The following is a 114,560-nucleotide window of genomic DNA, read 5'->3' on the forward strand; positions in this document are numbered from 1 at the left end:
CGGAGCGGTGCTGCTGGTGTGGGCGGACGTCCTGTCCCGGCTGCTGCTGGCGCCCGCCGAACTGCCGGTCGGCGTGATCACCGCGGTCGTGGGAGTGCCCGCGTTCCTGCTGCTGATGCGGCGCGGCGGCTACGCGTTCGGGGGGCGTTGATGAGGCTCGACATCGAGGGGCTCTCGGTCGACGCGGGTGCGGTGCGGCTGGTGCACGACATCCGGCTCGCCGCGGGCAGCGGGGCCTTCGTCGGGCTCGTCGGCCCCAATGGCAGTGGAAAATCGACCCTGTTGCGGTGCGTGTACCGGGCGCTGCGACCGGCCGACGGCGTGATCCGGCTCGACGGCGACGACGTGCACGCCATGGAACCGCGCGCCGCCGCACGGAAGTTGGCCGCGCTGCCGCAGGAGTCGTCCGCCGAGTTCGACTTCACCGTCGCCGAAGTGGTCGCCATGGGACGGCTGCCGCACCGGGACCGGACCGCCACCTCCGACCGGGAGATCTGTGCCGGAGCCATGGCACGCACCCGCGTCACCCACCTCGCCGGCCGTGGGTTCCTCGCCCTGTCCGGCGGCGAGAGGCAACGCGTCCTGATCGCCCGCGCACTCGCCCAGCGCCCCCGTGTCCTGGTCCTCGACGAACCCACCAACCACCTCGACATCGCCCATCAGTTGGACGTGCTGTCCGTGGTCCGCGGCAGCGGTCTGACCGTCCTGGCGGCCCTGCACGACCTCAATCTCGCCGCCGCCCACTGCGACCTGCTGTACGTGATCGCGAACGGCCGGATCGTCGCCTCCGGCCCGCCGCACGACGTTCTCCAACCCGCCCTGCTCGCCGAGGTGTTCGGGGTCCGCGCGCATCCGGTACGGCATCCGGAGACCGGCGCCGTCCAGCTCCTGTTCGACCTGCTCCCGCCCACCACGCCCATCGTCTGAAGGACAACGCCCCGCATGCGCAAGCTGTTTGCCGCCGCGCTCTGCCTCGCCGCGACCGCTACCGCCGGTTGCGGCGCCACGGTCGAGCCCTCGCCGCAGAACGCCGTATCCTCCGCCGTCACCCTCACCAACTGCGGTCAGAAGGTGACGTACAAGACGGTCCCCAAGCGGGTCGTCACCAACGACGTCGGCATCACGGAGCTGATGTTCGCCCTCGGCCTGGAGAACCGCATGGCCGGATTCGCGATGCCCGACGACAAGGGCGACCTCACCGACGTCCCCTGGAAGGACGGCTACAAGAAGGTGAAGTGGCTGTCCAAGGACCAACTCACCAAGGAGAACGTCCTCGACGCCCGCGCCGACCTCGTCTTCGCCGGCTGGAACTACGGCTTCCGCGACGACAGCGGCTTCACCCCCGACGCCCTGAAGAAGCTCGGCATCCCTTCGTACATCCTCACGGAGTCCTGCCGCAACGGCCGCACGGACACCTCGCGCGGCATCATGCCGCCCCTGGACGCCCTCTACGCCGACCTCACCAACCTCGGAAGACTCTTCGGCGTCGAGAAGCGCGCGGCCACCCTGATCACCGACTTCAAGAAGCAGATCGCGGCCGTACACAGCAAGGCCCCGGCGAAGAGCCCCAAGGTCTTCCTCTACGACAGCGGCCAGGACTCGCCGTTCACCTCCGGCCGTTACGCCGCCCCCGACCAGATCATCAGCGAGGCAGGCGGCGCCAACGTCATGCACGACGTCGACGACTCCTGGACCACGGTCGGCTGGGAGACCGTCGTGCAGCGAGACCCGGACGTCATCGTCATCTGCGACTACGGCGACGTGAGCGCCGAACAGAAGAAGAAGTTCCTCCTCTCCTACGCCCCCCTGCGCAACGTCTCCGCCGTCAAGCACCGCCGGATCTTCGTCCTCGACTACGTCGACCTCGTCGAGAGCCCCCGCAACCCGTCGGCGATCGCCCGCCTCGGCGCGTATCTGCGGACGGTGGCCGCGGCGAAGGACACCAACTAGGTGGAGTGGAGGGGCTCTTGCGGGTCACGGCGTCTGGCGCAGGGCGGCGGCCATCCACCCCCGGGAAGCCCCCTCGCGCCCTACGGCTGAACCGCGCGCACTTGGTCGTAGCGGCCCAGGAAACGGAACGCGCCGTCCCTGACCTGGTACAGGAAGCCGGTGCTCTCCGGGTCCAGCGCGTGTGTTGTGCCCTGGACGAAGCGGATCGGCTTGGCCACCCCGTCGTACGCGGTGTGGAAGAGGCGTTCGGCGACCTGCGCGGGCTCGATCGTGGTGGTGGTCCCGAGCGCGTCCAGGGCTCGGGCGATCAGACCGACGGCGTCGTACGCCTCGGCGGACCACCGGCCGGGCGGCCCGCCGTAGCGCGCCCGGTAGGCCGCGGTGAACGCCTTCGCGGCCGGGGTGGTCGCCGACTGCGCCTCCGTGTACGGCGCTTCGAAGACCCACCCCTCGGCCGCCCGCCCCGCCGCGGTGAGGAAGTCGGCGCGCATGACGGGCTCGAAGCCGGTCACCGTCCCCGTGAACCGTGCCGTGACCAGGGCCCGGGCACAGGCCGCCGCCCGGCGCGGTGACGTGCCGCCGTAGACGATCGCCTGCGGATGCGTGGCCAGTGCCCGGGAGACGACGGGGCCGAAGTCGCTTGTGGTGGCGGCCACTTGGTGGACGGTGACGGTGCCGCCGCCGGGCGGTGTCTCGACCAGGTTCCGGCTGACGTCGACGGCCGGCTCGCCCGCCGCGCCGTCCTGGATGACCGCCGTGCGCCGGCTGGGGCGGGTCCTGGTCAGGTAGAAGAGGATCGGCAGGGTCCGTGAGCTGTCGGACGCCCTCGTCACGCACAGGGTGCGCAGGGTCGTGGCGGACAGTCCGGCGGCGTCGTCGGCGGCCGACACCAGGACCACCGGCATGGACGCGGCCGAGTAGAGCGGGACGGTGGCGCGGGCACCCGCTGTCGTGCTGGGCCCGATGACCGCGATGATCGACCGTTGGGCGAGTACGCGATGAGCCGCGTCCCGCGCTCGGGTCGCGTCGCCTCCGTCGTCGTAGGAGGAGAGCGCGAGGCGGTAGTCGACGTTCTTGCGGGCGTTGTGGGCGGCGACCGCGAGGAGCGCTCCCTGCATCTGTGCCTTGCTCAGGGCCCTCTGAGTGCCCGTCAGGTCGGCGTGGAGGGCGAGGGTGTGCGTGGGTACGACGTCGTGCGAACCGCTCGCCGCCGGGTGCCCCCGGGTGAGCAGGACGGCCGCACCGGTGCCGGACGCGGCGAGTACTGCGGCCGCCGAGCCGCCGATGGTCAGGATGCGGCGGCGTGAAATGCCATGTGACGTAGGCGTGTTGAACGGTTCGGGCGTGGCTGGTCCTGCCGTGCGAGGCGGCGGGTCGAGGGCGCGGGCCGAGCGCTCGGCGATCAGCCGCAGGACGTCGGGCGGCAGCCATTCGGGCGCCGTGGACGGGGGGTCGTCCGGGTGCTTCTCGTCCGTCAGGGCGGAGTGGACCGCCGCGGCAGTCGGCCGGAGCGCGGGGTCCTTGGCGAGGCAGGTGTCGATCACCGTGCGCAGGGCCGGCGGGAGTTGGGCCAGGCCGGTGGGGTCGTGAGGTTCGTGGACGGTGCGGTACAGGACCGCGGGCGCCTCGCCGGTACCGAACGGGCGTCGGCCCGTCGCCGCGTACGCCAGCACGCAGCCGAGGGAGAACAGGTCGCCGGCCGGGCCGACCTCGCCGCCGCGGGTCCGGGTCTGCTCGGGGGAGAGGTAGCCGGGGGTCCCGATGACCACGTCGGGGGCGGTGAGCGCGGTCGTTCCGGCGCCCTTGGCGATGCCGAAGTCGATGAGCCGGGGACCGTCGGGGACCAGGAGGATGTTGCCCGGTTTGACGTCCCGGTGCACCAGGCCCACCGCGTGCAACTCGCCCAGCGCCTGCGCCAGTTGCGCCCCGAGCGTGACGACCGTGTCCGCGGGAAGCGGTCCGAGGCCGTCCACCGCCTCGGCCAGCGACGGGCCGGGGACGAACGCGGTGGCCAGCCACGGCTCACGCGCCTCCGTGTCCGCGGCCGTCACCGCGACCACCCGGCGGCCGGTGAGCCCGGTGGCCAGCCGCACCTCGCGCCGGAAGCGGGCGCGGAAGGCGGGATCGGCCGCGTACTCGGCACGGATCACCTTCAGGGCGACCGGTGTTCCGTCGGCGGTACGGGCCAGGTAGACCACGCCCATGCCGCCCATGCCAAGCCGGGCGAGCAGTCGGTGCCCGCCCAGGATCTCCGGGTCCTCGGCCCGCAATGCCTGCATCCTGCGGCTCCCGTTGCTGCTCGGGGGCGGACCCCTCGTCGGTCCCGTGGACACTCTCGTCGTCGGGCGGGACGCTTCCGTACGCACCGCCCGACCGCCCGCCCGTCAGGAAGCGGACACTCCCACCGGGCCGTCGTAGACGAAGCGCCCGCCCTTTACCTGATAGTGCTGCACCTGCTGGGTGACGAGCTGGTGGTCGGCGTCGAACGCGTACGTGGTGACCAGCCCCTTGAAGCGGGCCTTGGCCAGCGCGTCGGCGACCTGCGTGCGGCTGGGGCGCTTCTTGGCGCGCCCGGCGAGCGCGGTGAGCCGGTCGGCCAGCAGGCGTGTCACGTCGTACGCCTCGGCGGCCCAGTCGCCCGGCGCGCTGCCGTACCGCTTGCGGTAGGCGGTGGCGAACGGTCGTACGGCCGCGGCGCCCGGGTCGATGTACGGAGCCAGGACCTGCCAGCCCTCGCTCGCCGGGCCCGCCGCCGAGACGAACGCGGGCGTGGCCGACGGAATGTCCAGGAAACGTGGACCCGTGAACTTCCGTGCGGCCAGCGCGCGGGCGAGCGGCGCGGCTCGCTCGGCGGTGCCGGTGTAGTAGAAGCTGTCGACGCCGTGCGCGAGCATGTCGGCGACGACGGTCGACACGTCGGGCGCGAGCGCGGGGACGACCCGGGCGTACAGGGCCACACCACCCGCTCCGGTCGCGCTGTGGACGACGTTGACGGACTCCATGCCGGTGATCCCGCCCGCGCGGTCGACCAGCAGCCCCGGACGGCGGGAGCCCCGCGCGGCGAGCGCGGTGACGGTGGCGAACGCGGAGTACGCGGCCAGCGGAGCGGCCCGGAAATATCTTCGCGGCTTGGCCAGGAGCGCCGACTGCACGGCGGAGACCGAGAGTTCGGACACGGTCACCAACGGCAGCCCGGCGCTCTCGTACACCTCCACGGCACTCTGCGCCGAGGCATAGCCGGTGGGGCCGAGCACGGCGAACACATCGCGGTCGCCGGTCAGTTGGCGGGCCACGGCCTGGGCCCGGGCCGGCTCTCCACGGTCGTCCAGCACCCGCAGGGTGAGCGGGAACGGCTTGTCCTCGCGCGCGTTGATCTGCTCCACGGCCAGCCGCGCGGCTCGCTCCTGTGCCGTCCCCGCGGCCTTCATCGGGCCGCTCAGATCGGCCTGGACACCGATGACCCAGTCGCGACGGGCGGCCGAACTCGCCGGTGTCTTCTCGTCGTTGTCCCGCAGCACCGCCCACAGCGCCGCGCCGCCACCGGCCGCGAGCAGCGCCGTACCGCCCGCCGCGAGGGCCAACACCCGGCGGCGGCCCGGCCGTTGGGATTCGGACTCGCCGGAGACCTCGGTCGGCTCGACACCGGGCAGCGCCAGCATCTCCGCCGACCGGTCGGCGACCATCCGGACCACCGGGTCCGGCAGCCAGCCGATCGAGCCGGCCGGGGCATCCTCCACCAACTCCGTGTCGATCTCGGAGACTTGGGGTCGGTCCGCAGGCTCCTTCGCGAGGCAGCGCTCCAACAGGTCCCGCAGTTCGACGTCCTCGACCCCGTCCAGATCCGGCGTGTCGTGCACGGTCCGGTACAACAGCGCGTCCGCCGGGCCCGTACCGAACGGCAGCCGCCCGGTCGCCGTGTACGCCAGCACACAGCCCAGCGAGAACACATCGCTCGCCGGTCCCACCGGCAACGCCCGCGCCTGCTCCGGGGAGAGGAACCCGGGCGTGCCCACGACCATGTTGTCCGAGGTCAGCTCCGTCTCCTCGGCCGCCGTGGGCCGGGCGATACCGAAGTCGATCAGCCGGGGCCCGTCCAGCGCGAGGAGTACGTTGCCCGGCTTCACGTCCCGGTGCACAAGTCCCGCCTGATGTACGGCGTCCAGCGCCCGCGCCAGCACCTTGCCCAGCACCCGCACCACCCGCGCCGGCAACGGCCCGCACTCCGCCACCGCCTCGGCCAGCGACGGCCCCGGCACGAACGCGGTCGCCAGCCACGGCGCCGGACCCTCCGTGTCCGCACCCAGCACCGGCACCACCCACGGGCTGTCCACCCCATGGGCGGACTGCGCCTCACGCCTGAACCGGGCCCGGAACTCCGTCTGTTGGGCGAACTCCGGCTGGATCACCTTCACCGCGGCGAGATCACCGGCCACGCCGCGCGCCAGGTAGACCACACCCATGCCGCCCGCACCCAGACGCCCCAACAGCCGGTATCCGCCGAGCCGCGACGGATCGTAGGGAAGCAGCCGCTCCATCACGACCCGCCCTTCGTGCCCGACGCGGAAGCGCTCGGCCCGCTGGAATCCGACCCGGCGGTGCCCCCGATCTCCTGCTGCACCCGGAGCAACATCCTCGGAAGCACCTCCGCCACAAGGGAGTTGAGCTCCTCCTGGCTCCGGCCGCGCCCGCCGCACACGGACGTACCGCTCACCACCGAGCCCAGCACAGCCTGTTGCCACCAGTACGGGTACGGGCCGCCGCGCGTGTCACTGACGCACTGTCCCGTCTCCAGCAGCAGATCGTCGCCGCTGGTGTTGCCGCCCTCGCCGCGCGCGAACGACAACGACTGGAGCCCCGTGAGGCGTTCACCCGGCCGCTGGACCTGCTCCGTGCAGTCCAGGTCCTCCTCCAGCATCCTGGCCTGTTCCCAGGACGCGTCCAACGCCGTGCGATGCACGGTGACCGTGGCCGACAGCCGCACGGCCCCCTTCGCGCCGGCCGCGGGCACCTCGAAGTGCCGGGTCAGCGAGGCCAACGCGTCCTCGGGCAATGGGCGCAACCGCCACAGACAGTCGTCACCCAGTACCGCCCACCGCGCCGGGTCGCTCTCGTACGGTGTCGCCGGGACCACCCCGGTACCGAACAACTCCGGCCCCGAGATGACCCGTTCGATCAGACCCTGCGCCTGCGCCGCCGTTCTCGGCTCCTTGCCCGGATCCGTCCCGGGGGCCGCCGACGCCGACGGCTGCGCGTCGGCCGTAGCGCTCCGAGCCGTCCCGGAGGATGTCGTCGGCGGCGACGCGGAACCGCCACCACCCCCGGTGCACCCCAGCGCCATGGCCCCGCAGGTCACCATCACCCCGCTGACACGCAGTGCTCTCGCATACGCCACGACGTCGCCCCCTCTACGGCCTGCCGTGCGGCCACCCCATGCCCATAGCGATGCGCCCGGACACGGGACGGTTCCCCGGCTTCCGCTTCGATCTCCGGCGCCGCACAGGATGCGCACAGCCGAGACGATCGTAGAGCTGATCCCTTCAACTACCCCTGCACATAAGGAAGTTACAAGAACCAGGACGGCGACGGACTCACCTGGACAGCTCCGCGGGCTCGTCCAGCTGCGTCAACTTCCGTGGATTGCGCACCACATAGATGCGGGTGACCCGGCCGCCCTCCACCACGAGGCTCACCGTGGACGGTTCGCCGTCGATCTCGAGCCGGCCCGCCGGCTCGCCGTTGAGCCACACGGGCGTGGTGTCGAACGCGGCCACCAACCGGTGTGCGCGGGCGAGGATCGGCGCCACCGACTCGGCGCCGTGAATCGGGGTGAGCGCGGCGGCGACCACCCCGCCGCCGTCGGTCACCAGCACCACTTCCGGGGCCATCACCTCCATCAGCTCCTGCAACTGCCCGGTCCGCAGGGCGCGCAGGAACCGTTCCACCACGGCCTGTTGCTCCGACCGGCTCACCCGCACCCGCGGCCGCCGGGCCGCCACATGCTCCCGGGCCCGCCGCGCGACCTGCCGCACCGCGGCCGCGGACTTCCCGACGACCTCGGCGATCTCGCCGTACGGCATCTCGAAGACCTCGCGCAGCACGAACACCGCCCGCTCGGTGGGCCCGAGCGTCTCCAGCACCGTCAGCATCGCCATCGAGACGCTCTCCGCGAGCTCGACGTCCTCGGCCACATCAGGACTGGTCAGCAAGGGTTCCGGCAGCCACTCGCCCACGTACTCCTCACGGCGGCGCGACACCGTGCGCAGCCGGTTGAGCGCCTGCCGGGTGACGACCCGGATGAGGTACGACCGCGGGTCCCGGATCTGTGCCCGGTCGACGTCGGCCCACCGCAGCCACGACTCCTGCAACACGTCCTCCGCGTCGGCCGCCGACCCGAGCATCTCGTAGGCGACCGTGAACAGGAGGCTGCGGTGGGCGACGAAGGGGTCTTCGGTCATGCCGTCGACGCTACGTCGGCGCCGGTGTGCTCCGCCCGGAGGGCCAGTGGAATCTCGCACGAGTCCGAGTAGCCCTGCGAGGTGATCCCGTGCGCGGTGTTGCACCTGGCCGCCATGTTGGCGAACCCGATGAACACGGTGAGTTCGACGAGCGCCGCCGGACCGAGCCGCTCCAGCAGGCTCTCCGACAGCTCGTCGGTGACGGTCGGCGGTGTGTTCGTCATGGCCTCCGCGTACGCGAGCACGTCACGCTCCAGCGGTGTGAACACCTCCGACTGCCGCCAGCGCGGTACCTGGCTCGCCTTGGCCAGGTCGAGGTTCTGGTTCAGCGCGTGGAAGTAGTTGACGTCGAGGCACCAGCTACAGCCGACCTGTGCCGCGACAGCCATGTGCGCGAACGTCTTGAGCCCCGCGTCGGCGGCGTCCCACGTGCCCACCTTTGCTGAGAACTCCTGGTTGGCCTGGGCGAGTTGAGGCTGGTTCCACAGCACTTCGACGGGCTCGGGCACGGCCCCGAGCTGCTTGATCATGTTCTCGCGGAGCTCGTAGGGAAGCTCGGCCTTCGGAACGCGGATCGTCACGGTGTCCTCCTTGTATGTGTGCCTGGTCGGTGGTTCGACATGAAGACACCGGCCGGCCCCCGGATGTGACACCGGGGCCGGCCACTCCGGTCGGCTGCCACGCTTGGCCACTTCGCGCGGGGGTACTCGGCCGTCATGATGATCACCGAGAACGAACACGTGGACCTCGCCGCATCCGGCGCCGCCATGGGCCTGGTGGTGGCCTTCGCCGGCGGTCTCGTCATCGTCGCGTTGCTGGTGTGGTCCGTCCGGTTGGGCATCAAGGTGCGCCAGCGGGAACCGGCGCCGCCGCGACCGGACGAGCAGCCCCGGCTGCCGGAATCCGGTGCCGTCCGGGAGGTCCGGGAACAGCGGGAGCCGGACGAGGTACCGCGCACCCCCGACGGCGAGCGGCTCCTCCCGCACAACCTCCGCCACTCCGGAAGCAGGCGCAGTGAGAACCAGGAGCGTCCGCGCTGGGACGAGAGGTCCGGCGACTCCTGATGGCAGGCACCCGGACCACAGCCGGCCAGCAGACCTCGGCAGGCGTCCGGACCGTGCGGGCGGGCCGCCGTAGCCTCGTCGTCCACCGGCCCGACAAGGTGCTGTTCCCCGCCGACGGGAACGGCAAGGGGTACACGAAGGGCGACCTCGTCGCGTACTACCGGTCCGTCGCCCCGTTCATGCTGTCGCACCTGCGCGGACGCCCGTTGATGCTGGAGCGGCACCCGGACGGGATCGACGGCCCCCGGTTCATGCAGAAGAACGTCCCGGCGCACTACCCGGACTGGATCAAACGCGTCGAGGTGTCCAAGGAGGGCGGCACGGTCACGCACCTCGTCTGCGACGACACCGCCACTCTCGTGTACCTCGCCGACCAGGCCTGCCTCACCCCGCACCGCTGGCTGTCCCGGGCGAGCGGGCTCCACCGGCCCGACCGCCTGGTCTTCGACCTCGACCCGTCGGACGGAGGAAATGAAGACAACGGAGGCAACGGAGATGACGGGGACGACTTCGCCGTCGTACGCCAAGCAGCCCTGCTCCTGCGGGAGTTGCTCGACGAACTACGGCTGCCGTCCGCGCCGATGACCACCGGCTCGCGCGGTCTGCACCTGGTCGTGCCCCTCGACGGGCGGCAGGACTTCGACGCGGTACGCGCCTTCGCCAAGGACGTCGCCGACCACCTCGTCGGGGCACACCCCGACCGCCTCACCACGGCCGCACGCAAGAAGGACCGCGGGAATCGCCTTTACCTCGACATACAGCGCAACGGCTACGCGCAGACCGCCGTCGCCCCCTACGCCGTTCGCGCGAAGCCCGGAGCCCCGGTCGCGGTCCCCATCAGCTGGGACCAACTCGACGATCCGGACCTCGACGCCCGTCGCTGGACCATCACCGACGCCGTGGACCAGGCCCGCACCAACCCCTGGGCGGGGCTGCCGAGTCGGGGACGTTCCCTCACCCCGGCCGGGCGGCGACTTGACGAACTGCGCGGGTGAATCACCTGTTCGTCGAACTGAAGATCGATCAGGACGACTGACGGCTCCGGCATTGGGTACGCACCGGTTCATGCGGATGAGTGTGGTGGACGTGGGTTCGAACACGGTTCGGCTCGTGGTGGCGGACGTGGAGGACGGCGTACCCCTGCCCGTACACACGGCCAAGTGGAAACTACGGCTCTCCGAGCGCGTCGGGCAGCCGTACGGGGAGATCCCCGAGGACTCCGTACGCCACCTCGTGAAGTCGGTGTCGGCCGCCGCGGAGACCGCCCGCCTCTGGGGTGCGGCAGGCCCACTCGCCTTTGCCACGGCGGTGGTTCGCGGCGCGCCGAACCGGCGCGACGTGCTCCGCGCGGTGCGCACCGAGACCGGCGTACGGCTGTGCACGCTGCCGGGAGAGGTGGAGGGCGAGCTGACGTTCCTCGGCGCCCGGCGGTGGATGGGCTGGCGCGCCGGGCCGCTGGCGCTCTTCGACATCGGCGGCGGATCCTTCGAAGTCGCCTTCGGGCGCGGCCGGTTGCCCGACTTCGTGGCCTCCCTGCCGCTCGGCGCGGGCCGGCTGACCCGGGACTTCCTCTCCGGCCAGGACCCGCCGCCCGAGCATGCGGTCAAGGCGCTGCGTCGCGAGGTACGGCACCAACTGCGGGACGTGGCCGCACGGATCCGCTGGGAAGGGCCCCGGACCACCGTCGTGACGTCCCGTACCTTTCAGCAGCTCGCCCGGCTCTGCGGCGCCGCTCCCGGACGCCAAGGTCCCTTCGTGGAACGGCGGTTGGCGCGGTCGGAACTGCGCGTGGGCCTCGACCGGCTGGCGGCCCTCGCCGCCTCCGACCGGGCCCTGCTCCCCGGTGTCTCGGCACCGCGGGCCGCGCAGAGCCTGGCCGGAGCCGTGGTCGGGCACACGGTCATGAAGCTCACCGGCATCAAGACCGTCACCGTCTGCCCCTGGGGCATCCGTGAAGGAGTGCTGCTGCGGTACATCGAGGACGGCGGATCGTGGTGGACGGAGATGGCGCGGCGCAGCGACGACGCCGAACCCGCGGGGACGGTCGCCCTGCGCATCGCGCCGGTGCCGGAGCGGGCACCCGTCGGCAGGTAGCGAACGTCAGCCGGCACGCGCCGGCAGGTGGCGAGCGTCCGCGCCGCGCCCCCCTAGGCCGGGCGTGAGAGCTCGGCGACCGCCGTCGAGATCCGCTGCCGCAGCTGCTCGGGCAGCGGTGCTCCGTTGACCGAGTCGACGAGTTCTTCGGCCAGTTGATGGAGCTTGGTGTTCGTGCGCTGGGAGACGTCGACCAGGACGCTCCAGGCGTCCTCGCGGCTGAGACCGAAGGAGGCCATCAGGACTCCGCGGGCCAGGTCGATGACCGGCCGGGTCAGCATCGCGCGCTTGAGCTGCCCGACTTCGACGCGCAGCTCCTCGGCCTCGTCGGACACGCCGTTCTCCTCCATCGGGTCGTGCGTCGTGGGGGAATGGTGATGCCGGGCGTCGACCACCGCGTCGGCGGGCGCGGGCCCTGGCGCGTGGACGAACAGCGACGACGTGTCGGTGAGTGCGAACAGCCTCGCGACCCCGGCGCTGACGGCGCGGACGGCGAGTGTCTTGCCGTCCGACAGGGCGATCCGGCGGAGGGACAGCAGCACGTTGAGCCCGGCACAGTCGCAGAAACCGACTCCGGCCAGGTCGAGGTCCAGCCCGCCGGGCGACCGGGTGAGCGCCAGCCGCAGGGCGCGCCGCACCGCCTGTTCCGTGTCGATGTCGATCTCCCCGGAGACCACGACGACCGTCCGGGTCCCGGCCGGCCGCGTCGCGATCTTCAGAGACGCCGAAGCCGACGGGGGATCCACCGCGGAAACGGGGGACACCGCACAGATCGTCCGGACCCCGCTCCTGGGAGGAGCGCTACGTTCGTGTTCTCGCATGGCAGCCGCTCCCGAGGCATCCGCCCTGTTTTCTGCCCGGTCAAGTCTTGCCCGCCGCATTTAGCGCGTCAAGATATACACGAAATCTGTTTCGTGTCTCGGGATACGTGAAAGGTGGGCCCTATGCTGGGGGCATGGACGGAGTATCCGAGACGCACACAGGATGGACGTTCCTCACCAGCCATGCCCGAGTGCTGGCCGCGATCGCCGAGGACCACCGCACCCGAATCCGTGACATCGCCGTGCGATGCAGGCTCACCGAAAGAGCTGTCCAGAAGATCATTTCCGATCTGGAGCAGGACGGCTATCTCACCCACACACGGGAGGGGCGGACCAACGCCTACCGGATCCAGCCGGGAACCATCCTCCGGCATCCGGCCGAGGCCGGGATGACCGTCGAGGCGCTGCTCTCGACCCTCGCCCAGCATGACGATCGGCGCGAGCACTCGGCCACGGCTCCGGCCGGCGAGCGGGACTCCGAACTCGCGGAGTGACGCGGCGAGTTGCGGCGAGTTATGGCGTGGGGCCGATCGCCGGTGGTCGGCGAACCGACGACGGTACGCCAATCACCGTGGACCACGAGGGCGTTGGATCGCGGGCGTTGAGGGGCTGGAGGCGGTCGGGCCGCGCCCGATTCCCGCCCTTGCCCGATCGGTCACCTCAACTGCCGTGAGGCGACAGGGGTGGCGGCCCGCCGGACCGTACGCCGCCCAGGTCGCGGGTTCCGCGAGGGGCGACGTGCGGCCCAGGATCTTCGCCAGTTCCAATGATTGATCACCTTTCGTCACGTTATGGCGGCTGGGAGTCATCGCCTTCGTACATGTGTTTCAGGGTGCTGCGCGGGGGCAGGCGCAGGGTGAGTGCTTCGGACAGGAGGCACGTCCGTGGGAGCCGGTGTATGCCGGATCGCGGGTGTGTTCCGCCTGCTCAGTGCGTGCCCGCTCCCATGGGGACCGTCCTTCGACAACCCCTTGAGGGAGTTGTGAGCACCGCCATGGACACAGTCACCGTCACCCGGAAGCGTCATCCGCACGACGACGCCCCCCGCACCGCCGCCGCTTTCGCCCGCCTCTCGCACCTGCCCGCCGGACCCGAACGGGTCGCCCTGCGCGACGAACTCGTCCGGGTCTGGCTCCCCATGTCCGAACGCATCGCGGGCCGCTATCGGGGAAAGGGCGAGCCCTACGAGGATCTGCGCCAGGTCGCGGCACTCGGCCTCGTCAAGGCCGTCGACGGCTACGACCCCGACCGAGGCCACGCCTTCGAGAGCTACGCCGTCCCGACCGTCACCGGCGAGATCAAACGCCACTTCCGTGACCACATGTGGGCCCTGCACGTGCCCCGGCGCGTCCAGGAACTCCGCAACAGGGTGCGCGTCGCCCTGCGGGACCTGTCCGCGACGGGTTCGGACCGGCGCCCGAGCGTCGCCGAGATCGCCCAGCACGCGCAGCTGAGCGAGGAGGACGTCCAGGCCGGTCTGGAGGCGCTCGACAGCTTCTCCGCGCTCTCGCTGGACGCCGAGACGCCCGGGGAGGACTCCGGGATGACGCTCGTCGGCCTGCTGGGGGAGTGGGACGCCGGATTCGACCTGGTCGTCGACCGTGAGGCGGTCAAGCCCGCCCTGCGGACACTTCCCGAACGCGAGCGCGTCATCCTCTACCTCCGTTTCTTCCGCGGCATGACCCAGAGCCGCATCGCGGAGCAACTCGGCGTCTCCCAGATGCACGTCTCCCGACTGATCACCAACTCCTGTGCCACGGTGCGCGAACGCGTACTGGCCGACGCCGCCTGACCGCGCCGGGAAGGGGAGGCCGGCCGCCCTGCGGGAGTGATCCCGGGGCGGCCGGTGGCGGGCTCACTGCCGAACCCTCCCGGGAGCGGTTGGGCAGCCTGCCGCCCTCTTCGGACTACCGGGCTGAGGCTGGTTCAAACAACAACCGGCCCATTGGACGGACGCGGCGCACGCAACGGCGGCCGGCCGGCCCGTCGCCGCGCGCCCGCTGTGTCCGCGTGGTCACAGGCCGGTGGGGGAGGGGGTTCCTCGCCGACTTCCAGGTGGCCGTCGTACCCTCAACAACGCGGAACGCAGGGCCTGTTGAGCCATTCCGCTTGCGGTCGGGGCGAGTGCGTACGGGACGTCCCGGCGTACCGGTATGCTCTCGACTGTTGTCTGACGGCAACTATGGTCGCGCGAGACGGTCAGGTGGGGAGGGCAGGGCCATGGTGGTGCCACAGCCGCGGGCCGACGACCTGCTGTCGGTGGGTGGCGAAGGGGTCGGCCCGGAGACCTGGGTGGCCTGGCAGCCCGCCGTCCTGCTGGTCGAGGACGACGCCGGTGACGCGCTGCTGGTGGAGGAACTGGTCGCCGACAGCGCGCTGAAGATACGTCTGCAGTGGGTGCGGTCGATGGCCGAGGCCGCCGAAGTTCTCGCGGTCGACGTGCCGGACTGCGTCCTGCTCGACCTGCACCTGCCGGACGCCCAGGGCCTTGAGGCACTCTCCCGGGTCCGGGCGAGCGCCGAGCGGGCCGCTGTCGTGGTCCTCACCGGCCTCGCCGAGGAGGAGACCGGACTGGCCGCCGTCGCCGCCGGCGCGCAGGACTACCTGGTCAAGGGCCGGGTCGAACCGGGCCTTTTCGGCCGGGCCGTGCGCTACGCGATCCAGCGCAAGCAGGCCGAGCGCGCGGCCGTAGCGCTGCAGGCCAGCCGCATGCAGGCCCAGGAGAACGCCCGCCTGGAACGGGGACTGCTGCCCAGGCCCCTGCTGCGCGGCGAGGGCGTCGAAGCGGTGGCCCGCTACCGTCCCGGGCGCGCACAGGCCCTGCTCGGCGGCGACTTCTACGACATCGTGCAGAGCGTCGACGGCACCGTCCACGCGGTGGTCGGTGACGTGTCCGGGCACGGGCCCGACGAGGCCGCCCTGGGTGTGGCCCTGCGCATCGCCTGGCGCACGCTGGTGCTCAGCGGTGTCACGGGCTCCGAACAGGTGGCCCGGCTGGAGGAACTCCTGGTCGCCGAGCGCGCCCGGAGCGAGGTCTTCGCCACCCTCGTCAGCCTCGCCGCCGCACCCGGCGAACGTACGGCCCGTGTGGTGCGGGCCGGGCACCACGGGCTGCTGATGCGGGACGGCGGCCGGGTGGAGTGGGTGGAGGTGCCCGGTGGTCCGGCGCTGGGCGTGGTCCCCGGCCTCGCGGACTGGCCGGTCGAGGAACTGGCCGTACCGACGGACGCCGCCGTGGTCCTGTTCACCGACGGCCTCTTCGAGGGGCATGTCGGACGCGGCTCGGAGCGCCTCGGGGAGGACGGACTGCTACGGCTCGCACGGGAACGGGCCGCACTGGCACCGGAGCGGTTCGTCGACGAACTCATCGCCCGCGCCGAGGGCCTGGCCGAGGCGCAGGGCGGCCTGGCGGACGACGTCGCCGTGCTGCACCTGCACTGGACATGAAGCGGCAGCTGCCCCGGACATGATTCACCGCGCCGGAAACGAGCAGGTGGGACGAGAGGGTGTCGAAACGAGACGAACGGTGAGGGACATGGCGGGCGGAACAGGGATCGGGCGCCGGTTGACGGTGCAGGGATGGTTCTTCCTGGCGCTGTCTCTCATGGTGCTGCTGGTGGTGGTCGGCACCGCGATCGGCGCCAGCCTGCTGAGCCAGACGGCCCGGGTCACCGACGATCTGCTGCTGCGCGTCCAGCCCTCCCAGACCGAGGCGTACCGGCTGCAGGCCGCCCTGGTCAATCAGGAGACCGGCATCCGCGGCTACGCGATCGCCGCAGACAAGCAGTTCCTCGCCCCCTACTCCAGCGGCCAGCAGGACGAGGCACGCGCGGCCGCGAGACTGCGCGTACTGCTTCGAGACCGTCCCGAACTCCTCGCCGATCTGCGGGCGGTGGAGCAGGGTGCGGCCGCCTGGCGGCGGGACTACGGCGCGCCCCTCGCCGCCGCCGTCACCCCCGGCCGGCCGCACGCCGTCGACCAGGCCACCGTGGACAGCGGCAAGCACGAGTTCGACCACCTGCGCACCCTCTGGGCCAAACAGAACGCCGACCTCGCGAAAGCCGTGAAGGAGGGCCGCGCCCACCTCGCCCACCAGCGGACGGTACGCGACACCGTCCTCAGCGGCATGATCGCCGCCTTCCTGCTGACCGGCGTAGCCCTCGCCGTACTCGTACGACTGCTGGTGACCCGGCCCCTGGAGGCGCTGAGCAAGGCGTCGGAAAAGGTCGCGGCGGGCGACTTCGCGCACCGCATCACCGGCGACGGCCCGGCCGACCTCACCGCGGTCGCCGGAGCCGTCGAGGGCATGCGCAGACGGATCGTGGCCGAACTCGACGCCTCCCGCGGCCAGGAGGAGGTGCTCAGCCGCCAAGCCGTGGAACTGGACGAGCAGGCCGTCGAACTGCGCCGGTCCAACGCCGAGTTGGAGCAGTTCGCGTACGTCGCCTCGCACGATCTGCAGGAGCCGCTGCGCAAGGTCGCCTCGTTCTGTCAGCTGCTGGAGAAACGGTACGGGGACAAGCTCGACGACCGCGGCCTGCAGTACATCGACTTCGCCGTCGACGGTGCCAAACGCATGCAGGTCCTCATCAACGACCTGCTCACCTTCTCCCGCGTCGGGCGCCTCGACGACACCCGGGAGCGGCTCGGCCTCGACCCGGCGCTCGACAAGGCGCTGCGGAACCTCGCGGCGGCCGTCGAGGAGTCGGAGGCGCGGATCGACCGGCCCGAGTCCCTCCCCGAGATCGTCGGCGACCCGACGCTGCTGACGATGCTCTGGCAGAACCTCGTGGGCAACGCCCTGAAGTTCCGCCACCCGGACCGCGCCCCGCACGTGACCGTCACCTGCGACCCCGACCCGGAGAGCCCCGGCATGTGGCGGGTGTGCGTCGCCGACAACGGCATCGGCATCCCCGAGGAGTTCACCGACAAGGTCTTCGTCATCTTCCAGCGGCTGCACAGCCGCGACGCCTACGGCGGCACCGGCATCGGACTCGCCCTGTGCAAGAAGATCGTCGAACACCACGGCGGCCGGATCTGGATCGAATCCCGGGTCGGCGAGGGCACCCGCTTCTGCTTCACGCTCCCGTACGCCGAGGAAACCGCCGAAACCACCGAAACCCCTGAAGCAACCGACGACGAGAAGGCCCTCACATGACCCTCCCCGACGCGACCCCGATCGACGTCCTCCTGGTGGAGGACGATCCGGGCGACGAACTGATGACCCGGGAAGCCTTCGAGGACAACAAGATCGGCAACACCCTGCACGTCGTCCGGGACGGCGAGGAGGCCCTCGACTTCCTCTACAAGCGCGGCGAGCACACCGACGCCCCGCGGCCCGACCTGATCCTCCTCGACCTCAACCTGCCGAAGTACGACGGCCGCCAGGTCCTGGAGAAGATCAAGTCCGACCCCGAGCTGGCGCACATCCCCGTCGTCGTCCTGACCACCTCGTCGGCCGAGGAGGACATCCTGCGCAGCTACAAACTGCACGCCAACGCCTATGTCACCAAGCCGGTCGACCTCGACCAGTTCATCGCCGCGGTCCGGCAGATCGACGACTTCTTCGTGCAGGTCGTCCGGTTGCCCCACCGTTTCGGCTGAGGGGCTAGGGTCTCTGGTACGAGGTGATGAAACGGGCGTCGAGTTGGTGAGGGCCATGGTGTCGGAGGACGACCGTGCCGACGAGATCACCGGGGTGTTCCTGCACAGGCTGCCGGAGGACACCTGGTGGTGGTCGGACGAGATGTTCCGGCTGCTCGGCTACGACCCCGACGCCGTCACGCCCACCGCCAAGCTGCTGCGCGGCCACGTCCACAGCGACGACCAGGCCGGGCTCGACAGCGCCCTGGAACACGGCAGGACCACCGGCCTCCCCTTCAGCTGCTACATCCGCGTGGTCGGCACGCCGGACGAGGAACGCAGCCTCGTCCTCGTCGGCGACGGCCGCACCGGAGACGACGGCGACGTGGTGGTGCTGCGCGGGTTCGCCGTCGACGTGACGAAGTCGGTACGGCAGGAGGCACGGCGAACCGCCGACTCCGACATCGAGCGGGCCCGCGTCTCGCAGGAGGACATCGACCTCGCGCGCGGTGTGCTCATGGGCCTCTACGGCATCGACGCCGACGTCGCGATGCGCGTCCTGCGCCGGCACTCCCAGTACGCCAACGTCAAACTCCGCACGCTGGCCCAGTCCGTGCGCGAGGCCGCGCCCACCGCACCCGGCCGACCGCAGCACGACCTGCACCAGCGGATCTCGGCGGTGCTCTACCCCGACCGCGACTGAGCGGGCGTCCAAGCTCCCGGAGACGGGGCCGCTTGGGGGTGGCAATCTCGGGTAGGCCAACCCCATGAGCGGCGAATCACCACACTGCCGACTTCTCTGAGGTGTCGAACGCGTGGCACCGCACGGGGAGGCGGACCGGAAACCGGCGCAAGCGGACGGCACGGACGCCGTCGCGGGCCGGATCGCCGATGCCGTGGACGGCCTGGCCGAACTGTGGACCACGGCGGCGACCGAGGCGTCCGTACGACTCTCCCCCCATCAACTGCGTGCCCTGCACGCCCTGGAGGACACACCGGGCGCGAACCTGACCATGCTGGCGGACCGGCTCGAGGCCGGGCTGCCCACGGTGAGCAGACTGTGCGACCGGCTGGAGGCGGCCGGGCTGCTGCTCAGGGAGGCCGCGCCGCACAACCGCAGGGAAATACAACTGCGCCTCACCACGCACGGCCGCGACGTGCTCGCCGAGGTGGCCGAACTCAGGTCTCGGGCGCTGACGGAGGTCGTACGCGGCATGGAACCGGACGACCGCGCGGCCCTGGAACAAGGCCTGCGGGCGTTCGTCGCGACGCTGCGGGATCCGCCGGCCGGTGAGGACGGGTGAAGCCGCGCCGCCTCACGGTGTGTCGGTGTCGCGTCCGTTCCAGTCCAGGCAGACCACGGCGGCATCCGCGGTCAGGTCCGTGCTGCCGAAGTGCTCGACCAGGCTCGCCACCACCGAGCGCGCGACCTCCTGCGGAGCCTGCGTCGGCGCCGCGTCGAGAGCCCGGCGCAGGGCTTCCTCGCCGAACGGGGCGCCCTCCGGGGAACGGGCCCCGTGGACGCCGGTGCTCACCGCCACCAGCCGGTCCCCGGGCCGTACGGTGAAGATCTGCTCCTCGTAGGCCGTCTCCTCGAACATGCCGAGGGGGAGCTGGGCCTCCAGTTCGATCTGCCGCACCGTGTCGCCGCGGCGGCGGTAGAGCCGGGGCGAGCCCGCGTCGACGGCGTGGACCGTGCCGGTCGCGAGGTCGAAGCGGAGCAGCAGGGTCGAGGCGTACACCTTGCCGCCGAACTGGGCGTAGACGGCCTGGTCGGCCAGGCGGGCCTGGTCGGAGAGGCTCACGCCGGCCCGGCGGGCGTTGCGCAGGGCGCCCACCGTGACGCTGGTCAGCAGGGAGGCGTCGATGCCGCGGCCCATGCCGTCGGTGACCGTCACGGTCAGCCGGCTGCCGTCGGTGCTCCAGTCGAAGTTGTCGCCGCCCACGGTGTAAGCGGGCTCCAGATGGGCGCCGATCACGAACTCCGGGCGACCGCAGCCGCGCCCCGGAAGCAGCTGCCACTGCATCTCGGCGGCGAGCGTGAGCCGTCGCGTACGGCGGGCCAGGAGGTACAGGTCGGTGTCGCGCTCCGCCGTGGCGATCTCGTGGCCCAGCGCGGTGGCGAACTCGGCGAGCCGGTCCACCCCGGCCTCGTCCGCGCCGGCGGCGGGCAGGCGGGCGGAGAGGATGCCGAGCCGGTCGCCGCGCACCGTGACGGGCACGTGCACGGTGACCGTGCCGTCCTCCGGCGGTTCGACGACGGGCGTCTGCACGGTGAACGTCCGTCCCGCCGGACCGTCGTAGGCGGACAGCGGTTCGCCGGTGCCCGGCAGCGGGGCGACCGGACGCAGCACGCGCAGACCGTAGTCGGCGAGGAGGAGGGTGACGTCCCGGGCTCCGGCCCGGTCACCGAGAATGCGGCGGGCCGTCTCCACCAGAGCGTTGGGCGGGGCCGACCGCAACTCGCTCTCCACAGAGGGGAGCGACTCAGAGGTGCTCACGGTGTTCACCCTTCCGGCTCAGTGTCTTCACACTAGCGTCACGCCGGTGGGTGCGGGGTACGCCGGGCCGCACCTCACCGACCCCGCCAGTCCAGGCACACCACCAAGGCGTCGTCGTCCGGGGTCGGCGTGCCGCGATGGCCGGTCAGCTCGCGCAGAACGGCCCGCGGCACCTCGGCGGCGGGCAGCAGCCTCGTGTGCTGGATCGCCCGCGCCAGCGCCGCGTCCCCGTACGCCTCACCCTTGGGCGAGGCGACGGCGTACACCCCGTCACTGACGAAGAGGAGCCGGTCCCCGGGCTCGATCCGGAAGTCCTGCTCGACGTAGTCGGTCTCCTCGAACATGCCCAGCGGCAACTGCGCGTCGAACGCGATCCGCTCCACCACGCCGTCACGCAGCCGCAGCGTCTGCGGCGATCCGGCGTCCACCACCCGGGCCCGCCCGGTGGTGAGGTCGAAGTCGAACATCAACACGGACATGTGGCTACGGCCCTGATAGTGGGCGTACACGGCCTGGTCCGCGAGGGCCGCCTGGTCGGCGAGGGGGATGCCCGCCCGGCGCGCGTTGCGCAGGGCGTTGACCGCCAGGTTCGTCAGAAGGGATGCCTCTATGCCCTCGCCCATGCCGTTCGAGACGTAGAGGGTGAGGTGGTCGGCCGTCGCGGACCAGTCGAAGTTGTCCCCGTGGATCGCGTACGCGGGCTCCAGCTGCGCGCCCAGGTCGAACTCGGAGCGGGAGCACGAGCGGCCGGGCAGCAGCTGCCACTGCATCTCCGCCGCCAGCGTGAGCCGGTCCTTGCGCCTGGCCCGCAGATACAGGTCCGTGTCGCGCTCGGCGACCAGCACCTCGTGCCCCAACACCTCGGCCAGCTCGGTCAGTTCGGGCAGGCACTCGCGCGCGTGGTCGCCGCCCGGCAGCGTCACCGAGAGCACGCCGAGCCGGTCCCCGCGCACACTGATCGGCAGGTGCACGCGCACACTGCCGTCGCCGAAGTTGCCCTCCACGAACGGCTCCTGGGCACCGAAGGCGCGGCCCGCCGGGGTGTTGTGCACGGAGACCGGCGGCAGGGTGTGCGGCAGCTCGGTCACGGGTTGCAGGACGGTCAGGCCGTAGTCGGCCATCAGCAGGTCCACGGAGTCCGCCGCGTAGTGCCGACCCAGCAACTGCCCGATGACGTCGGGCAGTTCGTGGGGAGCCGCCGTGCGCAGCGCCCGCTCGACAGCCAAGAATCTGTTCACGATCGTAGGTATGCCAATCTCTCACCCGAGGCACGCGCCGCCCGCCCTGCGGTGGGCCGTACGGCCCCGGCGCCGCGTGTCGTCTCGTCCATCCGTGTCCGTTGCGCGTGCCTAGTAGGCTGGGGCCCGTCCCTGTGCCTGCGAGAGTGTGACCGTGACGTCCTTCCACCCCCGCCCCGAACCCGACGAGGTCGCGCGTGTCACCTCTACGGCCGCGGAACTGCTGGAGGTCCTGTGGGGGCGAGCCTCGACGGCGCCCGCGTCCGCCTCACAGCTGCGGGTCCTGTTCATCCTGGAACACCACGAGGGCATCAACCTGCGCACCCTCGCCGACCACCTCGCCTCGACACCCCCGTCGACGAGCCGGCTGTGCGACCGTCTGCAGGCCGCCGGCTTCGTCGACCGCGAGGTGAGTCCCACGGACCGGCGCGAGGTGCGCCTGTACCTCAGCAGTCTGGGGCGGTCCTTCCTGTCGGACCTGCGGACCCGGCGCGAGGAGGCGCTCGGCGCGGTGCTGGAACAGATGCCGGCCGCCGGGCGCAGCGCGCTCCTCACCGGTCTCGAGGCGTTCTGCGCGGTGGCGGCGGCGCAGATACACGACCACGACGACTCCTCCGGCAGCCGCACCGCCTGACCCGGCCGCCCGGTGCACGGAGTGGCCTCCGCCGACCGGGACATCCCAGATCCTTCCCCCTGCTGCGACGACACCCGCTACTTTCTTGCCTCATGGCCATAGTTGTCAAACGGCAAGTGTCTGGGGTGTCCTCGTCCTCAGCCGAGTTCGGCGCCCTTGGCCGCCGCCTCTTCCTCGGAGCGCGCGTCACCGGTGGCGAGCGTGCCGCCCGCGCTCTCCAGGTGCGCCCGCACGAACCACTGGAACTGCTCCAGGTCGCGCAGCTGCCCGATCAGCAGGTCCTCGGTGGCGGGGTCGATGTCGCCCGCCTCCTTGATCCCGGCGCGGAGGTCCTCGATCAACCCGGTGTAGACGAGGTCGAGCGCGCCCAGGTGGGCGATGGCGTCGGCCCGGCCGATGGAGTAGTCGTCCCAGGTGCGCTCGGCGACCAGTGCGCCCGGAGTGCCCGGCGAGACCCCACCGAGTGCGGCGATGCGCTCGGCCACGTCGTCGGCCATCTCGCGCACCCGGTCGACCTGCGGGTCGATCATCTCGTGCACGGCGATGAAGTGCGGCCCGACGACGTTCCAGTGCACGTGCTTCAACGTCAGGTGGAGATCGTTCAGCGAGTGGAGCCGCAGCCGCAGCACACCGATCAGCCGGCCCGCGGCCTCGCGCTGGATACCGGGAACGGTGTACTTCGGGGTCAGGTCCTTGATCTCGCTGGTCATGGTTCACCTCAGGTCATTCGGTAGGGTGTGCGGTTCCTTACCTGGTCACGGGTGCCCCTGTCCGGCGCGGTCAGACATCCCGTCCCTGAGTGATACGTCACGAATGGGCCGAGTGTCCTCCGCCGGGCAGCAGATCCTGGATCTTCGCCTTGAACCCCTGCCTGAGCATGGCCGCGCGATCACTGTCGCCCTTGAGGACGGAGGACGCGGCGGCCTCGATCTGCTCCAGCGTGGAGTGCGGCGGGATCGGCGGTACGGCGGGGTCGGTCACGAAGTCCAGCACGCACGGCCGGTCGGCGGAGAGGGCGCTCTCCCAGGCGCCGGTCACCTCGTCCGGCTTCTCCACCCGGATACCGGTCAGCCCCAGGGACCGGGCGAAGTCGGCGTAGGCGACATCGGGGATCGACTGCGAGGGCAGGAACTGCGGGGCGCCTTCCATGCCCCGCATCTCCCACGTCACCTGATTCAGATCCCGGTTGTTGAGCACGGCGACGACGAGCCGCGGATCCGCCCATTCCTGCCAGTACTTGGCGACGGTGATCAGCTCGGCCATGCCGTTCATCTGCATCGCCCCGTCCCCGACCAGCGCGATGGCCGGCCGGTCACCGTGCGCGAACTTCGCACCGATGGCATACGGCACACCCGCACCCATCGTGGCGAGCGTCCCCGACAGCGAGCCGCGCATCGCACCGCTCAACTTCAGGTGCCGGGCATACCAGTTGGCGGCCGAGCCGGAGTCGGCGGACACGATCACGTCGTCAGGGAGCAGACCGCTGAGCGCGTGCACGACGTACTCAGGGTTGACCGGATCGGCCTCGACGGCGGCCCGCCGCTCCATGACCTCCCACCAACGGGCCACATTGGCCTCGATCTTGACCCGCCACGCCGGATCCTCCAGCTGCTCCAACAAGGGCAGCAGCCGGCGCAGCGTCGCGGCGGCGTCACCGACGAGGTTCACCTCGAAGGGATAGCGCATCCCCACCATGTGCGGATCGATGTCGATCTGCACGCCCCGCGCCTTGCCGAACTTCGGCAGGAACTGCGAGTAGGGGAACGACGACCCGATCACCAGCAGCGAGTCGCACTCGCGCATCATCTCGTACGACGGCTGGGTGCCCAACAGCCCGATGGCGCCGGTGACATAGGGCAGGCCGTCGTCCAACGCGTCCTTGCCGAGCAGGGCCTTGGCGACCCCGGCACCGAGCCGGTCGGCGACCTCCATCACCTCCGCACGGGCACCCCGCGCGCCCTGCCCGATCAAGATGGCCGTCTTTCCACCGGAGTTGAGCACATCGGCGGCCCGCCGCAGATCGTCGTCGTCCGGCACCGCCGTGTAGTGCGGCATACCCGGACTGGACGGCACCATCTTGAAGGCGTGCTCGGGCGGGGTGTAGGGAAGGTCCTGGACGTCGGCCGGGATGATCACGGCGGTCACCGTGCGGCGTGCGACGGCGGTGCGCATCGCCCGGTCGAGGACGTTCGGCAACTGCTCCGGGACGGTGACCATCTCGCAGTAGTCGGAGGCCACGTCCTTGTAGAGGCTCAGCAGATCGACCTCCTGCTGGTAACTGCCGCCCATGGCACTGCGGTTGGTCTGCCCGACGATCGCGACGACGGGGACGTGGTCGAGCTTCGCGTCGTAGAGCCCGTTGAGGAGATGGATGGCGCCGGGCCCGGAGGTGGCGACGCAGACACCGACCCGGCCGGAGAACTTGGCGTACCCGACGGCCTCGAACGCGGCCATCTCCTCGTGCCGGGCCTGGACGAAACGGGGGTTGTCGTCCGCGCGGCCCCAGGCGGCGAGCAGGCCGTTGATGCCGTCGCCCGGGTAGGCGAAGACATGGGCGACGTCCCACTCCCGCAATCGCTGGAGGAGGTGGTCGGAGACCTTGGTGGACATGGGCGGGGTCCTTCCGGTGGGAGTGTCCGTCCGGTACGGGCCTACGGGTACCCCGGAAGTCGACCTCCCTCGCTTCCGTCACCGGGCCATGACATGCCGAGGGCCGGAAGCCTTCGGCCTCCGGCCCGTCTTCCGGCCACTGTTCCGTTCCTTTTCCTCCGGCTCGTCAGTCGTCCCCTCTGACGATGTTGCCCTCGGTGAGTGTCTGCGGAGGCGGCGTCACGCTGTTGTCGTCGACGGGCGGGATGCAGGTGCGTACGGCCTTCCCGCCGCGGCGACGGGCCTTCGCCCAACCGGTCTCGGGCGGCAGCCGCAGGTCTTCCTTCTTGACGGTGCGCGCGGTCACAGCGCTTCAACTTCTCTCTCTGTGGAATGTGCGGTGTGGAATGTGCGGTGTGGAATGTGCGGTCCCTTGAGCCAACCGTTCGGGTCCCCGCCGGGCGCGAACTCAAACGCCGACGGGTGGACTCGGCTCCGGGGCCGTGGCGATCAGCTCCGGGCGAATTCGAGAAGATCGGCATTGAACCGCTCGGCGAACTTGGGCACCATCGCCAGGCCGTGCGGAGCGCCCGGGTAGACCTTGTAGATCGCGTCCTTGACGAGTTTCGACGATTTGTCGCCGGAGGCCACGATGGGAACGATCTGGTCGTCGTCGCCGTGCACGATCAATGTGGGAACGTCGATCTTCTTGAGGTCCTCGGTGAGGTCGGTCTCGGAGAATGCCTTGACGCAGTCGTAAGCGCCCTTGATTCCCACCGTCATGCTCCAGAGCCAGAACTCGTCACGGGTTCCCTGGGTGACGGTCGAGTCGTCGCGGTTGGCGCCGTAGAACGGGGCACTGAGATCTTTGTAGAACTGCGAACGGTCCGCCTCCACGCCGTTGCGGATCTCGTCGAAGACCTCGATCGGCAGCCCTTCCGGGTTGGCGTCCGTCTTTAGCATGAGCGGCGGGATCGCGCCGACCAGGACGGCCTTGGCGACCCGGTCGGAGCCGTGCCGGCCGATGTAGCGGGTGACCTCACCGCCGCCGGTCGAGTGCCCGACCAGGATCACGTCTCGGAGATCCAGGGCCTCGATGACCGACGCGAGATCGTCGGCGTACGTGTCGAGGTTGTTGCCGTCCCAGGGCTGACCGGAACGCCCGCCACCGCGCCGGTCGTGCGCTACGGCCCGGAAGCCGTTGTCGGCCATCAGCTTCAGCTGGGGATCCCACGCGTCGGAGGTCAGCGGCCAGCCGTGGGAGAAGACGACGGGCTGCCCCGATCCCCAGTCCTTGTAGAAGATCTGTGTGCCGTCCGTGCTGGTGGCGAAGGGCATGGTGTGTTCCTCTCGAAATGATCGAAATTCTTGATCGAACTTCTTGAGTACGTCACACGGAGAATCGACGGCAAGGGTCAGCGGCGAGAGGCGACCGGAATGAGCACGTCGTCCACAACACTCTAGGCGAGGCGAGGCAGTTCCGCGTGTCGAGGGAATTCCCGGCCGCTTCCACCGTAACCCGGGGGTGGCGCGAAAAACGTCAGACCGTGGTTCGATCTCTCACGCCCGCGCGATGGCTACCGTTTCGGCCATGCCGGAACTGACAGCACGGAACGTCGGCCCGTCCGGAATCGACATCGCCTACGAACGCTTCGGTGACCCGGAGGCACCGCCGGTCCTCCTGATCATGGGAGCGGGCGCCCAGATGATCAACTGGCCGGAGGGATTCTGCCAGGCACTGGTCGACCGGGGTCTGCACGTGATCCGGTTCGACACCCGCGACGCCGGCCGCTCGACCCACTTCCGCGACGCACCCGTGCCGGACTTCCCGGCGGCCCTGGCCGGCGACCTCTCCACGGCGTCCTACACACTCTCCGACCTGGCAGCCGACACCGTGGGCCTGCTCGACGCGCTCGGCGTCACCGGCGCCCACCTCGTCGGCTCCTCGATGGGCGGGATGATCGCCCAGATGATCGCGATCGAGTACCCGGAGCGGGCCCGCTCGCTCACCTCGATGATGTCCACGACCGGCGAACCCGGCGTCGGGGAGGCCGACTTCTCCGTGTTCGCCGAACTGGGAGCACCACCCCAGGACCGGGAGGCCTTCGTCGAATGGCAGGTACGCGCCCTGCGGCTCGCCGCGTCACCGGGCTTCGCGTTCGACGCGACCTCTGCGGCCGAGCGGGCGGGACGCGTCTTCGACCGGGGCTACGACGTCCTCGGCATCCAGCGCCAGGGCCTCGCGGTGGTGGCCACGGGCGACCGCACCGAACGGCTGCGGTCACTGCGCGTGCCCACCCTGGTGGTGCACGGCGCCGCCGACATCGTCTGCGACGTCAGCGGCGGTCGCGCCACGGCAGCCACCGTACCGGGCGCCGACCTGCTGATCCTGGAGGGAATGGGCCACAGCCTTCCGCAGGAACTCTGGCCCGAACTCGCCGACCGGATCGGCGAGTTCGTCCACCACGCCGAGACGGTGACCGCCTGACCGCCAACCCCGGCCCGGGCGCCATCCCTTCCCCGCGCTTCACATAGCCGGACGCCCGGCGCGACTTTCGTGCTGCGGCTGCCTCAGGACTCGCACGATGGGGGATCCCGTGCGGTCGTCAAGCAGCACGACCCGGTCTCCCGGGAAGAGTCCCTCGCCCTTCCGGACAGGGACGAGACCCACTCCGAGTTCGACGGCCGCGGCACCGCCGAGGGGAATCCCCGGGAAATTCGTTGGACAACTCATCGGCCGGGAACCAGCGTTGACCCAATGCGACAGGAGAAGCTCTGGGACGCCGACGCTGCTCAGCGGTACGACACGCCCGGCACCGGTATGTTCGCGCCCGATACTCTCGGGCCGGCCGTGGACCGCCTCGCTCATCTCGCGGGGGACGGGGCGGCGTTGGAGTTCGCCATCGGGACCGGGCGGGTCGCCGTTCCGCTCGCCGAGCGCGGAGTCCCGGTCACCGGGATCGAGTTGTCGGTGCCGATGGTGGAGCGGCTGCGGACCAAGGCCGACGAAGCGGCGATCCCCGTGATCATCGGGGACATGGCGACCACCGTCGCGCCCGGGACGTACAGCCTCGTCTATCTCGTCTACAACACGATCTCGAACCTGCTCACCCAGGCCGGGCAGGTCGAGTGTTTCCGGAACGCCGCCCGCCATCTCACGCCTGGCGGACGGTTCGTGGTCGAACTGTGGGTGCCCGAGTTGCGCAGACTACCGCCGGGGCAGGCGGCGACCGTGTGGCAGACCGACGCCGACTACATCGCCCTGGACACCTACGACATCCTGCGCCAGCACGTCGTGTCGCACCACTTCCGGTTCGACGAGACCGAGCAGGCGCGGCTGTACCGCAGCCCTCACCGGTACATCTGGCCGGCCGAACTCGATCTCATGGCCCAGTTGGCCGGGTTCGAGTTGGAGAGCAGGCATGAGGACTGGGCCGGCGCCGAGTTCACCGGCGAGTCGCGTTCGCACGTCTCCGTCTACCGAGTTCCGTCGGCGCCGTAGTCGCAACAACTCGGCCGTGCCACACGGTACTTGTGTCCCACCCGCCGGCGATCCGGAGCACTCACGCCTACCCCGCGCCATCCGGAGCGTCCGTCAAAGGGATGCGGGCGGTGATGCGTTTGCCGACGGGTTCGCGCTGTGCCTCGAAGCCGCGCGCCACGGCCCGTACGATCTCCAGGCCGTGCTGCCCCACCCGTTGGGCGTCGGCGGCACGGGCGACCGGCAGCACCGGGTCGGAGTCCCACACCTCCACCTCGACCAGGGCGTCGACGATCCGCAGATCCATCAGCACCGGGCCGGGCGCGTACTTCCGGGCGTTGGTGACCAACTCGCTGACGACCAGCTGCGTGAGATCCATGGCACGGGCCGACACCGGCAGTCCATATTCGGCCTGGGCCCGGGCGAGGAACATCGCGGCCAGCCGGCGGGCCTCGGCGATGCACGAACCGTCCCCGTCCAACGCCACGGTGGACCGCAGGGCCCGGGCCTGCGGCGCTGTGTCGTCGTCCTCCGATGAATCTGGTTCCATCCGGATCGTCTCACCGCCTTCCGCGTGCCCGGCGCATACCCCGTGAAGCAACGCGCACTCCGCCAATCTCTGCCGGCTCCATCGGACAGCTCCACCGGACACAAGCATCAACCGTACGATGCGGGGCAGCACTCCGGATGAAAATCCTGATCCGTAGCGCTCACCGACTTGTGTATGAGGACAGATGGTGGACACCGAACACGCGGGGCAGCCGGGGCGGTTGTCGGTCAGGACCGACGTCGTCGACGGCACCTTGGTCGTGGCTGTTGCCGGAGAGATCGACCAGGAGACGGGCGGCTCACTGAGGAAGGCGCTGGAGCTGCCGGAGGGCGCCGCACCGCGCGTCGTCATCGACCTGCACCACGTCACCTTCATGGACTCCAGCGGCATCAACATTCTCATCGCCGTGCAGACGGCTCTCGCGGAGGCAGGCGGTTGGCTGCGACTGGCCGGGGCCACCCCGCCCGTGCTGCGCATCATCCAACTCGTCGGTATCGACGGATTCATCGGCTGCCACCCGACACTCCAACAGGCCCTGGAAAACTGACCGTTGGGGGGAACCGACCGCCGGAGCGGCCGGGAATCCGTTGGCGGGTTGCCGAAGCACGGTGGTAGACACTCCGCGTGACACAGATCCTGGAGTTCCCCGTCCTGCTGCGGCTGATCGACGAACGGTCGGTCGCGTTCCGGGCCGCGGTCGCCTCCGCGCCGAGCCTCGACGTACAGGTGCCGACCTGCCCGGAGTGGACGCTGCGGGATCTGGTGCAGCACCTGGGCGGGGTGCACCGCAGCTGGGCCGCCATCGTCGCCGCGGGGCCTGCCGACGCCCGCCCCGACGTGTCCGTCCCGGAAGCGCCTCGGGAGCGTACGGCCCTGCTGGCCTGGTCGGCCGAGTCCACGGACCAACTGCTGCGCGCACTGCGCGAGTTCGGCCCGGAGCGCGGCTGCTGGACATGGTGGGGCGGGTCGCGGTCGCCGCAGACCTCCGGTGCCGTGGCCCGGCACCAGGTCCAGGAGGCGATGGTGCACACCTACGACGCGCAGCTCACCCTGGGTGCCCCGCAGTCGCTGCCGGACGAGGCGGCGCTCGACGGTGTCGACGAGTTCCTGTCCACCTGCTGCGCCGGGACGGACCCCTGGCCGCACGAGCCCGCTGCCGTCGAATACCACGCCACCGAGGGCCGTTCCTGGCGCCTCTCACTCTCCGCCGACGGCGCCCGGGTCACCGAACTCCCCGCGCCCGCCGCTGATTCCGGCGAGGCCCCGGACCCGGTCGGCGCCACCCTCCGGGGCACGGCCGGGGAGCTGGTCCTGGCCCTGTACGCCCGCATCCCGGTGAACTCCCTGAAGGTGGACGGCGACCCACGTCTCTTCGACCTGCTCCTGGCCTGGGACCCGAGCGCTTAGGACGCCACGAGGAGGGCTGAGGCCCAGCGCGAGCAGTTCCCAGGCGAAGGTCCAGGTGACCTCGATCCTCGACACGCTGACCGACGGCCTGCGCGGGCATGTCGACCGGTGACGTGGGTGCGGGGCTTGTTCACCGATCGTAAGGATCGGTGAACAAGCCCCGCACTATTGCTGGTTGCTAGCTGCGACGGCCCGCCGGACCGTGGCTGACCGAGTCCTGATCTCCTGCGCCGGAGGCCGGTCCGGAGGTGTCGGAACCGATGCCCGCCAGCTCCGGGGTGCGGTCGGCGTGGCCCGGCCACCAGGCGGCGTGGCCGATCAGGGCGGTGAGGCTCGGCGTGAAGAACATCGCCATCACGAAGGCGGCCACGGCGATGCCGAAGGAGACGGCGAAACCCATCTCCGTGAGCAGCGCGTTGCCGGCCAGCATCATCGTGGCGAAGGTCGCCGCGAGGATGAAACCGGCCGCGGCCACGGTCGGTCCCGCGTGCCGTAGCGCCATGCTCGCCGCCTCGCGCGGATCGCGGCCCTCGCGGGCCTCCTCGCGGAGCCGGGCGATCATGAGGATGTTGTAGTCCGTGCCGATGGCGACCACGAAGAGATACATGATCACCGGGAGCATGAACATCAGCCCCGGGTGTCCCTGCGCGTCCTGGAAGATCCAGACGGTCGCGCCGAGGGTGGCGCCGAAGCCGAGACCCACCGAGGCGATGAGGTACCACGGTGCGACCACACTGCGCAGGAGCAGTCCCAGGATCAGCATGATCAGCAGGGCGGCGACGGGGAACACGGTGCGGTAGTCGTGGTTGACCGCGCTGTTGATGTCCTTGTAGATCGAGGACATGCCGCCGACCAGCGCCTCGGTGTCGTCGGGCGCGGAGGAGTGCGCGACCTCCCGCACCCGGCCCACGGCGTCGATCGCCTTCTCCGTGGACGCCTCATACTTCAGTGTGACGGTGAAGTCCGCCGTCGTACCGGCCTGGTTGACCTGGCTCATACGGGCGCTCGCGACCCCGTCGACGGCCCCGAGCTTCTCCGCGTAGGCGGCGAAGCCGGTCTTGTCGAGCGGCCGGCCGTCGGTGCTGGAGAGGTAGACGTCGGTCGGTGCGGCGGCGCCCGCCGAGTACGCCTTCTGCATCTCGTCCTGGCCGACCATCGACTCCTTGGTCTTGGGCATGGAACCCGAGGCCAGGTCGAAGGTCGCCTTGTAGCCGAGCGTGCCCAGCGACAGGGCGACGAGGACGAGACCGGAGAGCGCGGCGGTCAGCGCGGGCCGGCGCTGCACACCGCGTCCGAGAGCCGCGAACCGGGCGTTCTGCGGCTCCTGTTGCCAGGACTTGGACGGCCAGAAGACCTTCGGCCCGATCAGCGACACCACGGCCGGGATCAGCGTCAGGCCCGCGATCAGGGTGACGGTGACCGAGATGGCCAGCGCCGGGCCCATCTGCTTGAGGAAGCCCAGCGTGGACAGCACCAGCGCGAGGAACGCGATGATGACCGCGCCGGCGGCCGAGGCGATGGCCTCACCGACCCGGGCGACCGCGTTGACCATGGCCTGCTTCGGCTCGTCACCCGCCCGCAGACGTTCCCGGTAACGGAACATCAGGAACAGGAAGTAGTCCGTGCCCACGCCGAACAGCACGACGATCAGGATCGACGAGACGGAACTGTTGGCCTGCAGGCCGAACAGCTTGGTGGCGTACGCGATCAGCCCGTTGGCGATGGACGCCACCACTCCGATCAGGACCAGGGGGAGGAAGGCGAGGATCGGCGCGCGGAAGATGATCAGCAGGGTCACCAGGATGATGAGGAAGGTCCCGATGCCGATCAGCGCCTCGCCGCGCTTCGAGGAGTCCTGCTGGTCGAGGGCCTGGGCGGCGGAACCGCCGAGCTTGACGTCGAGGTCCGTGCCCTTGGCGAGCTGCTTGACGTCGTCGCGCAACACCTTCGCGGCATCCGCCTGAACCGGCTGACCGGCGTTCTTGCTGTCCATCTGGACCAGGGTCATGGTGTACCTGCCGTCCTTGGACGGCTGGCCGGGGACCACCTTCTGCACCTGGTCGATGTGCTTCTCGCCCAGTTCGGTCGTGATGCGGGCGACATCCTGTTTGTCGGCGGCGGTGAGCTTGCCGCCGTCGGTGCGCTGGTACAGCGCGATCGCGGACGGGGTGAAGGCGCTGGGGAACGCCTTCACCTGGAGATCCGCCGCTTTGATGGACTCGTAGCTCTTGGGCAGGAAACTGCTCTCGTCACTGTTGGAGGGCAGGCCGGGCGCGGTGGCGACGATCGCCACCGCCGCGATCAGCCAGGCCACTATCGTCCAGACGGGGTGTCTGACGACTCCAGTGCCAATACGTCGAAACATGCGGGAGGTCCTCCTGGGAAGGAAGATCACCGCAGCCCGGGGAGCGGACCCCGGCATGGGCGACCCCGACCGGTCCTCACCCGTGGGGCCGGTCGAACGGTTGTCTGTCTTCTTGTCCTATCGGTGACGCGTGAAGATTCATAACACACGCATCGCTGCGGCACAGGTCCGCACGAACGGGTGGTTGTCTGTGACCCGTCCTTCTCCACCACGTTGTGCCGCGGGGCGGCACGCTCGCCGCTTCCGGAGACCGCCGGTCCGGCGGGTGCGAGGAGAGGAAATCATGGGAGCAACGAAGTGGTCCACGGCTTTTGGAGCCGCGGGGCTGGTCCTCGTGGCCGTCACGACGTCCGCCGGGACGCCGGCGGCCGCGCAGAGCCAGGCACCGCACGCACACCTGGTCGCGCGCGTCGTCCTCACGAACGCGGACAACGGCCGCACGGTGCCCGCGAGTTCCGGTGGCGATGTCGAGATCCGGCTCACCCACTCCCGCGAGCGCGGATTCACCTACACCTGGACCGCTCCGGAGTCCGGCAACTCGGCGGTGCTCGGGCATGCTTCCGACGCCACGTACCCGTCCGGTGACGCCACGGCCGTCTTCCACGCGGCGGCCGCCGGCGCCGCCACCGTCACCGCGCAACGCCGTTGCGTCCCCGACCCCGGCAGCCTCTGCCCCCTTCTCGTCGAGACCTGGAAGGTGACGATCGAGGTGAAGTGACCGGCTGCCGGTCGCTCGGGCCCCCGGCGTCGGTAGGGTGCTTCCGGAGGTGGTCAAGTGGCTGACGCCGCACGGGAGTTGAGTGAGTCGCCGGAATCCACGACCGTGGTGGTGATCGGCGCCGGCCCGGCCGGGCTGACCGTCGCGAACCTGTTGCGGCGCAACGGGATCGACTGTGTCGTCCTGGAACGGCAGACCCGCGAGTATGTGGCACAGCGCCAGCGGGCCGGCATCGTCGAGACCCGCGCCGTCCGGATGTTCGACTCCTGGGGGCTGGCCGACCGCGTCCTGGGCGGCATCCCGCACGACGGCATCCTGGAGCTCCGGGTCGACGGCGAAACCCATCTGGTGAACGACTACGACGGCTCCGAGGGCCCCACGGCCCGCCTCTGCCCCCAGCAGATGCTGGTCCAGAAGCTCACCGCCGCGTACCTGGAGGACGGCGGCGACCTGCGCTTCGAGGCCGCCGACGTCTCCCCGCACGACCTGACCGGCGATCGTCCCACCGTCCGCTACCGCACCGCGGACGGGAGCCTCCGTACGATCACCTGCTCCTTCGTCGCGGGCTGCGACGGCGACCACGGCATCAGCCGCAGCGCCGTCCCCGACGGGGTCCTCACGCCATACGCCTTCGATCACGGGATCGGCTGGCTGACGGTCCTGGCCGACGCGCCGCCGCCGGCCCACCCGCTCCTGGCCGTCAGCCCGCAGGGCTTCGCCGCCCACTTCCCGCGCGGCCCGTACACCAGCCGCTACTACCTCCAGTGCCCGCCCGACGACCACCCCGACGCCTGGTCCGACGCCCGCGTCTGGGACGCGCTGCGCACCCGGCTCGGCGACCCGGACCTCGTCTCCGGCCCGATCACCGACCGCGAGATCTTCCGGCTCCGCAGCCTGGTCCACGACCCGATGCAGTACGGCCGTCTCTTCCTCGTCGGCGACGCCGCGCACATCGTCTCGCCGATGGGCGGCAAGGGGATGAACCTCGCTCTCTACGACGCCGATCTCTTCGCCCGAGCCGTACGGGACGCCGTCCACGACCACGACGACACCGCCCTGCGCACCTACTCGGAGCGGTGCCTGCGCCGCGTCTGGAGCGACCAGGAGTTCTCGCACTGGATGACCCGCATGCTCCACGACGCGGGTGACGCCACCAACTCCGGTCCCTTTCACCGGAGTCTGGCCCGCGCACGGCTCGACCGGCTCTTCACATCACCCGGCGCGGCCGGCGCCTTCTCCGAACTCATGACGGGGATGGACTTCGGAGAGGACGCCGGGCCGCAACCGCGTTGACATGTCAGGCCGTTGAGCCGCCCACGGTCAGGTGCCGGGCGAAGAAGCGGACCGCGCTGTCCGCCTCGAACCTGGGCAGCTCCTTGTGTGAGCCCGAGTTGACGTGCAGCGACTTCTCCTTCGAGGCGAAGGCGTCGAACAGCGCGAGACCGGACGGGCGGGGGATGTGCTCGTCGTCCCACTGGAGCGCGAACTCGATCGGGACGGTGATGCGCCGCGCCGTCTCGGCGAGGGTCTCGTCGTACCAGAAGAGGCCCAACACCGCGGCGGCGATGCGGGGTTCGGCGGCCGTCAGCGGTACCCCGATCGCGGTGCCCATGTTGAGGCCGTAGTAGCCGACGGGTCCTTCGGTGCCGATCTCCGGGAGTTCCTGGAGGGCGTCCAGGGTCGCCAGCCACTCCGGTACGGCGCGTTCGGCGAGGTGCGCGTTGTAGCGGACGACGATCTCGCCGACCGGTTCGCCCGCCGCCATCTTCCGTTGCATCAAGGCGATTTCGCGCTCGTCGTGCGGTGTGCGCGGTCGGTCGCCGTGGCCGGGTGCGTCGATGGTGGCGACGTGGAAGCCGGCGCCGTTCACGAGGCGCTCCGCACGGCCCGCCATGGCCGGTGCCTTGCAGTGGTTGCCGCCGCCGTGGCCCATCAGGACCAGGGGAGCGCGTTCGGAGGCGGAGGCAGCGGGGGACCAGAGCGCGCCGGTGACTTCGCCGACGGTGAAGTCCCGGACGAGGACACCGTTCGACGATGTCTCAGCGGTGAAGTGCACTGAATATTGGGAGAGTTCCATGGTGTTGCCTTTCGGGATCGCCTTGGTGTGAGGCGCTCCCGGCGACACCTATGCCGCTGGCCCAACCGTGGAAAAGAGGGGGAGCACCCACCTGGATACTGCGTTCATGGGTCTCACCTCCTCATGCGGTGTCACGGCCAACGGCAAGTTAGCAGCCCGGTCGTCGTCGCGGCCAACGCTTTTCCGTCTCGACACCGCTGCATGCGCGTACATCTAATGTTCTTGACATCTTCCAGGGCCGACGACCAAGGTTGAGGCGATCGTTCCCGGACGGGTGGAGGCCCTGATGCGCGTACGCGACGCCGCACCCCGCGGTGCCGTCCCGGGCGCTCGGCTGATCATCCGGCGGCATGTCGACTACTGCCGTACCGCCTCCGCCGTCTGTCCTTCCGCACGGCCCTGACCCATGTCGGCCCTCGGGCCGGCTGTCTCGACGTGTTCTCGGAAGGAACCCCCATGTCCGGCCCCGCTCTGCGGCTCGCCCTCGAAATCGACGGCGACGGCGCCCATCCCGCGGCCTGGCGCCGCGCCGCCCACTCGCCCGACCACCTGCTGAGCCCGCGCCGGGTGGCCCGCGTCGCCGCCGCCGCGGAGAACGCCGGGTTCACCCTGCTCACCCTGGACGACGGCGCACTCCCGCCCGGCGCCGGCCCCGACCCGGTCGGCCGGATCGGCGCGGTGGAGCGGGCCGCGTTCATCGCCGCGTCGACGAGCGTCGTCGGCGTCGCGCCGGCCGTGCCGCTCACGTACGCCGAACCCTTCCATGTCTCAAGCCAGTTGGCGTCCCTGGACCACATCTCGGTCGGGCGCGCCGGGTGGGTGGTGAGCGAGGAGGTGCGGCCCGAGGCGGCCGCCGTCTGGGGGCGCCCGCTCGTCGACGGGGCCGAGGCCCGCGCCCGTGAGTCCCGTGACGGCGTCGAGGTCGTCCGCGCCCTGTGGGACTCCTGGGAGGACGACGCCGTCATCCGCTCCGTCGCCACCAGCCGCTATCTCGACCGCGACCGCCTGCACTACGTGGACTTCACCGGCGACACCTACACCGTGAAGGGCCCGGCGATCGTGCCGCGTCCACCGCAGGGGCAACTCGTCGTGCTCGGCCACCCCGACCGCGTGCCCGGCGACCGACTCGACGTCGCCCTCATCGACGGCCGCGACCTCGCCGCCGTCAGCGCCAGCGCGTCCGCCGCCGGAACACCGCGCACCTTCGCCGAGGTCGAGGTCGCCCTCGACACCGCCGACGCCACGGCCGAGGAACGCGTCGCCGACCTTGAGCGGCATGGACCCTGGAGCGACCGAGGACGGCTGCGCCACATCGGCTCCGCCGCCGGACTCGCCGCGCTGCTGGGGGAGTTGAGGGGGGTGGTGGACGGAGTGCGCCTGCACCCGCTGGTGTTGGACGAGGACCTCCCGGAACTGTCCCGGCTGGTCCTGCCCCATCTCTTCGAACGACGTGACGCCGTACGCCCATTGCCCGGCGCTTCGCTGCGCAGCCACCTGGGCCTCGACCGGCCCGCCAACCGCAACGCCGCCGCGGCCGCCCAGGAGGATGTCCGATGACCCGCACCGACCCCCTCGACGTCCCCCGCCCGGACGCCCAACTCCACCTCGGCGTCTTCTTCCAGGGCGTCAACCACTGGACCGTGTGGTCGGACCCGGCCAGCGGTTCGCAGATCGACCCCGCCAACTTCCGGCACGTCGCCCAGACCGCCGAACGGGGCCTGTTCGACGCGTTCTTCCTGGGGGAGGGGCTGCGGCTGCGCGAGGTCGACGGTCAGATCCACGACCTCGACGTCGCCGGACGGCCGGACGCCATCACCCAACTCGCCGCGCTGGCCGCCGTGACGGACCGCATCGGTCTGGTCAGCACGTCCAACACCACCTTCAACGAACCCTCCGACCTCGCCCGCCGCCTGTCCGGCCTCGACCTGCTCTCCGAGGGCCGCGCCGGCTGGAACGTGGTGACCACCGACAACGCCTGGACCGGCGCCAACTTCCGCCGCGGCGGCTACCTCGACCACGCCGACCGCTACCGGCGCGCCGAGGAGTTCCTCACCGTCGCCCGCGCGATCTGGGACAGCTGGGAGGACGCGGCCGTGTCCGGCGCGGCCGGCGCCCCGCACTGGGCGGCACCCGGCGCCGTACGCCAAGTCCGCCACCAGGGAGCGCAGTTCGACGTCGACCTCGCGCCCACCCTGCCGCGCAGCGGCCAAGGACACCCGGTGATCTTCCAGGCCGGGGACTCCGGCGAGGGGCGGGACTTCGCGGCCCGCAACGCCGACGTCATCTTCTCCGCGCACGGCAACGACTTCGACGACGCGCTCGCCTTCGCCGACGACCTGCGGCGCCGGCTGCGGGCCGTCGGCCGCCCCGAGGACGACCTGCGCATCCTCCCGGGCACCGAGATCATCATCGGCACCACGGAGGCGGAGGCACTGGAGAAGAAGCGCTGGATCCGCCTCCAACAGGTCACCCCGGCAACCGCGTTGGGCATCGCCGGACTCCTGTGGGGCCTCGACCTCGCCGGCCGCGACGCCGACGGGCCGCTGCCCAAGGAGGACCCGGTCGTCGCCGAGAACGACGGTTCCTTCGGCGCGCGGCGGATCGCCGATCCCCGTCAAGTGGTCGCCGAATGGCGGGAGAAGGCCGACGCCAACCGGTGGTCGCTGCGCGAGACCGTCATCGCACTCGGCCCCCAGCGCGGCCACGTCGGCACCCCGGCGGGACTGGCCGACAAGTTCGCCCACTTCGTCCGGCACGGCGCCGTCGACGGCTTCAACGTCACCCCGTACCTGATCCCCGACGGCCTCGACGACATCGTCGACCTGCTCGTCCCCGCACTGCAGGAACGCGGCGTCTACCGCACCGGCTACACCGGTACGACCCTCCGCGAACACCTCGCCCTGCGCGAACCCCTCACCCACCGCACCACGAAGGACCGACACCGGGCGGGCTGACCCGCCGACACCGCGGACGCGGTGCCCACCGTCCCCCTGTGCACGGTGGCCACCGCGCGGCCGGACCGCGCTGACATGGCCGCATCCGGCATGTTCGTGTGCGGTCGGCACAAACGATGGTGTGAGGGGCACATGGAGGCAATCAATTCGAAGCCGGTCCAACTGGTGCCGGCCGAGGTGTGCGCGGTCACCGCGCGTCAAGCAGGCGCAGGCCCAGGGGAGTTGCCGAGTGCCGTACGAACTGGCCGTCCCGGTGACTGACGATCAGACCTCCGTCGCGCAGCACGCCGAGCTGGTAACTGGCGCTGGGCAGCGCGATGTTGGCCGCCGTGGCCACCTCGGACGTCGTACGCGCTCCATGACCGGCGAGATCCGCCAGGACGACCGTCCTGGTCCGGCCCAGCAGCCGCTCCAGCCCGTCCTTGCTCGCCCGCACGATCTCCAGGGGCTGCTTGGCGACCGGATAGACGAGCACCGGCCCCAGCGTGGGATCCGCGAGCGCGGTGGGCCTGCGCCAGCAGAAGTACGACGGGACGAGCAGCAGACCGCGCCCCTCCAGGTGGAGTTCGCGGTCGACGGGATATTCCACATCGAGGACGGGAGCGTGCCAACGGGCGTGCGGGCGCAGCGTGTTGAGCAGAGCGGAGGTGCCGCCGTCCAGGAGCGCGCGGGAACGCAGCTCGACATCGTCGCCGACCGCTGTCTGGATGCGCGGCCAGTACGGTTCGAGCAGTGTCCTGCACGACAGTTCCAGGGCTCGCGTCAACGTCCCCAGGGCTTTGGCGCCCGGTCTGTCGAGGGTGGACACCCAGGACGGCAGCGGACGTGACTCGGCGAGCCGGCCCAGCTCACGGCTCAGCCGGGTGCGGGAGGTGGACCGCACCTCGTCGAGGGCGACGGCCAGACCGCCGCCCGTGACCGACGGCGTGAGGAAGTCGGGGATGTAGCCCACGGGCGGAATCAGCGTCTGCAAGGGCAACAGGGCCCGCCGGGCCCGCGGATCCTTCGCCAGCCCCTCGCGCACCGACCGGCGCCAGTGCCCGAACTCGAGCGCCCCCTGCCGCGCGTCCAACCGGCAGACACCACACACGAGTTCCCAGAGAGCGTGGGGCTGGCGGGCCACCCGGATGTTCTGCAGGTCCTGCGAGGTGAAGTGGATACGGAGCATGCGGCCTCTTTCCTGCGCGTCGTCCGTGCGCGGTGTCGGTGGTGGGGGCACGGCCGCGCGAAGACCGGCGCGCCATTAAGGGGGACGACTGAGGGGTGCGCATGGTTGTCGATGGGGGAGACGGATGGCCGTACCGCGTCCCGGCGAGCCAACGGGTTCGACGAGCCCGGCTGCGGCCCGGAGGTGTCCTGGGCGCAGCCGGGGCGACGATCAGACCGCTCCTCCCCGCTCACGGGGTGTCTTCTGCCCGGCCTCGACGGACACCGGCAGCCGGTTCTCCGCCGGCGGCAGCGGGCAGGTGGCGAGGTCGGTGTAGGCGCACGGCAGGTTCGTCGCACGGTTGAAGTCCAGGACGACCGTGCCGTCGGCGGTCGGCGGGGCGAGCGCGAGGGCCCGGTTCGCGGCGTACGTGGTCACCCCGGAGGTGGCGTCGGTGAAGAGCAGCAGCAGCGCGCCCGGCCCGCGTCCGGGGAACGCGGTCAGGGCCAACGACTGCCCGTCCAGCTCGAACTCGACCCGGCCCGGCGCGTCGTAGACATGCTCCAGCCCCTCGACCGCCGCGCCCACGGTCGTCGGACGCGGCGTCTCGAAGGCCGTGTAACGCCCCCGGACCACCCAGCGGGGATCCGGCGCGTAGGCAGGCGTACCGGCGAAGGCGGTGCGCAGCGGCGCGTCCGGGTGCCGGGGCCGCACGATGTCGTTCCCGCCACGCCTGGCCACCTCGATCACGGCATCGCCCCAGACCGCGTCGACCCCGCCCCGCTCGGGCAGCACACCGAAGCGGTGCTCACCGCGCACCGGCGTGCCGTCCACGACGAGTTCGTCGCCGTCGTCGAGGGCTACGGCGACCCCGGCGTCGTCGGTCCACCAGGCGCCCGGCGCGTCCGGGAACCGCTGCGGCCGCTCGTCGAGCCAGTGCAGCCCGGTGATCGCCAGGAACCCGTGCGGAGCGGCGAGCCGTTCCTCCTGCCCGCGATACCACTCCAGCCAGTCCTGGGTGAAGGCCTGGAGATCCGTCGTCGTTAGGTCAACGGTCATGGTCGTCGCTCCTTCGTCACGCGAGGCCCGGCCTCGAAGCGGGCTGCTACCAGTGCCAACCCCGGCCGCCCGGCGGGGGATTCCGGTCCGCGTGTGACAGCTTCTTGTCAGGACTGTGCAGGCCTTCCCCGGCCGGGACCCTGACCAGGGCCGTGGCCGGGTATGTCGGTCGCCTCGTCTACGCGGCCTGGTCCGGTCCGTGCAGCAGAGCCGATCCCAGGGGCGTGATGGTGTGGACGACCTTGGGTCCGCGGCGGTGACTGATGATCAGGCCCGCGTTCCGAAGTGCCGCGGTGTGCTGGCTCGCCGCGGGGGCGGAGACACCGGCGGCGCGGGCCAGTTCGCCGGTCGTGGCCCCGCCGGCGGTGACCCGCAGGATCAGGGCCCGGGTGCGGCCCAACAGGGCGGTGAGCGGTGCGGTCGAGGAGAACAGGCCGGGGGAGTCCAGGGTTTCCCGGTGCGGGGAGTAGACCAGCACCTGAGGCAGGGTCGGGTCGCCCTGGGCGACGGGCGCGCCCCAGCAGAAGTAGGACGGCACCAGCAGCAGTCCCCGCCCGCCCAGCCACAGGTCGCGGTCCTCGACCGGATACGTCACGTACAGGACGGGCGGAATCCATCGCATGTGCGGCCCGAGGTTGGCCAGCAGGCCGTCGGGGCCGCCGTGCAGCATGGTCTGGCCCAGGGTCGCGCGCTCCGCGTCCAGGCAGGTGCGGGAGTAGTCGTGATAGGGCGCGATGGCGGTGTAGTAGTACTGGCGCAGGCCTTCCGCCACGACCTCGCGCATCCCGCGTTCGGCGAGGCGCGGTGCCCACGCCGGGGCGGCCGCCTGCGCGGCGAAGCGTCGGACCTCTTCCTGTATTCGCGCGGGTGATGTTTCGACGATTGCTTCAATTCCCGCGGACAGTCCGACTTGTGCTTCGGAGGGATTCAAGAAGTCGGGGTAGTAGGTGCTCGGGAAAAGGGGCAGCAGAAGTTCTGTGACCACTCGGTCGAGGTTTTTGTCGATCAGTCGCCTGTGCGCGTCGCGGAACCAACTGGCGTACGCCCAGCGCCCTTCCGGCGCCTGGAGACGGTGCAGGCTGAGTGCGATGTCCCACAGTGGATCGGGCACAGTGGCCATCCTGGTGCGGACTAGATCGGCATCCGTGAAATGAATGCGGAGCGCGGTATTCACCCCCCTGGTGCTTAGTGACACTTCACCGAGTCACTGTTAAGGCACCGCTTAAAAGTGTAGCCCGGCGTGTGTGCCGCTGACAGCTTTGTCTCAGCCGTATTAAACGGAATGTTGAACAGGGGGAAGAAGGATGTCTTTCAGGACGCAAGTGGCGGCAAGCGTCACGGCCGCGTTCATCGTCGCGGGACTCCACGTCAACGGCACCGGGCCGGACGCGACCGGCTGGGCCTCCACCACGGTGCCCACCGCACCGAACGCCGCGGTGTCGTGCGGGCGTTACAGCGGTGAGGCGCTCACCCGCAGGGGAGACACGGGGGCCCGGGTGCGCGAGGTGCAGTGTCTTCTGGCGCTGCGGGGCTGGGTCGGGGCGGGCACGGACGCCCGCTACGGGGACCAGGTCTACCTGGGCGTACGCGCGTTCCAGTCCTGGGACGACCTCCGGGGCTGCGCCGCCCCCCTCACCCCTGACGGAATCGTCGGCCCACGTACCTGGGGCGCGCTGCGTTCCGCCGACGGGTGCCCGACTCCCTGACGTACGGCAGCCGGAGGGTGCGGGGCCGGGCACGGTCGCGGTCAGCCGACTTCGGCGAGCTTCCCGGTGGCGACGTCGAAGACGAAACCCCTGATGCTGTCCTTGTGCACGACGAAGGGGTCGGCCTTGATGCGGGCGATCGACTGCCGTACGTCGGTGTCCAGATCGCCGAAGGCCTCCGCGGCCCAGGGCGGGCGGATGCCGGTGTCCTCCTCGACCGCGGCCTTGAAACCGTCGTCCGTGAAGGTCAGCATCCCGCAGTCCGTGTGGTGGATGAGGATGATCTCCTCGGTCCCCAGGAGCCGTTGGCTGATGGCGAGCGAGCGGATCTCGTCCTGGGTGATGACACCGCCCGCGTTGCGGATGACGTGTGCCTCGCCCTCGTTCAGGCCGAGGATCGCGTACACGTTGAGCCGCGCGTCCATGCAGGCGACGACGGCGAGGTGCTTGGCGGGCGGAAGGGGGAGCGGGCCGTCGAAGGTCTCGGCGTAACGGGCGTTGTTGGCCAGCAGTTCATCGGTCACGGACATGGTGGACCTCGGTTCTCGAGTGTTCTGCTCTCAGGAGTGCGGTGCGCGGGTCGGGGACGGCGCACGGCAACAGAACACGTCGAAGACGTGGACACGACGCGAGGGCCAGAAGCCTGTCAGCGTGGTGGCGAAGGTCTGCACCCCACCAGTGAACCCTCCACCACCGGAAACTGGCAAGCAACGGTCAGCCGCATCGGCCTCCCGATCCGCCCCATCCCCTACGGAACACGGAGCAAGGGTCATGAGCACCTTCCCCACCGCACGCGACGTCAGGACCACCCCCGAAGGCCTCCTGTGGGAGCCGAGCCGACGCTGGGTACGCGGCCGCAAGGGCGACACCACCGTCGTGGACAGCAGGCACCCCGTCCTCGTATGGGAGCCCGCCGTACCGGTACCGACGTACGCCTTCCCGGACGACGAGGTCCGCGAGGACCTCCTCCGCCCGGCGAAGAACCCGCCGAACGGCACGCACACCGGATCACGGATCTTCTACGACCTTGAGATCGGCGCCGAGTTGGTGGAGAACGCGGCCTGGACCTACCCGGCCGACGACCTGGCCGGGTACATCGCCTTCGAGTGGTTCCGGCGGGTCGGACGGGGTCTGGACCACTGGTACGAGGAGGAGGAAGAGATCTTCATCCACCCCCGTGACCCGCACAAACGAGTGGACGCCATCCCCAGCAGCCGCCATGTCACGGTCGAGATCGACGGCACGGTCGTCGCCGACACCCACCGCCCGGTCCTGCTGTTCGAGACCGGCCTGCCGACCCGGTACTACGTCCCGCGCGAAGACGTCCGCCTGGACCTGTTCGAGCCCACCGACCACAGCACCGGATGCCCCTACAAGGGCACCGCCACCTACTGGTCGTGGCAGGGCGAGGCCGGCGCTCCCGGTGTCCCGCCGAACATCGTCTGGAGCTATCCGGAACCCCTGCCGGCCGTCGGCGCCGTCAAGGACCTCCTCGCCTTCTACAACGAGGCGGTCGACATCCGCGTGGACGGCGAGGCCCAGGAGCGCCCCGTCACACCGTTCACCGAGACGCTCGCGGAGCAGCCGCCGGCGTGACGGTACCGGTGAAGTCCAGCCCTGTTGGTTCGAGTTGAGGTGAAACACCGCCAACAGGGCAGTCGACACCTTGCACATGCCTCGTCGACGGCTGTCGTGCTCCGGAACTGTCAAAGGATGTTGAAGGTCATTGATGGAGAGTCACAAAAAGGAAGAGAAGAAGCAGGCGCCGAAGCGCAAGGTGCTCGATCTGACCGCTGTGCAGGTGGTGGCGAGTGCGCTTGCCACCGTGGTGGGCGCGGTGCTCGCGTCCCTGCTGGGAGTCACCGGGACGATCATCGGCGCCGCCGTGGTCAGTACCAGCGCCACCACCGGCGCGGCGGTCTTCCAGCATGCCTTCCGACGGACGGGAGAAGGGATCCGCAGAAGGGTGCCGTCGGTGGCGATGGCGCTGACGCCGAGTGAGGAGCGGGCCATGCAACGCGCGGACGCCCGCGCGGCGTTCGCGTTACCGCACGACACCTCGGCCGGTGCCGCGACACCGTCCGACGCCGTCTCCGGGGCCCCCTCCGACGACGAGTCGGTGACCACCTATCGCACGGGCCGCACCGGATCCTTCTGGAAGTCCATCGGCTGGAAGAAGTTCGCCCTGGCGACAGGCCTGGTCTTCGCCCTGGCGATGGTCACGGTGACCGTGGGCGAACTCATCATGGGCAAGCCGATAGCGGCCGCGGTCAGGAACGAGTCCGGCAACGGAACGTCGCTGGGCGGCGGTTCGGCCGGAAAGAACGCTCCCGCACACAGCCCGACACCCACGCCGCTCACCTCCAGCAGCGCGGGGTCGTACTCGGGCGGCACCGCCTCGCCGTCCACGAGCACGAAGCCGGAGACCAGCCCCAGCTCCGGTGCCAAGCCGAGCCACAGTGCCGCCTCCAGCCCCGCGGCCTCGGCGTCGAGCGTGCCGTCCGCGAGCGGCGACGCCGTGAACAGCTCCGGCGCCACCGCTCGTTGAGCGGGTCGGACGCCTACTGAGGCGTCTGGTTCGCGTCGGCCAGCGCCCGGTGATCGGGACGGCCGGGAAGGTCCAGCTGGCGGCCGAACCTCCGCGAGGCGAGCAGCGCGAGCAGCGCCGTGAGAGCAGTCAGTGCGGCGAGTACGGCCATCAGCCCCGCGAGCCAGGGCGGTGCGGCAGTGATCCGCAACGCCTGGGAGAGACGCGAGGAGTGGAACCGCCCGTCGAACAACTGGAGGGCGGCCAGCGCGGCCGGCACCACCATGGACACGGCGAGCACGAAGAGGCCGCCGTGGAGGACCAGCGCCGGTGCCAGCAGGACGCACAGGATCGAGACACCGAGCGCGAACCCGAAGGCGGTGCCGGAGGCTCCGTCACGGTGCGGCGGGAAGTACGCCAGCCCGCACAGCACGAGCGCCGCTGCCGCGATCAGCCTCGGCCAGAGCAGGGGAGTGGTGCGGTGCGTCGCCGTACGCGGACGCCGTGGACGGCGCTGACGAGCGGCCGGACGCTCGCCCGTACCTTCCGGATCGTGGGTGTCCGCCGGGTCCGGTCCGGGCGCCTCGTACAGCGGAGCCGTAGACCTCCCCGCCACCGGTGACGAGACCTGGGCGGACGCGTCCTGTTCCTCGGCCAAGCGGCCGATCAACTGGACGAGTTCCTCGACGGGTCTGCCGGCGGCGGCCCGTACCGCCTCCTCGCCGCAGTGCGGCTCCAGCGGAGCCTGCTGCAGCAGGGCCATCAGCCGGGTGACCTCCTCCACCGGCCGGCGTTCGGCGGCCGCGCGGATCGCCTCGTCGGCGCAGTCGGGGTTGCGCGGCGGCTTCGTCAGCAGCGTCACCAGGCGCGTGACGTCCTCCACGGACCGGTCCACACCGACCGCCCGCAGGGCGTCGACGGTGGCCTGCGCGTACTTGGGTGACTGTTCCAGCAAGGTGATGAGCTGGAGGACCTCGTCGAGGGGCCGGTCGGCGACGGCGGCATGCACCAGGCGGTGCATCGGATCGGCGTTCTCGCCCTCGGGGCCGGTCTGGGCGGGGCTCTCTTGCGACGGACGTGACGTCGGCGGCGATCCGTCGCCCGGTCCTCCGTCGGAGGGTGCGAGCGGGTGGGCCGCGATGCCGTGAGGTATCTCGGGTTGGTCCGGGCTGGGCGAGAAAGAGCGGGTGGTCATGCTCGGCTCCATGAAGAGGTGATGCTGCTATCGCCCCCCGAAGCGCGATGAACAAGCTGATCCCGTCCATTACTAGGCGTCCGCCCGCCACCACGCCACGCGAGTACGCCACCCGTGTGACCCCGGCCCGCCGCCCGTGCCGTCGGGGCGGCCCGCACGCTCATCCGTTCGGTGGCTGCCTGCTCGCACCGCGCGCGAGCCGTGCGTCAGATGGAATCAACGCGTTCCGGGGGGCCACGTGAGAAGCGGCGGACGCCGGGTACCTGGGAAATCGTCGGAAAACGGGTCGGCTACGGCCGAGCCGGACCGCACCCGCGTGGAAGGAAGGTGATCGTTCCCACAGCGGGGCGCGGGGACCGACGAAGGACCAACTGCTCAACGAACCCAAGGAGAGTGACCCCGATGGCCACCGTGTCCCTCACCGGAGCGTCCAAGGAGGACGCCGCCACCGTCTTCGGCGTCCTGCGGACGGCGTTCCCCACCGACCGGCCCTCCGACGACGTGCCCCAGGAACAGCCGGGCGACCGAACCGCCGTATGGACCGCGGAGTTCGAGCCGACACAGGAATGGATCCCGACCGACCCCATCCCCCTGGGGGGCTCGGTCTCCGCCACGCTCCAGGGCGGCTACGTCGCCGTGGACCAGCTTCGTGAGGCGCTGGGCGTCACGTTCGCCGTGGACGAGCGCGGCACGGCGTCGGGAGACCAGGAACAGGAGGTCGACCTGAGGCTCACGACGAAGCGGTGACGGGAGGGGCACCGGCACCCAACTCCCCGCACGCACACGGCTCTGTCAGGAGCCGTACGGGGAACGGGCCTGATTGACGGCCCGGAGAGACGCGCCGTACTCTCCCCCTGTAGTGATGGCATAAGGAAGCTGGTGGAATTCCAGCACGGTCGCGCCACTGTGAGCCCGCCGCCGATAGGTGGAGGGCGAGTCAGACACTGATCCTTCACTCGCCCGTACACGCAAGGGACGCACGATCCCGAAGGAGGGCTCACCTTGAGCAGCGTTTCCACATCCCGTCCGGTGTCCACGCCGGTTGTCCTGCCGGTCTCGAAGTCGATCGTCTGGCTGGTCGGCACCACGCTGATCGCCCTGGCCATCTACTACTTCATCGGTGTCGACCAGGGCGCCGTTTCGGTGTTCGGCAACGACATGCACGTCCACGAGTTCGTCCACGACGCGCGCCACTTCCTCGGTTTCCCCTGCCACTGACCCTCCGCCGGCACCTGGAAGTACGGACAACTCGACATGGAAAAGAAGCTCATACTGCGCGGCATACTCGCCGGCGCAGTCGCGGGCCTGCTCGCCTTCGTGTTCGCGCGCATCTTCGCCGAGCCACAGATCGCCAAGGCCATCGACTACGAGAGCGGCCGTGACGCCGCCCAGAACGCCCTGGACAAGGCGGCCGGCCTGCCCGTCGAGGGCCACGAACATGAACTGTTCAGCCGCACCATCCAGGCCAACGTCGGCATCGGCGCCGGCATGATCCTCTTCGGCGTGGCGATGGGCGCCCTGTTCGCCGTCGCCTACGCCGTCTGCCTGGGCCGCACCGGCGGACTGCGGGCACGCAACCTGGCGCTTCTCGTCGCCGGCGGCGGGTTCCTCGGCATGTACCTGGTGCCGTTCCTGAAGTACCCGGCCAACCCGCCCGCGATCGGCCACGAAGAGACCATCCAGCAGCGCAGCGCCCTGTACCTGATCATGATCGTGTGCTCCGTCGCCTTCCTCGCCGGTGCCGTCTACCTCGGCAAGCACCTCCAGGCACGCTTCGGCAACTGGAACGCGACCCTCCTCGCCGGCGCCGCGTTCGTCGTCGCGATCGGGATCGTCATGCTGCTCCTGCCGCAGCTCGGCCATCTCTCGTACAACAAGGCCAACTTCGGCAACCAGGCCACCGAGACACCGCTGCCGCTGAAGGACTCCAAGGGCACCATCGTCTACCCGGGCTTCCCCGCCGACGTGCTGTTCAACTTCCGCTTCTACTCGGTCGCCGCGCAGCTCATCCTCTGGACGGCCCTCGGCCTGATCTTCGCCCCCCTCGCCGAACGTCTCCTCAACCCGGCGCGCCCGGACGCCAGTACGCCGTCGCAGGAGCCGGACCCCGTCCCGGCGTAACGAACTCTTCCACCTCTTCTACGGCGAGCGCGGTGATCGATGCGATCACCGCGCTCGGTGCGTATCTCACGGTTTGCGGGCGACTCCGACGTACAGCGGGATCGGGTCGGAGTCGCCGGGCTGCTCTCCGGGCTCGGGGTGCCAGCGCGCGGCGAGTTCTATGCCGGGGGCGACAAGCTCAAGTCCCTCGAAGAAGCTGGTGAATTCGGCGCGTGACCGTACCTGGGCGGGTGTGCCGCCCTTGCGGTAGACCTCGACGACGCGCTCCCAAGTCTCCGGATCGAAGTCTCCCGTCGCGTGGGAGAGCGCCATGTAGCTCCCTGACGTCAGGGAGTCGAGGAGTTCACCCACGATGCGACGGGGATCGTCCTCGTCCGCCACCAGGTGCAGGAGGGCCATCAGGGACAGAGCGATCGGTTGCTCGAAGTCCAGCTGCTCCTTCGCCGCCGCGAGGATCTTCGCCGGCTCCCTCACGTCGGCCTGGATGTACGTGGTGCTGCCCTCTGGCGTGCTGTGCAGCAGCGCTTCGGCGTGCCTGAGGACTATCGGGTCGTTGTCCGCGTAGACCACGCGCGCACCGGGGTTGATCGCCTGGACCACCTGATGGAGGTTCGGCCGGGTGGGTATCCCGGTGCCGATGTCCAGGAACTGGCGGATGCCCCGCTCCGCCAGCAACCGCGAGGCCCGGTGCATGGAATCGCGGTTCACCCGCGCCATCTGCCTGACGGCGGGGAACAGGGAGACGACCTTCTCGGCGGCTTCCCAGTCGACGGGGTAGTTGTCCTTGCCGCCGAGGAAGTAGTCGTACATGCGGGCCGACTGGGGTCTGCTGGTGTCCACGTCGTCCGCACCGAAACCTGTGTCCGTCACTACGGTTCTCCTGTTGCCCAACGGCCTTTGTCGCGAGGTGAGTTCGGGCCCGCGAGTGTAACGGGCAGAGCTGTTCTCATGCGTGGTGCGGGACTACGGCCACCGGGCACGCGGTGTGTTCCAGTACGGCGTGCAGGGTGGGGCCGAGCGTCCGGCCCGCGCGGCCGATCACCAACAGCTCCGCCGGGGCCGACGCCTGGACCAGGGCCGCCGCCGGGCTCCGGAGGCGGACATCCTCGTAGACACGCACCTGTGGATACTTCTCCCGCCATGGCCGCAGCGCGTCCGAGAAGCGTTGCGTCTCCTGGTCCTCCCAGCGCCCTCGGTCCTCCTCCGGCAGCGCGTACGGCATGCAGTGTTCGGCGGGGGAGGGCAGTCGCCAGGCGTGTACGACGTGCAGGCCGGTGTCGCGTCGGCGGGCGGCGTCGAAGGCGAAGTCGACGACAGGGCCGGGCGGTTCGCCGCCGTCGACGCCGAGCGTCACGCCGTACGGTGATCGCCCGTGGTAGCTGCGGACCGACCCGCTCGGCACCAGGACCACCGGCCCCTCGGAGCGCTCGGCGACCCCGTGTGCCACGGAACCGAGGGCCAGGCCCGCGAAACCGCCCGTACCGCGCAGCCCGAGGACCGTGCAGTCGGCCTGGGAGGTGAGGGGGAGCAGCGTCGGCACGATCGCTCCGGTGAGATCGAGCCCCTCGGCCCGGAGTCCGGGGTGGTCCTCCGCGAGTGATGTGACAAGGGCGTCGGGAGAGGGTTCGCGCAAGTAGGGCCATGTGGTGAGGAGTTGCTCGTCGGGGAGTGTCGAGACGTGTACGACCCGCAGGGGGAGTCCGCGCAACTCCGCTTCCTTTGCCGCCCAGTCGGCCGCGACGCGACTGTCCGCGGATCCGTCGACACCGACAACGATCAGTTGGGACATGGCCGTTGGACCTCCGTGCGGGCGAGTCGGGGCGTCCCACGATCCGCCGCGCCGGGCGTGCCGCACAGAGGTTGGACGGAACCGGAGGAAAGTCCGTGTTGCAGGCGCTCCGTGGTGAGGCTGTCGGGCTTCGTGCGGCGCGGCTCGACACCGCACCGGATCGGCTCGTACAGCGGCATCAGTACAGGCCAGCACCAGCCCAGCCGTACCTTCGTCCCGCACCCCGCGGCGGTAGCCGGCGGTCGATCTTGATAGGTTGTGCGGGCCAGTCGTGCCACAACCGAGGCCAGGGAATCCGGTGGAAATCCGGAACTGACGCGCAGCGGTGAGGGGGACGGGCGGGGCACTACACGCCACTGGGGCGACGCGGGCCGGCCGAAGGAGCCGGTGTGTGACGCGCCGGGAAGGCGCCCCGTCCGGACGAACCCGAGTCCGAAGACCTGCTGGCGCCTTCTCGCCCTCGGCGAGGGGGAGTTCGTAGGCCAGGCTCCGCGTTCGAGCCCCGACAGGCAAGGCATGCCCGTGATCCGTACCGCCCCCGTCCCGCTGCGCCGCCGTACCGCGGCCCTCCTCATAGCGCCCGCCCTGCTGCTCACCGCGTGCGGTGGATCCGACGGCGACAGCGCCGACGGCGAGACGGAGAAGTCCGCCGCGGGCTTCCCCCTCACGCTGACGAACTGCGGGAACAAGGTCACGTTGAAGTCGGCCCCGAAGCGGGTCGTCTCCCTCAACCAGGGGACCACCGAGATCCTGCTCTCCCTCGGCCTCGCCGACCGCATCGCGGGCACCGCCACCTGGACCGACCCGGTGCTCAAGGGCCTGGAGAAGGCGAACGCGACCGTGCCGCGCCTCGCCGACAACGCCCCCTCCTTCGAGAAGGTCCTGGACGCCGAACCCGACTTCGTCACCGCCTCCTTCGTCTCGACGCTCGGCAAGGGCGGTGTCGCCACCCGCGAACAGTTCGAGAGGCTGGGCGTGCCGACGTACGTCTCGCCGTCCGACTGCGCGGGCAAGGACAACGACAGTGGCGGCGACGGTTCGCGCAGCACACCGCTCACGCTCGACAGCGTCTACGGCGAGATACGCGACCTGTCCCGGGCGATGGGCGTGAAGGATCGCGGCGACAAGCTCGTGGCCCGGTTGAAGGCGCGGGTGACCAAGGCCACCACCGGGCTCGACGCCTCCGGCACCTCCCTCATGTACTGGTTCGCCAACTCCCAGTCGCCCTACCTGGCCGGGTGCTGCGGCGCCCCCGGCGCCATCACCCGCACCGTCGGCGCCGAGAACGCCTTCTCCGACACCCACGACGAGTGGCCCCAGATCAACTGGGAGACCGTCGCCGACCGCGACCCCGACGTCATCGTCCTCGGCGATCTGACCCGCAAGTCACAGACCGCCGAGACCGCCAAGGCGAAGATCCACTTCCTGGAGACCAACGCCGCCACCCGCAACCTCACCGCCGTCAAGAAGAAGCGGTACATCCTGCTCAGCGGCCAGGCGATGAACCCCTCCATCCGCACCGTCGAAGGGATCGAGCAGGTCGCCGCCGGCCTGCGCGACTTCGGACTCGCCAAGTGACCCTCCGCACCCTGCTGTTGACGGGTGGCGGGCTCGCGGCGCTGGTGGTCTCCGTGGCCTTCGCCGTGACCATCGGACCCGCCGACATCTCCACGGCCGACGTGTGGGCGTCGGTCGCGTCCCACCTCGGCGGCGGCGAGAGCACGCTCGCCCCGCTCCGGGACGGCATCGTCTGGGACCTGCGCATGCCCCGCACCCTGCTCGCCGCCGTCTGCGGCGCCGGGCTCGCGCTGTGCGGTGCGGTCATGCAGTCACTGTTGCGCAATCCGCTGGCGGATCCGTTCGTGCTCGGCGTCTCCTCCGGGGCCTCCACGGGAGCGGTGGCGGTCGTGGTGCTCGGCGTGGGCGGCGGTGCCGTGTCGCTGTCGGCGGGCGCCTTCGTCGGTGCGCTGCTCTCCTTCGGGCTGGTGATGCTGCTCAGCCACAGCCTCGGCGCGAGCATGGACCGGGTCGTGCTGTCCGGCGTGGCGGCCATGCAACTCTTCTCCGCGCTGACCTCGTTCACCGTGCTGACCTCGGCGGACGCCGAGACCACCAAGGGCGTGCTGTTCTGGCTGCTCGGCTCGCTCTCCGGCGCGGACTGGGGTCAAGTCCTGCTGTGCGCCGGCGCGTTGGCCGCCGTCCTGGTCGTCTGCCTCGGCCACGCCACGACCCTGGACGCGTTCGCCTTCGGCGAGGAGGCGGCGGCCGGCCTCGGCGTGAACGTCGCCCGCGCCCGGCTGATCCTGCTGTGCGCCACGGCACTGCTCACCGCCGTCCTGGTCAGCTGCGCGGGAGCGATCGGCTTCGTCGGCCTGGTCCTGCCGCACGTCACCCGCGCGCTGACCGGTTCCGGGCATGTACGACTGCTGCCGGTCACCGCGCTGACCGGCGCCGTCTTCCTGGTGTGGGTGGACACCCTCGCCCGTACCGTCGTCGATCCCCAGGAGGTGCCGGTGGGCGTGGTGACGTCGCTGATCGGCGTACCCGCGTTCGTGATCGTGCTGCACCGGGGCCGGAGGAAGACATGAGCACCCAAGCCCACGAAGACATGAGGACCCTCGCACCGGACACCGGCCTGCACGCGGACCGGGTCGCCCGCCGTACCGACGGCCGACTGATCGTCGACGGCGTCACCCTCGTCCTGCGACCCGGCGAGACCGTCGGCCTCCTCGGCCCCAACGGGTCCGGAAAATCAACCCTGTTGCGCCTGCTCGCCGGCGTCCTCCCCGCCTCCGCCGGAGTCGTCACGCTGGACGGCCGCCCGTTGCCGGAGGTCGGGCGCCGCGCAACCGCCCGCCGTATCGCCACCGTCGAGCAACACACCCACACCCAGACCGAGTTGACCGTCCGCGAGGTCGTCGCCCTCGGCCGCATCCCGCACCGCCGCGCCTGGTCACCGGCGTCGGCCGCCGACGCCCGCGCCGTCACCGAGGCACTGGAACGCGCCGGACTCGCCGACCGCGCCGCCCAGTCCTGGCACACCCTCTCCGGCGGCGAACGCCAACGCGCCCAGATCGCCCGGGCGTTGGCCCAGGAACCCCGCGAACTCCTCCTCGACGAGCCGACCAACCACCTCGACATCCAGCACCAGTTGGACCTGCTCGACCTGATCGCCGACCTGCCGGTCACCACCGTCATCGCCCTGCACGACCTCAACCTCGCCGCGATGTACTGCGACCGTCTCCTCGTCCTGAACGCCGGCCGCACGATCGCCGAGGGCACCCCGACCGACGTCCTCACACCGACCCTCATCAAGGACGTCTACGGGGTCGACGCGGAGATCGGCCATGACCCCGGGCATCCTGTGATCCGTTTCCTGCGGCGGGGGAGCGGGGCGCCGTAGAGATGGGCGGCTCCCCAATCGAACTGACCGAGGCGCAGCCGGTGTTGGGCTAGTGCACGGAGAACCCGCCGTCCACGAACACCGACTGCCCGGTGACATAGGCGGAGGCGCGGCTCGCCAGGAACACCGTCGCGCCCGCGAAGTCCTCGGGGAGGCCGTTGCGGCCGACCAGTGTGCGTGTGGCGAGTGCCGCGACCTTCTCCGGGTCGGACGACAGTCGTTCGTTGAGCGGTGTCATCACGAAGCCCGGGACCAGGGTGTTGCAGGTGACGCCGTGCGGCGACCAGGCCTCGGCCTGCGAGCGGGCCAGTGACTCCAACGCTCCCTTGGACACGCCGTAGGCACCGCTCTGTACGAACGCCCGGTGTGCCTGCTGGGAGGTGATGTGGATGATCCGGCCGAAGCCCCGGTCGGCCATGCCGGGACCGAAGCGCTGGCCCAAGAGGTAGGGGGCCTCCAGGTTCAGGGCCATCGTGGTGTCCCAGACGTCCTCGCTCAACTCGCTCATCGGCGGGCGCAGGTTGATCCCGGCGCTGTTCACGAGGATGTCCGGCTCCCCGAAGACCTCGGCTGCCGCTTCCGCCGCCGCTCGGACGCCGTCCCGGGTGCCCAGATCGCCGCTCACCCACGCCGCCCGGCAGCCCTCCGCCACCAACTCGTCGACCGTGGCGGTCAGTTCCTGTTCCTTGCGCGCCACTACGACCACCTCGGCCCCCGCCCGCGCGAGCGCCCCGGCAGCGGCCCGGCCGATGCCGGAGCTGCCGCCTGTCACGACGGCGACGCGGCCGTCGAGCGAGAAGAGTTCGGTGAGGTAGTCGCCAGAGATCATTCCGGCAGCTTAGGAGGTGGATCCTCGATGGGCGAACCCGTTGTTCCGGCCTTGGTCAGGGTTCGATGACGAGGCGCTCGACGAGGCCGTCGCGGAGGGTGAACCCGTAGTGGAGGTCGACCGTGCCGCCGGGGAAGTCGCCTTCGAGGTGGTGCGTGGCGACGTAGTGGGTCGCGTCGGCCTGCTGGGCGCCCGTGAGGCGGATGGTGTAGGTGAATTCGGAAGCGGCTCGCCCCAGCCACCGCTCGATCGCCGTGATGCCCTCGTAGGTGTTTCCGTCGTCGATCACCACGGCGTCATGGGTGAACGCGGTGACGGCGGAGGCGGTGTCGTGGGCCCGGTGTGCGTTCAGGTAGCGGGTGATCGCCGGGGGCAGGGTGGTCGGGGCGATGTCCTGGAGCTGATTGTCGCGCATGACGGTCCTTACGGTGGTGGCGAGTTCAGGTGGTTGAGGTGTGACTGCTAAAGTAGAAGCTAGTGACTTCGACTTTAGCAGTAACTGAGGGGATGGTCGCCGTGGCGAGCCGGATCAGGCTGGAGGACCGGGAGTGCCCGCTGTCCACGACGGTGCAGCACGTCGGCGAGTGGTGGACGCTGCTGATCCTCCACGACGCCTTCGACGGCTACGGCCGCTTCGACCAGTTCCAGGAGAACCTGGGCATCTCCTCCAGCATGCTCACCACCCGTCTGAAGACCCTCGTCGAGGACGGACTGCTGGAGCGCAGGCCCTATCAGACCAACCCCGTCCGCCACGAGTACGTACTCACCGACCTCGGGCACTCCCTCCGGCCGGTGATCGTCGCACTGGCCGCGTGGGGCAACTCCCGCCTCGCACCGGAGGAGCGCAGCATGATCCTCGTCGACGCGCAGAGCGGCCAGGAGGTCGAGCCCGTCGTCGTCGACGCCAGGACCGGCCGCCGGCTCGACGACAGCGGGACGTACGTCTTCACGGCCGGGCCCGCGGCCGGCGACGCCATGCGTGACCGCTATGCGGTGCGAGGCCCTCGCACCGGCGGCACCAACTAGGTACCATCGCAGCATGCCATCGCTGAATGTGTCCTTCACCGAAGAGGAACTCGAAGGAGTGCGCGCGGCCGCCGCGGCCGAGGGAAAGAGCCTCAAGCAGTATCTGCACGACCTCGGCGTGCGCGAGATGCAGCGCGGTCGGTTCGTCGCCGGCGCGTCCGTGTGGGCCGAGCGGCTGCGCGGCGAGTTCGACGACGCCTTCCCCGACGAGGTGCCGCCTTCCGAGCGCGACGGGGCCGCGGCCGCCTGATGTACCTGTACATCGACGTCTCCTGGCTGCTCGACGTCCAGGAGGCCGCCCTCGGCCGCGAGGACATGTCGGTCTCCGACTACTCCGCGCTCGTGGCCGCCGTATCCCGTCACAAGACCAAGCTGCCGACGCTCGCCGCGGCCGACCCGGACGCCGCCTGGCGGGCGGCCGCGCTCATGCACACCATCGTGCGCCTGGAACCGCTGCCGCACCGCAACAGCCTCTACGCCGCGTTCGTCGCCGCCCAGTACATGGGCCAGTCCGGCGAAGGCATCGACCCGCCCTACGGCGCCCTCTCCGACCTCGTCCGCAAGATCCGGGACACGCGGGTCGGGGTCCTCGCCGTCGCCGACCAGCTGAGGTCCTGGAAGGTCTGACCTGCGGCGACCTGGTACGGCTCCGTGAACGTGGGGCCGTAGCCCTGCGTAGGCTGTCTCCGTGTCCTCCGCCCGTCTGCGCCGCGTCGCCGTCCTCGTCCTCGAAGGCGCCAAGCCGCTCGATGTCGGAATCCCCGCGCAGGTGTTCACGACGCGGGCGAGCATGCCGTACGAGGTGCGGTTGTGCGGTGCGGCGCCCGGACTGGTGACCGGGGGCGACGGGCTGTCGTACCACGTCGCCGACGGTCTCGACGCGCTGACCTGGGCCGACATCGTGTTCCTGCCCGGCTATCGGTTCCCGGACCGGGACGACCCGCCGCAGGGTGTCCTGGACGCGCTGATCGCCGCGCACGACCGGGGCGCGCGGCTCGCCGCGATCTCGACCGGTGCCTTCGCGCTCGCCGCCACGGGGCTGCTCGACGGCAGGCGCGCCACGACGCACTGGCACTACACGCGGGCGCTCGCGACGAAGTACCCGCTCGTCCAGGTCGACGAGAACGTCCTGTTCGTCGACGAGGGCAGCGTGCTGACCTCCGCGGGCGCGGCGTCGGGGATCGACCTGTGCCTGCACATCCTGCGCGGCGACCTCGGGGTGGCCGCGTCCAACCACGCGGCCCGGCGCCTGGTCGCGGCCCCCTACCGCAGCGGCGGTCAGGCGCAGTACGTGCCGCGCAGCGTGCCCGAGCCGCTCGGTGAACGGTTCGCCGCGACCCGCGAGTGGGCGCTGCACCGGCTCGGCGAGCCCCTCACCCTGGAGACGCTGGCCCGGCAGGCGGCGGTCTCACCGCGCACCTTCTCGCGCCGCTTCGTCGACGAGACCGGCTACACGCCGATGCAGTGGGTCATGCGCGCCCGCATCGACATGGCCCGCGAACTGCTCGAACGGTCCGAGCGCAGCGTCGAGCAGATCGCCGCCGACGTCGGTCTCGGCACCGGTGCGAATCTCCGGCTGCACTTCCACCGTCTTCTCGGTACGACACCGAGCGAATACCGGCGGACCTTCGCGCAGGGGGAGTAGCCCCCGGCCCGTCCCGGGGTGTGGCGAAATCCTTTTGAACCATGGCGATCGCGCCACTGTCCGCGACGGCAGCCGCGCGCGAGCCTGGTGGGGAACCGAAGGGACTTACCTCATGACTCGCATTGCCATCAATGGATTCGGCCGCATCGGACGCAATGTGCTGCGCGCCCTGCTCGAACGCGACAGCGACCTCGAGATCGTCGCTGTCAACGACCTTACGGAGCCCGCCACTTTGGCGCGGCTGCTCGCCTTCGACACGACGTCCGGCCGGCTCGGCCGCCCCGTGACCGTCGACGGGGACACCCTCGTCGTAGACGGCCGGCGCATCAAGGTGCTCGCCGAGCGTGAACCGGCGGACCTGCCCTGGACCGAGCTGGAGGTCGACCTCGTCCTTGAGGCCACGGGCCGTTTCACCTCCGCCAAGGCCGCCCGCGCCCACCTCGACGCGGGCGCGCGCAAGGTACTCGTCAGCGCGCCCTCGGACGGCGCCGACGTCACCCTCGCTTTCGGGGTCAACACCGACGCCTACGACCCGGCCACGCACACGATCGTCTCGAACGCCTCCTGCACGACCAACGCGCTGGCTCCGCTCGCCGCGGTCCTCGACGAACTCGCCGGTATCGAGCACGGGTTCATGACCACGGTGCACGCCTACACGCAGGAGCAGAACCTGCAGGACGGCCCGCATCGCGATGCCCGCCGTGCCCGGGCCGCCGCGGTCAACATCGTGCCGACCACGACGGGCGCCGCCAAGGCGATCGGGCATGTACTGCCGAACCTGGAGGGCAAGTTGTCGGGGGACTCGATCCGCGTGCCCGTGCCGGTGGGCTCGATCGTCGAACTCAACACCACCGTCTCCCGGGACGTGACCCGCGAGGACGTGCTGGCCGCGTACCGCACGGCGGCCGAAGGCCCCCTCGCAGGCGTCCTGGAGTACTCGGACGACGCGCTCGTCTCCTCCGACATCGTCGGCAACCCGGCCTCGTCGATCTTCGACTCCGCCCTCACCCGCGTCGACGGCCGCCATGTGAAGGTCGTCGCCTGGTACGACAACGAGTGGGGCTTCTCCAACCGTGTGATCGACACGCTGGAACTCCTCGCCGCGGGCTGATCGACTGTCCGACCCGGGGCGGTGGCGCCGTCGGGGTCTGGCCCTGCACCCGCAGTCCGTCCCGGATCCGTTGCGTGCCTCCGCACCCCGCCGAGCCCGTCAACTCGGGCTCGGCATCGGTGACTTGCCCAGCGGAGCTTCTTGTCCTGTTGAGGTGAGCGCGGTCGTTCTAGACGTCGCGCTGGTACCAAGTGCCTTGCTTGCCGCCGATGTCGGACGGGTGGGCGGGGCCGACCGGGGTGAAGCCGGCCTTGGTCAGCACCTTTTGGGATGCGATGTTCTCGTGGGAGGTGGCCGCTCTGATCGTGTGGAGGGCGTGCTGTGCGGCGGCCAACCGGCACAGTTCCTTGACGGTTGCCGTCGCCACGCCCCGACCGGTGACGTGTTGCGCCACCCGGTAGCCGAGTGTCGCCGTGTGTTCCTCGGTGATGTCGATGTCGACCAGGTTGAATCGGCCGAGGATCGAGCCGTCCTCGGCGACGAGCACGTAGAAGGCGCAGACACCGGCCTTCTGCTCGGCGAGCAACGCGTCGAAGCCGGCAGCGAACTCGGCGAAGTAGGCGTCGCCGCGGTCGGAGATCAAGGTGGCGAAGTAGGCGCGGTTCGTCGTCTCGAAGGCCAGGACCGCCGGGGCGTGGTCGGCGCGGAGCAGTTGCAGTTCGGGCATTTTCGGGGCCTGTTCGGGGAGTTGGTCACATTCTGACGAGGAAGCAGGTGCCGTCCGGATCCCGTGACTCCGGCACGCCGAGGTAGGCGAGGTCCTGGACGAAGCGTTGCCGGGAGACGGGGGCGTCGCCGGCCGAGTAGAGATAGCTCGCGTACATGCGCTCGGTCGGTTCCCGGCCCGACCAGGTCAGCTCCTCGGTCAACCAGCGCACCACACCGGGATCGACCGGGCGGACCTCGCCGGAGTCGAAGGTGTGATCACACTGCGGGCACACGACGTCGCTTGGCATGCGGGCCATTGAAGCCCGCCGGCCCCTTGAGCCACATCCGCCTGAGGTCGTAAGGGATGCCCGGAACGGATCTACGGGAAGTTGCCTAGCGGTGGTTTGTCAGGCCGGGACGTAGAGGTTCAGGGGTCTGCCGTTGCCGACGCTGTTGATCAGTTCCTGAAATGCTGTGGGCGGGGGCTCCGTCGTCCAGGCCCGCCAGTGGCGTTGCAGCGTGGCCCAGGGCATCAGCCGGCCACGGACGGCGCGGATGGCCTGGGGCCAACAGGCCGGTCGGGGCTGCTGGGACCCGGGTTCTCCCCCTCTCCGCCGAGCCTGACGGCGCGTCAGGCTCGGGTGGTGGGCCGACCGGAGCGGGCGGTGGTGGGTCGGGGGTGAACCAGGTGTTCCAGCAGAAGCTGAACGCACAGTTCACGAGGGTCTGGTGGCGGCGAATCGCGGTGTCGGAGCGGACCTGGAAGTCGGCCCAGCCGAGTTCGTCCTTGACCTGCTTGTAGCTCTGCTCGACCCAGTGCCGCAGCCCGTAGAGCCGTACCACTTCGGTGAGATCGGCGGCCGGGTGGCGGCTGTGTGCCTCGCGGGGTGATCCGGGCCGGGGCAGGTTGGTGGCCAGGTAGCAGGTTGACATCTCGGGCAGGGTGGCCGGGTCGGTGGTGGCCACCACGAGCCGGATCACGCCGTTGGGTCCCCACCAGCCCAGCTGGGCGTCGGCGGCCCACCAGGTCGCGGTGTCTCCGTCGCGGAAGCTGCGGGTCACCGGCTGCCAGTCGCCGGGCTGTTCGGGGCCGTACCAGGCCAGTTCACGAGCGGCATCGACGGGCCGGAAGGCGTCCTTGTACTGCCAAGTGCCGTGGCCGCGTTTGAGGGCCATCACGAACGGAAGGCGGGCGTCGGACAGTTCAGCGCGGAAGGTGTTGTGGTCGCCGTAGGCGCAGTCGGCGACCACCGCGCGGAACACCACGCCCGCTGTCTTCGCCGCACGGGTCAGAGTGGCCCCGATCTGCAGCTTGGTGCGGAAGGCCAGGTCCTTCTTCCCGCCGGGGAAGTGGTGGGCGGGGGTGCAGGGGCATGGCACGCAGTGAGCAGTAGAGGCGTTCGTCGGCCCAGCAGGTGGTCACCGTGACCACCCCACGGTCGATCTTCCCGACCGAGCCCAGGTACTGCTTGCCCACGTGGGCGGTCGCGCTGCCGTCCTCGCGGTCCCCGGAATCGTCGATGACCAGCACCCCGCCGTCATGCGGTGCGGTCGCCGGGTCGGCCAGCAACAACTTCAGGCGGCGGGCATTGACCTGCTCGCCGTCCCAGGTCGACTCGGACAGGAAGAACCGCAGGCGCTGCACCGCCGCATGCTGGGCACCCACCACGGGCTCCGTGCCGGCCAGGCAGGTCAGCGTCTTGTTGCGGTCCCGCGGCAGTAACAGACCGGCCAGGTACTCACGAAACCCACGACGCTGTGCCAACGTCCCGAAAAGATCGTCGAAGCCGGCGGCATACGCCTCCAGCGGACCCGGAGCGGGCGGACACGGCAGCCACTTCGTCATCTCAGGCTCCCTAGACCGTAGTTGACGCCTTCACTTCGCGGCCTGCTCCCGCACGAACCCGCCGTCAACAAACCACCGCTAGTGCCGCATCAAGCAACGTTCGCCCTGTTGTGACGCGCCGTTCGGATGGCGCTCCGGGCAGCGCGTTGTGCTTCATGCTTTACGGGTGGCTGAGCGCTTGCGGGTCCGCGAGATCGATGACGACGAAGGGCAGCGGCTGCTGCGGATCGTCCGCCGAGGCACTGGATCCATGGTGACCTGGCGCCGAGCCCAGATGGTGCTCTTATCGGCCCAGGACATAGACGTGACCAAGACTGCCGAGGTGACGTTTACCAGCCCGGACCGGGTCCGGGACGTGATCCACAACTTCAACGCCGACGGCTTCACTTCGCTCTACCCCAAGTACCAGGGCGGTCGGCCGAAGACGTTCACCCTGCCCGAACGCCGTGAGATCAAGAAGATCGCCAAGTCCAGGCCGGTCGAGCACGGCCTACCCATCTCGACCTGGAGCCTGGTCAAACTGGCCGACTTCCTGGTTGCCGAGGGAGTGGTCGACGACATCAGCCACGAGAGCCTGCGCATCCTGCTAAGTGAGGAAGGTGTCTCCTTTCAACGCCTGAAGACCTGGAAGACCTCCCGCGACCCTGACTACGCGGTCAAAAAGGCCCGCGTCGAGCACCTCTACGCCATCGCCGACGGCGAGGTCGTACCCGAGGAGGGCGAGCCAGAAGTCGTCTTCTACATGGACGAGTTTCGGCCCCCTCAATCTCCAGCCCCGCCCCGGTCGCCAGTGGACCGGACGCGGCGGCCAGCACAAGGACCCCGACCGCTAACCGCGCCCGCGCCGCCGCGCGACCTACACCCGCCCGCACGGCGTCCGCTACCTGTTCGCCGCCTACGACCTGGGTAAAGACCAGCTCTACGGCCACATCAAGAAGACCAAGAACCACTCCAAGTTCCTGGAGTTCTGCCGCTACCTGCGCTCCCTCCACCCCGTCGGCAAGCGCATCGCGATCATCAGCGACAACTACTCCCCTCACCTGATCACCAAACGCTGCCGCCGCGTCGCCGACTGCGCCGAGGCCAACAACGTCGAGATCGCCTATACACCGACCAACAGCTCATGGCTCAACCGCATCGAGGCCCAGTTCACCGCCCTGCGCTACTTCGCCCTCGATGGCACTGGCCACCCCACCCACAAGGCCCAAGGCAGCATGATCCGCCGCTACATCATCTGGCGGAACAAGTACGCCGCCGACAAGCGCCTCAAAGCCCTCGTGAGGAGAGCCAACGCAGCCTGACCTGCAACAGCAGCGGCAACAGGCGACGTCACCACAGGTGAAGGAAGTCCCGGACATCGTCATAGCCGTCGAGGGCCCGACCGTCCACGTCTGACGGGTCCGCCTCGGCCCGCGCCGCCAGCGACTCTGCCAGGGCACGGGCCTCATCGCCGAGATGCCCAAAGCGTCGAGCGGTATGGCCCAGGCACAGCCCAGCCAGCCCGAGCAGCGGACTACCCGACACAGCCCGCGTCCCGACCTGCACGCACCAGTGCTCAACGAACCCCGCGTCGTCGTCGTTCAACGCGGTGCCGACCAGGACTCCCGCCGCCTCGCCCTCTGCCGAGCGGTCACGCAGGGCCAACTCCAACCTCTCGACCACCACCCCGTGAGGCAGCGCGGGAGGGTTCTCGAAACTCAGATGAGAATGCACCCCGCGAGACTACGCGGACCGTATCCAACGGCTACCTGCCGCGGACCCGTGCGGCAAGACGGGGCAAACGTTGCTTGATGCGGCACTGAAGCTTGTCCCGTAAACGATCTCCGCACCTTCCGCGACCAGTATCCCGGCCTGCTGGTACGGATGTACGGCAGACTCCGGGCAACGGACACGGGCGAGGAGATGGGGAGGGCGCATGGAACACATCAGTGAGTCGTTGAGGGGCTGCGGTCCGGCGGTGCTGGATGCGCTTGGCGTTGCTGGGTGGACAGCAGGTCGCAAGATCGCCACTGGGGACTGGACGCAGCAACTGACAGCCTCTGGGTTCGAGCTCAATGACGCGGCGATCGGGGTCTGGGCTGAGTTCGGCGAGCTGACGATCAAGAGCTGTCCCGCTCGCGTCCCTGCCTCGTCACTGCATATAGAACCCGTTGACGCCTGCGTCGACACTGCCGCGGAAGCCTCCAGGCTGAGGCGCCGATACGCAGAGAACTACAGCCCTCTGGGTATGTGGTCGGTCCAGTTCAGGTCGTATATCGCGGCCAGCGGGCGTGTCGTCGCCGTCGGGCCGAACGTCCTCTGGCCCTTGGGGGCGACCTTCGCGGAGGCGTTGGCCTACGTGGTAGACGGCGATGCCGGCGTCAATCGTGCAGAACAAGCAGACTGGCTCGCCAACTGCCTCACCGGCAGATGAGACGATCTTGCGGTGGCTGGTGTGATCACGGCGGCGGAGCCGTCTTGGATGGCCCCGTTCACCGGCCTGATCCCTCGTCAGTCTGGCAAATTAATCACAGCGTTGCGACGCGAGGGCGCCGACCCGGTCCGCAAGGGCCGGCCCTGGAGCCTGCCGCTGGAGGACGGGGTGTTGCTGGTCGCTCCGCAAAGCCGCCGTGCTGATCGTGGACGGCACCCTGGTCCCCACTCGCGACCACAGCATCGCCGAACAGTCGAAGAACTACCGGTACTCCACCAACCACCAGGTCGTCGTCGACGCCGCCCCCGGCTGATCGTCGCCGTCGGCCGGCCATTGCCCGGCAACCGCAACGACTGCAAGGCATGGGAACTGTCCGGCGCGAAAGCCGCCGTCGGCAAGACCACGGTCATCGCGGACGGCGTCTACCGCGGCACTGGCCTGGTCATCCCGCACCGCCGCGAACCCGGCCAGGCCAAACTCCCTGACTGGAAAGAGGAACACAACTCCCACCGCAAGGTCCGCGCCCGCGTCGGACACACCTTCGCCCGGATGAAGACCTGGAAGATCCTTCGTGACTGCCGCCTCAAGGGCGACGGCGTCCATTACGCCATGCTCGACATCGCCCGGCTGCACAACCTCGCCCTCACCGGATAACGGCAAACGGCCGGGTCATCCAGCACGCCAAGATCATTTACGGGACAAGCTCTAGTGCTGGGTTCCTCAAACGGTGTACACATATCGGCGCCGTAGTCGGCGGGTTGGCGGTGCGGGTCTGCCCCAGACCCAGGGTTTGGCACGGGAGTTGAGCTGGCTGGTCGCAAGGGTGGTGGCGTATTCGATGTCGTCGCGGTTGGCGAATGAGCGGCCGGCGAGGGCGGCTTTGCGGAAGATGCGCCACCAGCCTTCCTGCAGGTTGAGCCAGCACGCGCCGACGGGAATGAAGGCGTGGTGGATGCGGGGATGGTCCTCGAGCCAGGTCCGGGTGGACAGGCTGTTGTGACTGGACAGGTTGTCGGTGACGATCCAGACCTCGCCGGTCGGGTTGGCGTCTTCGATCTGTTGCAGGAACTGCTGGTAGAAGACGCTGTTGCGGGAGGAAGCGGCCATGGTGATCTGCTGGCCGTCGCGGACGCGTAAGGCCCCGTAGACCCAGGTTTTCTCGGGTCCGCGGCTGTAGTCGAGTTCCGCTTTGATCCGGTGTCCGTCGGGTGACCAGGCGGGTGCGGGCGGGAAGGTCCGCGGGATCACTGGCCCCAGCTCGTCGGCGCAGATCACCGTCGCGTCGTCGGGCGGGTGGGTGTAGAGGCCGATGATCCGTGTCCTTTTGGGACGAAGTCCGGGTCCTTTGAACGCGTCCAGGACCGGGTACGGCGCCAGCGCACGCCCTCGGCGAGCAGGATGCGGCGGACCTGCGAGCGGCCCACCTCGATCCCTTCGGCCCGTGCCGCCGCGGCCAGGGAATCCAGGGTCCACTCGGGTGGCCCGGACTCGTCAAAGGCCCACAGCTCCCCGACCGGCTCCCACCTCAGCCGCCCCGGCGGGACGGTCTTGACCAGGGCGATGATCTTGGAGCGTTCCTCCTCGGTGATCCGCCGCTTGCGGCCCTGCCCGCCCAGATCATCCAGCCCCCGCAGGCCCGAGCGGTTGAAGCGGTGCAGCCAGCACCGGACCGTTTTGGGGCTGCAGTCCAGTGCCCCGGCGATCGCCGGCACCCGTAGCCCCGACCAGCTCAGCTCGATCATCCGGGCCCGCATCACGGCATCGCGCGGAGCCTTCCGCGCCCGCGATAACCGGCGAACGACGGCCCGTTCGTCCTCGTCAAGCCCCGGTCGTGCCCGTAAAACCATCGTCCAGCACCCGCCCCCGAGCACCGTCAACTACCCCGCCACCAGGACTTATACCCAGCCAAAGAGGAACCCAGCACTAGTGCTGGGTTCCTCAAACGGTGTACACATATCGGCGCCGTAGTCGGCGGGTTGGCGGTGCGGGTCTGCCCCAGACCCAGGGTTTGGCACGGGAGTTGAGCTGGCTGGTCGCAAGGGTGGTGGCGTATTCGATGTCGTCGCGGTTGGCGAATGAGCGGCCGGCGAGGGCGGCTTTGCGGAAGATGCGCCACCAGCCTTCCTGCAGGTTGAGCCAGCACGCGCCGACGGGAATGAAGGCGTGGTGGATGCGGGGATGGTCCTCGAGCCAGGTCCGGGTGGACAGGCTGTTGTGACTGGACAGGTTGTCGGTGACGATCCAGACCTCGCCGGTCGGGTTGGCGTCTTCGATCTGTTGCAGGAACTGCTGGTAGAAGACGCTGTTGCGGGAGGAAGCGGCCATGGTGATCTGCTGGCCGTCGCGGACGCGTAAGGCCCCGTAGACCCAGGTTTTCTCGGGTCCGCGGCTGTAGTCGAGTTCCGCTTTGATCCGGTGTCCGTCGGGTGACCAGGCGGGTGCGGGCGGGAAGGTCCGCGGGATCACTGGCCCCAGCTCGTCGGCGCAGATCACCGTCGCGTCGTCGGGCGGGTGGGTGTAGAGGCCGATGATCCGTGTCCTTTTGGGACGAAGTCCGGGTCCTTTGAACGCGTCCAGGACCGGGTACGGCGCCAGCGCACGCCCTCGGCGAGCAGGATGCGGCGGACCTGCGAGCGGCCCACCTCGATCCCTTCGGCCCGTGCCGCCGCGGCCAGGGAATCCAGGGTCCACTCGGGTGGCCCGGACTCGTCAAAGGCCCACAGCTCCCCGACCGGCTCCCACCTCAGCCGCCCCGGCGGGACGGTCTTGACCAGGGCGATGATCTTGGAGCGTTCCTCCTCGGTGATCCGCCGCTTGCGGCCCTGCCCGCCCAGATCATCCAGCCCCCGCAGGCCCGAGCGGTTGAAGCGGTGCAGCCAGCACCGGACCGTTTTGGGGCTGCAGTCCAGTGCCCCGGCGATCGCCGGCACCCGTAGCCCCGACCAGCTCAGCTCGATCATCCGGGCCCGCATCACGGCATCGCGCGGAGCCTTCCGCGCCCGCGATAACCGGCGAACGACGGCCCGTTCGTCCTCGTCAAGCCCCGGTCGTGCCCGTAAAACCATCGTCCAGCACCCGCCCCCGAGCACCGTCAACTACCCCGCCACCAGGACTTATACCCAGCCAAAGAGGAACCCAGCACTAGTAGGACTCCGTTAGGTCTTTCTTGATCTTGTTGTCGTGCGGGTTCTGGTGGGGAGGGGTTGCTGGCAGCTGGTGCAGATCCCGGTCCAGCACCTCAGGGTGTCTTGGAGAGCGTCGAGGATCTGGTAGAGGGTGAAGCTGCTTCCTGTGCTTTTGGGGCCAGGCGCCGTTCGGTGAGGAAGGCGTGGGCGGCCGTCACGAGGGTGACGTGGTGGTGCCAGCCCGGCCAGGAACGGCCCTCGAAGTGGCCCAGGCCCAGGCCGTGTTTGAGCTCCCGGTAGTCGTGATCGATGCGCCAGCGGACCTTGGCCAGGCGGACCAGATCGGTGATCGGGGCATCGGGCGGGAGGTTGGACAGCCAGTATTCGCTCGGAGCTTCGGCGCCGGCGGGCCATTCGGCCAGTAGCCAGCAGTCGGGCAGGACCCCGTCCCACCAGCCTTGCTCGGCCGAGGCCGCTGCTTTGACCGGTTGTTCGACGGCTTTTCCGGCCGGACGCACACGCACGGCTGCGAAGCGGGAACGTAACTCCCCTTTCGAGCCCTGGCGCCATGTGAGCGGGGTGAACGCTTCCGGTCCAAGGCTTGTGGCAAGGACTGCCACGGACGGTGCCTTCTGGCGGTAGCGAGGCTGCGGCCAGCAGCCGTCATCTCCTTTGCGGTCCGGGGCCATGGGTTGTGCGTCGAAGGGGTGGGCGCTCACGTCCGACCGGATGGACAGGACATAGGTGAGTCCTCGTTTCGACAGGGCGGCCCGCAGGTGTGCATTGGTGCCGTAGGCGGCGTCGGCCACCACCGCTGGCGGTGTCATCCCCCAATCCGCGAGCTTGTCGAGCATGTCGAGTGCCAGGCGCCATTTCTCCCGGTGTGTGACCTCGGCCGGAATCAGGGTCCTGGTGCGGCGGTGGCTGTCCGCGGCCCACTCCTGGGGCAGGAACAGTCTCCACTGCAGGGGGCAGGAGGCAGTGTCACTGGCAGCGTGGACACTGACCGCGACCTGGCAGTTCGCGCGTTTGCCCAGGGCTGCGCAGTACTGCGGAGCCACACCGACCGACATCCGGCCGTCCTTGGGCATCGACACATCGTCGATCACCCAGGCCACCGGGTCGACCAGGGGCAGCAGCCGTTCGTTGACCCGCAGCTGCACAGGCTCCGGATCCCAGGTCGACTGGTTCACGAACTGCTGCAGGTTTTGTTCGTTGCCGTCCGGCAGTCGCGCAGCCATCGCCTGGATCGACTTGCGGCGGCCGTCCAGCATGAGTCCGCGCAGATAGCAGTCGCCCTTGGCCCGCTGATCCTTCCGCGGAACCGAAGCGAACACATCGGCCACAAACAACGCCAACGTCGCCCGAACACGCCTCACTTCATGTAAGTCCACCAACCCAACATGCTCTTGATCAGCGCCAACAGGAAGACCTAACGGAGTCCTACTAGTGCTGGGTTCCTCAAACGGTGTACACATATCGGCGCCGTAGTCGGCGGGTTGGCGGTGCGGGTCTGCCCCAGACCCAGGGTTTGGCACGGGAGTTGAGCTGGCTGGTCGCAAGGGTGGTGGCGTATTCGATGTCGTCGCGGTTGGCGAATGAGCGGCCGGCGAGGGCGGCTTTGCGGAAGATGCGCCACCAGCCTTCCTGCAGGTTGAGCCAGCACGCGCCGACGGGAATGAAGGCGTGGTGGATGCGGGGATGGTCCTCGAGCCAGGTCCGGGTGGACAGGCTGTTGTGACTGGACAGGTTGTCGGTGACGATCCAGACCTCGCCGGTCGGGTTGGCGTCTTCGATCTGTTGCAGGAACTGCTGGTAGAAGACGCTGTTGCGGGAGGAAGCGGCCATGGTGATCTGCTGGCCGTCGCGGACGCGTAAGGCCCCGTAGACCCAGGTTTTCTCGGGTCCGCGGCTGTAGTCGAGTTCCGCTTTGATCCGGTGTCCGTCGGGTGACCAGGCGGGTGCGGGCGGGAAGGTCCGCGGGATCACTGGCCCCAGCTCGTCGGCGCAGATCACCGTCGCGTCGTCGGGCGGGTGGGTGTAGAGGCCGATGATCCGTGTCCTTTTGGGACGAAGTCCGGGTCCTTTGAACGCGTCCAGGACCGGGTACGGCGCCAGCGCACGCCCTCGGCGAGCAGGATGCGGCGGACCTGCGAGCGGCCCACCTCGATCCCTTCGGCCCGTGCCGCCGCGGCCAGGGAATCCAGGGTCCACTCGGGTGGCCCGGACTCGTCAAAGGCCCACAGCTCCCCGACCGGCTCCCACCTCAGCCGCCCCGGCGGGACGGTCTTGACCAGGGCGATGATCTTGGAGCGTTCCTCCTCGGTGATCCGCCGCTTGCGGCCCTGCCCGCCCAGATCATCCAGCCCCCGCAGGCCCGAGCGGTTGAAGCGGTGCAGCCAGCACCGGACCGTTTTGGGGCTGCAGTCCAGTGCCCCGGCGATCGCCGGCACCCGTAGCCCCGACCAGCTCAGCTCGATCATCCGGGCCCGCATCACGGCATCGCGCGGAGCCTTCCGCGCCCGCGATAACCGGCGAACGACGGCCCGTTCGTCCTCGTCAAGCCCCGGTCGTGCCCGTAAAACCATCGTCCAGCACCCGCCCCCGAGCACCGTCAACTACCCCGCCACCAGGACTTATACCCAGCCAAAGAGGAACCCAGCACTAGCCAACGCCTCCGAGGGCGAGCCGTTCACCCGGCGCCGTACCCGGGTGAACGGAGACCTGCGTCATCGAGACGCGCTAACTGAGTCACCCGCAGCCCGGTGAACGTCTCCACCTGTACCCGCTCGGCCCCCAACACCCCAGCCACACAAGGGAGATGGCCAGATCATGGCCTTGTGCAACACCCTTTAGTTGATGATTTCGGCGCGGTCGTCCAGACGGGTTGCGGCCAGCCGGTCCCGCCACATCTGGAGAGCTTCGGGTGTCTGTCGCGTCCAGTCGGTGACCTCGCCAACGATCCGGAGCGGCTCCCCGCTGCGATAAGAGCGGGTGGGATTGCCGGGGAACTTCTTGTCGGTGACGTTTGGGTCGTTCTCGAACTCCCCGGTGGGTTCGACGGCATACACTCGCGGGGCCCCGTCGCCGGCGGCGAGTTCGGCGGCGAGTCCCGCGCCGTCGCGCAACGCAGTGAAGTAGATGTGGTTCATGACGATTTCGGGCCGGTAGTTGGAACGGAAGCCGGCGGTGAGGTGGTCTCCGACCTGCAGCTCGGCCTTCGTGCCATGGAAGAACGGTCCCTCGTCCAATACCTCGTCCATCGCCGCAGACTATCAAGCCAAGCTGTCGTTGCGGCGAGCTGTCCAGCGCAACTCTGACGCCGTGATCACGCCGGCCACAGCAAAGTCATCCAGCGCTGACCAGTAGCTATGGAACAACTTTTAGTTCATCGAGCGGTTTAGTTCCTCAATGGTTTTCCAACGGCCCACCTGCCGGACTCAGTTCAGTCGTCGCAGCGGCAGAATCACAGCGGAGGGGTGAGCCGGGGAGTGGAGTACCTCCTGGTCGGCGGCGCGGAGCGTGGTGGCCGTCGCTCGTGGTTCACCGGCGCCGAGGTTGCGGTTGTAGCGGGGGAAGGCGCCGCTGGAGACCTGGACGCGGATGCGGTGGCCGCGCTTGAAATGGTAGGCGGTCGGCCAGAGTTGGACCTTCGCGCACGTCGTCCTGTCGGCGTCGGTGAGGCTGATCAGGCCGTCGCAGACGTTCGTGGAGCGGCCCGTCTCGTCTACGTCACACAGGCGGACGAACACGTCGGCGTACGGCAGGCTGGAGCGGAAGAAGATCTCGGCGCTCACCTCGCCGACGACCTCGACGTCCGTGTCCAGAGCGGGAGTTGTGTAGGTGAGGACGTCGGAGCGGGCCTCCAGGTCGGTGTTGTCGACGCGGCCCGACTTGACGCCGACGGCCATGCGGACGCCGCCGACGGCAGGCGTGGGGTCGGCCGGGTCGTAGTGGTAGGTGTCCGGGGCCGACTCCTCCGGTGGGTCGGCGGCCAGGGCGCCGGCGGGGTGGAGGTGGAGGCGCTGCGGGGCGTAGCCCGGCGGAGGCCAGGACGGGAAGTCGCGCCAGGCGTCCTCGCCCATGACGAACAGGCGCACCGGGGCGCGGTCGGACGGCTTCTCGCCGCGCGCGTGGGCGAGACCGAAGTCGAGGGCCTCGGCGACCGCCGTCACGCCGACGCCCATGGAGATGTGCGCCCACGGCCCGACGGTGAGCCGGGCCTCCCGTCCCGCCCCCTGGAGCGCCTGGTAGTCGCGGAGTTGGCCGGGCAGGAAGATGTCGTACCAGCCGGCGACCGTGCTGACCGGCACGGTGAGGTCCGCGACCCGGGAGCTGTGGTCGAGCACGGACCAGAACGGTGAGTCGGCGTCGTGGTCGAGGGTGTTCTGGAAGTAGTCGGAGCGGCGTCCGATGGCGGCGGTGTCGGCCTCGTTCAGCGGCAACGTGTACCACGCGCGCCGCTCCTTCCGGAGCCGCAGCGCCTGATGGAGCAGCGCTCCCCGGCGTTCCTGGCCCGCGACTTGGAGGCCCCAGCCGAAGGTCGCCTCCAGGGAGAACGACTCCTTGCGGAGGAACTCCAGCGTGAAGGCGGATTCGGAGACCGAGGGGATCAACGCCTTGACCTGCGGCGGCAGTTGGCCCGACACCGACCACTGGGCGAAACCCGGATAGCTGCCGCCCGTAGAGCACGACCGCCTCGCCGCACCAGGGCTGCTCGACGAGCCACCGCAGGGTGTCGAGACCGTCCTCGCGTTCGCGGCGCAGGGGGTCGAAGTCGCCGCCGGAGCCGAAGGTGCCGCGGGTGCTCTGGATCAGCACCTGGTATCCCCGTTCGGCCAGCGGCCTCGCCATCTGCGCGGCGATCATGCCCGTCCTGCCGTACGGGATGCGGACGAGCGCGGTCGGCAGGTCGGCGGCGCCGGACTTCGGGCTCCAGCGGTCCGCGAGCAGGACGGCTCCGTCGCGCATCGGCACCCGCAGATCGTGCTCGACGGTGAGGTCCCTGGTCGCGGGCGGGGGCAGATGCAGGAGGCGCTGGGCGAGATGGCTGCTGAGGTTCATGGGGCGTGGTCTCCGGCTGCCGGGACTTGGCGGCTGAAGGTGAGCGTGGACGCGAGGCGGAGCAGGCGGTTCGTCAGGTCCGCGGGATCGAGGGGGTCCGTGCCGTCGATCACCCAGTTGTTGACGATGGCGGCGGCTCCGCCCGCGATGAACTCCGACAGGTCGTCCGCCGTCCGCTGGTCCAGCTCACCGAACAGCTTCCGGACGGCGGGCCTGTTGAGGGAGCTGAAGAGCGCGTTGAGGGTGCTGGTCATGGCGAAGGCGCAGGAGCCGGTCAGCATCGGGCGGTAGAAGGAGCGGTGCGCGGCGAAGTGCTGTGCCAGCGCCGCCACCCCCTCGGTGACGTCGCCACCGACTCCGGTCCGGGGGAGCAGCTCTCGTCTCACCAGGTCGATCCCGGCTTCGGTCAGGAGGGTGTCGCGGTCCCCGAACTGCAGATAGACGAGGCGGCGGCTGACGTCCGCCGCCTCGGCGAGATCGGTGACCGGGATGTCCGTGGTGTCGCGCTCGGACACGAGGCGCACCGCGGCCGCCATCAGGGCCGCACGGGAGCGCCGGACCCTTCGGTCCTGGGTGCCGGATTCCTGGATCGGTTCGAGCTGCATGCGGGAACGGTATACACCTGAGAATAATTACACAAGTGTGCATTTACTTTGGTCGGCGATTGATCACACCTCGGGAAGGGCGATCCGGTTCGAGACCGTCGACGCGATGCGTGTGGTCGCCGGGAGGATCACCGAGAACCGGGGGCTTGGCCAACCTCTTCTCCCTCAGGGAGCAGCAGGGAGCAGCAGGGAGCAGGGCCCGGCGGCCGGTGAGTCCCGGGCATGCCGGATCGCGCCGGGACCTTCGGTCACCGGGTCACCGGGCCGACGGGTCGACGGGTCGACGGGTCGACGGGTCAGCTCGGTCCCAACCCCGCGTCCCGCGCCAACAGGGCCGCCTGCACCCGGTTCTCGCAGTGCAGCTTCGTCAGGATCCGGCTGACGTACGTCTTCACCGTCGCCTCGCTCACATGGATCCGCTCGCCCGCGTCGGCGTTCGACAGGCCTTCACCGAGCAGCGCGAGCACCTCCAGTTCCCGGGTGCTGAGCGACTCCAGACGCCGGCGCGCCTCCTCGCCGCGCGCCGCCGCCTGCCCCGAGGCGAGCTGGTCGACCACGTGCCGCGTGGCGCCCGGCGACAGATAGGCGTCCCCGGCCGCGGCCGCCCGTACCGCCTGGATCAGTTCGGCCGGTGCCGAGTCCTTCAGCAGGAACCCGGAGCCGCCCTGGCTCAGCGCACGCAGCACGTTCTCCCGCTCGCCGAACGTCGTCAGGATCAGTGCGCGTACGGCCGGCGCCGCCCGCCGCAGTTCGGCCAGCGCGGACAGCCCGTCCAGCACGGGCATCTGGATGTCGAGCAGGGCCACGTCGACGGCGTGGGCCCGGACCAGGTCGACCGCCTCACGGCCGTTGGCCGCCTCCGCCACGACGTCGATGTCGTCGGCGGAGGTGAGGATCATCCTGATGCCCGCGCGGATGAGCGGTTCGTCATCCGCGACGAGGACTCTGATCACGACTCTCCTGCGGGATGTACGAGGGGGGCGGCGGGGACGACGGGGGCGACGGGGACCACGGGGACGACGAGCGGCCCAAGACTATGACGTGGTCATGAAGGTCCGCTTCTCGATCAGCTTGCCGTCCTTGAAGCAGAAGCGGTAGGCGGGCATCTTCCCGCCGTCGGCCGGCCAGTCCTTCGTGGACAGATACGACGAGCAGCTCGCCCCCCGCGGCTCGGCGGGCGCCTCGTCGCCCAGGGCCGGGGCCAGGAACGACTTTCCGTGCGGCAACTTGTCCCGTACGACCGTCTCGGAATCCCCGACCTTCAGCGAGTCGTAGACCGACGGATCGAGCATGAGCCGGTCGGACTCCTTCTCCACCAGGTTGACGACCAGCACGACGGCGAGCACCCCGAGAACCAGGAAGGTCAGCAGTGCGGCGCCGCATCCGATCACGAGGCCCTTCTTCTTGCGTCCCATGGCGATGTCGAACTCCTTCTGCCTGTCCGGCGCACCGGACCAGTCGATGTCCGCACCACCGTCGCCGGGCACCACCCCCTCGCTCTGCCCCCGGAAGTCGTTCGCCGCGTCGACGAAGGTCGCTCCCTCCGGCCGCGGGTCCGCCGGCCATCGGCCGCTCTCCGCCGCGCGCGGCGACCGGGGACCGTAGGGCAGCACGCCCGCGATGCGGAACCCGCCGTCCGCCGCGGGCCCCGCGTGCACCATGCCGCCGACCAGCCGGGCCCGTTCCTGAAGCCCCGTCAGCCCCTGCCCGCCGCTCACCACGGGCCGCCGCAGTGCCGAAGTCGTCGCGGGTACCGGCCCGTTGGCGACCTCGACGACCAAGGAGTCCGGCTCGTAGCGCAGTTCGACGGCGATCGAGGCGCCCTGCGCGTGCTTCAGGGCGTTGGTCAGTGCCTCCTGCACGATCCGGAACGCCGCGTGGTCGGCGGCGGGAGCCAGCGGACGCGACTGCCCCGTACGCCGCAGCGCTACGACCGTCCGCGCGCCCCGCGACGCGTCCACCAGCCCGTCGATGCCGGCCACGCCCCGGGACTGGGGCTCCAACTCGCCTTCGTGGTACCGCACTTGGTCGGGTGTGCCGTCACGCAGGATGCCGACCGCCTCGCGCAGTTCGTGCATCGCGGACACGGACGCGTCCCGCAGGACGCCCACCACCTCACGCTGCCCGTCCGTCAGGTCCCGGTCGACCTCCAACGCGCCCGTGTGGACGGCGATCAGCGCCAGTTGGTGGCCGAGGCTGTCGTGCATGTCCTGCGCTATGCGCTGCCGCTCCCGCAGCCGGGCGTGGGACGCGATGATCTCGCGCTCGCGCAGGAGTTGGGCGTTGTGCTCGTGCAACGCGTGTAGCAGCGTGCGGCGTTGGGCGCGGTTGCGACTGGCCAGGCCGGGCACGACCGTCGTCGCCAGGAACGCGAGCGTGGTGAACACCAGTGTCTGCACGGCGGACAGCGGCTGCGTCGGGTCGTGGACGGACAGCCCAACGAAGAGGACGAAGGTGGCGCTGAACAGCGCCAGTGCCCGCCGCGGCGCCTCGATCCTCGCCCCCGCCGACCAGCTGACCACCATCAGCACGATGCCGAAACCACTGAGCAGACCGCCGACCGCGCTGGTGACGACCAGGACGCTCGCCGGGAAGAACCGCCGTAGCGGAGTGAGCACCGCGGCTGCCACCGCCGCGAGGGTCATCCGCAGCGTGCCCTCGCCCGTCTGGCTCAGGGCCATGGCCAGGGCCAGGACGACGGCGAGTACCGTCTCGCCGGCGATCCGCCGCCGGGACCACATGCGGGCCGCGCCCAGCCGGCTCCGGACATCGAGGGCCATCGTCTTCACGTTCACGCGCCAACGGTATGCACCAACACCCGGGCGCACAGCATCCGTTCGTCGCATCCACGAACGACCAAAGTCGTACGGTCCCAGTCTCACGCGGTCCCGCCGACGCGCTGTGTCCGGGACCTTACTGCCGGACGGCACACCGTGTTCCTTGAGACGGCGGGTCCAGGCGTCCCAGAGCCTGTTGACGTCTTCCTGGCTGTCATCGAGACGGATCCGTACGTACCCGGCGTCAGGGTCGGCAGGGGACCGGTGACACCGCGGCGCAGGGAAGGGATGGAGGAGGGCATGCCGTCAACGTGCCGTCCACGCATGAAGATCCTGTCAGCTTCCGATCATCGTTCTGTCTGGCTGTCCGCTGTCGTACGGCACCGCATTCCGGGCGGCGCGCATCGGGAACTACTTCTGTCCCAACGCTGTACGGGCATCCGGTGTTCGAGATAGCGTCACCACGCAGCTGCCGAGTGAAACGATTCAATCCACTGCACTCAAGGGGACGGCATGGCGTCGAACAGCACACCGGACAAAGGCATTTCCCGCCGCGTGGCCCTGGCGGCAGCCGGCACCGTCGGACTCACCGCGGTGTCCCTCTCAGCCGGACTCCCTACGGCGGAAGCGCTTCCTGCCGAGGAGGCCTCCGCTTCCGTCACCGGCAACTCGGCGCGTCGCTCCGGCGGTTGGCACCGCTACGTCCAGGGCCCGTCCTCGCGCACGGTCCGCCCGGTGCGGATCACCACGTCGACCGGAGACGTGAAGAGCCTCGACGCGCTGCTCAAGCCCGGCGGAGCCAGATCCGTGCTGCGGCGCCCGCAGCCCGCGGCGGCGCCGACCTGGCCCGCCGGCACCACGGCCGAGGCCTCCTCGGCCCACGCGGGCAACAACGGCAACGACGGTCAGCCACGCACCTACGACGCCACCAACGCGATCGACGGAAACCCGGACACCTTCTGGAACGACGACACCCTCGGCGTCTTCCCCGATGTCCTCATCATCACCGCGCCGCAGGTAACGACCTTGCAGGGCATCACGGTGATCTCCAACAGCGACGGCGTGCCGACCGACTACACCGTGGACGTGTGGAGCGGCGGCGACTGGCACACCGCCGCCACGGTCACCGGCAACGACGCGGTGCAGAAGGCCGTTCCGTTCGCGTCGAACGTCAGCACCGACCGCGTTCGCATCACGGTGACCCACGCGCAGGACACCTCGCACGGCAACTTCACCCGGATCAACGAGGTCTGGCCCGCGCCTGTCGAGCCGATCCCGATACCGACCGTCACCGTGGACTTCGGCAAGGTCGTGGTCGGATATCCGCAGATCAGGTTCACCTCCGCCTCCGCCAACTCCCCGGGCGTACGCGTCGCGTTCTCCGAGACCCGCCAGTTCCTCACCGACCGCTCGGACTTCACCCGCGCCGACCAGGCGGGTGGCGCCGGAGGGGGCACGGACCAGTTCGCCGTCCCCGCGAAGGGCGCCAACTGGACGGACCACAAGGGCTTCCAGGCCGGTGACAAGGTGTTCGCGGACGGCCTGCACGGATTCCGCTACCTCAAGATCAGCCTCGACGCACTCGCCTCGGACAGCCCCGCCGCACAGCCCTGGGGAACCGTCGAAATCGACTCCGTGGCACTCCAGTTCACCGCGTACGTGGGCACACCGAGCACCTACCGCGGCTGGTTCCTGTGTTCCGACGACGAGTTGAATCGTTACTGGTACGGCGCCGCGTACACCAACGAACTGGTCACCGACACCTTCCGCCAGGACGACGTCGACCCCCGCAACGCGTGGAGCGCCACGCTGGAAGGGAAGTTGGTCCTCCAGGACGGCGCCAAACGCGACCGCGACCCGTACGTCGGCGACCTCGCCGTCTCCGCGCGCACCCTCTACCTCACCCACGACGACGCCGCCGCGGCGGCCCGCAACGTCCTGGCCGACCTCGCCGACCACCAGCGCGCCGACGGCTGGATCCCGCCCGCCTCCATCGGCAACTACACGCTTCCCCTCTTCGACTATCCGCTGTACTGGGTCACTTGCAGCTGGGACTACGTCCTCTACACGGGGGACCGCCAGTACGCGACGCGCTACTACCCGACCCTGCTGAAGGTCCTGGACACCTGGTACCCGAGCGTCACGGACGACGCGGGCCTGCTGAGCAAGGGCCTCAACGGCACCGGCGGATACGGCGACTACGCCTTCCTCGGCCGCACGGGCCGCGTCACCTACTACAACGCGCTCTACGTCCAAGCCCTCCAGAACGCCGCCCAGTTGGCCCACCTGCTGGGCCAGAAGGCCGACGCGACACGCTGGAGCACGCGTGCTGACAACGTTGCCCAGGCCGTCAACTCCCTGCTGTGGGACGCCGATGCGGGCGCCTACCTGGACTCCGGCACGGGCGCGGTACGGCACGCCCAGGACGGCAACTCCCTGGCCGTCGTCACCGGCATCGCCGACACGGCCCGCGCCACCTCGGCCCTCGCCCATCTCGACGCGACGACGCAACGGCCGTACGGCAACGCCTTCATGGACAACGACACCCTCTTCGACCAGGCCTCCCAGCGGGTGTACGCCTTCACCTCGTACCCGGAGATCGAGGCCCGCTTCCTCAGCGGTCAGGCCGATTCCGCGCTCGACCAGATCCGCCGGATGTACGGCTGGATGGACAAGAACGACCCCGGCATCACCCACTGGGAGGGCATCGGCCCGAACGGTTCGCTCTACGAGGACGCCTACACCAGCATGGCCCACGGCTGGTCCACCGGTGTCCTGCCGGCGCTGACCCACAACCTGCTGGGTGCCCGGCCGACCTCGCCCGGCTACGCCACCTGGGAGGTACGCCCACAACCCGGCGACGTCGACTGGGCGACGGGCCAACTCCCCACCCCGCACGGCCCGTTGGGCGTCGAGTGGGAGAACGGCGCCCGCGTCTTCCGGCTCACCGTCCATGTGCCCAGGCGCACCCAGGGCTCGGTCGTCTTCCCCGGTGACGCGCGCGGTCTGCGGGTGAGTGTCGGCCGGCGGACGCTCTGGGACGGGCGGCGGGCGTCGAGCCGTGACGTGAGCGTGGTCGACGGGACGGTCACGGTCGCGGGCCTCGGTGCGGGCGACCACAGTTTCGTGAGCGAAATTCGCGGCAACTGACCCTGTTCGGGGGCCTCGTTGGCGCACGGCGTCGCGATGAACCGCTTCGGGACGGACCAACGTGCGTCTGGCTCGGGGCGGTTCACCGTGAACCGGGTGAACCGGGCGTTCGCTTTGGCTAATTGTGGCGGGTGTTTTGCCGGTCCTTGCGTTGCCCCGTCCCACCGCGCCCACCTAGCCTGACCTGCGGACCAAGGGAGGGTTGGCATGCTGAAGACCGTCCGGGAACAGGCAGCGGGACTCACCAGGGATCAGCGCAACGCCTTCGTCGCCGCCTACTTGGGCTGGGCGATGGACGCCTTCGACTACTTCCTCGTCGTCCTCGTCTACAGCGAGATCGCCGACGACTTCCATGTCTCCCTCACCGACATGGCCTTCCTCACCACGGCCACCCTGGTGATGCGGCCGGTCGGCGCCCTCCTCTTCGGCCTGTGGGCTGACCGCAAGGGCCGCCGCACCCCGCTCATGGTCGACGTGGCCTTTTACTCGGTCGTCGGATTTGCCTGCGCCTTCGCACCGAACTACACCGTGCTGCTCGTACTGCGCCTGCTGTACGGCATCGGCATGGGCGGCGAGTGGGGCCTGGGCGCGGCGCTCGCCATGGAGAAGATCCCGGCGGAGCGACGCGGCTTCTGGTCGGGCCTGCTGCAGAGCGGCTACTCGCTGGGCTATCTGCTCGCCGCGGTGGCCTTCTTCGTCATCGAACCCGCCTTCGGCTGGCGGGGGTTGTTCGCCTTCAGCCTGGTGCCCGCTCTGGTCGCGCTGTGGGTGCGCACCCGGGTGGAGGAGAGCGAGGTGTGGGAGAAGAGCGTCAAACTCAGCCGCACGCCCGCCTACGAGGTGTTCAAGAACCCGGCTGTCCTACGGCGGTTCGTGTACCTGGTCGCGCTGATGACCGCCTTCAACTGGATGTCGCACGGCACCCAGGACATCTACCCCACCTTCGTCAAGAAGGGCCTGGGCCTCTCCCCGGACACCGCGATCGCCATCGCCGTCGTCTACAACATCGGCGCCATCATCGGCGGGATGGTCCTCGGGGCGTACTCCGAGCGGCTGGGGCGCCGGCGCACGATCATGATCGCGGCGGCAGCGGGCCTTGTCGTGGTGCCCTTCTTCGTCCTGTCCACCGCCGTGGGCTGGCTGATGCTCTCCTCCTTCCTCATGCAACTGTGCGTACAGGGAGCCTGGGGCGTCATCCCCGCGCACCTCACCGAGATGAGCCCGGACACGATCCGGGGCTTCTACCCCGGCGTCACCTACCAACTGGGCAACCTGATCGCCGCCCTCAACCTGCCGATCCAGGAGGCCCTCGCCGAACGCCACGGCTATCCGGCGGCGATGGCGTGGACCGTAACTCCCGCCCTGGTCCTGGTGATTGTGCTGAGCGCCGTCGGCAAGGAGGCGAAGGGGATCCGGTTCGGCGGCACGGGGACGCAGACGCCGAGTGCTGCGGCGGCGGATCCGGTGTAGCCCCGGCGGCGTGTGCGGGGGGCAGCCGGTCGTCGGTCACAGGACCGGTGAACCCGCTCCCGTGGCGACAACCGGCTCCAGCCTGCGCACGCGGGGCCGGTTACGTCGTAGCAGAGGCCGTTCGACGAGGGCGTACGAGGCGAAGGCAGCGGCGAACGTGGCGGCGAGGCCGGCGGGGAGCAGGGCGTCGCCGTGCACACCGAGGTTGGAGAGCAGCCGGATGACGGGGTAGTGCCACAGGTACATCCCGTAACTGAGGTTGCGGCCGATCCAGACCGGTGTGGACAGCGACAGCAGGCGGGTCGGCCATGACCGGGGGCACAGTTCCAGCGCGGCCACCACGCAGGCCGTCAGCAGGGCGGCGGCCAGGAAACCGACCGTGTACCAGACGGGATTCCAGCCGCTCACCTCGGTGATCGGGATCTGCCAGGCGATCAGCCCCAGCACCACGAGCGCGGGCCAGCAGAGCCGTCCCGCCCAGCGGCGCAGCGACGCCAGGCGGGGGTCGTCGGCGCGCAGCCGGGCCAGGACGAGGGCGAGCAGGGCGCCGATGAGGAGCTGGTCGGCGCGGGTGTCGGGGCCGTTGTAGATACGGTGCGCGGCCGAGGGATCCCAGAGCACGGTCCGCCAGAGCACCGGCAGCACGCACAGCACCGCGACACAGGCCAGCACCGCGCGTGCCGCCGCGTGCCGCAGCAGGACGAGCAGCAGGAGCGGCCACGCGAGATAGAACTGCTCCTCCACGCCCAGGGACCAGGTGTGGCTGAGGGGCGCGGTGAGATCCGAATACGGTCCCGAGTCCCCGGCCCGTACGAGATTGACCACCGACCCCGCGGCCAATGCGGCGGCCACCCACGCCCCACGGAACAACGGCAGTTCGAACGCCACGGACAGCAGGGCGGTGACCGCGCACATCACCAGCAGGGCCGGCATCAGGCGCACCCACCGGCGACGGTAGAACGACCACAGTCCGATGCCACCGGTACGGGCGTACTCGCCGACCAGCAGCCGCGTGATGACGAAACCGCTGATCGTGAAGAACACGTCGACGCCCACCGAGCCGCCCGGCACCAGGTCCGGCTCCACGTGGTAGACGATCACCAGCAGCACCGCGACCGTCCGCAACCCGTCCAGCCCCGCGACCCGCCCACCACCACGCAACGCCGACGAAAAGCCCCGCCCCCCGCCTCTGCCCCGTTCCGCGGACGTGGGCACGAGTGGCGACGCCGCCGCCCGCGCGTCAGGGCTCTGCTCGGTGGCCTCGTCTACCGTGCTCCGCTGGAGGGTGCTCATAACGGCGGCGTCTGCCCACGTCTGGCGGGATCACACAAATTCTCATGCTGCCCACAGACTGGTGTTGCCTTTCGGACGCCGGACTCCGGCGGTTATTCGTTGGTCGGCGCGGTGCCCGACTCGACAGACTGCCGTCATGAGCAACTCGTACGCGCAGGCAGTGCTGAGGACGACGGATCCTGCCGAGATACTGCGAGTCGCCGGCCGACTGCTCGATCTCGCCGACACGACACAACTCGAAGTCGACTTCGAGGCGCGGGTCTCCACGCCCGGAGAGCTGGAGCGGTTGAGCGGACTGATACCGGACGCCGAATGGTGGTCCTACGGAGCCGACCGACACGGCTCCTCGGACAATGGCGACGCTCCGTCGGAGTGGCTTCCGATCTTCTTGCGCAGATGGTGCATGGCCCCGGAATCCGTGAAGGAGCTCGTGGCCGCGGCGGGGGACACCCCAGCCATGATCCGCTGGGACTTCAGCGGTTGGCCCGAGGCTCCGGAGGTGGGCCTCGGCTGCGGAGGCCCCAGGGGCGCCTACGTGACGGTGTGCCTGAACGCGCGCGACCTCGACCTCGAAGATCCCGCGCCGGACCACACGTTGTACGTTCACGTGAAGCAGGTCGAGGCCGAACGGGCGCCTTGGCTGGCGGCGCAGGTGGGCCTGTCGGTCTTCGGCGAGTTGGAGATGGCACCGCTCTGAGCTGGTTCTCCGAACTTCCGCCGGGAGTTTCGGCAGGACGGAAGGCTTGGCGAAGGAGCCGTGGTGCTGGGACTGCTGGGCTTCTACGACGAACTGGACAACTGCTCCGGCCGGCCGAACGGATCGATACGCGATGCCGTCCGGCCCGTCGGTGAGCGGGACGAGGCGGACCTGGTGGCCTACCTGGACAGCGGCCACGTCCTGCTTTCATGACGGCCCGTCAGGAGAGGACGCGGCCGGGGGCGTCAGAACCGAGGCCACGACGCTGAAAGGAACCGGCCGCGGCCGGACAGTACGGGGTGTGGAATCCATGACGGAACAGGAGGCGCGCCGGATGCGGCGGGCGCGCTTCGAAGGACTGGCGCATCTGGTGGTGGAACCGCTGCACCGCTATCTGCTGCGACGGACGAGCGCCGACATGGTCGACGACGTCCTGTCGGAGACGATGCTGGTGCTGTGGCGTCGTCTCGACGACGTCCCCGGGCTCGGGGCGGGTTCCGATCCCGATGCGCCTCCCGATCGCGATGACGTGTTGCCCTGGTGCTATGGGGTGGCTCGGGGGTGTCTGGCGAACGCCCGCCGTGCCGACGGGCGCAGGCTCCGGCTGGTGGAGCGGCTGATCCGGACCCAGGAGCAGTCCCCGGCGGGGGCCGCCGATCACGGCGAGCTGCATGCCGCGCTCGATGCCCTCGGGGCGCTGGACCGCGAGGTGGTGCGGCTGTGGGCGTGGGAGGGGCTCGCACCGCGGCAGATCGCGGAGGCGACCGGGCTGACGTCCAACGCGGTGAGCATCCGGCTCCATCGGGCGAAGGCGAGACTCGCCGCACAGCTGGGGCGAAAGGATGCCGAACGGCCCGGACACAAGAGGGATGAAGGAAGGAGCAGTCAGTGAATGACGACGAGTTGCTGGCCCGGCTGAAGTCCGCGGACCCGGCACTGACCGGAATTGCTCCGCCGCCCGACATCGACCGCCTTGTGGAGGACACCTTGGACACCGACACCGCGCTTCGGACCGCGACCACCGCTGCCGGCATCACGACCGCGGGATGGGCACGCCGTCATCTCCTCGGACTCGCCGCCGCCGGTCTGCTGGTAATCGGAGGCGGCATCGCCGGAGGAATCATGGCCAACAACGGTAACGGCAACGGTCATTCGGCCTCGGCCAAGACCCTGGCCCCCGCCGGCGCGCTGCGGCTCACCGCCGAGGGCGGCTCCGGCAAGTGCGTGGTGCCCGGCCTCGACACGCTGAGGAAGTACCCGATCCTCTTCGAAGGAACGGTCACTTCCGTCAAGGGCTCGACGGCCACTTTCCGTGTGGACCAGTGGTTCAAGGGCGGTGACGCGGCGACCGTCGAACTCGTCAGCGACACCGACATCCCGGAGACGCTGACGTACTCGGAAGGCGGGCACTACATCGTGGGCGCCAAGGACGGCTTCGTCCCACCGTGCGCCGCGATCGAGGCCTCGCCCGAGACCGTCGCCGAGTTCCACCAGGCGTTCTTCGGGAAGTGACCCCGCCGGATCACGCGGGGTCGTCCAGCAGGCTCCGGGCGAACTCGTGCGCCGGGTCCGCCAGGGTGTGCCGGAGTGCGGCGAAGAGCTCCGCCGCCGTCGCGCCCGACCAGGTGGCGGGGAGGAGGGTGCTGGGCAGACCCGGGTCGAGGTAGGGCAACCGGCGCCAGGCCGTGAGGACTTGGACGTAGTCGACGAAGGCGTGCTGGTCCGACAGCCCGTTCCGGCCGGGCCCGGCCCAGCGCCCGGCCATCGACGTGAACTCGGCGACGAAATCGTCGTAGAGCTTCTGGAGCGCGTCCAAGTCCCACCAGCGGCCCACCTGTTCGGCCGGGTCACCGAAGGCCACGTAGTCGCCGCGGAAGAGGTCGACGTACTGGTCCAGGCCGTGCCGGAGCAGGTGGTCGCGGGTGTCGTCGAGCGCGTGGGCCGGGGCGATCCAGATCCCGGACGAGACCGTGCCGAAGCCCAACCAGGCCAGCCGTGACCGGAGTTGGTGCCGGTGCTGGCGCTCGCTCTCCGGCACCGAGAAGACGGCGATGACCCAGCCGTCGTCGGTGACGGCATGGCGTTCGAAGATACGGCGGTCACCCGTCTCCAGGACGGAACGGGCATACGGCGAGAGCGCGTAGCCCGCACGGCCGTCCCGGCGCTCGGCCACCAGGATCTCGCGGCGCTTGAGCCGGGAGATCGACGAGCGGACCGCCTGGGCGTCGACGTCGAGTTCGGCGAGCAGCCGGATCAGGGTGCTCACGCTGATCCAGCCGCCGACCTCGCGCGCGTAGAGCCCGTACACCGTCACGATCAGGGATCGCGGCGGTGCGGGCTGGCCCGGGCTGTCCTCTTCGAGATCGCTTGCCGTCACGATCGTAGTATTTCAGTGCGCCCGACCGGCGTCCGATCCCGCCCGGCCGCCCAGCGCGGTACGCCAGGCGGCCGGCCAGGGCGCACTGCCGCCGGTCTCCTTGTCGGGCACGTGCACGGTGACATAACTGCCCCGAGCAGCACGGCAGTTCGGCTTGCCGTCCTCGGTGTTCCGCCACACCTCGAAGCCGAAGGTCATCGAGGACCGGCCGAGACGGATCAGCTCGACCCGCGTCTCGACCTCCTCCCCGAACCGGATCGACGCCTCGAACTCCACCTCGTAGCGCACCCTCGGCGCCACCGGGAAGTAGCCCGGAATGTCGTACGCGCGCATCAGCGCGGCCTCCGCCGCCTCGGCGAACCGGACGACGGTGGTGTTGTGGTAGATCCCGGCCGCGTCGGTGTCGATCCACTCCACCCGCGCACGGTGAACGCCGTAGGGACCGCTCATTCCGCTGCCCTGCCCGGGGTCCACCGCAGGTGAACGGCGTCCCGCGGGGTGTCGCGCAGCAGCGCGAGACGCGGGCGGACCGCGTCCGTCCGTGAGGTCGGCGGCTTGCGGCGGCCCGCCGCGAACTGCGCCGGCCAGTCGGCACCCGCGCCGCGGTACTCCTGCTCGGCCGCCGCCTGCAGAGTCCACTGCGGGTTGTAGAGATGGGTACGCCCGAGCGCACACAGGTCCGCACGCCCGGCGAGCAGGATCGAGTTGACGTCGTCGTAGGACGAGATCGCTCCTACGGCGATCACGGCAGCCCCCGCCGGAGCGGCGACCTCGTGCCGGATCCGGTCGGCGAACGGGGTCTGGTACGAACGGCCGTACGCCGGCTTCTCGTCCTTCGTGACCTGGCCGGACGACACGTCCACGGCCGCCGCGCCGTGCGCGACGAACGCCCGCGCGATCTCCACCGCGTCGTGCTCCGTGTTCCCGTCGGGGGTCCAGTCGGTGGCGGAGATCCGCACCGTCACCGGGCGGTCGGCGGGGAACGCGGACCGTACGGCGTCGAAGACCTCCAGCGGCAAGCGCAACCGGTTCGTGAGGTCGCCGCCGTACCCGTCGGTGCGGCGGTTGGCGACGGGGGAGAGGAACGAGGAGAGCAAGTAGCCGTGGGCCGCGTGTACTTCCAGCAGGTCGAATCCGGCGTCGGCGCCCCGGCGGGCGGCGGCCACGAAGTCGGCCACGACCGCGTCCATGTCGGCTCGCGTCATCTCGCGCGGTGTGTGGCAGCCCGTGCCGTAGGGCAGCGCGGACGGGCCTACGACCTCCCAGTTGTCCTCGTCGAGGGGCTGGTCAATGCCCTCCCACATGAGGCGAGTTGAGCCCTTGCGGCCCGAATGGCCCAGCTGGAGACCGATCTTCGCGGTGCTGCGCTCGTGGACGAAGTCGGTGACCCGGGTCCAAGCGTCGCGCTGCGTGTCGTTCCACAGGCCCGTGCAGCCCGGGGTGATGCGGGCCTCGGGGGAGACGCAGACCATCTCGGTCATCACGAGGCCGGCGCCGCCGAGCGCCTTCGAACCGAGGTGGACGACGTGGAAGTCGTCCGGCACTCCGTCGACGGCGGAGTACATGTCCATCGGCGAGACGATGATCCGGTTCTTCAACTCCAGGCCGCCGATGGAGAACGGCTGGAACATCGCCGGGACCGACTCGGTGCGGCCCTGCGCCTCCGCGAAGCCGCGCTCGATCAGGTCGGCGAAGCCCGGGTCGCGGTCCTTGAGGTTGTCGAAGGTGATCCGGCGGGAACGCGTGAGCAGGTTGAAACAGAACTGCGCGGGGTCCTGGTCGGCGTACCGGCCGATGTTCTCGAACCACTCCAGCGAGGCCTGGGCGGCGCGCTGGGTGGACTCCACCACCGGGCGGCGCTCGGTCTCGTACGCCGTCAACGCCGTGTCCACGCCGGGGTGTTCGTGCAGACACGCGGCGAGCGCGAGGGCGTCCTCCATGGCCAGCTTGGTGCCGGAACCGATCGAGAAGTGCGCGGTGTGGGCGGCGTCGCCGAGCAGGACCACGTTGTGGTGGTGCCAGCGCTCGTTGCGGACCGTCGTGAAGTTGAGCCAACGGGAGTTGTTGGTAAGGAGGTTGTGCCCGGCGAGTTCCCCGGCGAAGATCTCGCGGATCCGGGCGACCGACTGCTCGTCGCTCACCCCGGGCGGGAACTGCGTGCCCTCCGTCGCGTCGAGGCCGGCCTTGCGCCACACGTCCTCCGCCATCTCGACGATGAAGGTCGAGCCGGAGTCGGAGAAGGGATAGCCGTGGATCTGCATGGTCCCGAACTCGGTCTGCTTGACGAGGAATTGGAACGCCTCGAAGACCCGGTCGGTGCCCAGCCACATGTACTTGTTCGCCCGCTGGTCCAGCGAGGGGACGAAGGCGTCGGCGTACTTGGTGCGCACGGCCGAGTTGATGCCGTCCGCCGCGACCACCAGGTCGTAGGAGCCGCGCAGTTCGTCCACTTCCGGCGCGAGGGTGCGGTAGTGGACGGTGACGCCGAGTTCGGCGGCCCGCTCCTGGAGGATGTGCAGCAGGTCCTTGCGGGCCATCGCCGCGAAGCCCTGGCCGCCGACAGTGAAGGGGTGGCCGTCGAACTCGATGTCGATGTCGGTCCAGCGGGCGAACCGGCTCTCCATCGCGTCGTGGACGACGGTGTCCGCGTTCTCGATGCCGCCGAGGGTCTCGTCGGAGAAGACCACGCCGAAGCCGAAGGTGTCGTCGGGAGCGTTGCGCTCCCACACGGTGATCTCATGACCGGGGTCGAGCTGCTTCATCAGCGCGGCGAGGTACAGCCCACCAGGCCCGCCGCCCACGATCGCGATCCTCATGCCTGGTTCTCCTTCTCGACGATCCGGCGCAGCAGGAAGTGCTGAAGCTTTCCGCTGGTGTTGCGGGGCAGCGCGTCGCAGAAGCGCACCGCCCGGGGGTACTTGTACGGCGCCAGGTGCGTCTTGACGTGGTCCTGGATGTCCTTGACCTTGGCCTCGTCGCCGACGACCCCCTCGGTCAGGACGACGAACGCGCAGACCACGGAGCCTCGTTCGGGGTCGGGCTTGGCGACCACCGCGGACTCGAGGACGTCCGGGTGGGTGTTGATCGCCGACTCCACCTCGGGACCGCCGATGTTGTAGCCGGAGGAGACGATCATGTTGTCCGTGCGGGTGCGGTAGTAGAAATAGCCGTCCTCGTCGCGCACGAAGGTGTCGCCCGTGACGTTCCAGCCGTTCACGACGTAGTTCTCCTGGCGCCGGTCGTCGAGATAACGGCAGCCGACCGGACCGATCACGGCCAGCCGCCCCTCGACACCGGGGCCGACCTCCTCGCCGGCCAGGTCGAGGACCGTGGCGCGGTAACCGGGGACCGGCCGTCCCGTCGAGCCGGGCCGGATGTCGTCACCGGCGGCGGAGATGAAGATGTGGATCATCTCCGTGGCACCGATACCGTCGATGATCTTGATCCCGGTCTCCTCGTGCAGCTGCTGCCACACCTCTTCCGGTATGTGCTCCCCGGCGCTGACCGCACCGCGCAGACCGTGCAGCCGGTCCGCCTTCCCGGCCTTCAGGATCTGCCGGTACGCCGTCGGCGCGGTCGCCAGCACGGTGACCCCCGCCTCGGCGACCAGCTCGGCCAGCGGCTCCGGTGCGACGGCCTCCGTCAGCAGCGCGCACGCGCCGGCCCGCAGAGCACAGACGACCAGGATGCCGAGCCCGAAGGTGAACGCGAGCGGGGCGGTGCACGACACGAGATCGTCGGGCCGTAGCCGCAGTGTGTGGCGGCCGAAGGTGTTGTCGATCGAGAGGATGTCGCGGTGGAAGTGGGTGGTGATCTTCGGTACGCCGGTGCTGCCCGAGGTGGGTCCGAAGAGGGCGACGTCGTCGGCGGCCGTGTCGACCGCGGTGAACTCCGCCGGTTTCGACGCCACTTGGCGCGTCAGGTCGTCGGCCGAGTCGCCGCCGTAGGCCACGATCGTGAGGTCCGGCAGGACGGTGTCGCGTACGGCCTCGACGTCCGCGGTGAAGCGGTGGTCGACCAGGGCGACGGCCGGGCGGGTCTTCTCGACGACCGGGGTGAGTTCGCGGGCCCGCAGGGCGGCCATGGTGGTGACGACGATGCCGCCGGCCTTGAGGGTGCCGAGCCAACAGGCCACGGTCCAGGGGTTGTTGGGGGAGCGCAGGAGTACCCGGTTGCCGGGGACCAGGCCGAGGTCGTCGGTGAGGACGTGGGCGATCTGGTTGGCGCGGCGCAGCAGTTCGCCGTAGGTCCACACCTCGCCCTCGGGTGTGCGCAGGGCCGGGCGGTCGGGGCCGAAGCGGGCGGTGGGGACGTCGATCAGCTCGGCGCCGGCGTTGAGGCGCTCGGGGTAGCGGAGTTCGTCGGTGGTGAACTCCAGGACCGGCCAGTGGGCGCGCGGTGGGAGATGGTCGCGGGCGAACGTGTCCGGATAGGCGGAGGGCGAGAGGCCCATCTGGTCCAACTGGTCCATCGGGAGGGTCCTTTCCGCAGGCCGGGGGCGGGCCGTGCAGGGATCAGGAGCTGCGTGGGAATCAAGAGCTGCGGATCAGGCCTTCCTGGACGACGGTGGCCAGGTGGGTACCGGTGGGGGTGAAGAACCGGCCGACGGCGAGGCCGCGACCGGTGTCGGCGGCGACGGCTTCCTGGGCGTAGAGGAGCCAGCCGTCCATGGGGCCGGGCCGGTGGAACCACATCGCGTGGTCGAGGCTCGCGGTGATGAGTCCCGGGAGTGCCCACGGCAAGTCAAGTACGCGCAGGACGGGTTCGAGGATCGTGTAGTCGCAGACGTAGGCGAGCGCGGCGAGGTCGCGCTGCTCGTCGGTCAGACCGTCGACGGGACGCAGGGTGTCGAACGGCCTTACCCACAAAGCCTGTTGGGGCACGCGCTCCCCTTCGACCGTGAGGTAGACGGGTCCGGGCACGTGCCGCATGTCGAAGCTGCGCCCGCCGCTCCAGTACTCCTCGGAGGTGTCGGTCATCGTGCCGCGGGGTGCGGCCGTGTCGCGCAAGTACGCGGCGGAGCTGGGCAGTTCGGTGGGATCGGGTACGCCGACAGGGGGCTCGGCGGCGAAGGTCGCGCCCGGCTCGCCCGCGGCGAAGTTGGCGAGGCAGGTGTAGACGGGCTTGCCGTTCTGGAAGCCGCGGACCTGCCGGGTGGCGTAGCCGCGCCCGTCGCGCAGGAGCTCCACCTCGTAACGGACCTCGGCACCGATGTCGACCGGCCGTAGGAAGTACGAGTGCATCGAGTGCAGCGTCTTGCCCTCGACCGAGCGCATCGCGGCGGCCGTGGCCTGGGCGACCATGTCACCGCCGTAGGCCTTCGGCCACGGGCAGGGCTGGGTGGTCGCGGTGAAGGCGAGGTCGAAGTGCTCGGGTTCGGCGGGGGTGAGGGCGATCGCGTCGGTGAAGGGCGCCGAGGTCGGGCCGGAGCGGACGTCCGCGCGGACGTCGGCGTGGGTGGTCCGGGAGCCGGCGCCGGTGCTTCGGGAGTCCGAGCCGGTGCTCTGCGTGTCGGAGCTGGTGCTCTGGATGTCGTTCACGGCCGGTCCAGCCAGTCGCGCAGGTCGGCGTCGGCCACCTCGTCCAGGTTGACCACGATGTTCTCCGGGGTGCGGGTCGTCATCCAGGTCAGCGGGTTGTTGCGGTCGAGATTGCACTCGACGTGCGGCATGAACGGCGGGACGAAGACCCAGTCGCCCTCCCCGAGGTCGATGTAGTCCTCGAACCGCTCGCCGAAATAGATCCGGGCCCGCCCCGAGAGGACATAGCCGCCGGTCTCCGCCTCACCGTGGTGGTGCGGCACCGAGCGGTAGCCCGACTCGTTGCTCACCTTCCCGAACCACAGCTTGGTCGCCGGCGTGTGCTGGACGGAGACACCGGAGATCCGGGTCGCCCCGGCGGACTGGCCGGTGGCACCGACCTCCAGACCACCGCGCGTCACGACCGGTACGACCAGGCCGGACTCGTTGGCGTACAACGAGTTGTCGCCCTCTAGGACGTACTTGGAGAAATCGGGTTCCATGATCAGCTCCTGGAGTCGGTGAGACGGAAGCGGTTGCGCAAGGTGCCGATACCGGGGATCTCGGTCTCGACGAGATCGCCGTCGGCGAGGAAGACCGGCGGGTTCATGCCCGACCCCACACCGCCGGGGGTGCCGGTGAGCACGAGGTCGCCGGGGCGCAGGACCGTGAAGGTGGAGATGTAGGCGAGCAGGTCGGCGGCGTCGAACACCAGCGTGCTCGTGTTTCCGCGCTGCCGCTCGACGCCGTTGACCCGGCAGATCACCTCGACGCCCGCGACCGGGTCGAGCTCGTCCGGCGTGACGACCACCGGCCCGAGCGGCGTGGTGCGGTCCCACGCCTTGCCCTGGAACCACTGGAGCGTGCGCTTCTGCCAGTCCCGCACGCTGACGTCGTTGGCGACCGTGTATCCGGCGATCGCCCGTCCGGCCGTGTCCCGGTCCGCGCGGCTGAGCTCCGCCCCCACGACGACGGCGAGCTCCGTCTCCCAGTCCACGTCGAGGCCGGGCGGCAGGACCAGGTCGTCCTCGGGGCCGGTCAGCGTGTCGGCGTACTTGGCGAAGAGCGTGGGGTTGGCGGGAAGTTCGCGGCCCATCTCGGTGATGTGGTCGGCGTAGTTCAGCCCGCAGCAGACGATCTTGCGCGGTGACGGCAGGGGCAACACGGGGGTGGCGCCGGGCAGTTCGGCTCCGGCGAGGCCCGCGATGCGGTCGGTCGCCGTGGTCGTCAGCAGCGCGGAGAGGTCGTCGGCCGGCAGCGCCCGCCAGCGGTCGCCGTCGAGCACGGCGGCCGTGGTGCGGCCTCCGTGGGCCACGGTGGCGAGCTTCATGGGCGTTCTCCCTCGGGGCGACGGCGGCCGGAGCCGGCCGGGGTGACCGGGCTGCGTTATAGCGAGATTTTCACGACCGTCGAAAACAGTCAATAGATGGGCTAGGCTGCTTGCAGCACCAGCCCGTCAGGTCCGACCGATCCGTCAAATCCGTCAGATCCGTCCGAGGAGGACCCCTCTATGACTCCGATCCCGGTGAACCCGCCCTCACTCCCCGCCCCGAGCGGCTACTCGCACGGCACGCTGAGCGGCAACACGCTCTACCTGGGCGGACAGACGGCCCTGGACGCGGACATGCGGATCGTCCCCGGCGGCATCGTCGAGCAGTTCAGGCAGGCGTTCGGCAACGTGCTCACCACGTTGCGCGCGGCCGGGGGTATCCCCGAGGACCTGGTGAGCCTGACGATCTACCTCACCGACATCCCCGACTACCAGGCGCACGGCAAGGAGATCGGGAAGGTGTGGCGCGAGCTTGCGGGGCCGGTCTATCCGGCGATGGCGGGGATCGGCACGACCGCGCTGTGGCAGGCGGAGGCATTGATCGAGATTCTGGGCGTGGCGGTGATCCCGGACGAGCGGCTCGTCCCGGCGGGGAAGCGGGACACTCCCGGGGTGTGACGGATCGTCTGGCACCGGTGTCCGGAGGTGGTGGGGACCCGGTGCCGCGGGTGCTGCCCTCGGGGCTGACGCCCGCAGCATGTGTGCAGATCCCGACCCGGTCTCCCGGTCTCCCGGTCTCCGGTCAGGGGCGGGCGGTCATTCCGCCTTGGCCACCTCGACGGTGATCTGGCGGTCGTGGAGATCCTTGAGGACCGACTTAGTAGGACTCCGTTAGGTCTGCCTGGATCTTGGCTTTGAGTATGAACCGCTGGGCAGGGGTTGGTGGCAGGTGGTGCAGGTCCCGGTCCAGCACCTCAGGGTGTCTTGGAGAGCGTCGAGGATCTGGTAGAGGGTGAAGCTGGTTCCGGTGCTTTTGGGGCGAGGCGCCGCTCGGTGAGGAATGCCTGTGCAGCCGTCACGAGGGTGACGTGGTGATGCCAGCCCGGCCAGGAACGGCCTTCGAAGTGGTCCAGGCCCAGGCCGTGTTTGAGCTCTCGGTAGTCGTGCTCGATGCGCCAGCGGACCTTGGCCAGGCGGACCAGATCGGCGATCGGAGTGTCGGGCGGGAGGTTGGAGAGCCAGTATTCGCTCGGTGCTTCGGCGCCGACGGGCCATTCGGCCAGCAGCCAGCAGTCGGGCAAAACCCCGTCCCACCAGCCCTGCTCGGCCGAGGCCGCTGCTTTGATCGGGCGTTCGACCGCCTTGCCGGCCGGACGTACGCGCACGGCCGCGAAGCGGGAACGCAATTCCCCTTTCGCTCCCTGGCGCCAGGTGACCGGGACGAATGCCTCTTGCCCCAGGCCCGTGGCAAGGGCTGCAACTGACGGGGCCTTCTGGCGGTAGCGCGGCTGGGGCCAGCAGCCGACATCTCCTTTGCGGTCCGGGGCCACGGGTTCCGCGTCGAACGGGTGGGCGCTCACATCCGACCGGATGGACAGGACATAGGTGAGTCCTCGCTCCGACAGGGCGGCCCGCAGGTGTGCGTTGGTGCCGTAGGCGGCATCGGCCACCACCGCCGGCGGGGTCATCCCCCAGTCCGCGAGACTGTCGAGCATGTCCAGGGCCAGACGCCACTTCTCCCGGTGCGTGACCTCGGGCGGAATCAGGGTCCTTGTGCGGCGGTGGCTGTCCGCAGCCCAATCCTCGGGCAGGAACAGCCTCCACTGCAAAGGGCACGAGGCAGTGTTACTGGCAGCGTGGACGCTGACCGCGACCTGGCAGTTCGCGCGTTTGCCCAGGGCTCCGCAGTACTGCGGAGCCACACCGACCGACATCCGGCCGTCCTTGGGCATCGACACATCGTCGATCACCCAGGCCACCGGGTCGACCAGCGGCAGCAGCCGTTCGTTGACCCGCCGCTGAACAGGCACCGGATCCCAGGTCGACTGATTCACGAACTGCTGCAGGTTCTGCTCGTTGCCGTCCGGCAGCCGCGCAGCCATCGCCTGGATCGATTTGCGGCGGCCGTCCAGCATGAGTCCCCGCAGGTAGCAGTCGCCCTTGGCCCGCTGATCCTTCCGCGGCACCGAAGCGAACACATCGGCCACGAACAACGCCAACGTCGCTCGAACACGCCTCACTTCATGTAAGTCCACATACTTAACATGCTCTTGATCAGCGCAAACAGAAAGACCTAACGGAGTCCTATTAGGGGTGTTCTCGTCGACGATCACGAAGTCGAAGTCGGTGAGCGGGGCCAGAGCGTGCAGGGCGCGGCGCTCGAACTTGGTGTGGTCGACGTACAGGATCCGCTTGGCCGCGACCTCCATCATCGCCCGCTTGAACGAGACGGTGTCCTGGGTCTGGTGGTAGCAGGTCCCGGCCGTGATGGCGGACGTCGAGAGCACCGTTTCAGGGACGTCGAGTGTGCTGCCCGGCTGGAACCTTCTGGATGTTCTCGCCGGTTTTCGTGCACGTTTTTACGCTGATCCTGCGGTAACCCACACATCAAGTGTCTGTTCCAACATTTTTGTTTGTCAGTTCCAAGGCGAGTGGCTGCTGCCGCATTGCATGAGGCGCGCATGACAAGCGTGAACTCGGCAAGCGTGAACTTGGCAGGCGCCGAGCCGGCCGGTCGCCGATCCAACAGCGTCCTGTATCAAGCGAGTTGTCACCGGGCGGGCGGGGTGTCGACCGTCTGTGTGCTCGTCGGCGCCCGGGGGATCAGCCCGTGGTGGTGTTGTAGTTGACGATTCGCTCCACGACGAGGGCGACCGCACCGGCCAGGGGACTGTCCGACCCTTTGCCCACCACGTCGGGCAACCGGTGCGCCTGCTCCTCGGTGGCCGCCACCATGCCCCAGAACGCGTTGAAGCCCGACGGGTCCGACGGCTTGTCGGTGGCCGCCCGGACTGTCGAGATGTCGTCCCCCTGGGTCACGGCCAGCGCGCCCATCTGGCGGAGTGTGTCGGGGTCGCGCTCCTTGGCGGCCACCACGCTCCACCCCGCCACCTCCGTCTGTCGCAGTGCGGCGAGAAGAACGCCCGCGCTGCCCGCGCCGGAGACAACGATGTCGGGCAGGACGAGGGCCACCGGCCCGCGCGTCATCGGCAGGGCGGACCGGATCGCGCCGTCGAGATCCGGCTCGAGCGACTGGTCCTGGTATACGAAGACCATCTGAAAGATCTCGGCGTAGCGCGCGAGGTAACTCACCGTGTCCAGCTTGTGCGTCCCGAACACGACGACCAGGCGCACGTTGAGCCCGCTCTTGGCCAGCTCGACAACGGCCTCCAGGCTGCGGTCCAGCACGGTGACCCCAGGAGCCAGACAGTGCAGCTCCTTCGAGTACGGCGCACCGAAGCGCGTCGCGAATCCGGCGCAGGGCAGGATGATCGAAACATCAGGGACGGGCGCGGACGAACTCTGCATGAAGTGGCTCTCAGATTGTGTTGACGATCGGGAACCTTGCGCACTTCGCCGGGTACGGGTACGGGCGATCCAGGGCCGACTCCATACACGTAATGGGCATCGAAGGAACGCCGGCGCTCACCGTAGCCATCGAGGACGGCTCCACGCGAGAGCGCGCGGAGCGTTGATCGACGAGATTGTCCCCACACGGACCGGTAGGTATTCGCCGCCGCCGTCGGAGGCGGAACTTGGCTTCGAAACAGCTGAGTTGGCCCATGAGCGGCACAAGACCGCCTACCGGTAGACGATGTTCGGCCTGCAATGCCGCAGTCGCGCCCGCATCGCATGCGCGCGGCAGCTCCAACTCCTTTACGGCAGAACCGACTTGAGCGTGTGCGACGTACACTGCAGCCGCACCCGCTCCGGCCGACCCGTCGCCGGAGCGGGTGCGGCTCGAAGTCCGGGCGGGCACGGGCCGAATGGCGGGAGAAGTCAGAACGAAAGAGGGTGCGGAATGCGGGTGCTGTTGTCCACGTACGGAACGCGCGGCGATGTCGAACCGCTGGTGGCACTCGCGGTGCGGCTACGGGCGCTCGGCGTGGAGGTACGGATGTGCGCCCCGCCTGATGAGGAGTTCGCGGAGCGGCTGGCAGGTCTCGGGGTGCGGCTCGTGCCGGTCGGGCCACCGGTACGGGAGGTGATGCGTGGGACGACGCTGCCGTCGGCGGCGGATCTGTCCCGGTACCGGACCGAGATGGTCGGCGCGCAGTTCGACGCTTTCCCCGCGGCGCTCGACGGATGTGACGTGCTGGTGGCGGCCGGCCTGGCGCAGATCGCCGCGCGGTCCGTGGCCGAGGCCGCGGGCATCCGCTATGTGTACGTGAGCTATTCGGCGGTCAACCTGCCGTCGCCCCACCACGCGCCGCCACCGCGTCCGGGCTGGCCGGAGCCGGCGGCGGACGACAACCGGACGCGGTGGGAACGCGACGCCGACAACGTGAACGCGCAGTTCGCCGAGCCCCTCAACAACCACCGGGCAGCGCTCGATCTGGCACCGGTGAACAACGTCCGCGACCACGTCTACAGCGACCGTCCGTGGTTGGCGGCGGACCCGGTCCTGGGACCGTGGCGGGAGACCCGCGGCCTCGACGTGACACAGACCGGTGCGTGGACCCTGCCGGACGAACGCCCGCTCCCGGCCGATCTGGTGACGTTCCTGGACGCGGGCACACGGCCGGTCTACGTCGGTTTCGGCAGCATGAGCCCGTCGCCGGACATCGCCCACAGAGCTGTCGAGGAGATCCGCGCACAGGGCCGCCGCGTACTCGTCTCCCGTGGTTGGGCGGAACTGGACCTGGTCGACGGCCAGGACGACTGCTTCGCCATCGGCGAGGTCAACCATCAGCGCCTGTTCGGCCGGGTGGCCGCCGTCGTCCACCACGGCGGCGCGGGCACGACGCTGACCGCCGCCCGGGCCGGTGCGCCCCAAGTGGTGGTGCCTCTCCGACTGGCGGACAACCCCTACTGGGCCGGCCGGGTCGCGGATCTCGATCTCGGCGCGGCACTCGACAGCGAGACGGTGACCACCGAGTCACTGAACGTCGCCTTCAAGACGGTTCTGGCACCGGAGACCCGGGCGAGGGCAGAGGATGTGAGCGGCAGGTTCCGCACCGACGGAGCGACGGTGGCCGCGAACCTCCTGCTCGACGCCCTCCGGTGAGAGGCCGAGGCCGAGGAAGAACGCGCCGACCGATCCGAGCGCGAGGCGGATGTGTGGCGTTCGGTCACAGCGATCTGCCGAGTGCCCGCTGTGCAGGGCACCGGCGCCGAGACGGTCGGGTTCGAGCGGCTGCCGGTGGACCTGCCCCGCATGCTCGGGCAGGTCCGGGAGGAAATGGTCCGCGGGCATGGTCGGCCCGGTGCGAGCCGGGTGTGCTCGGCCCCGGGCCTGTCTCGTGTCTGCGGGGCTAGTCGTTCAGGCGGGCGAGGATCAGGTTGGGGTCCTTGGCGGTGACGTAGGCGGCGCTCAGCACATAGACGGTGTCGCCGCGCAGGGCGATGGATGTGGGGTTCTGCAGGCCCTCGGCCGCAGTCAGCAGGGTGGAGTGGGTGCCGTCGGCCTGGACGAGGGCCACCTCGCTCGGGCCGTTGAGGGCGGCCAGCAGTTGGTCGCCGTGGCCGGTGAAGGCGAAGTCGTCGATCCCCGGCAGACCAGTGGCCTCGGTCCGGACCTTGCCGGGGCCACCGTCCCGGCGGATGGGGATGCGCAGCACGGTGCCCTTGTCGAGATTGGTTGCCCAGACCGCGCCGTTGTGGATCTTCAGGCCGTTGGCGCCCAGGAATCCGGTGGAGGCCAGTTCGGGGGCGCTGGACCAGATGGTGGGGGTACCGCCGGTGATGGGCACGCTCCAGATGGCGCCGCGCACGGAGTCGGTGACGTAGAGGATGTGGGTGCGAGGGTCCAGCGCCAGGCCGTTGGGCAGGCCGTCCGCCGGTAGCGCGGCGATCCGCTGCGGTTGACCGCCGGGGCGCAGGCGCCACACGCCGGTGAGGTCGGGGGTGCCGGTGGAGTAGAGGAAGTACAGGGTGCCGTCGTGGGCACGGACGATGCCGACGGTCAGCGGGAATCCCAGGACCGGGGTGTGGACGCCCCCGTCGGCGGGCTTGGGCAGGGTGGCCAGGATCCGGATGGCGCCCCTGGGGGAGACCTCGGCGATCTGGCGGCTCTCGGCGAAGGTGACGTACGCGGAGCCGCCAGGTGCCAGGGCGATGTTTTCCGGTGTCTGCCCCTTGGCCAGGTCGAAGTGCACGGCGGTCCGCGCGTTGCTCAGCGGGGAGGAGACGGCCGACGCCGATGTCGGGGTGAGCGCCGTGGCACCGGCCGCGGCAATGACGGCCGCCGAGAGGGCGGACGTGGAGAGCTTCTTGAACATGGTTCCTTCAATGGATTTCGGGCATACGGCGGCAACGCGCCGACGCCGGGGACAAGTGGACGGGATCTGCCCGGGGCCGTGCGGCTCCCGGGACGGTGCCCAGAGGCGGCCGATCGTCGGCCGTGTCCGGGTGGGACGGGTACGTAGAGGTGCCGGCTGAGCGTCAGGTGGCTGTGTGCGACGTCAGCCGGCGTCGGCCCGGGCCCCCGACCGAGGCGGCTCGGCCGGGACGGTACTCCGGGTGACGCTTTGGGCAAGCAGGGCCAGCGCGGCCCGCGAGGGCGAACCCGCCTCCGTGGTGGCGACCACGACGTGGGGGCCCGGCCCGTGGCTCAAGGTCTGCTGCACGACGGTCAGTTGGCCGACCAGCGGGTGCCGCATCTCATAGGTGGCGACGGTGCACGCCTTGACCCGATGGTCGGCCCACAGGGACGCGAACTCACCGCTCTTCGCGCTCAGTTCGCCCAGCAACGCGTGCAGTGCCGTGTCCTGCGGATGCTGGGCCGCCACCAGGCGCAGATTCCCCACGACCGCCCTGGCCTTGCCCGGCCAGTCCGCGTACAGGTCACGGGTGTGCGCGTCGAGGAACACCAACCGGGCCATGTTGGGGCGCCGCGCCGACAGTTCAGGGGCGCCGGGATCCAGGTGTCCGGCGAACAGTGCGTGACCCAGGCGGTTCCACGCCAGCACGTCACCGCGCCGGCCGAGCACGAGCGCTGGAGCGTCCGCCAGCAGGTCCAGCAACTGGGCCGTCGCCTCCGTCACACGCTCCGGCCCGGGCCGCCGCCCCCGAGAGCGAGGCCGTTCCACCCGGGCCAGGTCGTGCAGGTACCGCCGCTCGGACTCGTCCAGCTGCAGTGCCCCGGCGAGCGCGTCCAACACCTCGGGCGAGGCGCTCAGTGAGTGTCCCTGTTCCAGCCGGGTGTAGTACGAGGCGCTTACGCCGGCCAACAGCGCCAACTCCTCACGCCGAAGACCAGGCACCCGCCGACGCTCCCCGTAGGTGGGCATACCGACATCCTCGGGACGCAGTTGGGAGCGCCGCGCCTGTAGGAAGTCCCCGAGCTGTGATTTACCGGTCATGGATCCGAGTATGGGCCGAGGAGAAAGGCATAACCTGCCCCAACTGTGGATAGGCACCAGCGGGTCAGGCTCCCCCGCGGGACCGCTGACGAAACCGGGTCCGACGCCCCGGCGTCCCTGATGGGCCCGCCGCCCGGTCCCAGCCCCACGCATCCACCTGCGGCTGGACAGGGCGTCACTCACCCAGTGGTCGACTGCTAGCGTTCCGCCGCATGGGAGACGGCGTGTACGTGGGTAGTGCGGGCAAGGACGCGGCACTGGACCGGGGATGGCTGCTCGGTCACTTCAGGGAGCGGGGCGGTCCGCGCCACAGCGATGCCGTGGAGGTCAAGTGGGGCGTTCACCCACGTGGCGAACAGCGGGCGCAGTGGGTGAAGGGCGAGGTGCGGACCACCTTCCTGGTGCTGATCTCGGGCCGCTTCCGTATGGAGTTCCCCGGTCGTAGCGTGCTGCTGGAAGGGCAGGGCGACTATGTCGTCTGGGGGCAGGGCGTGGATCACTCCTGGGCCGCGGAGGAGGAGTCCGTGGTGTTGACCCTGCGCTGGCCTTCTGTGCCCGGATACGCCGTGCCGAAGGAAGAAGAGCGGAAGAGTCCGTAAAGCGAGTTCAGGCGACGTTGTGGAACCTTTCTTCCTGTATGTGAATTTCATGGGACTCTTTTTCCGTGTGGGTGTTATGTGAAGTGTCGAGGAATGTCGAGTATTGACATGTGCTGAGCCCGTGATCGATGATTACGACTGTGTCACGGAGTTCCGGGAGGAAATCCTCGTGAGTAAGAAAGCGATGTGACCAGGTAATTGGCCAGCGATTTCGGGAATCGATTTATCGAATCAGCGGGCCGTTTTCGGCCGCCTCGCCCCGTGTGCTCGCCCCTTCGTCGACGACCTGACATTCCCCCCGTCTCCCGGTGAGTGTTCCGGGGCGATGGCGCCCCGCGTACCCCGCGTTCGTCGGCCCTGCGCCCACTCCCGTGAAGCCCGCCCGACGGCGGGCGCACCCTGTTCCGGACCGTCGGCAGTCCGGTGATCCCGGCCTGTCGCGCCCGATGTCACCCAGCCCCACACCGATGGGAAGGCCAGGTATCGCCGGTGCACAACATCCCCCACTCTGTCCCCACTCCATGCGCGTCCACCGAGGTTTCCGTCGGCGACACCGGACGGGTGCCCCGCATCCGGTCCGCGTCCTTCGCCCAGCAGCGGCTGTGGTTCCTGGCCCAACTGCCGGGTGCGAACTCCGCGTACAACGAGACGATCGCCTTCTCGCTGGCCGGCCCGCTCGACCGTGCGTTACTGTCCCGTGCCTTCGACGCGCTGACTGACCGTCATGAGACGCTCCGGACAAGGCTCGTGGCCATGGAGGGTGACGTGCGTCAGCACGTCGACCCGCCGGGCGCGGGGTTCTCCCTGGCCTTCGAGGACCTCACCGACATCCCCGGCCCGGACCGCGACGCATGTGTGTCCTCCCGCCAACTCGACGAGGCACGGCGGTCGTTCGACCTCGAAGCAGGCCCGCTCGGACGCGGCCGTCTGCTCGCCCTGGGGTCCGAGCGCCACGTGCTCCTGCTGACGTTCCACCACAGCATCTACGACGGCGTCTCGATGAACATCATGATGGACGAACTCGGCCATCTCTACGAGGCGTTCGCGGCAGACGCCCCGAACCCCCTGCCACCGCTGGTGGCGCAGTACGCCGACCACGTGCGGACCCAGCGCCAAGCCGTCCTCGGCGGCGGACTCGGCGACCAGGAGGTGTACTGGCGGCGCGCGCTGCATGACGCGCCGCCCGTCCTGGAACTGCCCCTCGACCGTCCACGGCCGACGGAACAGCAATACGACGGAGGCCGGGCCGAGTTCGGCCTCGACGCCGACGTCACGGCCGGGCTCCGCGGCCTGGCCAGACAGCACGGCGCCACCCCCTTCGTGGCCCTGCTGGCAGGCTGGGCGATCCTCCTGTCGCGCCTTTCCGGGCAGGAAGACATCGTTGTCGGCAGCCCGTTCGCCAACCGGCGCGGCCCGGGAGCGGCCGGGCTCATCGGCTTCCTCGTCAACTCCCTCCCGTTGCGCATCGATCTGTCCGGTTCCCTCACCGCGTCCGAGGCGCTCACCCGAACCCGCGCCGTCGTCCGCGAGGCCCTCGCCCACCAGGACCTGCCCTTCGAGCGCATCGTCGAACTGGTCAACCCGCCGCGCAGCGCCTCCCGCACCCCGCTGTTCCAGACCATGCTGGCCTGGCAGCCCGACCGGCGGAATCTGCTGCACCTGCCGGGAGTCGAGGCCGAGCCGCTGCCGATCGCGCAGGCGCCGGCCAAGTTCGACCTCGCGCTGTCGGCGACCGAGTCCGAGGGCCGCATCACCGGGCACCTGGACTACGCGACGGCTCTCCTCGACCAGGCCACCGCCCAGCGCTGGTCCGGGCATCTGCGGCATCTGCTCGCGGACATGGTCCGTCATCCCGAACGGGACATCCGCGCCCTGCAGTTGATGGAGCCGGAGGAACGCCAACGAGTGCTGCTCGACGGTGACGCCACGCGGCCCGACACCGCCGTCCGCCCCGACCCGGAGGAAACCGTCCTGCGTACGGCGTCCGGGCTCGTCGAACTCTTCGAGGCCCAGGTCCGCGAGCGCCCCACGCGGACCGCCGTCGTCGACCGGAACAGCTCCCTGGACTACGCGTCCCTCGACCGCCGCGCCAACCACCTCGCGCACGCCCTCGTCGCCCGGTCCGTCCGCCCCGGTGACGTCGTCGGCCTGCACGCGCAGCGGTCCTGCGACCTGGCCGTCGGCATCCTGGGCATCCTCAAAGCGGGCGCCGCCTACCTCCCGCTCGACCCGGGCCAACCCGCCGAACGTCTCGCGAACATGGTCGAGGACGCGGCCTGCCCCCTCGTCCTGAGCGACCACGACAGCGCGGAACGGACCCCGGAATGGCTCGACTTGGGGGCTGTGGAAGCCGAGGGAGCAACCCGCCACGAACCGCCCGCAGGCATGGCTCCCACGCCGGACCGACTCGCCTACGTGATCTTCACCTCCGGGTCCACGGGACGGCCCAAGGGTGTCGCGGTGGAACACCGCAGCGTCCTCAACCTCTTCACCACCTGGCACGCCCGCATGGGCACCGCCACCGGCGCGGTCGGCTCGGCCTGGTCCAGCATCGGCTTCGACGCCTCGATCCACGAACTGCTGCTGCCCCTCACCACCGGCGGCGAACTGCACATCGTCCCCGAGGAGTTGCGCGGCGACCCCGAGGCCCTGCTGGCATGGATGCGCGAACACGCCGTGACCCAGGCCTTCTTGCCACCCGCCTACGCCAAGTGGATCGACGAGGACCCGGCCGTACGACTGCGCGGGCTCCAACTGCGCACGCTTCTCACGGGAGTTGAGTCGCTCACCGAAGCCGCCCTGCACCGCATGACACAGCACCTCCCCGGCCTGCGGATCTGCTTCGGCTACGGCCCCACCGAAGCGACCCTCTACAGCACCGCCTACTACGACCCCCGCCCGCTGGAACGGCCGTGCCCCATCGGCCGCCCCCTGCCCGGCACCCGGATGTACGTGCTCGACGGCCGCATGGAACCGGTCCCGCCCGGCGTGGTGGGGGAGGTGTACCTCGGCGGAGCGTCGCTGGCGCGCGGCTATCTGGGCCGCCCCGACCTCACCAAGGAACGCTTCCTGCCCGATCCGTTCGTGCCCGGTGAGCGGATCTACCGCACCGGGGACCTCGCCCGACGCCTGCCGGACGGCCAGGCCCACTACATGGGCCGCGCCGACGACCAGGTCAAACTGCGTGGCTTCCGGATCGAACCCGCCGAGGTGGAGGCGGCGCTCATGGCGCTGCCCGGCGTCCGCGAGGCCGCCGTCCTCGTCGACCACGACGCGAGCGGCCAGCCCCGCCTGCTCGCCGGCATCGGCCGGGGCACCGCACCGGCCCGCACCACCCACGACTGGCGCACCGCGCTCGCCCGTCGACTGCCCGACTACATGATCCCCGCCGTCTTCCTCGACCTCGACACCCTGCCGCTCAACCGCAGCGGCAAACTCGACCGGCCCCAACTTCTGCGCCTGGCCCAGGAGTCGACTTCCGACCAGGTCAACACGGCCAGCCCGCGCGACCACATCGAACACGGCCTGTACCGGATCTGGCAGCGGATCCTGCTCCACCCCGACATCGGCGTCAGCGACAACTTCTTCGAGATCGGCGGCACTTCGCTCTCGGCCATCAAGATGACCCACGCCGTCACCGAGACATTCGGCCGCCGTCTTCCGGTGGGCGAGGTGATGACCCGCCCCACCATCGAGGCACTCGCCGCGCTGCTGCGCGAGGACGGCGCCGCACGCGCACCCGGCAGCCTCATCGAGTTCCGCCCCGGCACCGGCCCGCGCGTGGTCTGCGTCCACCCCGCCGGCGGCACCGCCTTCTGCTACCTCCCCCTGGCCGCACTCCTGCCCGACAGCGTCGGCCTGTACGGCATCCAGTCCCCGGGAGTGAACCCCGACGAGGACCTCCTGCCGAGCGTGGAGGCCATGGCCGAGGAGTACCTGCGCCTGCTCGAACCCGACGGCGCATCACCCCTGGTCCTGACCGGTCTGTCCTACGGCGGCCTCGTCGCCCACGAGATGGGACGGCTCCTGGCCCGTGCCGGACACTGGGCCGTCAGCGTCGTCCTCCTCGACACCCAGGCCACCGACGACGCATCCGCACGCGCGGAGATCGGCGCCGTCGACGCGGCCGAGTTCCGCGACAAACTCGTGAGGTTCAACGGGATGTACCCCGGCATCGACGACGCCCAGGTCGACCGCTACTTCCACCTCTACAACCACAACCGGCTCACCGCCCGCGAACACCTCCCGGCGGCCTCCCCGGCGCGCACGGTCCTCGCCCAGGCCGTGCCCGACGGCGAAGACACCCCCTTCCACGCCGAGGTCCGCGCCTTCTGGCGGCGCCGCGCCGAGAGCGACTACCGCGTCGAGACGATGGAGTGCGACCACTGGGAGATCCTGGAAGGCGTCGGAGCGGCCCAGGTCGGCACCTTGCTAGCCGCCGAACTGGACCACCACAGCGCCCAGTTGGCCCTGCCGATACGGGAGGCGTGATGGACCTCCGCCCCGCCCGCAGAGTCACCCCGGCCCCTACGAGGTCCGCCTCCCTCGCCGAGGCCGTACTGGGCCAGGCTCGCCGCACCCCGACCGCCGTCGCCGTCGAGGACGGCAACCGGATCCTCGACTACGCCGAACTCGAACAGGCCAGCGGCCGGGTGGCAACGCAGCTGTACGCGGCCGGAGTTCGCCCCGGACACGCGGTCGCCGTACACCTGCCCCGCTCCTGGCAACTGGTCTGCGTCATGCTCGGCGTCCGACGCGCCGGAGCCACCGTCGTCCCCCTCGACCGGCTCAGCCCACCCGACCGGCAGCGGCACATCCTCGACGACTCGGGCGCGGTCGCCGTCATCCACGACAGCGGGCATACGCCTCAACTACCGCAGCATCTAACCGGGTTGGACGCTCATCTGCTCCTGGCCGGTGACGGTCCGGTCCTGCCCGCCGTCCCTCCGAGGCAGCCCGGAGACACTGCCACGGGCTTCGTCTTCTACACCTCCGGCAGCACGGGCCGACCCAAGGGCGTCGAAGTCACCGACGGCGGAGTGCGGCGCCTGGCCCGGCCCGGCTACCTCGACCTCCAGCCCGGCGCCCGGTTCGCCAGCCTGGCCAACCCCGCCTTCGACGCGCTCAGTTTCGAGGTGTGGGTCCCGCTCCTGACCGGCGGCGTCTGCGTCGTACTCGACGACGACCAGGTGCACAGCGCGCCCCGACTGGCCGATGCGCTCCGCGAACGGCACGTCGACACGCTGTTCATCACGACGGCCCTGTTCAACGCGGTGGTCGAGCAGGTACCCGACTGCTTCTCCACCGTCGGGCAGGTACTCGTCGGCGGTGAACAGCTCAACGCACGCATCGTCCGCCGCTGGTACGACACCAACTCCACGTCCCGCACCGTCCTGCACAACGTGTACGGGCCGACGGAGGCGACGACCTTCGCCCTCTGCCACCCCATCCCACGCGATTTCACCGGCGACACCATCCCGATCGGCACCCCGCTCCCCGGCACCGGCGTACTGCTGCGCACCGAGGACGACCGCACCGCCGAACCGGGCGAGGTTGCCGAACTCCTCCTGTCCGGACCGGCGTTGGCCCACGGCTACCGCAACCTCCCGGAGCTGACCGGCCGCAGCTTCGTACGACTGCCGAACACGGCCGACGGGCAACGGCGTTGGTACCGCACCGGCGACCTCGTACGCCAGGACACCGAAGGCCGGATCACCTACGTCGGCCGGGCCGACCGCCAGGTGAAGGTCCGCGGCTTCCGCATCGAACCGGGCGAGGTGGAACGGCAGATCCTGGCCCAACCCACCGTCCGCCAGGCCTACATATGCACCCGCCGCGACGAAGCCGACCGCAGCGAGCTGCTCGCCTTCCTCGTCCTGGGCGACGAACTCTCCTACGACGCCTACGACCGTCACCTCACCGCCGCCCTGCCCTCGTACATGCGCCCCCACCACACCTACCTCGTCGCCGAGTTGCCGCGCAACGCCAACGGCAAGGTCGACCGGGCCGCCCTGCTGCGCGACGCCGGGACCCCGTGGCGCGGAGCGCAGGAGGGTGACGTACCCGTCAGCGCCGAGCAACGGCTTGTGCTGGACGTCGCCGAGGACATCCTCGCCGTCAACGGCCTGCGTCCCGGGGACCGTTGGGCCGCCAGTGGCGGTGACTCGCTGAAGGCGCTGCGCTTCCGCTTCGAGATCCTCAGCCGCTTCGCCGTCGACCTCCCGCACGACCTCGTCCTGCGATCCGACTTCGCCGCCCTCGCGGATGCCGTGCACGCCCCGGAGGCGACCGCGGGAGAACACCCGCCCGTACCCGCCCCCTCCGGCGAGCCGACCGCACCGGCCACCAGCGAGCAGGAACGCCTCTGGCTCCTGCACCAGCGCGAGCCCGAAAACCGTTCCTACGACGTGCCGTTGGCCTTCAGTGTCCGGGGACGCGTCGACACGGAGGCCCTGCGTCGCGCGGTGCGCACGCTGGTGGAACGGCACGTGGCCCTGCGTACCTGCCTGGTCCCCACACCCGACGGGCTGCTCCAGCAGACCGGCGAACCCTACGACCCGTGGCAAGCACTCGAAGCCCACCCGGGGGAGGAGTGGCAGGACACCGCCGACCGGTTCTACGACCACCGCTTCGACCTCGGCGACGCCCGGATGCTCCGGGCCGCCTGGGTGACGCGGGCCGACGGCGGACTGCTCCTGCTGCACCTGCACCACATCGCCGTGGACGGCTGGTCGCTCAGCCTCCTCCTCCGCGACCTCACCGACGCCTGCACGGGCGGTGATGTCCAGCCGGCGTCCGTCCCCTCACCACGCGACACCACCCAGCAGTCCGGCGCCCCCACACCGCTGGACTTCGCCCGCTGGCAACGCAGTTGGCACACGAGTCCCGCGTACGAGGACCGCCGCGCCCGCCTGCGCTCCCACTACGGCCGCGACGGCGAACCGTCACCCGCGCTGCCGGCTCCCGACGCCCCCCGGGCGCGCCTGTTGCGCACCTCCCTCGACCTGGTCCGCCGCAGCGCGCTGGACCGTCGCGCGGCACAACTCGGCCTGACACGCTTCCAGTTGCTGGTGTCCGCGTTCGCCGCGAGTCTCTACGGCGTGACCGGGCAGGGCCGCCCGCTGGTCGCCACGCCGGTGGTGAACCGGCCCCGCCCCGAATTCGCGGACACGGTCGGCATGTTCGCCAACACCGTGCTCCTGGACCTGCCGTTGGAGCCGCACCGCTCACTGGACACGCAGCTCGCGGCCCACTCCGATGCCGTTCGCGGCGTACTGCAGGACCAGGAGGTCGCTCTCGCCGACGTCCTCGCGGATCGCGCCTTCCGCGAGCGAACCCCCTTGTTCGACTACCTGTTCGTCCTGGAGAACACCGACTTCTCGGCACTGCGCCTGGACGGCTGCGAGGTGCGGCCGCTGTGGCCCGAGCCGCTGGGTGCCAAGTGCGCCCTCACGCTGTCGGTCGTGGAGCACGAGGGCGGGTTCGACTGCCTGTGGGAGTACCGCGACGACATCGGCGCCGAACGCGCCCAGGCCGCGGCCCGCCTCTTCCGCCAGACCCTCGACCACCTGACCGGCGACACCGACATCACCCTGCACGAACTGGTCGCCGACTACCGCCGTACCCTGCCCGACCACGGCCAAGGCCCCACGCGTACGACGGCCTTCACCACCGTCGCCGACGGCTTCGCCCGGCAGGCCGCCCGCACCCCGCACGCCCCGGCCGTCACCACCGGCGAATCCGCCCTCACCTACGCCGAACTCGACGCACAGGCAGCCGAGTTGGCGGCCGCACTCGGCACCCGTCTCCCGGCCGACCCCGCCGCCCCGGCGGCCGTGGCGCTCTACCTCCAGCCCTCCGTCGAGCATGTCGTGGCGCTCCTGGCGGCGGCCCGCCTCAACCTCACCGTCGTACCGCTCGACCCCGCCTATCCGCCGCCCCTGCTGCGGCACGTGCTCGACCAGGCCGACCCCCTGTGCGTCCTCGTGGCACCCGAGGACGAAGCCGTCCTCACGGCGATCGCGCCGCCGTCCCTGCCCCGGCACGTCCTCACCCTCGCCGACACCCCCACCGGAGCGCCCCAACTACCCGCCCACCAGGGGCTGCGCCCGCTCTACACCCTGTTCACGTCCGGCTCCACCGGCACTCCCAAAGGCGTCCAGGTCTCCGACCGGACCCTGTGCAACCTGCTGACCTGGCAGCGCACCGACGGAGGCCTGAACGGGCCCGCCGTCACCCAGCAGTTCTCCATGCTGTCCTTCGACGTCTCCTTCCAGGAGATCCTCACCACCCTGTGCTCCGGCGGCCTGCTGCGCCTGGTGGAACCCGCCTGGCGGCACGATGTCCCGGCCCTGCTACGGGAGTTGGAGACCGGGGGAGCGGAGCGGATCTTCCTGCCGTACGTCGCGCTGCAACTCCTCGCCGAACACGGGGTGCGCACGGGGCAGTTCCCGTCCCGGTTGCGCGAAGTCATCACCGCCGGAGAGCAGTTGGTGTGCACCGACGCGATCCGCCGCTGGTTCGCCGGTCTGCCCGACGCCCGGCTGTTCAACCACTACGGCCCCACCGAGACCCACGTCGTCAGCGGCCTCTGCCTCGACGGCGACCCCGCCGCCTGGCCGCTGCGCCCCGCGATCGGACGCCCGGTGGCGAACGCCGTCCTGCGTGTCGTCGACGAGGGCGGTCTCCCCGTCCCGCCCGGTGTCACCGGCGAGTTGCTCATCGGCGGTGTCATGGCCAACCGCTGCTACGTCGGCGACGGCGACGGCGACGACACGCCGAACCGTGACCGCTTCACCGACGACCCCGACCTCGGGATCTTCTACCGCACCGGCGACCTGGCCCGGTTCGACGCGCAAGGCCTGCTGCACTACGCGGGCCGCGACGACAGTCAGGTCAAACTCGGCGGATTCCGACTGGAGTTGGGGCAGGTCGAGGCCGCGCTGCTCCAGTACCCCGGTGTGACCCACGCGGTCGCGGCAGTGGAGGACGGGCGGCTGGTGGCCTTCCTGCAATGCCGGGGCGGCGACCCCGATCCGGCCGACCTCACGGATCATCTGGCCGGTCTGCTGCCGGCTTACGTGCGGATCAGCGGTTTCCGTCGCCTGACGGAACTGCCGCGCACCCCGAGCGGCAAGCTCGACCGTCGCGCGGCACACACCGCCCCGGGGCGCGAGTTGCGCTCCCTCGACGTGACCGCCCCGGCCGTCTCACCGCTCGAAGGACGGCTGACCGCGCTGTTCGAGACGGTGACCGGCAAGGCGATCGGCGTGGAGCAGCGGTTCTTCGACGCCGGCGCCACCAGCCTGGACCTGATGCGCTTCCAGCTCCGCTGCGCAGGCGAGGACGAACTCGCCTTCACCGTCCCGGAGTTGTTCGAGCACGTCAGCCTTCGCGCGCTGGCCCGCCTCATCGAGGAACGCGCGTTGGAGGGCGCCGATGCGACCGCCGTCATCCCCGACACTCCACGGCCGCCGGGGGAGCGGACCGAGGAAGCCATCGCCGTCATCGGGATGGCCGTACGATTGCCGGGCGCCCCGGACCTCGCCGCCTTCTGGGACCTGGTGGTCTCCGGCCGCCGGGGCATCGAGCACTTCCCGACGACGGACGGCCGGGTCGGGGCGCGTAGTCAGCTCGCGGGGATGCTCGACTTCGACCCGGGCCGCTTCACGATCAGCCCGCACGAGGCCCGGCTGATGGACCCCCAGCAGCGGCACCTCCTCATGAACTGTGTCGAGGCACTCGCCCACGCCGGTATCGGAGACCCGACGGCCCACCGGGTCGGACTCCTGGCCGCCTGCGGGGAGAACACCTACTTCCAGCGCATGCTGCGCGAGGCGGAGCCGGCCGAACTGCCCGACACCTTCCGGCTCGCGCTGCACCACGAGAAGGACTTCCTGGCCACCAAGGCCGCCTACCATCTCGGCCTGACCGGGCCCGCCTTCACCGTGCAGTCGGCGTGCTCCAGTTCGCTCGTGGGCGTACACGTCGCCGCCGGGCTGCTCCGGCAGGGCGACGCCGACGTGATGCTGGTCGGCGGTGTCCTCGTCGACACCGAACTGACCGACGGCTACACCTACCGGCCGCAGCACATCTTCTCGCCGGACGGCCACTGCCGGCCCTTCAGCGCGGACGCCGCCGGCACCGTCGGGGCCAGTGGCAGCGGGGTGGTCGTTCTCAAGCCCCTCGCCGCCGCCCGCCGGGACGGGGACACCGTGTACGCCGTCATCACCGGCTCGGGCATCAACAACGACGGTTCGGACAAGCTCAGTTACAGCGCCCCCGCCCTGGCCGGGCAACGCGCCGCGATCCGCACGGCCCTGCACCGCAGCGGCCGTAGCGGCGCCGACCTCGGCTATGTGGAGGCGCACGGCACCGGGACCCGACTCGGGGACCCGGTCGAGGCGGCCGCGCTGCGCCAGGCGTACGGCCTGGCGGACGACGCGCGGGTGGCGCTGTCCTCCGTGAAGAGCCAGATCGGACACCTGGGCGCCGCCGCGGGAGTCGTCGGCATGGTGCGGGCCGTGCTCGCCGTGCACCACGGGATCATCCCGCCGACGGCGGACTTCGACCGGCTCAGCCCGGAGATCGACGACGGTCCGTTTCGGATTCCGGTCGCAGCCGAACCCTGGCCGCAGGACGGACCGCGCCTGGCCGCCGTCAGCAGCTTCGGCATCGGCGGGACCAACGCCCACCTGCTCCTCGAACGGCCGGATGCGGCGCAAGTCGCGAACACCGCCAACGAGTTGGTGCCGTGCCTGGTGTTGTCCGGCAGTTCCGAGGCCGCTGTACGCGCGGATGGACGTCGTATCGCCGCCTATCTGAGGGCGCACCCCGACACCTATGCACAGGTCCTGCGCCACCTCCAGGCCGGACGGCCCGCGCTCGGCCACCGGGCGGCGGCGGTCTGCCCGGATGCCACCTCCGCCGTCGCGTGGCTCGACGCGCTGGGCGAGGTCGCGACGCCGCACCCGCAGGGCGAACTCATGGCCCGGGACCGAGATCCTCGTGCCCTTGCCGAGGCCTGGACGGCCGGCCATACCCTCGGATGGCCCGAGGGGCCCGCGTCCGCGCCCTGGGACTTCCCGCCTCCCGCCTTCGAGACGGCGGAGTACGACTTCGCGCGTACGCCCGAGCTGTCGGCCGGACCGCGGCGGCTGCCCGCCGACCAGTGGCTGCACCAGCCGCAGTGGACCCGGCTGCGTCGCGCCCGCACCGGCGTTCACGAACCGCGGCGCACCGCCGTGGTGGTCACGGGCGCGGGTGGCGAACCGTGGCGTTTCCTGGAGCGACACTACGCCCGGGTGGTGACCGTGTGCGCCGGGAAGGCCTTCGCCCGTCTCGGCGAGGACCGTTACGAGGTCGATCCCGCCGACTCCGGGCAGCTCGCCGCCGTGCTGGAGCGGGTCACTCGGCCCGGCGGCCCCGGCGTCGACTGGCTGCACGCGCTGCCGCTGGCCCTCGACGGCAGCCTCGATGAACACGCCCTGGAGGCAGCCCAGTTGGCGTGCCTGGACACCGTCGCGGCGCTCGCCCGCGCCCTGGCCGACGTCCCGGAGGTCGTACGACCACGCGCCTGGCTCCTGTCCCACGGGGCGCAGCCGGTCACCGGCCCCGTCCGCACCCCTGAGGCGGGCCTGCTCGCCGCCGCTCTCGAAGTGCCCCGGCAGGAACTGGGCATGACCCTGCGCTGGTTGGACCTGCCCGGACCCCGCCCGGCCGACTGGGCGGCACATCTGCCCGACCTGCTCCTGGACGACACGCTCAGCGAACCGGCCACCGCCCTGCGCGACGGCTTCTGGTGGCAGCGGACTCTGCATCCGGTGCCGGTCCTCAACTCCCCGCCGACCGCGGTCCGTTCGGCCGCCCCCGGAACCCACCTGGTGCTCGGCGGCACCGGAGGCATCGGCGCCACCCTGGCCGCACGCCTCCTGGAGCACCCCGGCAACCGCGTGGTCCTCGTCGCCCGGGGGACTGAGACACCGCCCGCGCTACGGCCGTACCGGGACCGCGTCACTCTGGTCCCTGCCGACCTCGCCAAGGACGAACTGACCACGATCGAGGACCGCTTGGCCCCGCATCTCGACGGCCTCGCCGGCATCGTGCACGCCGCAGGCACGGCCGCCGGGGGACTCCTCGCCCGCCGCGACCCCGCCACCGCCCGACGTGCCACGGCCGCGAAACTGCGCGGCGCGCTGCTCGTCGAGCGGCTCATCGCCGAGCACGACCCCGACTACGCGGCCTACTGCTCGTCAATGGCGGCGCGGTACGGCGGAGTCGGACAGTTCGACTACGCGGCCGCCAACGCCTGCCTCGACGCCTACGCCCACCACACGCCGCCCGGAGACGACGCCACCACCGTCCGTATGAGCATCGGTTGGGACGCCTGGCGGGACGTAGGCATGGCGCAGCACGCCCTGACCACCGACGCCCGCCACCAGGAACACCTGAAGGTCGCGCTCACTCCGGAGGACGGCGCGGCCGTCTTCGAACGAGCCCTGCACCTCCAGTTGCCGCACCTGATGGTCAACACCACGCCCTTGGCGGAGGCCCGCTTCTTCTACGAGCCGGACCGCGATTCCAGTTACGAGCCGACGCCTTCCACGCAACCCGCACCGGGCGACCCCACGGCCGAACTCACCGAGATCCTGGTCGACTTGCTCGGTGTGGACACCGTCGACCCGGAGGCCGCGCTGTACGACCTCGGCGCCGACTCGCTCACCCTGCTGGAACTCATCGACGAGGTGAAACGCCGCTACGGCACCGACATCGACCTGTCCCGGCTCAGTCACCGGGTGAGCCTCACCGAGATCCTCGGCCACCTCGACACCGGCACGCGCGCGTCCGCCGCCCCAGTGGACGTCGAGGTCGACGTTGAAGTCGACGTCGAGGTGTGGCAGCGCGGACCCGGCCCGGATGTCCTGTGCCTGGTCCATCCAGTAGGCGGCGACATTCAGGCCTACCGACCCCTCGTGGCGGCCCTGCCCGGCGAGTTGACCGTCTGCCTCATCGCCGACCCGAAACTACGCGACCCGGCGCAGCCCGCCCGCTCGATCACCGACCGTGCCGCGCGTTACCTGGAAGCAGTGCGTGCCGCGTTCCCGGACCCCAACTACCGGCTGCGTCTGGCAGGTTGGTCGTTCGGCGCCTGGACCGCTCTGTCCATGGCGGCACTTGCCGAGGCCGACGGCCGACCTGTCGACGCCGTCCATCTCCTCGATCCGCCGCCACCCGGCGCCGGACAACGGCTCGCCGCCTACGACGAACGACAGGTGGACGCCGTGTTCGCCCGCGAGTTGAGCGGCAACGGCAACGGCAACGGCAACGGCAGTAGCAGTAGCAGTAGCAGTAGCAGTAGCAGTAGCAGTAGCAGTAGCAGTGATGGTGGCGGCGGACGGCTGTCGGACTCCGGTCGCGCCTACGCCGAACGTCTCGCGCACTGCTGCCGGGCCAACCTCGCGGCCATGGCCGAACACCGGTTGCCGCGACTGCACCGGACGCCCGCCGAGGTGTGGCTGGCCCAACGCCCCGTAGAGGAAGGGGCATTGGCCCCGGAGCCGACCGCGCCCGACGCGTGGGACGCTCATCTGCCCCGGCCCTTCCGCCTCCACCACGTCGACGCAAACCACTACGAACTCGTCGCCGAACCCCACGTACAGGCGATCGCCGCCGCACTCGCGGCGGCCCCACCCCGCACGCCGGCCGCCGTAGTCGCGACGCCCCTCCCCGACACACAAGCCGCCCTGCCCCACCCCGCCGGACGATCCTGAGGAGGTCACCGTGCAGCACCCCTACACCCGCCTCCCCGAACGGTCCTTCTGGCGCACCGCGGTCGCCGAACCCGACGCACTCGACATCACCGACCTGTGGACACCGAAGTTCACGATCGGCCAGGACGCCCCCGTCGTCACCGCCGGTTCGTGCTTCGCCGCCCGCATCGGACGAGCCCTTCTGGAGGAGGGCATGCACTGGTACGACGCCGAACTGCCACCCCCGGGCCTCACCCGCACCGAACAGTCGGCACGCGGCTACCGTCGTTTCTCCTTCCGCACCGGCAACGTCTACACCGCCGCCGCACTGCGCCAGTGGATTGCCTGGGCGCTCGACGAGGAGAAACCGCCCGAGGAGGTCTGGGCGGAGGGCGGCACCGCTCAAGACAGCTCCCGCGACACCTTCTACGACCCCTACCGGCCCACTCTCGAACCGGCCGGCTTCGCCTCGCCCGACGACCTGCTCCGCTCCCGCGACATCACCCTCACCGCCATCCGCACCGCCCTCACCAAGGCCGACGTCCTCGTCTTCACCCTTGGCCTGACCGAGGCCTGGCACGACACCCGAACCGGCACGGTGCTGCCGATGTGCCCCGGGACCGTACGCGGCACCTTCGACCCCAACCGGCACGTCCTGCGCAACCACACGGTGGCGCAGGTGCACAGCGACCTGACGTCCGTGCTCGACCTCGCCCGCGGTATCAACTCCCGGCTGCGCATGGTCCTCACCGTCTCCCCGGTGCCCCTGACGGCCACCGCCACCGGCCGTCACGCGCTCGTCGCCACCACCCACTCCAAGTCCGTACTGCGCGCGGCGGCAGGGCAGTTGGCGGACGAGACGGACGATGTCGACTACTTCCCGTCGTACGAGATCATCACCGGCTTCCCCTATCGGGCGGCCTTCTACGAACCCAACCTCCGCACGGTCACCCCCGACGGCGTGGCCTTCGTGATGCGGCACTTCTTCCAGGCCCTCCAGGGCCGGCCGGTTGCGGCGGGACCCGCGCCCGGACCCATCACCGCCATTACCCCCGTCGCCGGCGGAGAGGACAACTGGTGTGACGACGCAGTGCTCGACTACTACAACCCCCGCCCGATTCCTGCTGCTCGGTGACTCCCACGCGGGCTGTGTCGGACGCGCCGCCCAGGCTGCCGAACTGCCCTTCGTGGGCGGCCCGCTGGGATCAGGGCGCGACTTCCTGGACCCCTTCTTCGACACCGACGGGACCTTCCGGCAGACCGAGCCGCAGCGGCTCTACCGCGAGCACCTCGACACCCTCGACGTGACCGCCCTCGCCGGACTGCCGGTACCGCTGGTGTGCACCTTCGGCCTGAGTGCCCACACCGTGGCCACCCGCCAGAACTGGGACCTCTACCGCGACCGGCGCGGCACCGTCCCGGACACCTTCCTGCAAAGCCGCCTCTTCGCGGACCTGGTCAGGGCGACTGTCCGGGGCGCGCTCGCCTTCTACGACCACGCCGTCGCCCTGGGTCTACGGGTGCTCGCGCCCCTGCCGCCCCAACGCGTCCCCGGCAGGTCCGACCCGAACGTCTTCTTCGCCGCGCAGAACATCCTCGTCGACGAACTCACCGCCCGCAGCGTCGAGTTGGTGGACCTGCGAGCCCGTGTCACCGACGGCACCGGCCTGCAACGCCCCGCCTTCTGCCAGGCGGACGACACGATCCACGGCAGCCTCGCCTTCGGGCGTCTCGTCGTATCGGAACTCCTCGACCGAGGCCTTTAAGCCCCCCCCGCTGCCCCCTGCCGTCTGCTCCCTGCTCCCTGCTCCCTGCTCCCTGCCTCTTCACCCCTACCGATTCACGGAGGTCCCTCATGGAGGACTACGCACTCAAGGCCGTCGAGCGGCTCACCACCCGTCCCGCCGAGCCCTACGACACCCTGTCCGTCGACCCGATCACCCCGCTGCTGGGTGCGGAGGTCACCGGCCTCGACCTGTCCCAGGAGCTGACACCCCAGCAGGAGAAGGAACTCCAGCACGCGTTCCAGACCCACCACGTCCTCGTCTTCCGCGACCAGGACATCACCCCCGAGGAACACAAGCGGTTCGCGGGCGTCTTCGGCGAACTCCACCCCGTGGCCCTCGCGCCCGAGGGGTCCGACCCGTACATCCTGGAGATCAAGGCGACCAAGGAGTCCAAGGCCGTGGCCGGCAACGGCTGGCACGCCGACGGCACCGCCGACGCCGAACCCTCCCTCGGCTCGCTGCTGTACATCACCACGATCCCCGAGGGCGGCAGCGGCGGCGACACCGTCTTCGCCAACATGCACCTCGCCTACGAACTGCTCTCACCGGCGATGCGGACCTTCCTCGAAAGCCTCACCGCCGTACACGACGGAGCCCTGCCCTGGACCGC

The 114,560-nt window shown here is 70.1% G+C and carries 101 protein-coding genes, 6 pseudogenes and 2 riboswitches (2 of these 109 running past the window's edge); of the genes and pseudogenes, 53 read left to right on the forward strand and 54 right to left on the reverse strand.

Annotated features, from left to right (window positions below):
• The 3 genes in view from OG714_RS50255 to OG714_RS50265 are tightly spaced (at most 15 nt apart) and all read left to right on the forward strand, a layout consistent with a single transcriptional unit that may run on beyond the window.
• Positions 1-151, forward strand: partial view of a FecCD family ABC transporter permease gene (locus OG714_RS50255; RefSeq protein ID WP_406132213.1) — the 3' portion only. The gene continues 878 nt to the left of window position 1, outside the view; 151 of the gene's 1,029 nt are visible here — the last part of the coding sequence; its start codon lies beyond the left edge, outside the window; the stop codon is at positions 149-151.
• Positions 151-927, forward strand: coding sequence for an ABC transporter ATP-binding protein (locus OG714_RS50260; RefSeq protein ID WP_406131195.1), 777 nt, complete (start codon positions 151-153; stop codon positions 925-927). Before OG714_RS50255 ends, OG714_RS50260 begins: the two co-directional genes overlap by 1 nt.
• Before the next feature lie 15 nt (positions 928-942).
• Complete coding sequence (locus OG714_RS50265) at positions 943-1,950, forward strand: ABC transporter substrate-binding protein (RefSeq protein WP_406131196.1); 1,008 nt, start codon at positions 943-945, stop codon at positions 1,948-1,950.
• Between the two features lie 80 nt (positions 1,951-2,030).
• Here OG714_RS50265 and OG714_RS50270 read toward each other — a convergent pair whose 3' ends face one another.
• The 5 genes from OG714_RS50270 to OG714_RS50290 all read right to left on the reverse strand — a co-directional run bounded on the left by OG714_RS50270 (position 2,031) and on the right by OG714_RS50290 (position 8,986).
• On the reverse strand, positions 2,031-4,229 hold the full coding sequence (locus tag OG714_RS50270) for a protein kinase domain-containing protein (RefSeq protein ID WP_406131197.1): 2,199 nt from the start codon (positions 4,227-4,229) through the stop codon (positions 2,031-2,033).
• A gap of 105 nt (positions 4,230-4,334) precedes the next feature.
• Positions 4,335-6,485 (reverse strand): bifunctional serine/threonine-protein kinase/ABC transporter substrate-binding protein, encoded by a 2,151-nt coding sequence (locus OG714_RS50275; RefSeq protein ID WP_406131198.1) that lies wholly within the window; start codon positions 6,483-6,485, stop codon positions 4,335-4,337.
• Complete coding sequence (locus OG714_RS50280) at positions 6,485-7,342, reverse strand: hypothetical protein (RefSeq protein WP_406131199.1); 858 nt, start codon at positions 7,340-7,342, stop codon at positions 6,485-6,487. The genes OG714_RS50275 and OG714_RS50280 overlap by 1 nt, the downstream gene beginning before the upstream one ends.
• A 196-nt stretch (positions 7,343-7,538) precedes the next feature.
• Positions 7,539-8,405 carry an RNA polymerase sigma-70 factor gene (locus OG714_RS50285; protein ID WP_406131200.1) on the reverse strand — a complete coding sequence of 289 codons (867 nt, stop codon included), beginning with the start codon at positions 8,403-8,405 and terminating at the stop codon, positions 7,539-7,541.
• On the reverse strand, positions 8,402-8,986 hold the full coding sequence (locus OG714_RS50290; RefSeq protein ID WP_406131201.1) for a carboxymuconolactone decarboxylase family protein: 585 nt from the start codon (positions 8,984-8,986) through the stop codon (positions 8,402-8,404). The genes OG714_RS50285 and OG714_RS50290 overlap by 4 nt, the downstream gene beginning before the upstream one ends.
• Before the next feature lie 135 nt (positions 8,987-9,121).
• On the opposite strand from OG714_RS50290, the gene OG714_RS50295 reads away from it, so the two are divergent.
• From OG714_RS50295 to OG714_RS50305, 3 genes are all read left to right on the forward strand, one after another.
• Positions 9,122-9,469, forward strand: coding sequence for a DUF6479 family protein (locus tag OG714_RS50295; protein WP_406131202.1), 348 nt, complete (start codon positions 9,122-9,124; stop codon positions 9,467-9,469).
• Positions 9,469-10,464, forward strand: coding sequence for a non-homologous end-joining DNA ligase (ligD, locus tag OG714_RS50300; RefSeq protein WP_406131203.1), 996 nt, complete (start codon positions 9,469-9,471; stop codon positions 10,462-10,464). Before OG714_RS50295 ends, ligD begins: the two co-directional genes overlap by 1 nt.
• Before the next feature lie 70 nt (positions 10,465-10,534).
• Positions 10,535-11,563: a Ppx/GppA family phosphatase gene (locus OG714_RS50305; RefSeq protein ID WP_406131204.1), complete on the forward strand. Its 1,029-nt coding sequence runs from the start codon at positions 10,535-10,537 to the stop codon at positions 11,561-11,563.
• Positions 11,564-11,616: 53 nt separating this feature from the next.
• On the opposite strand, the gene OG714_RS50310 is transcribed toward OG714_RS50305, so the two are convergent.
• Positions 11,617-12,327 (reverse strand): ANTAR domain-containing protein, encoded by a 711-nt coding sequence (locus tag OG714_RS50310; RefSeq protein WP_406131205.1) that lies wholly within the window; start codon positions 12,325-12,327, stop codon positions 11,617-11,619.
• A 191-nt stretch (positions 12,328-12,518) separates the two neighbouring features.
• On the opposite strand from OG714_RS50310, the gene OG714_RS50315 reads away from it, so the two are divergent.
• The 7 genes from OG714_RS50315 (at position 12,519) to OG714_RS50345 (ending at position 19,271) form a co-directional block, all read left to right on the forward strand.
• A complete protein-coding gene (locus OG714_RS50315) occupies positions 12,519-12,878 on the forward strand; it encodes a helix-turn-helix transcriptional regulator (RefSeq protein ID WP_406131206.1) in 360 nt (119 codons plus the stop codon).
• Between the two features lie 500 nt (positions 12,879-13,378).
• On the forward strand, positions 13,379-14,176 hold the full coding sequence (locus tag OG714_RS50320) for a SigB/SigF/SigG family RNA polymerase sigma factor (RefSeq protein WP_406131207.1): 798 nt from the start codon (positions 13,379-13,381) through the stop codon (positions 14,174-14,176).
• A gap of 428 nt (positions 14,177-14,604) precedes the next feature.
• Complete coding sequence (locus OG714_RS50325; protein WP_406131208.1) at positions 14,605-15,831, forward strand: PP2C family protein-serine/threonine phosphatase; 1,227 nt, start codon at positions 14,605-14,607, stop codon at positions 15,829-15,831.
• An 88-nt stretch (positions 15,832-15,919) separates the two neighbouring features.
• Positions 15,920-17,542, forward strand: a complete 1,623-nt coding sequence (locus tag OG714_RS50330) for an ATP-binding protein (RefSeq protein WP_406131209.1) — start codon at positions 15,920-15,922, stop codon at positions 17,540-17,542.
• Positions 17,539-17,988, forward strand: a complete 450-nt coding sequence (locus tag OG714_RS50335) for a response regulator (protein WP_328685793.1) — start codon at positions 17,539-17,541, stop codon at positions 17,986-17,988. Before OG714_RS50330 ends, OG714_RS50335 begins: the two co-directional genes overlap by 4 nt.
• Before the next feature lie 55 nt (positions 17,989-18,043).
• Positions 18,044-18,670 (forward strand): PAS and ANTAR domain-containing protein, encoded by a 627-nt coding sequence (locus OG714_RS50340; RefSeq protein WP_406131210.1) that lies wholly within the window; start codon positions 18,044-18,046, stop codon positions 18,668-18,670.
• A gap of 112 nt (positions 18,671-18,782) precedes the next feature.
• Positions 18,783-19,271 carry a MarR family winged helix-turn-helix transcriptional regulator gene (locus tag OG714_RS50345; protein WP_406131211.1) on the forward strand — a complete coding sequence of 163 codons (489 nt, stop codon included), beginning with the start codon at positions 18,783-18,785 and terminating at the stop codon, positions 19,269-19,271.
• 12 nt (positions 19,272-19,283) lie between these two features.
• Here the strand turns inward: OG714_RS50345 and OG714_RS50350 are convergent, their stop codons facing one another.
• Positions 19,284-20,477 (reverse strand): PP2C family protein-serine/threonine phosphatase, encoded by a 1,194-nt coding sequence (locus OG714_RS50350; RefSeq protein WP_406131212.1) that lies wholly within the window; start codon positions 20,475-20,477, stop codon positions 19,284-19,286.
• A gap of 65 nt (positions 20,478-20,542) precedes the next feature.
• Positions 20,543-21,706, reverse strand: coding sequence for a PP2C family protein-serine/threonine phosphatase (locus OG714_RS50355; protein WP_406131213.1), 1,164 nt, complete (start codon positions 21,704-21,706; stop codon positions 20,543-20,545).
• A 148-nt stretch (positions 21,707-21,854) separates the two neighbouring features.
• Here OG714_RS50355 and OG714_RS50360 point away from each other — a divergent pair, with 148 nt between their 5' ends.
• Entirely contained in the window at positions 21,855-22,340 is a 486-nt protein-coding gene (locus OG714_RS50360; RefSeq protein WP_406131214.1) for a MarR family transcriptional regulator, read from the forward strand.
• A gap of 137 nt (positions 22,341-22,477) precedes the next feature.
• Here OG714_RS50360 and OG714_RS50365 read toward each other — a convergent pair whose 3' ends face one another.
• The 4 genes from OG714_RS50365 to OG714_RS50380 form a co-directional block, all read right to left on the reverse strand.
• Positions 22,478-23,050: a Dps family protein gene (locus tag OG714_RS50365; protein WP_406131215.1), complete on the reverse strand. Its 573-nt coding sequence runs from the start codon at positions 23,048-23,050 to the stop codon at positions 22,478-22,480.
• 97 nt (positions 23,051-23,147) lie between these two features.
• Complete coding sequence (locus tag OG714_RS50370; protein ID WP_406131216.1) at positions 23,148-24,950, reverse strand: thiamine pyrophosphate-requiring protein; 1,803 nt, start codon at positions 24,948-24,950, stop codon at positions 23,148-23,150.
• 166 nt (positions 24,951-25,116) lie between these two features.
• Complete coding sequence (locus OG714_RS50375; protein WP_406131217.1) at positions 25,117-25,296, reverse strand: hypothetical protein; 180 nt, start codon at positions 25,294-25,296, stop codon at positions 25,117-25,119.
• Between the two features lie 143 nt (positions 25,297-25,439).
• Entirely contained in the window at positions 25,440-26,267 is an 828-nt protein-coding gene (locus tag OG714_RS50380) for an alpha/beta fold hydrolase (RefSeq protein ID WP_406131218.1), read from the reverse strand.
• 253 nt (positions 26,268-26,520) lie between these two features.
• On the opposite strand from OG714_RS50380, the gene OG714_RS50385 reads away from it, so the two are divergent.
• The gene (locus OG714_RS50385; RefSeq protein WP_406131219.1) at positions 26,521-27,417 is read left to right on the forward strand and encodes an alpha/beta fold hydrolase; all 897 of its coding nucleotides are present in this window, start codon (positions 26,521-26,523) and stop codon (positions 27,415-27,417) included.
• Positions 27,418-27,687: 270 nt separating this feature from the next.
• Complete coding sequence (locus OG714_RS50390) at positions 27,688-28,431, forward strand: class I SAM-dependent methyltransferase (protein WP_406131220.1); 744 nt, start codon at positions 27,688-27,690, stop codon at positions 28,429-28,431.
• Between the two features lie 67 nt (positions 28,432-28,498).
• Here the strand turns inward: OG714_RS50390 and OG714_RS50395 are convergent, their stop codons facing one another.
• The gene (locus tag OG714_RS50395; protein WP_406131221.1) at positions 28,499-28,960 is read right to left on the reverse strand and encodes an ATP-binding protein; all 462 of its coding nucleotides are present in this window, start codon (positions 28,958-28,960) and stop codon (positions 28,499-28,501) included.
• Positions 28,961-29,144: 184 nt separating this feature from the next.
• On the opposite strand from OG714_RS50395, the gene OG714_RS50400 reads away from it, so the two are divergent.
• Both OG714_RS50400 and OG714_RS50405 read left to right on the forward strand, forming a co-directional pair.
• Complete coding sequence (locus tag OG714_RS50400; protein WP_406131222.1) at positions 29,145-29,507, forward strand: STAS domain-containing protein; 363 nt, start codon at positions 29,145-29,147, stop codon at positions 29,505-29,507.
• A 77-nt stretch (positions 29,508-29,584) separates the two neighbouring features.
• Entirely contained in the window at positions 29,585-30,367 is a 783-nt protein-coding gene (locus OG714_RS50405) for a maleylpyruvate isomerase family mycothiol-dependent enzyme (RefSeq protein ID WP_406131223.1), read from the forward strand.
• A gap of 178 nt (positions 30,368-30,545) precedes the next feature.
• Here OG714_RS50405 and OG714_RS50410 read toward each other — a convergent pair whose 3' ends face one another.
• On the reverse strand, positions 30,546-32,732 hold the full coding sequence (locus OG714_RS50410; RefSeq protein WP_406131224.1) for an MMPL family transporter: 2,187 nt from the start codon (positions 32,730-32,732) through the stop codon (positions 30,546-30,548).
• Positions 32,733-33,015: 283 nt separating this feature from the next.
• Here OG714_RS50410 and OG714_RS50415 point away from each other — a divergent pair, with 283 nt between their 5' ends.
• A complete protein-coding gene (locus tag OG714_RS50415) occupies positions 33,016-33,450 on the forward strand; it encodes a hypothetical protein (RefSeq protein ID WP_406131225.1) in 435 nt (144 codons plus the stop codon).
• 57 nt (positions 33,451-33,507) lie between these two features.
• Complete coding sequence (locus OG714_RS50420; protein WP_406131226.1) at positions 33,508-34,743, forward strand: 4-hydroxybenzoate 3-monooxygenase; 1,236 nt, start codon at positions 33,508-33,510, stop codon at positions 34,741-34,743.
• 4 nt (positions 34,744-34,747) lie between these two features.
• Here OG714_RS50420 and OG714_RS50425 read toward each other — a convergent pair whose 3' ends face one another.
• Positions 34,748-35,527, reverse strand: a complete 780-nt coding sequence (locus OG714_RS50425) for an alpha/beta hydrolase (RefSeq protein ID WP_406131227.1) — start codon at positions 35,525-35,527, stop codon at positions 34,748-34,750.
• A 456-nt stretch (positions 35,528-35,983) separates the two neighbouring features.
• On the opposite strand from OG714_RS50425, the gene OG714_RS50430 reads away from it, so the two are divergent.
• A complete protein-coding gene (locus tag OG714_RS50430; RefSeq protein WP_406131228.1) occupies positions 35,984-37,084 on the forward strand; it encodes an LLM class flavin-dependent oxidoreductase in 1,101 nt (366 codons plus the stop codon).
• Positions 37,081-38,481, forward strand: a complete 1,401-nt coding sequence (locus OG714_RS50435; RefSeq protein ID WP_406131229.1) for an NtaA/DmoA family FMN-dependent monooxygenase — start codon at positions 37,081-37,083, stop codon at positions 38,479-38,481. The genes OG714_RS50430 and OG714_RS50435 overlap by 4 nt, the downstream gene beginning before the upstream one ends.
• Before the next feature lie 187 nt (positions 38,482-38,668).
• On the opposite strand, the gene OG714_RS50440 is transcribed toward OG714_RS50435, so the two are convergent.
• From OG714_RS50440 to OG714_RS50450, 3 genes are all read right to left on the reverse strand, one after another.
• On the reverse strand, positions 38,669-39,649 hold the full coding sequence (locus tag OG714_RS50440) for an ArsR/SmtB family transcription factor (protein ID WP_406131230.1): 981 nt from the start codon (positions 39,647-39,649) through the stop codon (positions 38,669-38,671).
• Positions 39,650-39,859: 210 nt separating this feature from the next.
• Complete coding sequence (locus OG714_RS50445; RefSeq protein WP_406131231.1) at positions 39,860-40,687, reverse strand: DUF1684 domain-containing protein; 828 nt, start codon at positions 40,685-40,687, stop codon at positions 39,860-39,862.
• 178 nt (positions 40,688-40,865) lie between these two features.
• Positions 40,866-41,807: an ArsR/SmtB family transcription factor gene (locus OG714_RS50450; RefSeq protein WP_406131232.1), complete on the reverse strand. Its 942-nt coding sequence runs from the start codon at positions 41,805-41,807 to the stop codon at positions 40,866-40,868.
• 184 nt (positions 41,808-41,991) lie between these two features.
• On the opposite strand from OG714_RS50450, the gene OG714_RS50455 reads away from it, so the two are divergent.
• Positions 41,992-42,393, forward strand: a complete 402-nt coding sequence (locus tag OG714_RS50455; RefSeq protein WP_406131233.1) for a peptidoglycan-binding protein — start codon at positions 41,992-41,994, stop codon at positions 42,391-42,393.
• A gap of 41 nt (positions 42,394-42,434) precedes the next feature.
• Here the strand turns inward: OG714_RS50455 and OG714_RS50460 are convergent, their stop codons facing one another.
• Positions 42,435-42,923: a beta-class carbonic anhydrase gene (locus tag OG714_RS50460; RefSeq protein WP_406131234.1), complete on the reverse strand. Its 489-nt coding sequence runs from the start codon at positions 42,921-42,923 to the stop codon at positions 42,435-42,437.
• Positions 42,924-43,164: 241 nt separating this feature from the next.
• Here OG714_RS50460 and OG714_RS50465 point away from each other — a divergent pair, with 241 nt between their 5' ends.
• Complete coding sequence (locus OG714_RS50465; protein WP_406131235.1) at positions 43,165-43,989, forward strand: DUF427 domain-containing protein; 825 nt, start codon at positions 43,165-43,167, stop codon at positions 43,987-43,989.
• A 133-nt stretch (positions 43,990-44,122) separates the two neighbouring features.
• A complete protein-coding gene (locus OG714_RS50470) occupies positions 44,123-44,941 on the forward strand; it encodes a hypothetical protein (protein ID WP_406131236.1) in 819 nt (272 codons plus the stop codon).
• Between the two features lie 13 nt (positions 44,942-44,954).
• Here the strand turns inward: OG714_RS50470 and OG714_RS50475 are convergent, their stop codons facing one another.
• Positions 44,955-46,115, reverse strand: a complete 1,161-nt coding sequence (locus OG714_RS50475; RefSeq protein ID WP_406131237.1) for a hypothetical protein — start codon at positions 46,113-46,115, stop codon at positions 44,955-44,957.
• A 402-nt stretch (positions 46,116-46,517) separates the two neighbouring features.
• Between OG714_RS50475 and OG714_RS50480 the strand changes: the two genes are divergently transcribed.
• The 3 genes from OG714_RS50480 to OG714_RS50490 all read left to right on the forward strand — a co-directional run bounded on the left by OG714_RS50480 (position 46,518) and on the right by OG714_RS50490 (position 48,236).
• Complete coding sequence (locus tag OG714_RS50480; RefSeq protein WP_406131238.1) at positions 46,518-46,862, forward strand: hypothetical protein; 345 nt, start codon at positions 46,518-46,520, stop codon at positions 46,860-46,862.
• Between the two features lie 124 nt (positions 46,863-46,986).
• Positions 46,987-47,060, forward strand: a riboswitch (cobalamin riboswitch).
• A 57-nt stretch (positions 47,061-47,117) separates the two neighbouring features.
• Entirely contained in the window at positions 47,118-47,333 is a 216-nt protein-coding gene (locus OG714_RS50485) for a CbtB domain-containing protein (RefSeq protein ID WP_406131239.1), read from the forward strand.
• A 36-nt stretch (positions 47,334-47,369) separates the two neighbouring features.
• Positions 47,370-48,236, forward strand: a complete 867-nt coding sequence (locus tag OG714_RS50490; RefSeq protein WP_406131240.1) for a CbtA family protein — start codon at positions 47,370-47,372, stop codon at positions 48,234-48,236.
• 66 nt (positions 48,237-48,302) lie between these two features.
• On the opposite strand, the gene OG714_RS50495 is transcribed toward OG714_RS50490, so the two are convergent.
• Both OG714_RS50495 and OG714_RS50500 read right to left on the reverse strand, forming a co-directional pair.
• Entirely contained in the window at positions 48,303-49,106 is an 804-nt protein-coding gene (locus OG714_RS50495) for an SAM-dependent methyltransferase (protein WP_406131241.1), read from the reverse strand.
• Positions 49,107-49,182: 76 nt separating this feature from the next.
• Entirely contained in the window at positions 49,183-50,025 is an 843-nt protein-coding gene (locus OG714_RS50500; protein ID WP_406131242.1) for a universal stress protein, read from the reverse strand.
• Positions 50,026-50,274: 249 nt separating this feature from the next.
• Positions 50,275-50,488: riboswitch (cobalamin riboswitch) on the forward strand.
• A 53-nt stretch (positions 50,489-50,541) separates the two neighbouring features.
• On the opposite strand from OG714_RS50500, the gene OG714_RS50505 reads away from it, so the two are divergent.
• From OG714_RS50505 to OG714_RS50515, 3 genes are read left to right on the forward strand one after another with little or no spacing between them, the layout of a single operon-like run.
• Positions 50,542-51,603: an ABC transporter substrate-binding protein gene (locus tag OG714_RS50505; RefSeq protein ID WP_406131243.1), complete on the forward strand. Its 1,062-nt coding sequence runs from the start codon at positions 50,542-50,544 to the stop codon at positions 51,601-51,603.
• Positions 51,600-52,613 (forward strand): FecCD family ABC transporter permease, encoded by a 1,014-nt coding sequence (locus OG714_RS50510; protein ID WP_406131244.1) that lies wholly within the window; start codon positions 51,600-51,602, stop codon positions 52,611-52,613. Before OG714_RS50505 ends, OG714_RS50510 begins: the two co-directional genes overlap by 4 nt.
• Positions 52,610-53,428, forward strand: coding sequence for an ABC transporter ATP-binding protein (locus tag OG714_RS50515; protein WP_406131245.1), 819 nt, complete (start codon positions 52,610-52,612; stop codon positions 53,426-53,428). The genes OG714_RS50510 and OG714_RS50515 overlap by 4 nt, the downstream gene beginning before the upstream one ends.
• Before the next feature lie 49 nt (positions 53,429-53,477).
• Here OG714_RS50515 and OG714_RS50520 read toward each other — a convergent pair whose 3' ends face one another.
• Together OG714_RS50520 and OG714_RS50525 are read right to left on the reverse strand one after the other, a co-directional pair.
• Positions 53,478-54,257 (reverse strand): SDR family NAD(P)-dependent oxidoreductase, encoded by a 780-nt coding sequence (locus tag OG714_RS50520; RefSeq protein ID WP_406131246.1) that lies wholly within the window; start codon positions 54,255-54,257, stop codon positions 53,478-53,480.
• Between the two features lie 55 nt (positions 54,258-54,312).
• Positions 54,313-54,672, reverse strand: a complete 360-nt coding sequence (locus OG714_RS50525) for a nuclear transport factor 2 family protein (protein WP_406131247.1) — start codon at positions 54,670-54,672, stop codon at positions 54,313-54,315.
• Between the two features lie 92 nt (positions 54,673-54,764).
• Here OG714_RS50525 and OG714_RS50530 point away from each other — a divergent pair, with 92 nt between their 5' ends.
• The 5 genes from OG714_RS50530 (at position 54,765) to gap (ending at position 58,039) form a co-directional block, all read left to right on the forward strand.
• Positions 54,765-55,283, forward strand: coding sequence for a winged helix-turn-helix transcriptional regulator (locus OG714_RS50530; protein WP_406132214.1), 519 nt, complete (start codon positions 54,765-54,767; stop codon positions 55,281-55,283).
• Between the two features lie 13 nt (positions 55,284-55,296).
• Positions 55,297-55,533, forward strand: a complete 237-nt coding sequence (locus OG714_RS50535) for a hypothetical protein (protein WP_328685830.1) — start codon at positions 55,297-55,299, stop codon at positions 55,531-55,533.
• Complete coding sequence (locus OG714_RS50540) at positions 55,533-55,910, forward strand: toxin Doc (protein ID WP_406131248.1); 378 nt, start codon at positions 55,533-55,535, stop codon at positions 55,908-55,910. Before OG714_RS50535 ends, OG714_RS50540 begins: the two co-directional genes overlap by 1 nt.
• Positions 55,911-55,971: 61 nt before the next feature.
• Entirely contained in the window at positions 55,972-56,928 is a 957-nt protein-coding gene (locus OG714_RS50545; protein ID WP_406131249.1) for a GlxA family transcriptional regulator, read from the forward strand.
• 112 nt (positions 56,929-57,040) lie between these two features.
• Positions 57,041-58,039, forward strand: a complete 999-nt coding sequence (gene gap / locus OG714_RS50550) for a type I glyceraldehyde-3-phosphate dehydrogenase (RefSeq protein ID WP_406131250.1) — start codon at positions 57,041-57,043, stop codon at positions 58,037-58,039.
• A gap of 169 nt (positions 58,040-58,208) precedes the next feature.
• On the opposite strand, the gene OG714_RS50555 is transcribed toward gap, so the two are convergent.
• The 3 genes and pseudogenes from OG714_RS50555 to OG714_RS50565 all read right to left on the reverse strand — a co-directional run bounded on the left by OG714_RS50555 (position 58,209) and on the right by OG714_RS50565 (position 60,533).
• Positions 58,209-58,706, reverse strand: coding sequence for a GNAT family N-acetyltransferase (locus tag OG714_RS50555; RefSeq protein WP_406131251.1), 498 nt, complete (start codon positions 58,704-58,706; stop codon positions 58,209-58,211).
• 25 nt (positions 58,707-58,731) lie between these two features.
• Complete coding sequence (locus tag OG714_RS50560) at positions 58,732-58,995, reverse strand: hypothetical protein (RefSeq protein ID WP_406131252.1); 264 nt, start codon at positions 58,993-58,995, stop codon at positions 58,732-58,734.
• Between the two features lie 85 nt (positions 58,996-59,080).
• Positions 59,081-60,533: pseudogene (locus OG714_RS50565) on the reverse strand (transposase).
• A 166-nt stretch (positions 60,534-60,699) separates the two neighbouring features.
• On the opposite strand from OG714_RS50565, the pseudogene OG714_RS50570 reads away from it, so the two are divergent.
• Positions 60,700-61,834, forward strand: a pseudogene (locus tag OG714_RS50570) (IS630 family transposase).
• A gap of 28 nt (positions 61,835-61,862) precedes the next feature.
• On the opposite strand, the gene OG714_RS50575 reads toward OG714_RS50570, so the two are convergent.
• Positions 61,863-62,246, reverse strand: a complete 384-nt coding sequence (locus OG714_RS50575) for a hypothetical protein (protein ID WP_406131253.1) — start codon at positions 62,244-62,246, stop codon at positions 61,863-61,865.
• Between the two features lie 202 nt (positions 62,247-62,448).
• Between OG714_RS50575 and OG714_RS50580 the strand changes: the two genes are divergently transcribed.
• Both OG714_RS50580 and OG714_RS50585 read left to right on the forward strand, forming a co-directional pair.
• Positions 62,449-62,946 carry an SUKH-3 domain-containing protein gene (locus tag OG714_RS50580; protein ID WP_406131254.1) on the forward strand — a complete coding sequence of 166 codons (498 nt, stop codon included), beginning with the start codon at positions 62,449-62,451 and terminating at the stop codon, positions 62,944-62,946.
• Positions 62,947-62,958: 12 nt separating this feature from the next.
• Positions 62,959-63,600: pseudogene (locus tag OG714_RS50585) on the forward strand (transposase).
• Between the two features lie 66 nt (positions 63,601-63,666).
• Here OG714_RS50585 and OG714_RS50590 read toward each other — a convergent pair.
• From OG714_RS50590 to OG714_RS50655, 14 genes and pseudogenes are all read right to left on the reverse strand, one after another.
• Positions 63,667-64,221, reverse strand: coding sequence for a transposase (locus OG714_RS50590; protein ID WP_406117647.1), 555 nt, complete (start codon positions 64,219-64,221; stop codon positions 63,667-63,669).
• Complete coding sequence (locus tag OG714_RS50595) at positions 64,218-64,700, reverse strand: transposase (protein WP_406117645.1); 483 nt, start codon at positions 64,698-64,700, stop codon at positions 64,218-64,220. The genes OG714_RS50590 and OG714_RS50595 overlap by 4 nt, the downstream gene beginning before the upstream one ends.
• A gap of 184 nt (positions 64,701-64,884) precedes the next feature.
• Positions 64,885-65,439, reverse strand: coding sequence for a transposase (locus OG714_RS50600; RefSeq protein ID WP_406117647.1), 555 nt, complete (start codon positions 65,437-65,439; stop codon positions 64,885-64,887).
• Positions 65,436-65,918 (reverse strand): transposase, encoded by a 483-nt coding sequence (locus OG714_RS50605; protein ID WP_406117645.1) that lies wholly within the window; start codon positions 65,916-65,918, stop codon positions 65,436-65,438. The genes OG714_RS50600 and OG714_RS50605 overlap by 4 nt, the downstream gene beginning before the upstream one ends.
• A gap of 266 nt (positions 65,919-66,184) precedes the next feature.
• Positions 66,185-67,465 carry an IS701 family transposase gene (locus OG714_RS50610; RefSeq protein ID WP_406132215.1) on the reverse strand — a complete coding sequence of 427 codons (1,281 nt, stop codon included), beginning with the start codon at positions 67,463-67,465 and terminating at the stop codon, positions 66,185-66,187.
• A gap of 67 nt (positions 67,466-67,532) precedes the next feature.
• Complete coding sequence (locus OG714_RS50615) at positions 67,533-68,087, reverse strand: transposase (protein ID WP_406117647.1); 555 nt, start codon at positions 68,085-68,087, stop codon at positions 67,533-67,535.
• Positions 68,084-68,566: a transposase gene (locus OG714_RS50620; RefSeq protein WP_406117645.1), complete on the reverse strand. Its 483-nt coding sequence runs from the start codon at positions 68,564-68,566 to the stop codon at positions 68,084-68,086. The genes OG714_RS50615 and OG714_RS50620 overlap by 4 nt, the downstream gene beginning before the upstream one ends.
• A gap of 239 nt (positions 68,567-68,805) precedes the next feature.
• A pseudogene (locus OG714_RS50625) lies at positions 68,806-68,883 on the reverse strand (IS5/IS1182 family transposase); the annotation flags it as partial.
• Positions 68,884-68,923: 40 nt separating this feature from the next.
• Positions 68,924-69,334, reverse strand: coding sequence for an NAD(+)--rifampin ADP-ribosyltransferase (gene arr / locus OG714_RS50630; RefSeq protein WP_406131255.1), 411 nt, complete (start codon positions 69,332-69,334; stop codon positions 68,924-68,926).
• Between the two features lie 177 nt (positions 69,335-69,511).
• Entirely contained in the window at positions 69,512-70,720 is a 1,209-nt protein-coding gene (locus OG714_RS50635; protein WP_406131256.1) for a CocE/NonD family hydrolase, read from the reverse strand.
• Positions 70,721-70,790: 70 nt separating this feature from the next.
• Positions 70,791-71,135: pseudogene (locus tag OG714_RS50640) on the reverse strand (CocE/NonD family hydrolase); the annotation flags it as partial.
• Positions 71,132-71,740, reverse strand: coding sequence for a TetR/AcrR family transcriptional regulator (locus tag OG714_RS50645; RefSeq protein ID WP_406131257.1), 609 nt, complete (start codon positions 71,738-71,740; stop codon positions 71,132-71,134). The pseudogene OG714_RS50640 and the gene OG714_RS50645, both read right to left, overlap by 4 nt.
• A 296-nt stretch (positions 71,741-72,036) precedes the next feature.
• Positions 72,037-72,693, reverse strand: a complete 657-nt coding sequence (locus OG714_RS50650) for a response regulator (protein WP_406131258.1) — start codon at positions 72,691-72,693, stop codon at positions 72,037-72,039.
• Positions 72,694-72,774: 81 nt separating this feature from the next.
• Positions 72,775-74,535, reverse strand: coding sequence for a sensor histidine kinase (locus OG714_RS50655; RefSeq protein ID WP_406131259.1), 1,761 nt, complete (start codon positions 74,533-74,535; stop codon positions 72,775-72,777).
• Between the two features lie 495 nt (positions 74,536-75,030).
• On the opposite strand from OG714_RS50655, the gene OG714_RS50660 reads away from it, so the two are divergent.
• Complete coding sequence (locus tag OG714_RS50660; RefSeq protein WP_406131260.1) at positions 75,031-77,667, forward strand: alpha-L-rhamnosidase C-terminal domain-containing protein; 2,637 nt, start codon at positions 75,031-75,033, stop codon at positions 77,665-77,667.
• A gap of 207 nt (positions 77,668-77,874) precedes the next feature.
• On the forward strand, positions 77,875-79,137 hold the full coding sequence (locus OG714_RS50665) for an MFS transporter (RefSeq protein ID WP_406131261.1): 1,263 nt from the start codon (positions 77,875-77,877) through the stop codon (positions 79,135-79,137).
• A gap of 36 nt (positions 79,138-79,173) precedes the next feature.
• Here the strand turns inward: OG714_RS50665 and OG714_RS50670 are convergent, their stop codons facing one another.
• Positions 79,174-80,430: an acyltransferase family protein gene (locus OG714_RS50670; RefSeq protein ID WP_406131262.1), complete on the reverse strand. Its 1,257-nt coding sequence runs from the start codon at positions 80,428-80,430 to the stop codon at positions 79,174-79,176.
• A 136-nt stretch (positions 80,431-80,566) separates the two neighbouring features.
• On the opposite strand from OG714_RS50670, the gene OG714_RS50675 reads away from it, so the two are divergent.
• The 4 genes from OG714_RS50675 (at position 80,567) to OG714_RS50690 (ending at position 82,639) form a co-directional block, all read left to right on the forward strand.
• Positions 80,567-81,127, forward strand: a complete 561-nt coding sequence (locus OG714_RS50675) for a hypothetical protein (protein ID WP_406131263.1) — start codon at positions 80,567-80,569, stop codon at positions 81,125-81,127.
• Between the two features lie 63 nt (positions 81,128-81,190).
• Positions 81,191-81,340 carry a hypothetical protein gene (locus OG714_RS50680; protein ID WP_406131264.1) on the forward strand — a complete coding sequence of 50 codons (150 nt, stop codon included), beginning with the start codon at positions 81,191-81,193 and terminating at the stop codon, positions 81,338-81,340.
• A 97-nt stretch (positions 81,341-81,437) separates the two neighbouring features.
• The gene (locus OG714_RS50685; RefSeq protein WP_406131265.1) at positions 81,438-82,019 is read left to right on the forward strand and encodes an RNA polymerase sigma factor; all 582 of its coding nucleotides are present in this window, start codon (positions 81,438-81,440) and stop codon (positions 82,017-82,019) included.
• On the forward strand, positions 82,016-82,639 hold the full coding sequence (locus OG714_RS50690; protein WP_406131266.1) for a hypothetical protein: 624 nt from the start codon (positions 82,016-82,018) through the stop codon (positions 82,637-82,639). The genes OG714_RS50685 and OG714_RS50690 overlap by 4 nt, the downstream gene beginning before the upstream one ends.
• 10 nt (positions 82,640-82,649) lie before the next feature.
• Here OG714_RS50690 and OG714_RS50695 read toward each other — a convergent pair whose 3' ends face one another.
• The 7 genes from OG714_RS50695 to OG714_RS50725 all read right to left on the reverse strand — a co-directional run bounded on the left by OG714_RS50695 (position 82,650) and on the right by OG714_RS50725 (position 90,353).
• On the reverse strand, positions 82,650-83,504 hold the full coding sequence (locus tag OG714_RS50695) for a PaaX family transcriptional regulator C-terminal domain-containing protein (protein ID WP_406131267.1): 855 nt from the start codon (positions 83,502-83,504) through the stop codon (positions 82,650-82,652).
• 12 nt (positions 83,505-83,516) lie between these two features.
• A complete protein-coding gene (locus OG714_RS50700) occupies positions 83,517-83,921 on the reverse strand; it encodes an acyl-CoA thioesterase (RefSeq protein WP_406131268.1) in 405 nt (134 codons plus the stop codon).
• 29 nt (positions 83,922-83,950) lie between these two features.
• Complete coding sequence (locus OG714_RS50705; protein WP_406131269.1) at positions 83,951-86,320, reverse strand: bifunctional salicylyl-CoA 5-hydroxylase/oxidoreductase; 2,370 nt, start codon at positions 86,318-86,320, stop codon at positions 83,951-83,953.
• Positions 86,317-87,975 (reverse strand): AMP-binding protein, encoded by a 1,659-nt coding sequence (locus OG714_RS50710; protein ID WP_406131270.1) that lies wholly within the window; start codon positions 87,973-87,975, stop codon positions 86,317-86,319. Before OG714_RS50710 ends, OG714_RS50705 begins: the two co-directional genes overlap by 4 nt.
• A gap of 61 nt (positions 87,976-88,036) precedes the next feature.
• The gene (locus tag OG714_RS50715; protein WP_406131271.1) at positions 88,037-89,044 is read right to left on the reverse strand and encodes an acyl-CoA thioesterase; all 1,008 of its coding nucleotides are present in this window, start codon (positions 89,042-89,044) and stop codon (positions 88,037-88,039) included.
• Complete coding sequence (locus tag OG714_RS50720; protein ID WP_406131272.1) at positions 89,041-89,526, reverse strand: cupin domain-containing protein; 486 nt, start codon at positions 89,524-89,526, stop codon at positions 89,041-89,043. Before OG714_RS50720 ends, OG714_RS50715 begins: the two co-directional genes overlap by 4 nt.
• Positions 89,527-89,528: 2 nt before the next feature.
• Positions 89,529-90,353, reverse strand: coding sequence for a fumarylacetoacetate hydrolase family protein (locus OG714_RS50725; protein ID WP_406131273.1), 825 nt, complete (start codon positions 90,351-90,353; stop codon positions 89,529-89,531).
• 180 nt (positions 90,354-90,533) lie between these two features.
• Here OG714_RS50725 and OG714_RS50730 point away from each other — a divergent pair, with 180 nt between their 5' ends.
• Complete coding sequence (locus OG714_RS50730) at positions 90,534-90,971, forward strand: RidA family protein (protein WP_406131274.1); 438 nt, start codon at positions 90,534-90,536, stop codon at positions 90,969-90,971.
• A 296-nt stretch (positions 90,972-91,267) separates the two neighbouring features.
• Here OG714_RS50730 and OG714_RS50735 read toward each other — a convergent pair.
• Both OG714_RS50735 and OG714_RS50740 read right to left on the reverse strand, forming a co-directional pair.
• A pseudogene (locus tag OG714_RS50735) lies at positions 91,268-92,803 on the reverse strand (IS701 family transposase); the annotation flags it as partial.
• A gap of 313 nt (positions 92,804-93,116) precedes the next feature.
• Complete coding sequence (locus OG714_RS50740; protein ID WP_406131275.1) at positions 93,117-93,821, reverse strand: hypothetical protein; 705 nt, start codon at positions 93,819-93,821, stop codon at positions 93,117-93,119.
• Positions 93,822-94,314: 493 nt separating this feature from the next.
• On the opposite strand from OG714_RS50740, the gene OG714_RS50745 reads away from it, so the two are divergent.
• Complete coding sequence (locus tag OG714_RS50745; RefSeq protein ID WP_406131276.1) at positions 94,315-95,520, forward strand: glycosyltransferase; 1,206 nt, start codon at positions 94,315-94,317, stop codon at positions 95,518-95,520.
• Between the two features lie 247 nt (positions 95,521-95,767).
• Here OG714_RS50745 and OG714_RS50750 read toward each other — a convergent pair whose 3' ends face one another.
• Positions 95,768-96,733: a hypothetical protein gene (locus OG714_RS50750; RefSeq protein WP_406131277.1), complete on the reverse strand. Its 966-nt coding sequence runs from the start codon at positions 96,731-96,733 to the stop codon at positions 95,768-95,770.
• A gap of 183 nt (positions 96,734-96,916) precedes the next feature.
• On the reverse strand, positions 96,917-97,816 hold the full coding sequence (locus OG714_RS50755) for a helix-turn-helix domain-containing protein (RefSeq protein WP_406131278.1): 900 nt from the start codon (positions 97,814-97,816) through the stop codon (positions 96,917-96,919).
• A 212-nt stretch (positions 97,817-98,028) separates the two neighbouring features.
• Between OG714_RS50755 and OG714_RS50760 the strand changes: the two genes are divergently transcribed.
• The 6 genes from OG714_RS50760 to OG714_RS50785 form a co-directional block, all read left to right on the forward strand.
• Positions 98,029-98,415: a signal peptidase I gene (locus OG714_RS50760; RefSeq protein ID WP_406131279.1), complete on the forward strand. Its 387-nt coding sequence runs from the start codon at positions 98,029-98,031 to the stop codon at positions 98,413-98,415.
• A gap of 561 nt (positions 98,416-98,976) precedes the next feature.
• Positions 98,977-102,906 carry a non-ribosomal peptide synthetase gene (locus OG714_RS50765; RefSeq protein ID WP_406131280.1) on the forward strand — a complete coding sequence of 1,310 codons (3,930 nt, stop codon included), beginning with the start codon at positions 98,977-98,979 and terminating at the stop codon, positions 102,904-102,906.
• Positions 102,906-112,184: an amino acid adenylation domain-containing protein gene (locus OG714_RS50770; RefSeq protein WP_406131281.1), complete on the forward strand. Its 9,279-nt coding sequence runs from the start codon at positions 102,906-102,908 to the stop codon at positions 112,182-112,184. The genes OG714_RS50765 and OG714_RS50770 overlap by 1 nt, the downstream gene beginning before the upstream one ends.
• 10 nt (positions 112,185-112,194) lie before the next feature.
• On the forward strand, positions 112,195-113,298 hold the full coding sequence (locus OG714_RS50775; protein ID WP_406131282.1) for a GSCFA domain-containing protein: 1,104 nt from the start codon (positions 112,195-112,197) through the stop codon (positions 113,296-113,298).
• Entirely contained in the window at positions 113,243-113,929 is a 687-nt protein-coding gene (locus OG714_RS50780) for a hypothetical protein (RefSeq protein WP_406131283.1), read from the forward strand. Before OG714_RS50775 ends, OG714_RS50780 begins: the two co-directional genes overlap by 56 nt.
• Positions 113,930-114,018: 89 nt before the next feature.
• Positions 114,019-114,560: the 5' portion of a TauD/TfdA dioxygenase family protein gene (locus tag OG714_RS50785; protein WP_406131284.1), read on the forward strand. It continues 337 nt past the right edge of the window; only the first 542 of its 879 coding nucleotides appear in the window; its start codon is at positions 114,019-114,021; its stop codon lies beyond the right edge, outside the window.

The organism is Streptomyces sp. NBC_00989 (genome assembly GCF_045162655.1).
GTDB lineage: Bacteria > Actinomycetota > Actinomycetes > Streptomycetales > Streptomycetaceae > Streptomyces.

What these genes read in the sequence shown, in the direction of transcription:
- OG714_RS50535 (WP_328685830.1), top strand. Translation starts at nt 55,297, where the DNA reads ATGCCATCGCTGAATGTGTCCTTCACCGAAGAGGAACTCGAAGGAGTG.
- OG714_RS50415 (WP_406131225.1), top strand. Translation starts at nt 33,016, where the DNA reads ATGGGAGCAACGAAGTGGTCCACGGCTTTTGGAGCCGCGGGGCTGGTC.
- ligD (WP_406131203.1), top strand. Translation starts at nt 9,469, where the DNA reads ATGGCAGGCACCCGGACCACAGCCGGCCAGCAGACCTCGGCAGGCGTC.
- OG714_RS50270 (WP_406131197.1), bottom strand. Translation starts at nt 4,229, where the DNA reads ATGCAGGCATTGCGGGCCGAGGACCCGGAGATCCTGGGCGGGCACCGA.
- OG714_RS50705 (WP_406131269.1), bottom strand. Translation starts at nt 86,320, where the DNA reads ATGAGGATCGCGATCGTGGGCGGCGGGCCTGGTGGGCTGTACCTCGCC.
- OG714_RS50605 (WP_406117645.1), bottom strand. Translation starts at nt 65,918, where the DNA reads ATGCGGGCCCGGATGATCGAGCTGAGCTGGTCGGGGCTACGGGTGCCG.
- OG714_RS50435 (WP_406131229.1), top strand. Translation starts at nt 37,081, where the DNA reads ATGACCCGCACCGACCCCCTCGACGTCCCCCGCCCGGACGCCCAACTC.
- OG714_RS50425 (WP_406131227.1), bottom strand. Translation starts at nt 35,527, where the DNA reads ATGGAACTCTCCCAATATTCAGTGCACTTCACCGCTGAGACATCGTCG.
- OG714_RS50620 (WP_406117645.1), bottom strand. Translation starts at nt 68,566, where the DNA reads ATGCGGGCCCGGATGATCGAGCTGAGCTGGTCGGGGCTACGGGTGCCG.
- OG714_RS50750 (WP_406131277.1), bottom strand. Translation starts at nt 96,733, where the DNA reads ATGTTCAAGAAGCTCTCCACGTCCGCCCTCTCGGCGGCCGTCATTGCC.
- OG714_RS50465 (WP_406131235.1), top strand. Translation starts at nt 43,165, where the DNA reads ATGAGCACCTTCCCCACCGCACGCGACGTCAGGACCACCCCCGAAGGC.
- OG714_RS50385 (WP_406131219.1), top strand. Translation starts at nt 26,521, where the DNA reads ATGCCGGAACTGACAGCACGGAACGTCGGCCCGTCCGGAATCGACATC.
- OG714_RS50580 (WP_406131254.1), top strand. Translation starts at nt 62,449, where the DNA reads ATGGAACACATCAGTGAGTCGTTGAGGGGCTGCGGTCCGGCGGTGCTG.
- OG714_RS50295 (WP_406131202.1), top strand. Translation starts at nt 9,122, where the DNA reads ATGATGATCACCGAGAACGAACACGTGGACCTCGCCGCATCCGGCGCC.
- OG714_RS50390 (WP_406131220.1), top strand. Translation starts at nt 27,688, where the DNA reads ATGCGACAGGAGAAGCTCTGGGACGCCGACGCTGCTCAGCGGTACGAC.
- OG714_RS50505 (WP_406131243.1), top strand. Translation starts at nt 50,542, where the DNA reads ATGCCCGTGATCCGTACCGCCCCCGTCCCGCTGCGCCGCCGTACCGCG.
- OG714_RS50340 (WP_406131210.1), top strand. Translation starts at nt 18,044, where the DNA reads ATGGTGTCGGAGGACGACCGTGCCGACGAGATCACCGGGGTGTTCCTG.
- OG714_RS50670 (WP_406131262.1), bottom strand. Translation starts at nt 80,430, where the DNA reads ATGAGCACCCTCCAGCGGAGCACGGTAGACGAGGCCACCGAGCAGAGC.
- OG714_RS50305 (WP_406131204.1), top strand. Translation starts at nt 10,535, where the DNA reads ATGCGGATGAGTGTGGTGGACGTGGGTTCGAACACGGTTCGGCTCGTG.
- OG714_RS50335 (WP_328685793.1), top strand. Translation starts at nt 17,539, where the DNA reads ATGACCCTCCCCGACGCGACCCCGATCGACGTCCTCCTGGTGGAGGAC.
- OG714_RS50260 (WP_406131195.1), top strand. Translation starts at nt 151, where the DNA reads ATGAGGCTCGACATCGAGGGGCTCTCGGTCGACGCGGGTGCGGTGCGG.
- OG714_RS50660 (WP_406131260.1), top strand. Translation starts at nt 75,031, where the DNA reads ATGGCGTCGAACAGCACACCGGACAAAGGCATTTCCCGCCGCGTGGCC.
- OG714_RS50755 (WP_406131278.1), bottom strand. Translation starts at nt 97,816, where the DNA reads ATGACCGGTAAATCACAGCTCGGGGACTTCCTACAGGCGCGGCGCTCC.
- OG714_RS50380 (WP_406131218.1), bottom strand. Translation starts at nt 26,267, where the DNA reads ATGCCCTTCGCCACCAGCACGGACGGCACACAGATCTTCTACAAGGAC.
- OG714_RS50675 (WP_406131263.1), top strand. Translation starts at nt 80,567, where the DNA reads ATGAGCAACTCGTACGCGCAGGCAGTGCTGAGGACGACGGATCCTGCC.
- OG714_RS50365 (WP_406131215.1), bottom strand. Translation starts at nt 23,050, where the DNA reads ATGACCAGCGAGATCAAGGACCTGACCCCGAAGTACACCGTTCCCGGT.
- gap (WP_406131250.1), top strand. Translation starts at nt 57,041, where the DNA reads ATGACTCGCATTGCCATCAATGGATTCGGCCGCATCGGACGCAATGTG.
- OG714_RS50370 (WP_406131216.1), bottom strand. Translation starts at nt 24,950, where the DNA reads ATGTCCACCAAGGTCTCCGACCACCTCCTCCAGCGATTGCGGGAGTGG.
- OG714_RS50740 (WP_406131275.1), bottom strand. Translation starts at nt 93,821, where the DNA reads ATGCAGAGTTCGTCCGCGCCCGTCCCTGATGTTTCGATCATCCTGCCC.
- OG714_RS50265 (WP_406131196.1), top strand. Translation starts at nt 943, where the DNA reads ATGCGCAAGCTGTTTGCCGCCGCGCTCTGCCTCGCCGCGACCGCTACC.
- OG714_RS50440 (WP_406131230.1), bottom strand. Translation starts at nt 39,649, where the DNA reads ATGCTCCGTATCCACTTCACCTCGCAGGACCTGCAGAACATCCGGGTG.
- OG714_RS50285 (WP_406131200.1), bottom strand. Translation starts at nt 8,405, where the DNA reads ATGACCGAAGACCCCTTCGTCGCCCACCGCAGCCTCCTGTTCACGGTC.
- arr (WP_406131255.1), bottom strand. Translation starts at nt 69,334, where the DNA reads ATGGACGAGGTATTGGACGAGGGACCGTTCTTCCATGGCACGAAGGCC.
- OG714_RS50490 (WP_406131240.1), top strand. Translation starts at nt 47,370, where the DNA reads ATGGAAAAGAAGCTCATACTGCGCGGCATACTCGCCGGCGCAGTCGCG.
- OG714_RS50520 (WP_406131246.1), bottom strand. Translation starts at nt 54,257, where the DNA reads ATGATCTCTGGCGACTACCTCACCGAACTCTTCTCGCTCGACGGCCGC.
- OG714_RS50330 (WP_406131209.1), top strand. Translation starts at nt 15,920, where the DNA reads ATGGCGGGCGGAACAGGGATCGGGCGCCGGTTGACGGTGCAGGGATGG.
- OG714_RS50315 (WP_406131206.1), top strand. Translation starts at nt 12,519, where the DNA reads ATGGACGGAGTATCCGAGACGCACACAGGATGGACGTTCCTCACCAGC.
- OG714_RS50395 (WP_406131221.1), bottom strand. Translation starts at nt 28,960, where the DNA reads ATGGAACCAGATTCATCGGAGGACGACGACACAGCGCCGCAGGCCCGG.
- OG714_RS50665 (WP_406131261.1), top strand. Translation starts at nt 77,875, where the DNA reads ATGCTGAAGACCGTCCGGGAACAGGCAGCGGGACTCACCAGGGATCAG.
- OG714_RS50515 (WP_406131245.1), top strand. Translation starts at nt 52,610, where the DNA reads ATGAGCACCCAAGCCCACGAAGACATGAGGACCCTCGCACCGGACACC.
- OG714_RS50760 (WP_406131279.1), top strand. Translation starts at nt 98,029, where the DNA reads ATGGGAGACGGCGTGTACGTGGGTAGTGCGGGCAAGGACGCGGCACTG.
- OG714_RS50275 (WP_406131198.1), bottom strand. Translation starts at nt 6,485, where the DNA reads ATGGAGCGGCTGCTTCCCTACGATCCGTCGCGGCTCGGCGGATACCGG.
- OG714_RS50745 (WP_406131276.1), top strand. Translation starts at nt 94,315, where the DNA reads ATGCGGGTGCTGTTGTCCACGTACGGAACGCGCGGCGATGTCGAACCG.
- OG714_RS50430 (WP_406131228.1), top strand. Translation starts at nt 35,984, where the DNA reads ATGTCCGGCCCCGCTCTGCGGCTCGCCCTCGAAATCGACGGCGACGGC.
- OG714_RS50445 (WP_406131231.1), bottom strand. Translation starts at nt 40,687, where the DNA reads ATGACCGTTGACCTAACGACGACGGATCTCCAGGCCTTCACCCAGGAC.
- OG714_RS50560 (WP_406131252.1), bottom strand. Translation starts at nt 58,995, where the DNA reads ATGCCAAGCGACGTCGTGTGCCCGCAGTGTGATCACACCTTCGACTCC.
- OG714_RS50720 (WP_406131272.1), bottom strand. Translation starts at nt 89,526, where the DNA reads ATGGAACCCGATTTCTCCAAGTACGTCCTAGAGGGCGACAACTCGTTG.
- OG714_RS50525 (WP_406131247.1), bottom strand. Translation starts at nt 54,672, where the DNA reads ATGCGCGACAATCAGCTCCAGGACATCGCCCCGACCACCCTGCCCCCG.
- OG714_RS50685 (WP_406131265.1), top strand. Translation starts at nt 81,438, where the DNA reads ATGACGGAACAGGAGGCGCGCCGGATGCGGCGGGCGCGCTTCGAAGGA.
- OG714_RS50460 (WP_406131234.1), bottom strand. Translation starts at nt 42,923, where the DNA reads ATGTCCGTGACCGATGAACTGCTGGCCAACAACGCCCGTTACGCCGAG.
- OG714_RS50320 (WP_406131207.1), top strand. Translation starts at nt 13,379, where the DNA reads ATGGACACAGTCACCGTCACCCGGAAGCGTCATCCGCACGACGACGCC.
- OG714_RS50500 (WP_406131242.1), bottom strand. Translation starts at nt 50,025, where the DNA reads ATGTCCCAACTGATCGTTGTCGGTGTCGACGGATCCGCGGACAGTCGC.
- OG714_RS50530 (WP_406132214.1), top strand. Translation starts at nt 54,765, where the DNA reads ATGGTCGCCGTGGCGAGCCGGATCAGGCTGGAGGACCGGGAGTGCCCG.
- OG714_RS50325 (WP_406131208.1), top strand. Translation starts at nt 14,605, where the DNA reads ATGGTGGTGCCACAGCCGCGGGCCGACGACCTGCTGTCGGTGGGTGGC.
- OG714_RS50645 (WP_406131257.1), bottom strand. Translation starts at nt 71,740, where the DNA reads ATGCAGCTCGAACCGATCCAGGAATCCGGCACCCAGGACCGAAGGGTC.
- OG714_RS50475 (WP_406131237.1), bottom strand. Translation starts at nt 46,115, where the DNA reads ATGACCACCCGCTCTTTCTCGCCCAGCCCGGACCAACCCGAGATACCT.
- OG714_RS50400 (WP_406131222.1), top strand. Translation starts at nt 29,145, where the DNA reads ATGGTGGACACCGAACACGCGGGGCAGCCGGGGCGGTTGTCGGTCAGG.
- OG714_RS50540 (WP_406131248.1), top strand. Translation starts at nt 55,533, where the DNA reads ATGTACCTGTACATCGACGTCTCCTGGCTGCTCGACGTCCAGGAGGCC.
- OG714_RS50470 (WP_406131236.1), top strand. Translation starts at nt 44,123, where the DNA reads ATGGAGAGTCACAAAAAGGAAGAGAAGAAGCAGGCGCCGAAGCGCAAG.
- OG714_RS50455 (WP_406131233.1), top strand. Translation starts at nt 41,992, where the DNA reads ATGTCTTTCAGGACGCAAGTGGCGGCAAGCGTCACGGCCGCGTTCATC.
- OG714_RS50730 (WP_406131274.1), top strand. Translation starts at nt 90,534, where the DNA reads ATGACTCCGATCCCGGTGAACCCGCCCTCACTCCCCGCCCCGAGCGGC.
- OG714_RS50450 (WP_406131232.1), bottom strand. Translation starts at nt 41,807, where the DNA reads ATGGCCACTGTGCCCGATCCACTGTGGGACATCGCACTCAGCCTGCAC.
- OG714_RS50480 (WP_406131238.1), top strand. Translation starts at nt 46,518, where the DNA reads ATGGCCACCGTGTCCCTCACCGGAGCGTCCAAGGAGGACGCCGCCACC.
- OG714_RS50770 (WP_406131281.1), top strand. Translation starts at nt 102,906, where the DNA reads ATGGACCTCCGCCCCGCCCGCAGAGTCACCCCGGCCCCTACGAGGTCC.
- OG714_RS50595 (WP_406117645.1), bottom strand. Translation starts at nt 64,700, where the DNA reads ATGCGGGCCCGGATGATCGAGCTGAGCTGGTCGGGGCTACGGGTGCCG.
- OG714_RS50710 (WP_406131270.1), bottom strand. Translation starts at nt 87,975, where the DNA reads ATGGACCAGTTGGACCAGATGGGCCTCTCGCCCTCCGCCTATCCGGAC.
- OG714_RS50555 (WP_406131251.1), bottom strand. Translation starts at nt 58,706, where the DNA reads ATGCCCGAACTGCAACTGCTCCGCGCCGACCACGCCCCGGCGGTCCTG.
- OG714_RS50725 (WP_406131273.1), bottom strand. Translation starts at nt 90,353, where the DNA reads ATGAAGCTCGCCACCGTGGCCCACGGAGGCCGCACCACGGCCGCCGTG.
- OG714_RS50410 (WP_406131224.1), bottom strand. Translation starts at nt 32,732, where the DNA reads ATGTTTCGACGTATTGGCACTGGAGTCGTCAGACACCCCGTCTGGACG.